73 protein-coding genes (1 of these 73 running past the window's edge) are annotated in these 87210 nt (G+C 60.1%); 35 read left to right on the top strand and 38 right to left on the bottom strand.

From position 1 onward, the window contains the following. Positions 1–197 precede the first annotated feature (197 nt). The 4 genes from WKF55_04705 to WKF55_04690 form a co-directional block, all read right to left on the bottom strand. A complete protein-coding gene (locus WKF55_04705) occupies positions 198–548 on the bottom strand; it encodes a HigA family addiction module antitoxin (protein ID MEJ7758874.1) in 351 nt (116 codons plus the stop codon). An 83-nt stretch (positions 549–631) separates the two neighbouring features. Continuing rightward, entirely contained in the window at positions 632–832 is a 201-nt protein-coding gene (locus tag WKF55_04700) for a type II toxin-antitoxin system RelE/ParE family toxin (protein ID MEJ7758873.1), read from the bottom strand. 118 nt (positions 833–950) lie between these two features. Then, positions 951–1406: a hypothetical protein gene (locus WKF55_04695; protein ID MEJ7758872.1), complete on the bottom strand. Its 456-nt coding sequence runs from the start codon at positions 1404–1406 to the stop codon at positions 951–953. 58 nt (positions 1407–1464) lie between these two features. Then, complete coding sequence (locus tag WKF55_04690) at positions 1465–1761, bottom strand: type II toxin-antitoxin system HigB family toxin (protein ID MEJ7758871.1); 297 nt, start codon at positions 1759–1761, stop codon at positions 1465–1467. A 248-nt stretch (positions 1762–2009) separates the two neighbouring features. Here WKF55_04690 and WKF55_04685 point away from each other — a divergent pair, with 248 nt between their 5' ends. Then, on the top strand, positions 2010–2852 hold the full coding sequence (locus tag WKF55_04685; protein MEJ7758870.1) for a hypothetical protein: 843 nt from the start codon (positions 2010–2012) through the stop codon (positions 2850–2852). After that, positions 2849–3847: a hypothetical protein gene (locus WKF55_04680; GenBank protein MEJ7758869.1), complete on the top strand. Its 999-nt coding sequence runs from the start codon at positions 2849–2851 to the stop codon at positions 3845–3847. Before WKF55_04685 ends, WKF55_04680 begins: the two co-directional genes overlap by 4 nt. A gap of 59 nt (positions 3848–3906) precedes the next feature. On the opposite strand, the gene WKF55_04675 is transcribed toward WKF55_04680, so the two are convergent. Both WKF55_04675 and WKF55_04670 read right to left on the bottom strand, forming a co-directional pair. After that, positions 3907–4308: a type II toxin-antitoxin system VapC family toxin gene (locus WKF55_04675; GenBank protein MEJ7758868.1), complete on the bottom strand. Its 402-nt coding sequence runs from the start codon at positions 4306–4308 to the stop codon at positions 3907–3909. Next, the gene (locus tag WKF55_04670) at positions 4305–4550 is read right to left on the bottom strand and encodes an Arc family DNA-binding protein (protein MEJ7758867.1); all 246 of its coding nucleotides are present in this window, start codon (positions 4548–4550) and stop codon (positions 4305–4307) included. The genes WKF55_04675 and WKF55_04670 overlap by 4 nt, the downstream gene beginning before the upstream one ends. 181 nt (positions 4551–4731) lie before the next feature. Here WKF55_04670 and WKF55_04665 point away from each other — a divergent pair, with 181 nt between their 5' ends. Continuing rightward, the gene (locus tag WKF55_04665) at positions 4732–4962 is read left to right on the top strand and encodes a hypothetical protein (GenBank protein MEJ7758866.1); all 231 of its coding nucleotides are present in this window, start codon (positions 4732–4734) and stop codon (positions 4960–4962) included. Next, a complete protein-coding gene (locus tag WKF55_04660) occupies positions 4949–5209 on the top strand; it encodes a type II toxin-antitoxin system RelE/ParE family toxin (GenBank protein MEJ7758865.1) in 261 nt (86 codons plus the stop codon). The genes WKF55_04665 and WKF55_04660 overlap by 14 nt, the downstream gene beginning before the upstream one ends. A gap of 203 nt (positions 5210–5412) precedes the next feature. Here the strand turns inward: WKF55_04660 and WKF55_04655 are convergent, their stop codons facing one another. Together WKF55_04655 and WKF55_04650 are read right to left on the bottom strand one after the other, a co-directional pair. Then, positions 5413–6360, bottom strand: a complete 948-nt coding sequence (locus tag WKF55_04655; GenBank protein MEJ7758864.1) for a cysteine synthase family protein — start codon at positions 6358–6360, stop codon at positions 5413–5415. Positions 6361–6406: 46 nt separating this feature from the next. Further along, positions 6407–6817: a hypothetical protein gene (locus WKF55_04650; protein ID MEJ7758863.1), complete on the bottom strand. Its 411-nt coding sequence runs from the start codon at positions 6815–6817 to the stop codon at positions 6407–6409. A gap of 251 nt (positions 6818–7068) precedes the next feature. Here WKF55_04650 and WKF55_04645 point away from each other — a divergent pair, with 251 nt between their 5' ends. The 4 genes from WKF55_04645 to WKF55_04630 are packed head-to-tail and all read left to right on the top strand — an operon-like array spanning position 7069 to position 11937. After that, the gene (locus WKF55_04645) at positions 7069–10251 is read left to right on the top strand and encodes a serine/threonine-protein kinase (protein MEJ7758862.1); all 3183 of its coding nucleotides are present in this window, start codon (positions 7069–7071) and stop codon (positions 10249–10251) included. Continuing rightward, positions 10160–10837, top strand: coding sequence for a nicotinamide riboside transporter PnuC (gene pnuC, locus WKF55_04640; protein MEJ7758861.1), 678 nt, complete (start codon positions 10160–10162; stop codon positions 10835–10837). The genes WKF55_04645 and pnuC overlap by 92 nt, the downstream gene beginning before the upstream one ends. After that, positions 10834–11391 carry an ATP-binding protein gene (locus WKF55_04635; GenBank protein ID MEJ7758860.1) on the top strand — a complete coding sequence of 186 codons (558 nt, stop codon included), beginning with the start codon at positions 10834–10836 and terminating at the stop codon, positions 11389–11391. Before pnuC ends, WKF55_04635 begins: the two co-directional genes overlap by 4 nt. Then, on the top strand, positions 11392–11937 hold the full coding sequence (locus tag WKF55_04630) for a hypothetical protein (protein MEJ7758859.1): 546 nt from the start codon (positions 11392–11394) through the stop codon (positions 11935–11937). It abuts the gene before it with no gap. Here WKF55_04630 and WKF55_04625 read toward each other — a convergent pair. Further along, a complete protein-coding gene (locus tag WKF55_04625; GenBank protein ID MEJ7758858.1) occupies positions 11927–14071 on the bottom strand; it encodes a PBP1A family penicillin-binding protein in 2145 nt (714 codons plus the stop codon). The two genes, WKF55_04630 and WKF55_04625, sit on opposite strands and share 11 nt — an antisense overlap. A gap of 9 nt (positions 14072–14080) precedes the next feature. Here WKF55_04625 and WKF55_04620 point away from each other — a divergent pair, with 9 nt between their 5' ends. Further along, positions 14081–15166 (top strand): polysaccharide deacetylase family protein, encoded by a 1086-nt coding sequence (locus WKF55_04620; GenBank protein MEJ7758857.1) that lies wholly within the window; start codon positions 14081–14083, stop codon positions 15164–15166. A 53-nt stretch (positions 15167–15219) separates the two neighbouring features. Here WKF55_04620 and WKF55_04615 read toward each other — a convergent pair whose 3' ends face one another. Then, positions 15220–15597, bottom strand: coding sequence for a hypothetical protein (locus tag WKF55_04615; protein MEJ7758856.1), 378 nt, complete (start codon positions 15595–15597; stop codon positions 15220–15222). 1 nt (position 15598) lies between these two features. On the opposite strand from WKF55_04615, the gene WKF55_04610 reads away from it, so the two are divergent. Beyond that, positions 15599–16387 (top strand): hypothetical protein, encoded by a 789-nt coding sequence (locus WKF55_04610; protein ID MEJ7758855.1) that lies wholly within the window; start codon positions 15599–15601, stop codon positions 16385–16387. A gap of 578 nt (positions 16388–16965) precedes the next feature. On the opposite strand, the gene WKF55_04605 is transcribed toward WKF55_04610, so the two are convergent. After that, the gene (locus WKF55_04605) at positions 16966–17409 is read right to left on the bottom strand and encodes a hypothetical protein (GenBank protein MEJ7758854.1); all 444 of its coding nucleotides are present in this window, start codon (positions 17407–17409) and stop codon (positions 16966–16968) included. Between the two features lie 575 nt (positions 17410–17984). On the opposite strand from WKF55_04605, the gene rho reads away from it, so the two are divergent. The 4 genes from rho to WKF55_04585 all read left to right on the top strand — a co-directional run bounded on the left by rho (position 17985) and on the right by WKF55_04585 (position 28072). Further along, positions 17985–19589, top strand: a complete 1605-nt coding sequence (gene rho / locus WKF55_04600) for a transcription termination factor Rho (protein ID MEJ7758853.1) — start codon at positions 17985–17987, stop codon at positions 19587–19589. Between the two features lie 36 nt (positions 19590–19625). Next, positions 19626–21851 carry a BamA/TamA family outer membrane protein gene (locus WKF55_04595; protein ID MEJ7758852.1) on the top strand — a complete coding sequence of 742 codons (2226 nt, stop codon included), beginning with the start codon at positions 19626–19628 and terminating at the stop codon, positions 21849–21851. Further along, a complete protein-coding gene (locus WKF55_04590) occupies positions 21851–26422 on the top strand; it encodes a translocation/assembly module TamB domain-containing protein (GenBank protein MEJ7758851.1) in 4572 nt (1523 codons plus the stop codon). The genes WKF55_04595 and WKF55_04590 overlap by 1 nt, the downstream gene beginning before the upstream one ends. A 117-nt stretch (positions 26423–26539) precedes the next feature. Further along, complete coding sequence (locus WKF55_04585) at positions 26540–28072, top strand: DUF4153 domain-containing protein (protein ID MEJ7758850.1); 1533 nt, start codon at positions 26540–26542, stop codon at positions 28070–28072. Here the strand turns inward: WKF55_04585 and WKF55_04580 are convergent. Then, positions 28065–29453 (bottom strand): dipeptidase, encoded by a 1389-nt coding sequence (locus tag WKF55_04580; GenBank protein MEJ7758849.1) that lies wholly within the window; start codon positions 29451–29453, stop codon positions 28065–28067. The two genes, WKF55_04585 and WKF55_04580, sit on opposite strands and share 8 nt — an antisense overlap. 349 nt (positions 29454–29802) lie before the next feature. Here WKF55_04580 and WKF55_04575 point away from each other — a divergent pair, with 349 nt between their 5' ends. From WKF55_04575 to WKF55_04560, 4 genes are all read left to right on the top strand, one after another. Next, positions 29803–31857, top strand: coding sequence for a thioredoxin domain-containing protein (locus WKF55_04575; protein MEJ7758848.1), 2055 nt, complete (start codon positions 29803–29805; stop codon positions 31855–31857). A 22-nt stretch (positions 31858–31879) separates the two neighbouring features. After that, the gene (locus WKF55_04570; protein ID MEJ7758847.1) at positions 31880–32329 is read left to right on the top strand and encodes a hypothetical protein; all 450 of its coding nucleotides are present in this window, start codon (positions 31880–31882) and stop codon (positions 32327–32329) included. Next, the gene (locus WKF55_04565) at positions 32326–34095 is read left to right on the top strand and encodes an acyl-CoA dehydrogenase family protein (protein MEJ7758846.1); all 1770 of its coding nucleotides are present in this window, start codon (positions 32326–32328) and stop codon (positions 34093–34095) included. The genes WKF55_04570 and WKF55_04565 overlap by 4 nt, the downstream gene beginning before the upstream one ends. Positions 34096–34428: 333 nt before the next feature. Next, positions 34429–34863 (top strand): hypothetical protein, encoded by a 435-nt coding sequence (locus WKF55_04560; GenBank protein ID MEJ7758845.1) that lies wholly within the window; start codon positions 34429–34431, stop codon positions 34861–34863. Between the two features lie 20 nt (positions 34864–34883). Here the strand turns inward: WKF55_04560 and nadC are convergent, their stop codons facing one another. Genes nadC through WKF55_04545 form a run of 3 tightly spaced genes read right to left on the bottom strand, consistent with a single transcriptional unit; the run spans position 34884 to position 38321 of the window. Beyond that, on the bottom strand, positions 34884–35792 hold the full coding sequence (gene nadC, locus WKF55_04555; protein MEJ7758844.1) for a carboxylating nicotinate-nucleotide diphosphorylase: 909 nt from the start codon (positions 35790–35792) through the stop codon (positions 34884–34886). Next, a complete protein-coding gene (gene nadA / locus WKF55_04550) occupies positions 35789–36808 on the bottom strand; it encodes a quinolinate synthase NadA (GenBank protein ID MEJ7758843.1) in 1020 nt (339 codons plus the stop codon). The genes nadC and nadA overlap by 4 nt, the downstream gene beginning before the upstream one ends. Position 36809: 1 nt before the next feature. Continuing rightward, the gene (locus WKF55_04545) at positions 36810–38321 is read right to left on the bottom strand and encodes an L-aspartate oxidase (GenBank protein ID MEJ7758842.1); all 1512 of its coding nucleotides are present in this window, start codon (positions 38319–38321) and stop codon (positions 36810–36812) included. Between the two features lie 86 nt (positions 38322–38407). On the opposite strand from WKF55_04545, the gene WKF55_04540 reads away from it, so the two are divergent. The 8 genes from WKF55_04540 (at position 38408) to WKF55_04505 (ending at position 47507) form a co-directional block, all read left to right on the top strand. Next, positions 38408–39445: a BMP family ABC transporter substrate-binding protein gene (locus WKF55_04540; protein ID MEJ7758841.1), complete on the top strand. Its 1038-nt coding sequence runs from the start codon at positions 38408–38410 to the stop codon at positions 39443–39445. Continuing rightward, positions 39442–41040 (top strand): ABC transporter ATP-binding protein, encoded by a 1599-nt coding sequence (locus tag WKF55_04535; GenBank protein ID MEJ7758840.1) that lies wholly within the window; start codon positions 39442–39444, stop codon positions 41038–41040. The genes WKF55_04540 and WKF55_04535 overlap by 4 nt, the downstream gene beginning before the upstream one ends. Continuing rightward, positions 41037–42101 carry an ABC transporter permease gene (locus WKF55_04530; GenBank protein ID MEJ7758839.1) on the top strand — a complete coding sequence of 355 codons (1065 nt, stop codon included), beginning with the start codon at positions 41037–41039 and terminating at the stop codon, positions 42099–42101. Before WKF55_04535 ends, WKF55_04530 begins: the two co-directional genes overlap by 4 nt. Then, the gene (locus WKF55_04525) at positions 42098–42967 is read left to right on the top strand and encodes an ABC transporter permease (GenBank protein ID MEJ7758838.1); all 870 of its coding nucleotides are present in this window, start codon (positions 42098–42100) and stop codon (positions 42965–42967) included. The genes WKF55_04530 and WKF55_04525 overlap by 4 nt, the downstream gene beginning before the upstream one ends. Positions 42968–42970: 3 nt before the next feature. Further along, the gene (locus WKF55_04520; protein MEJ7758837.1) at positions 42971–44179 is read left to right on the top strand and encodes an MFS transporter; all 1209 of its coding nucleotides are present in this window, start codon (positions 42971–42973) and stop codon (positions 44177–44179) included. A gap of 100 nt (positions 44180–44279) precedes the next feature. Further along, positions 44280–45146, top strand: a complete 867-nt coding sequence (locus WKF55_04515) for a hypothetical protein (GenBank protein ID MEJ7758836.1) — start codon at positions 44280–44282, stop codon at positions 45144–45146. Further along, the gene (locus WKF55_04510) at positions 45139–46197 is read left to right on the top strand and encodes a multicopper oxidase domain-containing protein (GenBank protein MEJ7758835.1); all 1059 of its coding nucleotides are present in this window, start codon (positions 45139–45141) and stop codon (positions 46195–46197) included. The genes WKF55_04515 and WKF55_04510 overlap by 8 nt, the downstream gene beginning before the upstream one ends. Next, positions 46194–47507: a hypothetical protein gene (locus WKF55_04505; GenBank protein ID MEJ7758834.1), complete on the top strand. Its 1314-nt coding sequence runs from the start codon at positions 46194–46196 to the stop codon at positions 47505–47507. Before WKF55_04510 ends, WKF55_04505 begins: the two co-directional genes overlap by 4 nt. A gap of 7 nt (positions 47508–47514) precedes the next feature. Here WKF55_04505 and WKF55_04500 read toward each other — a convergent pair whose 3' ends face one another. The 14 genes from WKF55_04500 to WKF55_04435 form a co-directional block, all read right to left on the bottom strand. Beyond that, on the bottom strand, positions 47515–49014 hold the full coding sequence (locus tag WKF55_04500; GenBank protein MEJ7758833.1) for an MATE family efflux transporter: 1500 nt from the start codon (positions 49012–49014) through the stop codon (positions 47515–47517). Between the two features lies 1 nt (position 49015). Continuing rightward, positions 49016–50668 carry an iron ABC transporter permease gene (locus WKF55_04495; protein ID MEJ7758832.1) on the bottom strand — a complete coding sequence of 551 codons (1653 nt, stop codon included), beginning with the start codon at positions 50666–50668 and terminating at the stop codon, positions 49016–49018. 63 nt (positions 50669–50731) lie between these two features. Then, positions 50732–51799: an ABC transporter ATP-binding protein gene (locus WKF55_04490; GenBank protein ID MEJ7758831.1), complete on the bottom strand. Its 1068-nt coding sequence runs from the start codon at positions 51797–51799 to the stop codon at positions 50732–50734. After that, positions 51796–52941, bottom strand: coding sequence for an extracellular solute-binding protein (locus WKF55_04485; GenBank protein ID MEJ7758830.1), 1146 nt, complete (start codon positions 52939–52941; stop codon positions 51796–51798). The genes WKF55_04490 and WKF55_04485 overlap by 4 nt, the downstream gene beginning before the upstream one ends. Beyond that, positions 52938–55277 (bottom strand): PIG-L family deacetylase, encoded by a 2340-nt coding sequence (locus tag WKF55_04480; GenBank protein ID MEJ7758829.1) that lies wholly within the window; start codon positions 55275–55277, stop codon positions 52938–52940. Before WKF55_04480 ends, WKF55_04485 begins: the two co-directional genes overlap by 4 nt. Before the next feature lie 85 nt (positions 55278–55362). Beyond that, the gene (locus WKF55_04475) at positions 55363–58125 is read right to left on the bottom strand and encodes a 2-oxoglutarate dehydrogenase E1 component (protein MEJ7758828.1); all 2763 of its coding nucleotides are present in this window, start codon (positions 58123–58125) and stop codon (positions 55363–55365) included. Positions 58126–58190: 65 nt separating this feature from the next. After that, positions 58191–58904 (bottom strand): MOSC N-terminal beta barrel domain-containing protein, encoded by a 714-nt coding sequence (locus tag WKF55_04470; protein ID MEJ7758827.1) that lies wholly within the window; start codon positions 58902–58904, stop codon positions 58191–58193. Further along, positions 58901–59359, bottom strand: coding sequence for a hypothetical protein (locus WKF55_04465; protein ID MEJ7758826.1), 459 nt, complete (start codon positions 59357–59359; stop codon positions 58901–58903). The genes WKF55_04470 and WKF55_04465 overlap by 4 nt, the downstream gene beginning before the upstream one ends. A gap of 267 nt (positions 59360–59626) precedes the next feature. Beyond that, the gene (locus WKF55_04460; GenBank protein ID MEJ7758825.1) at positions 59627–60157 is read right to left on the bottom strand and encodes a YMGG-like glycine zipper-containing protein; all 531 of its coding nucleotides are present in this window, start codon (positions 60155–60157) and stop codon (positions 59627–59629) included. A 57-nt stretch (positions 60158–60214) separates the two neighbouring features. Beyond that, positions 60215–61519 (bottom strand): hybrid sensor histidine kinase/response regulator, encoded by a 1305-nt coding sequence (locus WKF55_04455; GenBank protein ID MEJ7758824.1) that lies wholly within the window; start codon positions 61517–61519, stop codon positions 60215–60217. Beyond that, positions 61519–62112, bottom strand: coding sequence for a chemotaxis protein CheB (locus WKF55_04450; GenBank protein MEJ7758823.1), 594 nt, complete (start codon positions 62110–62112; stop codon positions 61519–61521). The genes WKF55_04455 and WKF55_04450 overlap by 1 nt, the downstream gene beginning before the upstream one ends. Then, positions 62112–62987, bottom strand: coding sequence for a protein-glutamate O-methyltransferase CheR (locus tag WKF55_04445; GenBank protein ID MEJ7758822.1), 876 nt, complete (start codon positions 62985–62987; stop codon positions 62112–62114). The genes WKF55_04450 and WKF55_04445 overlap by 1 nt, the downstream gene beginning before the upstream one ends. Continuing rightward, positions 62972–69343 carry a HAMP domain-containing protein gene (locus WKF55_04440; protein MEJ7758821.1) on the bottom strand — a complete coding sequence of 2124 codons (6372 nt, stop codon included), beginning with the start codon at positions 69341–69343 and terminating at the stop codon, positions 62972–62974. Before WKF55_04440 ends, WKF55_04445 begins: the two co-directional genes overlap by 16 nt. A 249-nt stretch (positions 69344–69592) precedes the next feature. After that, on the bottom strand, positions 69593–70765 hold the full coding sequence (locus tag WKF55_04435) for a hypothetical protein (GenBank protein ID MEJ7758820.1): 1173 nt from the start codon (positions 70763–70765) through the stop codon (positions 69593–69595). Between the two features lie 100 nt (positions 70766–70865). Here WKF55_04435 and WKF55_04430 point away from each other — a divergent pair, with 100 nt between their 5' ends. Further along, positions 70866–72338, top strand: coding sequence for an ATP-dependent DNA helicase RecQ (locus WKF55_04430; protein MEJ7758819.1), 1473 nt, complete (start codon positions 70866–70868; stop codon positions 72336–72338). A 15-nt stretch (positions 72339–72353) separates the two neighbouring features. Here the strand turns inward: WKF55_04430 and WKF55_04425 are convergent, their stop codons facing one another. After that, positions 72354–72782: an OsmC family peroxiredoxin gene (locus tag WKF55_04425; GenBank protein MEJ7758818.1), complete on the bottom strand. Its 429-nt coding sequence runs from the start codon at positions 72780–72782 to the stop codon at positions 72354–72356. 160 nt (positions 72783–72942) lie between these two features. Here WKF55_04425 and WKF55_04420 point away from each other — a divergent pair, with 160 nt between their 5' ends. Together WKF55_04420 and WKF55_04415 are read left to right on the top strand one after the other, a co-directional pair. Further along, complete coding sequence (locus WKF55_04420; GenBank protein ID MEJ7758817.1) at positions 72943–73359, top strand: SufE family protein; 417 nt, start codon at positions 72943–72945, stop codon at positions 73357–73359. Positions 73360–73410: 51 nt separating this feature from the next. Beyond that, the gene (locus WKF55_04415) at positions 73411–73848 is read left to right on the top strand and encodes a DUF6526 family protein (GenBank protein ID MEJ7758816.1); all 438 of its coding nucleotides are present in this window, start codon (positions 73411–73413) and stop codon (positions 73846–73848) included. Positions 73849–73872: 24 nt separating this feature from the next. Here the strand turns inward: WKF55_04415 and WKF55_04410 are convergent, their stop codons facing one another. The 3 genes from WKF55_04410 to WKF55_04400 are packed head-to-tail and all read right to left on the bottom strand — an operon-like array spanning position 73873 to position 75470. After that, entirely contained in the window at positions 73873–74295 is a 423-nt protein-coding gene (locus tag WKF55_04410; GenBank protein MEJ7758815.1) for a secondary thiamine-phosphate synthase enzyme YjbQ, read from the bottom strand. Continuing rightward, complete coding sequence (locus WKF55_04405) at positions 74292–74813, bottom strand: hypothetical protein (protein ID MEJ7758814.1); 522 nt, start codon at positions 74811–74813, stop codon at positions 74292–74294. Before WKF55_04405 ends, WKF55_04410 begins: the two co-directional genes overlap by 4 nt. A gap of 33 nt (positions 74814–74846) precedes the next feature. Next, entirely contained in the window at positions 74847–75470 is a 624-nt protein-coding gene (locus WKF55_04400) for a DNA-3-methyladenine glycosylase (protein MEJ7758813.1), read from the bottom strand. A gap of 193 nt (positions 75471–75663) precedes the next feature. Between WKF55_04400 and WKF55_04395 the strand changes: the two genes are divergently transcribed. From WKF55_04395 to WKF55_04385, 3 genes are all read left to right on the top strand, one after another. Then, positions 75664–77196, top strand: a complete 1533-nt coding sequence (locus WKF55_04395) for a hypothetical protein (protein ID MEJ7758812.1) — start codon at positions 75664–75666, stop codon at positions 77194–77196. A 92-nt stretch (positions 77197–77288) separates the two neighbouring features. Next, on the top strand, positions 77289–78059 hold the full coding sequence (locus tag WKF55_04390; GenBank protein ID MEJ7758811.1) for a histidine phosphatase family protein: 771 nt from the start codon (positions 77289–77291) through the stop codon (positions 78057–78059). 46 nt (positions 78060–78105) lie between these two features. Further along, positions 78106–78939 carry an NAD(P)H-hydrate dehydratase gene (locus tag WKF55_04385; GenBank protein ID MEJ7758810.1) on the top strand — a complete coding sequence of 278 codons (834 nt, stop codon included), beginning with the start codon at positions 78106–78108 and terminating at the stop codon, positions 78937–78939. Here WKF55_04385 and WKF55_04380 read toward each other — a convergent pair. The 3 genes from WKF55_04380 to WKF55_04370 all read right to left on the bottom strand — a co-directional run bounded on the left by WKF55_04380 (position 78936) and on the right by WKF55_04370 (position 82681). Next, entirely contained in the window at positions 78936–80369 is a 1434-nt protein-coding gene (locus WKF55_04380; GenBank protein MEJ7758809.1) for a M28 family metallopeptidase, read from the bottom strand. The two genes, WKF55_04385 and WKF55_04380, sit on opposite strands and share 4 nt — an antisense overlap. 77 nt (positions 80370–80446) lie before the next feature. Continuing rightward, positions 80447–82168, bottom strand: a complete 1722-nt coding sequence (locus WKF55_04375) for an ATP-binding protein (GenBank protein MEJ7758808.1) — start codon at positions 82166–82168, stop codon at positions 80447–80449. Positions 82169–82204: 36 nt separating this feature from the next. Next, positions 82205–82681, bottom strand: a complete 477-nt coding sequence (locus tag WKF55_04370; GenBank protein ID MEJ7758807.1) for a YfiT family bacillithiol transferase — start codon at positions 82679–82681, stop codon at positions 82205–82207. Between the two features lie 142 nt (positions 82682–82823). Between WKF55_04370 and WKF55_04365 the strand changes: the two genes are divergently transcribed. Next, positions 82824–84113, top strand: a complete 1290-nt coding sequence (locus WKF55_04365; protein ID MEJ7758806.1) for a cation:proton antiporter — start codon at positions 82824–82826, stop codon at positions 84111–84113. A gap of 37 nt (positions 84114–84150) precedes the next feature. Here the strand turns inward: WKF55_04365 and WKF55_04360 are convergent, their stop codons facing one another. Continuing rightward, the gene (locus WKF55_04360; protein MEJ7758805.1) at positions 84151–85050 is read right to left on the bottom strand and encodes a c-type cytochrome; all 900 of its coding nucleotides are present in this window, start codon (positions 85048–85050) and stop codon (positions 84151–84153) included. Between the two features lie 193 nt (positions 85051–85243). Between WKF55_04360 and WKF55_04355 the strand changes: the two genes are divergently transcribed. After that, positions 85244–86209, top strand: a complete 966-nt coding sequence (locus tag WKF55_04355) for an aldo/keto reductase family protein (protein ID MEJ7758804.1) — start codon at positions 85244–85246, stop codon at positions 86207–86209. Positions 86210–86295: 86 nt separating this feature from the next. Here the strand turns inward: WKF55_04355 and WKF55_04350 are convergent, their stop codons facing one another. Continuing rightward, positions 86296–86571 carry a hypothetical protein gene (locus WKF55_04350; protein ID MEJ7758803.1) on the bottom strand — a complete coding sequence of 92 codons (276 nt, stop codon included), beginning with the start codon at positions 86569–86571 and terminating at the stop codon, positions 86296–86298. A 211-nt stretch (positions 86572–86782) separates the two neighbouring features. Between WKF55_04350 and WKF55_04345 the strand changes: the two genes are divergently transcribed. Continuing rightward, positions 86783–87210, top strand: the beginning of a protein-coding gene (locus WKF55_04345) for a glycoside hydrolase family 9 protein (protein ID MEJ7758802.1). The gene runs 2302 nt beyond the window's last position; the window shows 428 of its 2730 coding nt (coding positions 1–428); the start codon lies at positions 86783–86785; the stop codon falls past the right edge of the window.

Raw genomic sequence — 87210 nt, 5'->3', positions numbered from 1 at the left:
GCACAAAACCAGCCGACGGCTGTAGTGCCCGCGGCGGTTTTTCCGGCCCGGCCGGACGCCGATGGCCAAACGGCCCGCAGCCGGAAGGATTAGTTATGCCCCACCGATCCGCCACTCTGTCGAGGCAGGCACTCTGGTAGGGATTAGTAGAGGAACAAATCCTTCCGGCTCACGGCCGTTTAGCTGTCGGCACCCGGCTAAGGCGGAACCAAGTGCTTCGGGCCTGCTGGCTCCGAGGCTGTTACCGCCGCATGCCTTCGGATCTTCGCGATCTCCTTCGCTTTCGCAGAGTGAGCTGCGTGATATAGATCCCACCGGAGCTGCAGATTCATCCAGAACTGTGCTTCCATTCCGAGGAAACGCTCGAGACGAAGTGCAGTTTCAGGGGTGATGCCGCGCTTCCCGTTCACGAGTTCATTTACCCGTGCGAAGGTGACGCCGATTCCCTCCGCCAAAGCGCTCTGTGAAATCTTCATGGGCTCGAGGAATTCCTTGAGCAGCATCTCCCCCGGGTGCGTGGGCGCCCTGTGTGTTGGAATGCGAACCATTTTTGTAACTCTCCACTATGTTGAAGCCCGAAAAACCACTGTAAAACCCGATCCTGCTATCTGCCGCAGCGGATTACGACCGCTTAGTGGTAGTCCACAATTTCTACATCTTCCGCATCGGCACCCGTCCAGCGAAAGCAGACCCTGTACTGCTTGTTGATGCGGATGCTGTACTGCCGCTTCCTATCCCCCTTCAGCGCTTCAAGTTGGTTGGACGGCGGGATTCTGAGCGCTTCGAGTACCGATTTCTTCCGGTTTGATGTCTTGATCCTCAATCGTGTCATGGAGAAGCGCGGCGGCGAGAATTCACCGTCTCGCCGCGCAGCAATGCTCGCGATTCCTGAAGGGTTTCCGTGAATGGCCGCGGCGAATTCAGCGCAGTGGCTAGAGGCTTTATGCCGATTAATGCGTGCCGACGAGAGCCCGCTGTTGCTTGCGCGCCTTGGCGGGTTGCGAGATCAGTAGATCAGCGGGAATGCCGAGCTTCTCGCGCAGGTTGACGATCTGCCCCATCGAGAGAGGACGTCGGTGATTGTAGAAATCGGACAGCCGACTACGTCCTCCCATCAGGGTTGCGAGTTCTCCAGGCGAAACATTCTTCTGTTCAGCCATGAACCTGACGACCTCCTGTGGAGTGACGTCGGCGAGCGGGGGGAGATGCTCGGCTTCGTAAGCTGCGATGAGAATGGAGAGGAGCTCCATGCGATCGTACGCCGCAGTTCCGTCCTCAGGATCCTGATCGATGAGCATATCCAGCTCTGCGATTGCCTGACGAAGCGCAGCGCTCGAGCGAATCGGCTTGTCGATGGGGCGCGCTGCCACCTTCCGAGTGGATCGCACAGTTGTTGTCATTGTCATTGTCGGTAATTCCAGTCGTTGAGTTACAGCCCGAAGTCGCTACACCAGCCCAATACTCCTACAGCGTTCCATTCTTCGTTTTCTTGTCGTAGTCCTTGTGCGTGAGAACGTGACGAACGAGCACCCAACCGCGCTTGTATAGAATCTTCGCGACGAGGCGAAACTTGTTGCCCCCAATGTCGAAGACGACTCTCCCGTCTCCAAGGAAATCGATCGACGGGAAATCCGCTTTGAGCTCATGAGGGTTCTTGTACTTTCTTGCCCGCATCATACGTTCCCAAACACGGAGAGGCAAATCAGCAGCGGGGTGACGCCTGGCGAATTCGCGGAGCCGTGTCTGAGTGATTACGTTCATTCTAGGATGTTACCAAAATGGTAACATAATTGACGCAGGTCAAGGGCTGGGAAAAGAAACCACCGATAGCCGCTGACCACTCGCTACGATGTTCAGTTTGCCGCTTCTGTCGTCGCGGTCCCGGGAACCAATGCTGGTTGTAGGTCGTTGAGGCCCGCCCAAAACTCATGCTGGCGAGCACGATTGTCAGACCTCCTTCTTACAATACGGTTGCGAAGCACGCGGGCACCATTCAGCCCATCCCGACCATGACTCAACACCAGCGTATCCTGAACGATCTCGAAATCGAGAACGCCCGCGTCGCGGACCTCCTGTACGACGACTTCAACGCTTACCAGGAGAACTTCGACGCTGCCGGAGAGGACAGCGCGCACGACGACCTGCGCACATCCTTTCTCGGGTGGACAATGACGTTCGCACCGGAGGTGTTTCCACAGGATCTCGCGGTCGAGATTGCACGCTTCGTCAAAAGCGCCGAGGGACGGGGAGACTATCTCCACTATGGCTGGCACAACACGCTGCATCTCCGCGCCGGCCTGTTTGCCCTCACCCGGGACAAGGAGTGGCTGGAGCACGGCCTTGGCAATTCCTCACATCACAACTCATCGCTTCGCAGATACGTCGCGCGAACGCTGGCTCCGGTAATCCATCTCGTGAACTGCCGGGATCTCGAGCCTTTCATGGATGTGAACCTGGAGAAATGGCACTTCTTCAACGTTTATCTGCTGACACTCTACATTGCGGCGATCGGTGACGCAGCCTATAAACGGAAGCGCATCACGTCATGGGCGGAACAGTATCCTGACGGAAATGACTCGAAATTGTTCGCATCCATTCTTTCGGGCGAGCCAATGGAAAACGTGTTCCTTCCACAACTAAGACGCGTAGAGCGATATGTCCTGTTGCGCCTTTGCTCGCGCCCGCACGAAGTTCCGATCCAGAGGGTTGCCGCCTGGGGTGAGCCCGCGTCCGGTTCAGGACTGCGACGGGATCCTGATACACGGATCGATGCCGACGTTATTCTCGACAGAATCGAAACGCATCCTCTCATGGATGGTTTCGTGAACACGCTTCCGACAGGAATATCATGACTCGCCGAACGAAGCTTCCGATCATGATCCTGGAACATCAGGACCCATTCACCAGCGAGTGGATCGAGCAGCAGGCGAAAGGCGCCGAGCGGGTGCTTGCCTGTGATTTCTACATCTCGGGCGCTGAACATGCCGAACCGGTTACGGGTGGATACAGCTTCGGTCGCGTCGTGAATATCGACCACCACGCCCCGACCTCTGCGATGAGACGCAGGATCTCGAGCACCAATCTCGCTCTCGAACGTCTGTCGAAATGTGGCGAAGAGCCAGATGATTCTGTCGTCATCGTCAGCCATACCGATTGCGACAGCGTGCTGAGCAGCGGAATTGTCTCCCGAGAGTTACCGCCCGACCCTCGGCTTGGCGTGGCCGCCATCGCTGCCGACCATACCGGCGAGGCGAATGTCATTGCCGATATGCTTCAGGAGCTCGACAATATACGAAGCGAAAACCTGCGAGTTGATCCGCAGTTCGCGCTTGAAGAAAGGGGCTCCAGCTATCTCCGCTACTCTCATGATCTCGTGCGGCGATACCTCGAACGCGGCGAAGATGCCCTCGACGAAAGGGCACAGAATGCAATCGCACAGCGACAACGGAAGCGGAGTGCTGCGCAGGAAGCAGTTGCACGCGGCGACTTCACCATGTTGAGTGGTATCGCATTCGCGACCCTCACGGAGAAGCTCGACGGTGAGCTCTTCCCCGCGCTTCTCCCGGATGCTCAGGTCATTCTGATGAATACCAGGCGCGACGGTCTCTCGATATGGGATTCCAAAATCTGGCTGGGTCTGGCGGCACCCGAAGGATCGAGCCTGCACGATCTCGACATTCGAAAGTTTGATTCGGCCTTCGGCGGAAGATGGAACGCAGGTTCGAACCGGCGGAACGGAGGTACTTCGCTCGCACCGAAAGACTACGCAGAACTCCTGAGGCTGCGATTGGGCTCTTTCGATGTAAAACCGGCGAGACCTGACCACGTGCCGCTTGATTGCATCTGACAAAGCAGGGGCGGCCGCGTCAACCTGATGGCTGATCCGCCTGGCCTTTTGCAAGAGATTTAGTTCGCGAAAGCTTCCGGAGACACTGCGACACTCGCGAATGCTTTCAGCACCGCTTTGTCAGAAGTCACCAGCCTCACACCCAAAGCATTGGCGAGCGCCACATACTCGCAGTCATAGGTTGAACACCCCGACCGCTGGGCAAGCTCGAGAACCTCGCGCGAATCCACCGGCGCTTCCCGTCCGCCGATGAGCCCGGCCGCCCGCTCCATCGCCGCAGCCGCCTGCTTCAGCGTCAGATCTCCACTCCGAATGTACCGGTTCAGCACGCTCCGGAGCTCGCTCACACACAGCAACGGAACCACCCAAACCGCATCCTCGAGCAGAATCGCTTCCGCCTGTTCAGTCCGTTCGCCCGGAAGAATCAGGTAGGCAATGAGATTTGCATCGGCGACGATCACGCGCGTCCGGAATTCCGTCCTGCTGTCAGAGCCTCATCCCTCAGAAAGACTCGATCGAGACGCAGGCGCGCGCGCCGCAAGGCGGCCACAACCTCTTCCGGCTCCGGCGCGCCGAAGCCGGCCACCGCCCGCTCTACCGCCAGGATCGCTTCGCTGTTAATGCTCCGCCGATTCTCAGCAGCGCGAGCCTTCAGCCGCTCGTAGAGCGGAGCCGGAAGATTCTTGATGGTCAGCGTTGCCATGACTGTTCTCCAGTGGATGCGTAATGGATGCAATATGGATGTTTGGTGCTTGAAAGGTCAAGCGCTGTCAGCGGCATCGGGGAATTCGAATCCTTTTACAGGCTCTTGGTTGCTGCTGGATTGCTTACATGTATTGCGTAGACCGTACACGCTATAACGTCATAACGTTAAATTTCTAAGCATGCCCCTAACAAAACGGTCGACGATCTATCTGGAGGAACCGCTTCACAAGGCCCTTCGGGTGAAAGCTGCGGAAACCGACACGAGCATATCTGATCTGGTCAACACTGCGGTACGCCATTCATTAGCTGAAGACGCAGAAGACCTGAAGAGCTTTCGCGACCGTGCCAAAGAGCCACGAATGTCGTTCGAGGACCTGGTCCGCGACATGAAGCGGCGTGGCACTCTATAACGTCCTCATCACAAAGAGCGCAGCGAAAGAGCTCGCGGCGATTCCCGAAAAAGATCGTCGTCGCATCATCGAGCGCATCCGCGGACTCTCCGGTGAGCCGCGCCCATTCGGAGTCGAGAAGCTGAGCGGCGACGACAAGTATCGCATTCGGCAAGGACACTTTCGGATCCTTTACGAAATTCTTGACCGCGATCTGGTAGTCACAGTTATTCGAATAGGAGATCGGCGTGACGTCTACCGGCGTTGAGGGCCACAGTGTCTGACGATCGATGCTCCTACGACCGAGGCGTGCAATGAGACCATCAGCCGCGACAATGATGCAACGCGTCGACGCGCCGAGCGCTGCTATAGAAAAAGCTGTTGCGAGGGTGCGGCCGAACATGCGTCCGTTCGTTTCGATCCCATCAGGAGTGAGGTGACCGGATTCTACGAACATCCCTGATCGAACAGCTACGCCGGCGCCGCATAGAGATCGGTGCTCATGTATCGGAGTCCTGAATCGATCATGACCGTGACCACCGTCGCATCCGGACCGAGCCGCTTCGCAACCTGAAGCGCCGCAACAACGTTTGCGCCAGACGACGTTCCGGCAAACAGTCCCTCCTCCCGAGCCAGTCGCCGCGTCATTTCCTTCGCGTCGCTCGTCGTGACGGGAATGATCTCGTCGACTTCATCGGGTTTCCATAGCGGGGGAATGAAACCGATGCCGATTCCCTCTATCTTGTGCGCGCCGCTGGGGCCGCCCGACAGCACCGCCGATTCCGCGGGCTCGACCGCCGTCACATGCAGATCTGACCTATGTTGCCGCAATGCTTCCGCGGTACCATGGATGGAGTGCGCCGTGCTCACCGCCTGGACGAATGCGTCCACCCGTCCGTCAGTCTGCGTCCATATCTCTTCACCAAGGGAGTGATATGCAGCCAACGCATCATGATTGTTGAGCTGGTCCGACCACCAGTGACCCGGCCGCTCGCTGATCACGCGTGATGTCTCGATCATTTCCTTGATCAGGCTCTCGGTGATACGAAGGTTATCGCTCTGAACTTCAGTTACGGTTGCGCCCAGGGCGCGCATCATTCTTCGCTTTTCCTCGCTGAAGGCGTCGGATGTCACTATCTCCAGCCTGTAGCGGAGCGCGGCGCATACGAGCGCCAGCGAGATGCCCGTCGTACCGGCAGTGTATTCGACCACGGTTCCATCCGGAGCCAGTCGTCCGCCGGCAGCGGCGGCTTCGATTATCGAAAGTGCCATCCGGTCTTTCATGCTGCCGGTGGGATTCAACCATTCGATCTTCGCAAGAATTCTCGCAGACCCCGGAGGAACCACACGTGACAGCTCCACAATCGGAGTGTTGCCGATGGCGTCGAGTATGGAGCGCGCCGTTGAGGCTCTCATCATGATACGGGCGGCAAAAAGTGGTTATTAGCGGTGATATAATTTGGTCTTAAAACGCAGTGGCTGTCATTCCCCGAGGATGAGAATGACGGGAGCTCCGACTCTCCACCGACGCAAGCCACGCACGCGCGCTGTCTGATTGAGGCCGCAATGCTTCATCAGCGCCCTCCCGCAGAACCAGAAAATGACGAAGCGCACGCGTTGCTCCTCCGCGATCGCCCAGTTTGGCAGCGAGCCTGCCCTCTTCGCGCAGGTAAGTCGTCAACAATGGGTCGGCATCGGACCAGCTGTACCTGCGGCGCCGGAGAACATCTAGAGCTTTTGCGGCATCGCCTCGCTGCTCGTACAGGCGCGCAAGCTCGAGGTGCAGAGGATCCCAGAAGAAATCATTGGGCCCCGCCAGCGAAAGCTGCTTTAGCCTGTCGATTACAGCCGGTGCGCTCGATGGACTGGAATTCATTACGAGAAGGCCCTGGATGAATTCGAGACAAAGCGATTGCTTGCCGATCAACTGGAGCTTCTGCGCGCGAGCGTATATGCGGAACCGAGTGTGGCCTGGAGGCGGTCGCGGAAGTCGGGTGTGTTCACGTTTGATGGAAATCCGACTCTAATGTAGCGCGTATCGGAAGAATCAGAGCCTGCACGTGCTCATGCAGTGGCTATGGGGTTCAGGCAATTACCCAAAGGCTGATTCAGTCCTAACTTGGAACCGTGACGAACCCCCTCCGGGACCAGCTCCAGGCCGCCCTCGCAACAACCTATGAAATCGAGCGCGAGCTCGGTGGGGGCGGAATGTCTCGAGTTTTCGCTGCCACCGAATCGGCGTTCGGCCGGAAGGTGGTCATCAAGGTCCTCCCGCCCGAGATGACGGAAGGGCTGAGCGTTGAGCGCTTCAAGCGTGAGATCGGCCTCGCTGCGCGACTGCAGCACCCGCATATCGTTCCCGTGCATGCGGCCGGCGAGATCAATGGGATCCCATACTTCACGATGCCGTTCGTGGACGGTCACTCCCTGCGCGAGCGCCTCATCAAGGGCAGGCCGCTCCCAATTACGGACACGATCGGAATCATGCGCGACGTCGCGAAGGCGCTCGCCTACGCGCACGACAAGGGAGTAGTTCACCGCGACATCAAGCCCGACAACGTCCTCCTCAGCGGCGGGTCTGCGGTCGTCACTGACTTTGGTGTCGCCAAGGCATTGTCCGCTTCCAAGATTCAAGGCCCCGGCGGTACCCTGACCCAGGTCGGCACATCACTCGGCACACCTGCGTACATGGCGCCCGAGCAGGCCGCAGCCGATCCGGACACGGATCATCGCGCAGACATCTACGCGTTCGGGGTGATGTCATACGAAATGCTCACGGGACGTGCGCCATTTCACGGGCGCACTCCGCAGAAGCTCCTCGCCGCGCACATGGGTGAGCGCCCCGAGCCCATCGAGTCGATTCGAGCCGACGTGCCTCCGCTGCTGGCGGATCTGGTGATGCGCAGCCTCGAGAAAGATCCGGAGCTACGGCCTCAGACGGCCATCGAGCTCGTGAGGGTGCTTGAGACCGTTACCAGCGGCGGCGGGCATCCCGCAATGCCGGCGATTCTCATCGGCGGCCAGCGCCGGATCGCGACTGTTCTCGCGACTTATGCGGCAGCGGTCATCGGAGTTGCTATCGTCACGCGCGCAGCAATCATCTCGCTCGGGCTACCCGACTGGGTATTCCCCGGAGCCCTTGTCGTGATGGCGCTGGGCCTGCCGGTAATATTGTTCACCGCGTTCGTGCATCGCGGCACCCATCGCGCGCTCACCGAGGCAACGGTCACACCACGCGGCTCACCCACGCGGCAGTCGACGATGACACGCATCGCCGTCAAGGCGAGCCCCTGGGTCAGCTGGCGCCGCACCTTCACCGGCGGCGCGTTTGCCCTCGCCGCGTTCGCCGTCCTCGTCACAGTGTTCATGACGATGCGCGCGATGGGCATCGGGCCGGTTGGTTCGCTCCTCGCATCGGGCAGGCTCGCGGAACGCGATCGGCTTCTCGTCACCGATTTCCGCGCAGCCGGCGCGGATTCATCGCTAAGCGCGGTCGTCACCGAAGCCATTCGTGCCGATCTCGGGCAATCTTCGGTCGTTACCGTCGTACCTCCCAGCGCCGTTGCCGACGCGCTCACGCGAATGCAGCGCAACCGGAACTCGCTCGTCGATCTCGCAGTCGCACGTGAGATCGCGGAGCGTGAAGGCATCAAGGGTATCGTGGATGGAAGCGTGACACCGCTCGCCGGAGGATACGTCGTGGCGGTGAGGCTGGTTGATGCCAGAACCGGCGACGCCCTGGCGTCATTCCGCGAGACCATCGACGGCCCAAGCGAGCTGCTCCCAACTCTCGACAAGCTGTCAGGTGACCTGCGCGGGAAGATCGGTGAATCTCTCAAGAAAGTCCGGGCCAATCCTCCGCTCGAGCAGGTGACGACGCCATCCCTCGAAGCGCTGCGCAAGTACGCCGAGGGGATGCGCGCCTTCGACATCGAGGGCGACATGCCGAAGGCCATCGCGGCATTCCGCGAGGCCGTCGCCATCGACACCGCATTCGGAATGGCGTACCGGAAACTCGGCGTCGCTCTCGGAAACTCCGGCATATCGCCAGCGAGCCGTGAGTCGGCCCTCGAGGCTGCTTACAGGCACCGGTCCCGGATGACCGATGTCGAGAGATACCTGACTACTGGCAGCTATTTTTTCTCCGGCCCAGGTGCTGACCGGAAGCGGAGCGTCGAGGCATACGAAGCACTGCTCGAGATCGACTCGATGAACGTTGCCGCGACCAACAACCTCGCGATTCACCTTATCGAGCGGCGCGAATTCGCCCGGGCCGAAGCGCTGCTCCGGAGGCCGCTGACGAGCGGAACCGCCCGAGCGAGCTTGTTCGTCAACATGTTCGACGCCCAGGTAAGACAGCGGAAATTTGCCGCCGCGGATTCAACGGCCGCGATGGCCAGACGTCACTTTCCGGAAAATGCGGGCATTCGCGGGCTGGAAATCATGGGGCTGGTCGCGCGCCGCCAGTTCGATTCGCTGGAACGCCGCGCGCAATGGCTCAGGACCAACGATTCCGATGCCGGGAATCGTGCCATCGCCATCTACATCCTGCGCGACATCGCCTACATTCGCGGCCGCGTGAGCGACGGTTTCCGCTTCAACGAGGAGGGGTTGATGATGGACGAAGCTCGTGGCGATCCGCGGAAGCCTTTCACCTGGCCGCTCGACAGCGCGTCGGTAGCCGTTCGTCACCGCGACCGCCATGCCCATGCGGCGCAGATGCTGGATGCGGCCCTCGCAAGAACCAGCTTCCGGTCTGTCCCGCTCAGGGATCGTCGCTATCTCGATTTCGCGACGGTCTACGCGATGGCGCGTCGTCCCGATCGTGCCCGGGCCGTTCTGGCTGAGTTCAATTCGCCGGCTACCGATACCGCCTATCGCAGGAGGAACGAGCCGATGCATCACGCCGCTCTCGCTGAGATCGCGCTTGCAGAGGGGCGGCCCAGGGATGCGATCACAGAATTCCGGATCGGAGACCGCCGACCTGACGGTCCGCGTGACGCCTGTGTTGGCTGCTCCCGCGAGGCGTTTGCCCGGGCGTTCGATGCGGCGGGCATGCCCGATTCCGCCATCGCCTATTACGAGGGCTACCTTGCTTCGCCGAGTCCGTTCTCCTTTCAGGACGAGTTTTCCATTGCTCACGTCTATCGGCGCCTGGGCGAGCTGTACGATGCCAAAGGCGACGCGAGCAGGGCAACACTCTACTACTCGGCATTCGCTGATCTCTGGAAAAACGCTGATCCGGAGCTCCAGCCAAAAGTCGCGAAGGTGCGGGAGCGGCTCGCGATTTTGCGGCGAGCCGGAGGCTGATCTGCTCGAAGTCTCCGCCGTCTTTTTCGGGATAATCTCAGTATACCTCAGTACCCGCGAGAACATCTGGAGCTGGCCGACGGCAATCGTGAACGTCACGCTTTACTCGCTCGTGTTTTACGGGGCGAAGCTTTATGCAGACATGGGACTTCAGGGCGTGTATCTCGTGCTTTCCTTGTACGGATGGTATGAGTGGAAACACGGAGGAAAGAACCGGACTGAGCTCCATGTGAGCCGCGCCCCGGCGAAGTTTCTGGCTCTGGCTGCCCTCGCCGCGGTCGTGTTCGCCGTCGTCCTCGGGATAATTCTCTCCCGCTTTACAGACGCCGCGCTTCCCTGGCTAGACTCCGCCACGACGGCAACGAGTCTCGTCGCACAATTCATGATGACGCGCAAGATTCTCGAGAACTGGGCGATATGGGCGGCAGTGGATGTCGTTTACGTCGGCATGTTCATCTACAAGGAGCTTTATCTCACCGCGGGGCTTTATGCTGTCTTCTTCGTGCTTGCCATCACGGGATACCGGCGGTGGAAATCCACTCTGCTTACGCGAGTGAGTGACCGGGAAGTCGTCCCGGCGGCGTGATAAAGACCGGGCGCGTTCCCCGCATAGTCGTAACTGGATCCGAGAGCACCGGCAAAACGACGCTCGCCGGAGAAATTGCCAGCCTGTTGAGGACAGTGTGGGTTCCCGAATACTCGCGCATCTATGCCGAGACGAGCGGTAACCTGTTGAGCGTCGCGACAATCGAGACAATTGCACGCGGGCAGATCATGGCCGAAGATGCCGCTGAACAACAGGCCCATGGCGTACTGGTGCTCGATACCGATCTGGTGAGCACCACTGTGTACGCGGAGCATTACTATGGCGCCTGTCCGCGGTGGATAATGGTCGCGGCGCGCGAGCGCATGGGAGATTTATACCTCCTCGCGGACGTCGATCTCCCCTGGGAGGCGGACGGAATTCGCGATCAGCCTGCGGCGCGCGCCCTGGTTCAGCGACGCTTCGTCGATCGGCTGGAAGAAATGGGCGCCCGGGTGGCGTGCGTATCCGGGATCCGAGGCGAACGGCTGGCGAGTGCGGCCGAGGCCATCGCGCTGGCAACAGACCGTATTTACCGCAGACCAACGAGGTGCTAAGTGCATGAACGACCGATCTGGCAGTTTGTAATCGGAATCTTTCTTATTAGTGGCCTTGTTTCGGGGCTGGTGTCGGGCGCATTGGCCTCGGGGATCGACGGCTCCGTCTGGCTCACCGCAATCACAGCGGGTCTGAGCTCTGGCGTGACGATGGCCGTGGCACTGGGCGGCGCTCTCTACGTGTGGGCACGCGCGGCAGGATTCAGGAAAATACCGGCACCCCGGCAATCGGCGGAAATCACCTACGAAGGAGATGTCTCGTCGGCGCGCGATGCCGCCGTGAGAGCGTTGAGTGTGTTGCAGGCGCGATCTATCGTGATTGCCGGCACCGAGCAGATCCGAATTGCAGCATCAACGCGAATGACGTGGAAGTCTTTTGGTGAGAGAATCGAGATCATCGTCGCACGCATTGATGACAGGCGATCTTCTGTGCGTGTCGCGACGCGGCCAGTCCGGTCGCTCACGGTCATCGACTATGGAAAGGGACTCGAAAATGTCCGAAAATTCTCCGAGGCCCTGCTGGGCGGGGCTAATCCTAGAATTTGAAGATCTTACCGAACACTTTCCCGAGCTTTTTCCCGAGATCCTCCGCTTCCTTCTCGAATTCCTTGTCTCTCCGGCCCGGCCAGGAAGTGGAATCCTCCCAGCCCGGCTCATAGGATGGTTCCGGGGAACCATGCTCCATGCATTCCGTGCGGGGACCAGTGCCGCGCTTGAAGTACTCCACCTTCCGGGCCGGGCAGAACTCATTCGCGACCCAGCCGGTCGTCGGATCGATCGTGATGGCCTCACTCAATCCGGAGGGCGGCGACCACGAGCCCGAAGCAACGGGCTCTTTCCATCCCTGCACGTAGAACTCTGCCCACGCCGGAGACGCCAACCGTCCACCGGATGCATCCCGGCTGATCGAATGCGGATCGTCATACCCGAACCAGAACGCGGCGACGAGGTTGGGGGTGTAACCAACGAACCAGACGTCGGTGCCATTGTTGGTGGTGCCGGTTTTCCCGGCAATCATCCCCTTTGCGCCTTTGTCGCGAACCGGACGACCGGTGCCGTTGTCGACAACGGCGCGCAGCATCGACGTGAGCTGGTATGCGTCCTCGGGATCCATGACCCGCTGGGGTTCAACGGTCTCATTGCTCCATAACACGGTTCCGTCACGAGTCTCGATGCGCTTGATGAGCCGCGGGGTAACCTTGTAACCGCCGTTGGCAAATGGTGCATACGCACGGACGAGTTCGATGGGTGTAACATCGAGAGCGCCCAGTGCAATAGCCGGCACCGACGGGATATTGCTCTGGATCCCCATGCGGTGGGCACCGTCGATGATACGCTGCAAGCCGACCTGCTGGCTCACCCGCACCGCTGCGGCGTTCGATGAACGCATGAGGGCCCTGCGAAACGTGATGAGTCCCAGATATTCATCGTTGAAATTCGAGGGAGCCCATACTTTTCGTCCCTGCACCACTTCCACTGGCTCATCCCGCACGTCGGACGCGGGCGTGTAGCCGGCCGAGAGCGCCGCGGCGTAAACGAAAGGCTTGAATGCCGACCCCGGCTGGCGCTTCGCCTGCAGCGCGCGGTTGTAATTGCCGCGCTCATAGCGACGGCCGCCGACCATGGCCCGTATGTCACCGGTGCGCGGGTCGATTGCAATCATGGCGCCCTGAATCGAGTGCGCCTTGCCGTTCCACCATCCACGCGACTCGGTTTGAATCGCCGAGGCGCGCCGGGTAACCGCTCTGTTGGCCGCTATCTGCGCCCTGTTGTCGAGCGTCGTGTAAACTGTGACGTCAGCGACATCCTCCTCACCGCGTTCGAGCATTGAATCGGTGATCGCCCGCACTGCGTCCAGCGCGTAGGAATCAGACCGGGTGTCCGGACGCCATTCATTTTTTGCGATTCGCAGTCTGGTCGCCGCAAGGCCCTTGAACCGGCTGCGAGACACGTAGCCTTCCTGTACCATCAGTGACAATACGAGATTGCGGCGGGCGAGGGCTTTGCGCGGATTGCGGCGCGGCGTATAAGTCGACGGACCTTTCGGGAGCGCGGCGAGCATCGCGCCCTCCGCCAGCGTCACCCGGGTGACGCTCTTTCCGAACAGATCGCGGCTTGCGGCCTCGATTCCGTACACGCCGTTGCCCATGTAGATGGCGTTGAGATACAGCTCGAGAATCTCGCTTTTCTCGAGAGACTTTTCCATCAGCTTCGCAACGCGCATCTCGATGAGCTTCTGCGCCATCGAGCGGTTCTTGTATCTGCGCACGACGAAACTGTTGCGGGCGGCCTGCATCGTGATGGTGCTGAAGCCTTCACGCACTCCCATTGCGCGAATGTTACGGCCGGTTGCACGCACCACACCTTTCCAGTCCAGACCGCCATGCTTGTAAAACCGCCGGTCTTCAGTTGCAATGAATGCCTGCCGGACGTGCGCCGGAACCTGTGAAATGGGAACGTTCACCCGGCGAACGATTGCCAGCCGTCCCATCAGCCTGTTGTTTCGGTCGAAAATCCGGCCGCCTTCATCAGGCCGGTAACGCTGTATCTCGCGAGGGCTGGGACATCGGTCGAACCCGCATGTCGCAAGCCACGCATCCCCGACAATCACGCCGAGAATGCTTATTGCGAGTGCAGCCTTTATTATTCCATCCCGCCGGCTATTAATCTTCCACTGCATGATCAGTCTATGTTAAATCGTATATCGATCGCCACGCTGCTCGCGTGCGTTTCTCTTACCGCCTGCCAGGCTGGCGGCGGTGACACTCCAGCACCTTCTTCGAACGACACCGGCAGAGTCGCGGCAGCCGGTGATACACCAGCAACGCCAGCGGATGCCAACGGTGAAGCAGCCGGCGTCACTCCCGCTCCAGCGAATTTGTCACCTGCCGACGCCAACCGGGTGCCAAACGAGCTGGGACGAATTCCCGTCGTCGAGTATCACCTGATTGGCGACGCCGATGGCCGTTATGCCCGCGAACGCAGCCACTTCCGCCGCGACCTTGAACTTATCTACGCGCGCGGCTACCGCCCGGTTACCATTGCGCAGGTATTGGACCGGAAAATAAATCTGCCCAGGGGTCTGTCGCCCGTAGTGTTCGTTTTTGATGACGCCTCGCCGGGCCAGTTCAAGTATATCGAGAGGAATGGCAAGCTCGATATCGACCCGGGAAGCGGCATCGGCATCTGGATGAACTTCAAGAAGACCAAGCCGGACTGGGACAACGGAGCTGTGTTCTGCATGCTGTCGGGCGCCGCCGCTGGCCGGTCGTTTTTCGGCGACAAGGGCATCGAGGGCCAGAAGAGCGAGTGGCGCTTTCAGAAGGTCAAGTTCCTCGCCGACAACGGCTTCGAGCTCTGCGATCATACTCTCTGGCATGCTAATCTCTCGAAATATTCCGACGCCGTAGTCCAGGAGCAGATCGCCCGCGGAGTCCTTGCGATCGACTCAGCCGTGCCGGGCTACAAGGTTCGCACTTTTGCGCTTCCGCTCGGCGTATGGCCGAAGAATCGCGCGCTGGCGAAGCAGGGATCGTGGACGGATCCAAAATCAGGTAAGGTGACGCGGTACAATTTCGACGCAATTCTGGAAGTTTCGGGCGGGCCCACCGAAAGTCCGTACGATCCGAAGTTCAACCCGCTCAGCATCAACCGGATCGAGGTTTTTGCGACGGAGCTGGAGAAGACGCTCGACCGGCTCGACAAGAATGGGACGCGGTACGTGTCGGATGGGAATCCGGGTGCGGTTGCTAAGCCCCCCGCGGCGGCCCAGTAGTTCAAAGTTCGAAACTGAGAGAGCTCAGTCAGCGTATCAACGCGGCTGCTGACTCAGAATTTCCACCCCTTCAGATTCCTGATCGCCGTGTCCAGCGCGTCGCGCTGTTCCCGGTGCTCGGCGGTCGCCAACAACTGCTCGTACGTCGCGATCGCCAGGTCGAGGGCATCGTAATCGTGCTCAGCTCCTGCAAGCGCGGCGGCGTTGTCGGCGACGTTTGCACGCGCGAGATCGTCGGCAGGAAATCGCTCAGAAACCTGCTGCCACCGCATGACGCGCTGCCGCGGATTGGATTCGGTTAACGCCCACAAATGCCAGCCAGCGCGATTCTCCGGGTCGGCGGCAATTGCGCGCGACGCCAGATCCCCTACCGCCTCGGGACCACGACCGGTGAGCCAGTACCCATTGGCAAGGGCGACGGGTAATGCCACCGTGATAACGTTGGTTGAAGCACCGGAACAAGACGCGGTACTAGATGCGGTGAGCTTGGACGGCAACTTCGACCAAAAAAAGGGCGGAATTCAGATTGAGCGCGAAGGGTATGGGAACTGCACGTTGGGCTTTAACGTCCGTTTTACCGCTGGGAGCGTCTACTATCCCGGATTTGTCACGAACTCCCATTGCACACGGACATTCGGGGGAGCAGAAGCCACGCGCTTCTTCCAACCAAGCATAGGCACTTACACGAAAATTGGCGTCGAAATTTCTGACCCTCCGTTTCTTCAAGCTACTGCGGGGTGCCCATTGGGTGCACGATGTCGCTACAGCGATGCGGCGTTGGTCAGTTACGACACTGGAATCCCATGGGCTGGGGCATCAATCGCACGAACGAATTATTACGATCCAACGTATGGGTCCCTCGTTATTGACTTCGAGAACCCACAGTTTACTGTCACAGATGACTACTATATTCTTGAGGGTTATCGAATCGACAAGATTGGGGCGACTAGCGGATGGACATACGGCCTACTCGAAGAATCTTGCTTCGACACTCTCACAACGGGTGGCTCTAGCGACTACATGTTGTTGTGCCAGTACAGGTCAAGTAACGGCATGGCGCCGGGGGATAGTGGTTCCCCTGTCTTTTACTGGAATGGTGGGTCGCAAGTCACGCTGATAGGGCTTGCTCGAGGTTTTACTAACAGCAGGATGACGTTTAGCAACTTCTACGATATCAAAGACGAGCTTGGCTTTTATCCTTGGCAAATCTCTGGATTTTAGCATCAAAGCGCTTCCACCGCAGGGCGGCGCTTGGCGCTATAGTTTTGATTGCGATGGGCTGCCGTAATGAGTGCGGTGCGGCAGCCGAGGAAAAGGACGGCATCGTTCTCGAAGCGAGCACAACGCTGCGCAGTAACAGCGCGGCAGGATCGCCACAAACGCCCTTCACAACTTCGTTGGCGACCCGCTTACGCGTCACCAATCGTCGCGCGACCGCGATTGAATTCGATCGCGGCGGTTGTCCAATCCAACTGCTGGCGCGCCGGCGCTATGCATTCAGCGGCCGGCCAGCGTGGGACGAGGCCAAATCCCCCGTGAGGGATTGCGATGGTATCTCGATACTAACGACAGTCCAGCCCGGAAAATCCGTGATTCTGGAGTCAGCTGTACTGACTTACACTATCCTCGGCGATTCGCTCGCCGCAGGCGAATACTGTTTCAAAGCGCGAGCGAACTTTTCCTTTCCGGGAGAAAGACCTCGGTTGGCGATCGGCTCAGGCGGTGCAGTCCTGCAGCCCGCGAATTAAATCGGTAAACACTAAGCTACGTCGGGCGGGGGTATCAGGCGGCTATTAAACTCAGAAATGCCACCCCTTCAAATTTCTGATCGCCGTGTCCAGCGCCTCGCGCTGTTCCCGGCGCTCGGCAGTCAACAGCAACTGTTCATACGTCGTGATCGCCAGGTCGAGGGCATCATAGTCATGCTCGGCGCCTGCGAGCGCGGCGGCGTTGTCGGCGACGTTCGCGAGTGCCAGGTCATCGGCGGGGAATCTCTCGGAGACCTGCTGCCAGCGTATGACACGCTGCCGCGGGTTTGATTCCGTCAGCGCCCACAGATGCCACCCGGCCCGGTTCTCCGGATCGGCCGCAATCGCGCGCGATGCCAGTTCTCCTACCGCCTCGGGACCACGACCGGTCAGCCAGTACGCATTCGCGAGAGCGACGAGCGCCGTTGCGTCGTCGGGAGTTTCAGCGACGGCGCGCTCGAGGTCGGGTATCGGGTTGGCTTCTTCGTCAGACACTTAATGGCTCGGGGCGAGAGGATTCGGGGGAAGATACACCCCGATGTGCCCGGTTGCCGTTACCTCGCCAGGGCCTTGGACGTCACCGTTGGAGTAGCGGTATAGATCTGTAGCGGGAGCTTTACTGCTCCGTTCGCCTGTAATCTGTTACCTGTTTGCCTGTTACCCGCTACCCGTTCCATGGCTGTCCGCTACCCGTCGGCAGACTTCCGGTGTCGGACATCGGACATCCGAAAACGGAGAACGGAGAACGGAGAACGGAAAACGGAAAACGGAAAACGGAAAACGGAAAACGAAGGAACGGGTACCGGGTAACAGGCAAACAGGTAACAGATTACGGGCGAACTGCACTTAGTCGCCAATCTTATCCGCTGTTACAATCGACTCAACGACATCCGCAGAAAAAAAACGTCCCGCTGGACAATCTCCTCCACGATGAGTACCATTCTTCCACCAGCGCAGCCCTGAGAGGGCGCGCCAAATGCAAATGAAGTTGCGGCACCTCGCGTGAGTCTACCCCGCGCATACCGCAGCAGCCAGTCGCGCTACTTGAATTCCCTGCACACCACAACCTGATGAACGAACGCCGACGTCCCTTTCGTCGCGGCCGAGGCCCACGCCCGTCCGGGCCATCCGCCAACGAACAATACGGAGATACCGATCCGTACCGCGAATCCGCTGAACAAGCATCTCCGGACGCCGGCGCTGCCGATGTTCCGGTTTCGCGCAACGATGGCAACGGAAACGGAGCAGACAGTGGCGAGTACCCGGCGCCAATCGATGCCCCGGTTTCCAGTTCTGAAGTGTCCGAGGGGTCGTCACGGCCGCAGTTCGGAAACCAGAACCAGCCGCGGAACTATGGAGGACAGGGGGGGGGCGGGAACCGTAATCAACCGGACCGTGGCGAGGGCAACGATGCCCGTCGCGATGCGCGCCGCAATCAACGCAATCCGCGCGGTCGCGGGCGCAGTAACAACAACAGCAACGGCAGCAACAGCGCCAATACAAACCGGCCTGCGCACCGTGAACAGCCTCCCCGCCAGGCGATGGGGCCCATCGTGCCCGATGGCGAGACGACGGGCTGGTACGAAGCATCGCGGGACGGAGGATTTGTCCGCCGTGCCGCCAACAGCTACCTCACGGATCCCTCCGATGCGTACGTCCCTCCTCATGTCTCGAAGCAGTACAATCTGAGACGCGGCGACGCTGTGTTCGCGACGACGGGCCGCGATCCCCGCGGCCGTACCGTGATCGCCGAGATCACCCAGATCAATGGCGGTGATCCCACGCTTGCAGCCCGCCGCCCTGATTTCGGCGCCCTCACGGCGTCGTATCCCGAACGCAAGCTGAAGCTCGAGACGGGCCGTCCCGCGAAGAGCGGCCCGGAGCTCACGCGACGCGCGATTGATCTTATAGCACCTATTGGATATGGCCAGCGGGCATTGATTGTCGCTCCGGCACGGGCCGGCAAGACGATGCTGCTTCAGGCCATAGTCGAGGGAGTCGCCGTCAATCATCCGGAGGCAGTTCTGCTGGTGCTGCTCGTGGACGAACGCCCCGAGGAAGTGAGCGAAATGATCACGTGGGGTTACGGCGAAGTGGTGGCGTCGAGCTTCGACATGCCGGCTGCCCGGCACACCGACGTGACCGAGATGGTTCTCGAGCGCGCCCGCAGAATGGTAGAACTCGGCAAGGACGTGGTCATTGTCCTCGACTCCATCACCCGTATGGCTCGTGCATACAATACTGTCGAACGGGGAACGGGTCGCACGCTCAGCGGCGGACTCGATTCATCGGCAATGGCAAAACCCAAGGCCTTCTTCGGTTCGGCGCGGTCTGTCGCTCCGGAGCATGGCGGTGGATCGCTCACCATCATCGCGACCGCACTGGTCGAGACCGGCTCGAGGATGGATGACGTGATCTTCGAGGAATTCAAGGGTACCGGCAACTGTGAGATCAAGCTCGACAGGTCGCTCGCCGAGAAGCGGATTTTCCCCGCCATCGATGTCGCGGTCAGTGGGACCCGTCGCGAGGACAAGCTCTTCAGGCCCGAGCAGCTCGAGCATGTGTACACGCTCAGACGCGGACTTCAGCAAATGCCTTCTTCGTCGGCGATGGAATGGCTCATCAAGCGCATCGCGGCCACTTCCAACAATGACGCGCTGCTGGAAGGACTCTAGCCCGAATCGGCCCGCGCCTTGCTCTTTGAGGCATCCATGAAGTCTGCGCGGTCCCGCTTGCTTTTCGCAGCTACGGTGCTGGTGCTGTCAGCGCCGTTGTCGCTCTGGGCGCAGTCCGCAGCCGGGAAGACGCCTGCCTCCGATCCCGAGGTTGTCAGTCTCAAGCTCAATGGCGTCAACGCCGTTGAGCAGCAGGAACTCAAGGCGAGCATCGCAACCGACGCGTCGCGTTGTGTAACCGTCGTCCTCACGCCGGTCTGCTGGATCAGCAAATCCCGGTATTTTTACCGCCGGCAATATCTCGACCGAAAAGAGTTCGAGCGGGATCCGCTTCGCATACGTGTCTTCTATTTCAAGCGCGGGTACCGCGACGCTCAGGTCGATACGGTCGTCACTCCACGCGGAAAGAATGACGTTGCCGTCACGTTCAACGTGGTGGAGGGCCCGCCGACGCTCGTTTCGGACATTACCGTAACTCAGACGAAGCGGGTTCTCAGCGACGAAGAAGTCGCGAAACGGCTGGCGTTGTCAAAAGGCACACCGCTGAACCTGCTGCGAGTCGATTCGAGCGTTGTCTTTCTTCAGCAGCAGCTGTGGGACAGGGGATATTCCGATGCCATCGTGGATACGACGATCGTCGTGGATGCAGAGGCGAACCGGGCCACGGTCGCCCTCGAGATCGATCCGAAGTGGAGGTCCACGATTTCGGATATTCTCATCGTCGGGAACGAGAAGATCAGCACGCGGACGATCATGAAATCGATGTCCCTCAACCCCGGCGACATTTTTCGCCGGCCGGAGCTGCTCCGGAGCCAGCGGGCGCTCTACGAATCGAACCTGTTCCGGCGGGCGGCAATCGAAATTCCGCGGCAGGGAGATTCAGCGAAAGTAATCCTCGTCACGGTTCAGGAGGCCCCGCTTCGCGAGGCGCGCATCAGCACCGGCTTCAACACGGTCGATTTCTTCCAGGCGGAAGGGCGCTACACCAACTACAATTTTTTCGGCGGCGCACGGCGGCTGGACGTACAGGGCGCGGTTGGCAATCTGCTCGCTAACTCACTCTCGGGACGCTTCATCTTCCGCAGGTCGACGGTGAATTTCGGCAGCGATCGCGCGCGGTACTTCGCTCCGACCTACAACGCGAGCATCAACGTCCGGCAGCCGTGGTTCAAGGCAACCGAAAATGAAATCGCGCTCAGCTTGTTCACTCACCGCCGAATCGCCCCTGGTATCTTCGTCGACAAGGGTTTTGGCACGAGTGCGACCTTCACGAGAGAGGTGTCACCGTCACTGCCGGTGAGTGCGAATTACCGGTTCGAGATCACTCAGACGGATGCGGGCGATGTCTACTTCTGCGTCAATTACGGCGTCTGTGATCCGCCCACGATTCAGGCGCTTGGCGGCAGGCAGCGGCTGTCGCCGTTCACTCTGACGGCAACGGCAAACCGCGCTAACGATCCTTTCACGCCTAACCGCGGGTATCGTGGAACAGTCGACGCTGAGCACGCTTCACTGGTTACGGGATCGGACTTCCGCTACAACCGGGCAAGCGCGGATTTCGCCCGGTATTTCCAGATACGAAAACGTGGAACCGCTGCGGGACATCTGCGACTGGGCTGGGTAAACGCGCTGTCCGGGACTGCCGCAGCGGTGGGGCTGGTGGATAGTGACACCGAGATCCTGCATCCGAGGAAGCGGTTCTACGCGGGGGGATCACGATCGGTTCGCGGATTCGGAGAAAACCAGCTTGGCCCGCGTGTCTTGACGATTCCGGCATCGATACTGCGCCGGGATTCGAGCGGCGGCGCATGTGGCCCTGCTGCTCCTATAGGAAGCTGCAATCCCAATGCACCGGGACTTCGCAACCGCGATTTCGAGCCGCGACCGCTCGGTGGTAACATCATTGCGGAAGGAAGCGCCGAGATGCGTTTCCCGCTCTGGAAAGACGTCGTTGTCGGGGCAGCCTTCATCGACGGCGCTTACGTCTCTCAGCGAACCAACCCGTTGCTCCCAAAAAGCAAGGCAGCAGTTACTCCCGGGTTTGGTGTGCGCTATCGGTCTCCGGTCGGACCGATTCGCGTCGATATTGGTATCAATCCGGGTGCTGCTGAAACCCTTCCTGTCGTCACCGAGTCTACAGTTGCCGGCGAAACCCGCCTGGTCACGCTCAGTAAGAGTCGCCTGTTCGATCCATTCCGCAGCGGCTTTCGCGGAGTGCTCGACAGGGTGACGCTGCATTTGTCGATCGGCGAAGCTTTCTGATGCTCAAGGTCGTGGCTCGAGTGCTCGCAGTGGTGACTTCGATTGCCCTGCTCGCGGTCCTCGCGGTGTATGTCGCCACCAATACTGACTGGGGACGACGACAGGTGCAAAGGCGCGTCGTAGGTGGCATCCAAGGCAACGTTCACGGGATCCTCAGGGTCGACAGCGTGAGCGGAAATCTTCTCAAGGGATTCACCCTCCACGGACTGAGCATCACCGACAGCGCGGGTGAACCGTTTGTGAAGGCCGACGGAGCGCGGGCGCGTTATCGTCTGGGCTCGCTCGCATCGAAGCGCATCGATTTCGACAATGTGCGACTGCTGAGGCCGGTGATCGTGATCAACCGCTTGCCAGGTGGCAAGTGGAATTACGACCGCATTCTTCCTCCCGACACAACGAAACCGGGAGGCCCGAAGAAGGCCGGATGGGGCGACTTCATCAGGCTTACCGACGTCACCCTGATCGACGGCGATATCACCGTCAAGTCTCCCTGGGCGCCGGATGCCCGGCTCACCGGCGCTGAAGCAGAGGACGCGCTCCGAAGGTCGTTGAGTCCGGAGGGACGGTTGTTGCTCGAAAAGGTCCCGGGTGGGCATCAGAAGGTCATGCGGTTCCACCGTGTCAATGCTTCACTGCCGTTGTTGCGCTGGCAGCATCCGGACTTCAAGCACCGGCTCGTCGAGGTGGCATCCCTGAGTACAATCGCCGAGCCGTTCAAGCCTCCCGCAGTTGATGTTCGCTCGCTGAGCGGTGCATTCCGGATCGACGGCGACTCGGTATGGTGGAAAGGGTTGAATGCCGCATTGCCGAACAGTCGCATTGCCGGCGATGGCCGATACATCGTGGCCAACAATGATTTCCGGCTGAGGGTCCGTGCCAACCCGGTCGCCGTTGCCGACATTCGCTGGATCGATCCAACGCTGCCCACTGATGGAAGCGGAACCCTGGACTTTGCCCTCGACTGGGTTGGCGACACAAGCGTTTATGTCGCGCGGAATGCAGACGTCCGGCTCGAAGGTTCGCACCTGCGTGGTCAGATCGGCGTCACGATGACCAAAGAGGTATCGCTGCACGATACCGATGTGCGGTTCACGGGCCTGAACACACGTCTAGTGAGGCAGATATTTCCTTCCGTCAACCCGCCCCGGCAGGGAATTCTCGCGGGTCGCGCGAAGGTCGATGGCAATCTCCGGGACATGGAAGTCGATGCCGATGTGACATTCGACGACCGCCGCTCCGGCCGCAGCCGGGTGGTAGCCGTCGGACAGATGGGTTTCGAGAAGGGTCGGTTCAACGCTGACAACCTGCGTCTGACCCTGCGCCCGGTGCAGGTTGACCTGTTGCGTGAGTTCGCTGCGGATCTTCCGCTGACGGGCACGGTAAGTGGAACCACGACGCTCGACGGGTCGACGACATCGCGCATGACCGCGCGCTCGGACATCACGCTTGTAGATCGGGGCAGCACATCCCGTATCACTGGAACGGGCGCGTTCCGGGCTGCGCCGGGCGGCCAGATGGCAAATGCATGGTTCGACGTCGATGCCAGAGTTCATCCGCTCGCGCTGGTCACCGCCGGACGGTTCTTTCCTGCGGCGGGTCTGCGCGGCCTTGCGACGGGCCCCGTGCGCCTCACCGGTACAACGAGGAATCTCGCGGTTCGAACCGCACTTGCGTTTCCTGATGGCGGCTCGCTCGACGTGCGCGGAAAGCTCGACCTCGCTAGCCGGGAGATCGGTTACGATCTCGATGTCGCGGCGCAGCTCTTCAATGCCAACAACATCGTCGCGAAGGCGCCAAAGACGTCGATCACGGCCACAGTTTCTGCCGATGGCCGAGGTACGGACCCAGCGACCCTGCGGACCAATCTCGTCGCCGACATTCAATCTTCGACCTACGATACGATTGCCGTAACGTCGGCAACGGTTCGGCTCGCTGCCGCCAACGGAATGGCGAGAATCGATACGCTCGCAGTTGAGATCCCCGAAGGTGTTGCAACGGCCAGCGGGGCGTTCGGACTTGCGCGCGGAAAGAGCGGAGAGCTTCGGTATCACATCGATATCGACTCTCTCTCCCGGCTATCGTCGCTCCTGCCCCCGCAGGAAGGTGCTGTTCCCCCGCGTCCCCGGATCCTCGCCCAGCGTGCCGCGCGGGCACGCACAGACTCTGCTCGCCAGGACGACAATACCGAGGTCGAACGCGCGGTAACTGGAGGCGCCCCGCCCCAGCTGGCTGCAATCGACACGCCTCGCGTGGTGAGCCGAACGCAACTGTCGGGTTCGGTGAGGGCGGATGGCGTCGCCACTGGAAACATCCATGACTTTGGCGCGCGCGGAACGGCAAGTGGTGACAGTATCGTCGCGCGCGGCAATACCATTGAGAAGGTAACCGCTGAGTATTCCTGGACGGACGCGCTGACGCCCCGTTCGAAACTGGATGTCAGGGTTATTGCGGCCGAGGTGGTCGCTGGTGGCTTCAACCTCGACAGCGTCGAGACCCGCGTCAATTATCAGAAGCCGCTGGGCACCGTTACCTTTGTCGTTCGCCAGGATGATCAGAACAGCTACAGTGCCAATGCCGAGTATACGCTCGACAGGGTGCGGAATGAGGCGCGGCTCAATGCGCTTCAGCTTCGATTCGATACAACGGTATGGACCAGCACCGGGCCATCGGTTGTGCACTGGGGGAGTGCCGGCGTCGATATCGATAAACTTGAGCTTCGCAACAAGGCTACTGGCCGCATTTTCGTCGATGGCCTGATTCCGAAAGAGGGCCGGGCAAACCTCGAAGTGGCGGTCGATAACTTCCAGGTTCAGGATGCGATCGCGCTGGCACAGAGTGACATCGACGCGCGTGGATTTGTGTCATTCAGTCTCAAAGCGGCCGGGACCGCGGCCGATCCCACTTTCAGTGGAGCATTCGGCAGTCATCGGTTTTACTACAACGGAACGTTGTTACCGGAAGTCCATGGCGTGATGAGCTACGCCAATGCGACGCTCACGGGCCGCGCGGATGCGATGCGTGAAGGACAGGGAACGATGATGCACGCCGAAGGTACGGTGCCGATCAATCTGGCACTGACAGGGGTCACAGGATCGCGATTCCCGACAAACCGGCAGATAGATCTCGCGGTGAAGGCGGACAGTCTGCCGCTCGATCTCGTACCGCAGATCAACACGATCGTCACCAATCTGCGCGGGAGTGCGGTTGCCGACTTCAAGGTGACCGGCACGTTGAACCGCCCGGAGGTAAGCGGACGATTTGCGCTCGATGGCGCATCGGCGCGGTTTGTCCCCCTGGGCCTGGACCTCAAGGGCCTCGAAGCAAATATCAGGATGTTGCGCGATACGATCGTGATCGATTCGCTTGTCGCCTACAGCGGCGGCAAGGTCGCCCTCACTGGCGGAATCGGCATTGGGTCGCTGAGGGCGCCGTCATTCGATCTTCGGCTGGTCGCCGACAATGCGAGGCTGCTTGATAACCACAACGGAAAGCTCACCGCGAACATCAACGTTTCCATCAAGGGGCCGTTCGACAACACCCACGTCGCCGGTAACCTCCGCGTCCGCAAAGGCGTGCTGTATGTACCGGAGTCCGAAGGCAAGAAGCTCATTGGCCAGAACGATCCGGCGTTGTTCTCCGTTCTCGACACCGCGGTACTGGGCAACCGTGAGCTGTTCCCCGGTCAGTCACCACTGCTTGCTAACTTGCGGATGGACGTCGACCTGCGCGTCGATCGCGACGTTTTTGTCCGCTCCCCGGATTTCAACATCGAAGTGTACAGCGACGGCGATCTCGCCATTCACGTCAACCGCGCCAAGCAATCGCTGGTGCTGGATGGAGTACTGCTGAGCGAGCGAGGCGAGTACGTCTTCCTTTCGAAACGCTTCGACATCAGGCGAGGCTCCGCGACTTTCGTGAATTCCGGAGAGCTGAATCCCACGCTGCAGGTGACTGGTGCCTACGAGGTGCGGCTTCCCGCGCGAGAGGCCATCAATGTCGAAATCCTGATCGGCGGTACGCTTCGCAATCCGAACATTTCACTACAGAGTGACGCCCAGCCGCCAATCCCTCAGAGCGATCTGCTTGCCTACCTCGCGTTCGGCCGTTCGTCATCGTCACTCGTGCAGCTGGAGGGTGCCGGGTTAGGCAGTGGCGGCAACGTCATCGGCGCCGGCGCAGCACTGGCAAGCCAGCAGCTCGCCTCCGTCGCGCTCGGCGTATTTGCCGATCAACTGGCAGGCGAGGCAGCCCGTTCACTCGGCGCCGATGTTTTCAACATCGCGCCGGCGGATATCCAGACCGATGTCGGTGGGTTTCTCAGGGGCACCGAGATCGAATTCGGCAAGTACTACAGGTCGAACACGTTCCTGGCGTTCCAGGTGCGGCCCGATCCCGACGCACTCAAGCGTCCGGGTCTGCAGGTGCAACACCGTTTTGCGGGGTTGAGGGGCTACAGCGCGGAAGCGACTTTCCAGCCGCGATATCTGCTGCGCGATCCGACGCTCGCTCTTCAGCAGCCCACGACGACGAGCGTGTTCGGGCTATTCCTGATCCGGGAGTGGAGGTTCTAGCAGCTGCTGGGTAAGGTTCCAATCAACCTTGTTGGGTTACTTTGTATTTTAAAGTACTTGACAGATTAGAGTAAAATCCCCGATATTTCCCTTGTCACGATCAACGGGAGACAACGGGTGAGTACGGGGCTGACGGAACGTGTGGGAGGAAATGCGGGAATCGTCTGGGCGGCGGCGGCAGCCGTCGCCGGACTCGGCACCTGGATCATCTACGATGCCCTGCCGGGAGTAAACTGGCCCTTCTGGACCCTTGCGTCGGTTACTGGACTTGCCGCTATCCTCAGGACTTTCGGCATCGGCGTCCACCGGATCCCTGCCGCGGCCGCCATTACGGGGGTGATCATTGCAACGGCCGCCGTCTTCACGGCAGATCCATTCATGCACGCGATGATCTTCCTTGCCGTCACCCTGCTGTTGTCAGTGACCATGCTCCTCGCCGTCGATCCGCGGCTCGAGCGCATATCCGCCGCATTCGTGATCACCGCCCCGTTTCTGGCAGGCGCGCGTGCAGTTGTGGAATCCCTGGCACGCGCAGTCGATGCGACACGCATCGTTCGTTCGAATCGCGCCCGGTCCGCACTCAAGGGCCTGGCCATCACGGCTCCGGTCATTCTCTTCTTCGCGCTGCTTCTCGCTGGCGCCGACCCGATGTTTGCCGGGTGGCGGGATGCGGCGGAACGGATCCTTTCAAGCTGGGCGTTCGTACCCCGCACGATATTCTTCGTCGCGTTGCTGTCGATAGTTCTCGGAACTTACGGATACGCCGCGCGAGGCAATTCCAGCCAGGGCGACGCGGCCATGACGGTCGCTCCAAAGGGACCCGAAAGCGTCACTCGCTGGCTCGGCGAAACCGAGCGATTCATCCTGCTGTCAAGCGTGGCCGCCCTGTTCTGGCTCTTCCTCGCCGTTCAGGTGAGCTACCTCTTCGGTAATTCACCGGCCACGGCTGGCTCAGGGGTAACATTCGCCGAGTATGCGCGGCGTGGCTTCGGCGAGCTGACCGTTGTCGCCACGTCTGCTGTCCTGTTGATTCTGCTTTCGGAGCGTTATGGCCAGAAAGGCCGTCGCGATGGCCTGTTGCGGGCGATCACGCTCGCTGTGATCGCGGCGGTGCTCATTCTGCTTGGCTCCGCATTCCATCGCGTATCACTGTATGAAGCCGCCTACGGATTCACCACGGCGCGGTTATATGCGCAGGTTTACATGCTGGTCGTGGCGGTGACTCTCGCGGTGCTGACACTGGAAATCCGGCGCGAGATGCAGTCGGCGCGGGTATTCCGGCGGTCGGCTGCCGCTGCGCTCGCGGCGTTTGTGGTGATGATATACTGGAACCACGAGGCCTGGATCGCCCGTGAAAATATCGCGCGGTTTTCGACAACCGGGAAACTCGATCTGGTCTATCTCACGGGACAGCTCTCCCCGAACGCGATCCCGGCGATCGTTGCCGCATTGCCGACTTTACCCGAGCCAATCCGCACTCAGCTTCGGAGTGAGGTGCGACTTCGCTACGAGTACAGCCAACAGCTCACCGAACGGCACTGGTTCGAATGGAACCAGGGCCGCTCGGCCGCACGAAACGCGCTCATCAGCATCGGTGTGGCCACCGGGCAGCGCAGACCGCCACCCCGCACTCCGATCGTCGTCAGGTAGTTTCCGCCCGCGCGTACTCATCCCAGAATGCCGCCATCGCCCGCATCCCGATCCGGAAATTTTCCTCGCTCATCCATTCGTCAGGCGCGTGTGCATTCTCGCCCGGAAGCCCGAATCCAACGAGCAGAACAGGCGTACCAAGTATTCGTTGAAAGTCTCCAACAACCGGGATGGAGCCTCCTTCCCCGACGATGACCGGCTCCTTGTCGAACGCAGTCGCCAGGGCGCGGCGTGCTGCATCGTAAAGCGGTCCGGTCAGCTCCGCGCGCCACGGCCGGCCGCCGTGAAGATGCATCGCGGTAGCGGTAACCCCTTTCGGGGCAACTCTTGCGACGTGCGCTTTCATGAGCTTCTCGATTTCCTCGGGGCTCTGATCGGGTACCAGACGACAACTGACTTTTGCCATCGCCTTGGACGGGAGTACGGTTTTTGCGCCCTCGCCGGTGTACCCGCTGAGAAGCCCGTTCACCTCGCACGTCGGCCGCGCCCACAGCTGCTCTAGGATCGTGAAATCCTTTTCGCCGCCGAGCGCGCTGGCACCCGTTTCGCTCCGGAAATGCTCCGGGTCGAATGGAAGATTGCGCATCTGTTCGCGGATTTCGGGCTCCCACTCGCGGACGTTGTCATAGAAGCCGTCGATGGCGATATGGCCTTTGTCATCGTGGAGAGTGGCGAGAATGCGCGCGAGCGCCATTGCCGGATTGACCACCGCGCCGCCGTAACTGCCGGAATGCAGGTCTGTAGCGGGACCGGTGACGTTGATCTCGAAGTACGCGAGTCCGCGAAGTGACGACAGAATCGATGGCTGCCCGGGCGCAAACATCGCCGAGTCGGAAATCACGACAGCGTCGGCGGCAAGCAGGTCCTTGTGCCGGGTGATGAACTCAGAGAGATGCTCGCTGCCCACTTCCTCCTCCCCTTCCAGCAGTACGATTACGTTCACCGGGAGCTTGCCGCGCGTGGTGAGGTGTGCTTCCAGCGCCTTGATGTGGAGGAAGAGCTGTCCTTTATCGTCAACCGATCCCCGGGCGAAGATTTTTCCGTCGCGCACGGTCGGCTCGAACGGCGGCGATGTCCACAGCTCGATCGGCTCTGCGGGTTGGACGTCGTAGTGGCCATAAACAAGGACCGTCGCCGCACCGGGTGCGCCTCGCCATTCACCAACGACCACCGGATGCCCCGCGGTCTGATGAGTGGCGGCTTTCAGCCCCGCCTTCGCGAGCGAGGCCCGGACCCATTCGGCGGCACGCGCAGTGTCGGCATTGTGATCCGATTTTGCACTTACGCTCGGGATGCGCAGAAAGTCGAAAAGCTCGTCCATGATGCGAGCGTCGTTCTGCTCGAGAAATGCATTGAGATCCGTCGAATTCTGTGCAGGCATATTTGGGGGCGGATTGGGGGGTGTGACTGCGGACTCAGGGCTGACCGAACCCGGACTGCTGACTGACTGCGAATTGGGAAACCTACTGCGAACTTCGGACAGGGGCCGGGCCTTGGGCAGTCCGCAGTACACCGCAGTGGGCTGGAAGCTGACGGCGATCACAGCGGGCTGATGGCCGGCGGCTTTCGTTGCCCTTGTCAGCAGTTAGAATCCGCAGTTCGTCCGCAGTCCGCCCCGTTTGTTGTCCTCGATCCGCAGTAGCAGCACATAACAAGCGCCAGGCGAGCGCGCGTCCGCGCGGTTTGAGTATACTGACAGCATGGCAACACCGGCCGGGCAGAGCGACCCCATGAAGCTGAACAGGCTGTCGAAAGAGACCAGTCCGTACCTGCTGCAGCATGCGGCGAATCCGGTTGACTGGTACCCGTGGGGAACCGAGGCCCTCGAAAGGGCGAAAACTGATGACAAGCCGATTCTGCTGAGTATAGGATATGCCGCCTGTCACTGGTGTCACGTCATGGCGCACGAGTCGTTCGAGGACGAGGCGACCGCGGCTGTCATGAACGAGCGATTCATCAATATCAAGGTGGACAGGGAGGAACGGCCGGATCTCGACGGCATCTACATGCAGGCGGTTCAGGCTCTCACCGGCCATGGCGGGTGGCCGATGACGATGTTTCTCACGCCGGAGGGAACCCCATTCTACGGGGGCACATACTTTCCTCCGCAGGAGCGACAGGGCATGCCGTCGTTCACCCGCGTGCTCAATTCTGTCGCCGATGCCTACGCAAACAAGAGGGATAGTATCGCCGCGACATCGGCGCAGCTTGGCGAGATCTACAGCGCGTCGCGGATGCAGGCCCGGAGCGAAGGACCGGTCAATCCCCATACTCTCGACCTCGCGTATCGGGGCATCGCCCGGCGGCACGATGTGCGCCATGGGGGGTTCGACGGCGCTCCCAAGTTTCCGCAGACCATGACTCTCGATTTTCTGCTGCGGTACGGTACGCGCACCGGCACCGAGTACGCGCTGGAGATCGCCCACGATTCGTTTCTTAAAATGGCCCGCGGCGGTATCTACGACCAGATCGGCGGCGGTTTCCACAGGTACACGGTCGACGCGATCTGGCTTGTTCCCCACTTCGAGAAAATGCTCTACGACAACGCGCTTCTCGTGCGGTTCGGTGCGCACCTCTGGCAGGCTACCGGCGATGCCGAGGTGAAGCGCGTAACCGAAGAGACGGTGGAGTGGCTCGCGCGGGAGATGACATCGCCGGAAGGGGGCTTTTTTTCGTCACTCGATGCGGACAGCGAAGGCCACGAAGGCAAATTTTATGTCTGGAGCCAGCAGGAGCTGGACGCACTGCTCGGCACTGATTCGCCCGCCGTAACCTCATACTACGGCGTTACCCCCGGTGGCAATTTCGAGGGCGCCAACATCCTCAACGTCCGCGCCGATCGTGCCTCGATGGCTGCACGCGCGGGCACGCCGCTGCCTCAGTTCGAATGCACGCTGGATGACGCCAGAACAAAGTTGTACGATGTGCGTGCGAAGAGAGTCTGGCCCGGCCTCGATGACAAGATTCTGGCGGGATGGAACGGGCTGATGCTCCGTGGACTCGCGACCGCTGCACGGGCATTCGAAAACGCCACCTTCACCCGGCTCGCGATCAATAACGGCGAATTTCTTTTGCGGGAGCTGGTGCGGGACGGGCGTGTGATGCGTTCGCATAAGAACGGTGAATCCCGAATCGGCGGCTTTCTCGAAGACCACGCGGCCGTGGCGCTCGGCTTCGTGGCGCTCTACGAACTGACGTTCGACGCGGTCTGGATCGAGCGCGCGACGGCGATCGCGGGATCGATGATCGAATGGTTCTGGGACGAAGACCTTGGCGCCTTCTTCGACACCGCGCGCGATGCCGAACCGCTCATCACCCGGCCGCGTGAAGTCACCGACAATGCCATCCCTTCGGGCACATCGCTCGCTGTGGATCTGCTGCTCACGCTTTCGGAGCTGCGTCACGATCCGGAGATGCGGAGGCGCGCCACGTTTGTGATCGAAACGCTCGCCAGCTTCCTCACGCAGCATCCAGGCTCGTTCGGCCATCTGCTCGGCGCAGCGGACATGGCTGTCCATGGCGCGGTGGAAGTGGCAATCACAGGGGATCGAAACGACAGGAGCTTCAAGCTGCTGGAGCACGAAGTCGCCAGTCACTACGTTCCCTCGCTGATTCTGGCGGGGGGTGCCGATGCAGGCACCGGCATTGCGCTCATGGAGGGACGAGAGGCGCATTCGGGCAAGGCAACAGCGTACGTGTGCCGGTCGTACACGTGCGACGAACCTGCGACAGACCCGGCGGTTCTCGCTGGCCAGCTCGAAGCCGCGGGCCGCATCCCCATCTGACCCTCGATCGCGGAGAAAGCGCATGGAACGTTCGGGCAGAATTGCGCAGATGTACGGCTATGCCGTGTGCCTCATTGCAGTTGTGACGTTGCTTATCTCCGCGAACCGACTGATTGATGCCGTGTTCGATATGAGCGAGCCGTTGCGCGCGGATCAGTATGGGACGGGCAGCGTTTCCCTGACCTCGTTCGAGAACTACAAACGGGATCGTGGAGAACAGCGCTGGTCGCGCCAACGCCCGGCGCCGACGATGGTGCCAATGGTACCCGACACCGTCGGTGCCCCCGCAAGACCAGCGTACAGCGATGCCGAACTCCGACGGATGTTCGATGACGAGCGCAGCGACCAATCCGCTCATGTGAAGTTTCGTGCAATGCGGTCACTGGTTTCCAGCGTTCTTATGATACTGATCGCGACGGCTCTGTTCGTGACGCACTGGCGCTGGCTTCGCCGGCAGGCCGATACTGCGTGAATGACATAAAACCGTCGTTTACGCGCGGAGTTTTCGCCGGCGTAGTTCACGACTCGCTGCTGTTTCCCTTCCCCCCGCCACTCCAAGATCGCGATCCCGCCGAATCGAAGCTGGTAAGTCGCCTCATTGCCGACCTCGACAGGATGCATGACTCCGGCCTCATCGACCCCAGCCGGTTCGATGACGAAGAAAGTATCAGCGACGATGTCATCAGCGAGCTCGGCCGTACCGGGATGCTCGGACTTACCATACCGAAGCAATACGGAGGGCTCGAGCTCTCAGCTACTGCATGGGCCAGGGTATTCGAGCACATCTCCGCCATCGATTCGTCAGTGGCGGTTCTGGTTGGGGTTCACTGCGGCCTTGGATCGAAGGCAATTGTTCTGTATGGCAACGACGAGCAAAAGGAACGGTATCTCCCCATGCTCGCCCGCGGGGATACACTCGCCGCATATGCTCTCACTGAACCGGAAACGGGGTCGGACGCGCAGAACATCAGAACTACGGCTCGCCTGCATTCCGATGGGAGCCAATGGATTCTGGATGGCCACAAGATATGGATCGGCAACGGTCATCGCGCGGGCGTGATCGCCACCTTTGCGCAGACCCCGGTCGAGCGTCGCGGCGAGATGGTGATGCGGTCAACAGCATTCATCATTCGGCCGGACATGCCGGGCTTCAAGGTTTTGGGAACTGTACAGAAACTGGGTATTCGTGGTTCGACCCAGGCGGAGCTGCTCTACGAAAACCTCGAAGTGCCTGCGGACCATGTGCTCGGTTCGGTGGGAAAGGGGTTTACGGTTGCGGTGCATGTACTGAATGCAGGTCGTCTGACGCTTGCCGCCGGCTGTACCGGAGGAGCGAAACGCATGGTGAGCGAGATGGCGACGTATGCCGAACAACGGATTCAGTTCGGCCATCCGCTCGCACACTTCGAGATCACGCAGCGCAAGATGGCCCACCTTGCTGCCGCCGCCTACGCGAGCGACTCGATGCTTGGCGTACTTGCGTCGCTTGCCGACCGCTCCGCGGAAACGGATTTCTCACTCGAGGCCGCATGCGCAAAGGTCTTCGCAAGCGAGCTGATCTGGGAAGCGACCGACGAGATGGTGCAGGTCGCGGGGGGCCGCGGTTTCGTCAAGCCATACCCGTATGAAAGGCTGCTCCGTGACGCGAGGATCAACCGGATCTTCGAAGGTGCGAATGAAGTGCTCCGCCTGTTCATTGCGCTGAACGGCGTACAGGGTCCGGCGGAGTCACTAAAGGAAGTAGGCACGGCGTTGCGGCGACCATTGCGCAATCTCGGGCTCCTCAGCGGTTACGCCACCTCGCGCATTCGCAGCCGTCTGGGCGCAACTGCGACCCTCGATGCAGTTCTGCACCCTCGCCTCAGGAAGCACAAGGAGTATTTCGAGAAGCACGTCGCCGAGCTGAAGGTCGCGACGGACAGGGCGATCATGAAACACCGCAGCGATATTGTCGACAGGCAGCTCGTGCTCGAACGGCTGGCCAACATGGCCATCGAGCTGCTGGCTACTGCATGCGTGATTTCACGCACGCAACGTCTGATTCACACGAATGGGCTGAAGGACACTGAGCGCGAGCTGTCGATGTGCGATCTCTTCTGCGTGGAGTCGGGAATGCGCTTTCGCGCCAGCCGCGAGATGCTCGGCGGGGTGTCTGAGACGATTGATGAGACGCGTTTGGCAGTTGCCGGCGCGGTACGTGAGGCGAAGGGATATTTCGTGGTGGATGCAATCCTTTGACATTCGCACCGGCGCCATTGCCCGGCGTTCGACTGCACGAAGCCACATGCGGCGGATAACGGCACTTCCCGGATAGATCAATCGCCAGTACACCGCAAAGGCGCGACGCGAAGCGGGATTGTTGGCATGCACTCGCGTTTCGGTCGACACGATCGACCCGCCGGAACCGTCGGGATGCACCGCAAAGTTCATGGCGGCAAGTGTAAGCCGGTGCGATACTCGCTTGCGGAACAATGCGGGTGTCAGGTCTCGTGCAACACGGGGAGGCGCGGCGATGATCGTGCCAATCACCAGCTCCCGTGGCGCTTCATCGGCGAGCCAGATGAAATTGCTTTGAGTGGCTACATCGAGCAATGGTTTCTGCACTCCTGCGTTGAGAACGCTTTCCGGCAGTTCCCGGCCGCCACGGCGGATCCACGTAAGCGCGTTGAACAGCGCTATCTCGTCAGCCTGGACGCTTTTGACTGCTGCGTACACGCGCTCAGGAGGAGCCGCAATTTTTATCTCGTGGAACTCGCTGAATTCCCAGACGGGCACGAACTCGTCGAGGCGGGTGACTGGGTCAGTAATGCGCTGTTCGTGAGCTGGGAGAAAATAAGCTGCCATCACGAAGCAAACTCCACCAACGAGGACGGCAACGCCTTGTCGTCGCATTCGAAACCCGAAACGACGAATCGGCCTGATCGCCATAATAATGCCGAGGAAGGCGAGTATTATCCCGGAGTAAAGGACCGCGGAAATCAATACGTTAGCGATAGGAATCCTTAACGGAGCAGACGCAGTTCAGGTCACTCGAAATCCAGGCCCAGGTCCAGCGCTTTCGCCGAGTGTGTGAGGGCTCCCACTGAGATCCAGTCAACCCCCGTTTTCGCAATCCCGCGCACCGTATCGAGTGTCACCCCGCCCGACGCTTCAGTGACAGCGCGGCCATCGATCAGTTCCACGGCCTCGCGCATGTCCTCCACACTCATGTTGTCGAGCATGATGATTTCCGCCTCCGCACCAATCGCGTCAAGCACCTGCTCGATCCTGTCGCACTCCACTTCAACAGGAGTGTCCGCCGGCGCAACATCACGAGCCCGCTTCACCGCCATCGCGATCTGACCATCTAATGAAGCCAGGTGATTGTCTTTGATCAGCACCGCCGCGGCGAGGTCCATCCGATGATTCATACCGCCACCCGCGCGGACCGCGTATTTCTCGAGCCTGCGCCACCCGGGTGTTGTCTTCCGTGTATCCAGAATCCGCGCACCCGTCCCCTGGACAGCATTCACGAACTGAGCGGTGAGCGTGGCGACACCGGACAGGCGCTGCATGAAATTCAGGGCGACACGTTCCGCCGAGAGTAATCCGCGCGCATGACCGGTGATAAACAGCACCTGCGTGCCCGCTTCAGCCCGCCCTCCGTCTTTCACCGTATGGCGCACTGCCGCCCTCGGGTTGCGCTGCTTGAACGCCTCGCGAGCGAGCGGAATACCGGCGATGATGCCGCCCTCGCGAGCCACCACCGTGCAGCGCGCGCGCCGGTCAGAGACTACCGTTGCGATTGAAGTGATGTCGTTGTCGGCCGCATCTTCTTCAAGTGCCTCGCGCACGATCGTGGATGTCATCAGCCTCGCATATGGAAAGCGCAGCGCACCCGCGGCCACGAAACCACGCTCCGCCAGCAGTGCAATGCGCCGGCTCCGCTGAGTCACTCGCCGGGATCCTCGGTCGTTTCCGGTTTCAGTGACAGCGGCGTGTTGCCGCCTATCGCCACCATTCGCTCGATTGCCTTTCGCGCTCTGGCCGCAGTTGCCGGAGCGACCTCGATGCGATGCTCCAGCCGCTCGAGCGAGCGCAGAACCTTGGGCAACGTCGTCACCTTCATGTAGGCGCACACCGCCAGCTCGCTCGCCGGAATGAAAGTCTTTGTCGGATTCTCACGCCTCAGCCGATGCAATATTCCAACTTCCGTCGCGACTATGAACTCGCTCGCGTCCGATATCTTCGGCCGGTTGATCATCCCTTCCGTCGAAAGGATCTGAATTCCTTCCGGGTCGATGTCCCCCGCCGACACCGCTTCGACCGTGCTCGTCGCGCAGCCGCACTCCGGATGGATCAGGAATTCCGCACCGGGATATTCCGCCCTGCGAAGACTGATATGCTCGGGATCGATGCCCGCGTGAACGTGACATTCGCCCATCCACACATGCATGTTCTGCCTGCCGGTAACGCGGCGTACGTGGGCGCCAAGGAACATGTCCGGGAGAAAAAGAATTTCCGTATCGGCCGCGATCGAGTTCACGATCTCTACGGCATTGCCCGAGGTGCAGCAGTAGTCACTCTCCGCTTTCACGTCAGCAGTCGTGTTCACGTACGACACTACTACCGCACCGGGATGCTCGGCTTTCCATTCACGAAGCTGGTCGCCGTCGATTGTTGCCGCGAGCGAGCAACCGGCTGCCATGTCCGGCAGCAACACCTGCTTCGCCGGCGACAGAATTGCCGCCGTTTCCGCCATGAAGTGCACGCCGCAGAACACGATGATGTCGGCGCTCGTCTTGGCGGCCTCGCGGCTCAGGCCGAGCGAGTCCCCGACGTAGTCAGCGACGTCCTGCACCTCAGGACGCTCGTAGTTATGCGCGAGAATCACCGCGTTTCGGTGACGGGCAAGCGCCTTGATCTCGGCCTGGAGCCCCCCGACGTCGTTACCGGTAACAGTTGTCATCATCCTACCATTCTATGTGACGACCGCGCCATTTGCGCTTGGCATGGGGAAAGTCGGTTCTGAAATGACCGCCCCTCGACTCCCGTCTCAGCAGCGCCGCCTCGGTGATGAGACGGGCGGTGTCGATGAGATTTGCTTCTTCGGTGGCTCCGGCGGGCAATCGTTTTTCGATCGCCGCCAGCAGGCCGATGCAGGCGCGCAAGCCCTTCGCGGTACGATTGATTCCGGCATGCTCCCACATCACGCTCCGGACGTCGTCTGCTGCCACCTGCGCCGCGCCGCGATCGTCTAGTGGTGGGGCGTCCCAGGATTTTTTCCTCGGGACACCCTTCAATACCGGTGTTGCAATGAGATCCCGGGCAACACGTTCTGCGAAGACCAGGCCCTCGAGCAGTGAGTTGGACGCGAGACGGTTGGCGCCGTGCACCCCCGTGCGCGACACCTCACCGCAGGCGTAAAGGCGCGAAAGACTCGAACGTCCAATCAGATCGGTGACTATTCCCCCCATCATGTAGTGGGCGGCTGGAATCACGGGGATGAGCTCCTTCGAGGCGTCGATTCCGCGCGCCTTGCACAATGCAAAGATGCCCGGGAACCGCTTCCTGAACGAGCTCTTCAGATGGCGCGCATCGAGCCATACTCCACGGCCCTTCGCGCGCTCCCGGAAGATTTCCCGCGCCACGACGTCTCTCGGTGCGAGCTCAGCAAGCTTGTGCCGCTTGAGCATGAACCGGACGCCGTCATCGTTTACCAGCACTGCCCCTTCGCCACGCACCGCCTCGGAAACGAGGGCAAGCGGATTCTCCGGGGTCTCAAGTGCCGTTGGATGAAACTGCACGAACTCCATATCGGCCAGCCGGACACCGGCACGGTGCGCGATTGCGAAACCGTCCCCCGTCGCCACCTGCGGATTGGTAGTGTACTTGTAAACCTGGCCACAGCCGCCTGTGGCGAGAACGGTGGCGTCAGCGATGATTTCAATCGGTACACCCGATTTCATGGCCCGGATTCCGCGGCATATTCCATCACTCACGATCAGGTCCAGGACGCGCGTTCGTTCCAGAACCTCGACGCGTCTGCTGCCCCTGACCCGCTCGATGAGGGTACGCGCGACCTCGGCGCCTGTCTGATCGCCGTGCGCGTGAACGATTCTCCGGCGTGAATGCGCGGCTTCCCGCCCCAGCTTGAATCCACCGCCGGGCTCGAGGTCGAAATCAGCGCCCGCGGTGTGAAGCTCTCGTACTCTTGCCGGCCCTTCTTCCACCAGGATCTCGACCGCTTTCGCGTCGCAGAGCGCCGCCCCTGCGGCAAGGGTGTCCTTGCGGTGCAGCTCCGGTGAATCTCCGGCGCCTAGAGCGGCCGCAATGCCGCCCTGTGCATACGCGGTTGCGCTGTCGAAAAGCGATCTTTTGGTAAGCACCATCACATCGTCATCCGCCGACGCACGCCACGCCGTATGCAGTCCGGCAACTCCGCTTCCCACAACGAGAAAACGTGTTCGAATGCGCTCTGCCATGGCTGAAATCAACGGTGGCCTGTTGCCGATAGAAAGGGGCTGCTCTGCCTTGCAGGGGAACGTCCGGTGGGCGAATATCACTCTGCATGAAGAAACTTTTTGCAGTCGCCCTCGCGCTTGCCCTCGTACATACCGCGCTTCTGTTCGCCGGAGGCCGTGGAGTTGCCGACATCAGCAAGCCCGGGGCGACCGACGTCGGTATCGTGCTGGACGTCGGCGGCCGGGGTGACAAATCGTTCAACGATGGTGCCTACAAGGGCGCCGACAGCGCACTGAAGGAGCTCGGCCCCAATATCCGGTTCATCGAGCCGGGCGATGGGTCGGACAGGGAGGCAGGGCTACGTCTCCTTGCGGCCGAAGGCATGGATCTGGTGATTGGCGTCGGCTTCATTTTTACGGACGATATCACGACGCTCGCAAAAGAGTATCCTGCGGTCGCGTTTGCCGGAGTCGATTACGCCCTGGCGTTCGACGACAAGGGAAACATCATCCCGCCCCCGCCGAACGTCGCGGCGCTCAAGTTTCGCGAGGAGGAGGGCTCCTTTCTCGTCGGTGCACTCGCCGCACTGGCTGGAAACTCCAAAAAAATCGGATTTGTAGGGGGCATGGATATCCCTCTCATCCACAAGTTCGAGGCGGGATACCGCGCCGGGGTCAAAGCGGTCTGTCCCGATTGCACGGTGATTGCGCAGTACGCTGGAGTCACTCCCGAGGCATTCAAGAATCCGACGAAAGGCAAAGAGCTCGCGCTGAGCCAGTATCAGTCCGGTGTGAACGTGATTTTTCATGCATCAGGTTCAACCGGTCTTGGAGTATTCGAAGCGGCGCGCATGAAAAACAGGCTTGCCATCGGTGTGGATTCGGACCAGAACGACGATGCTCCCGGCCACGTTCTCACGTCCATGATCAAGGGCGTAGACGCATCGGTTTACGATGCCATCAAGAGAGTGCAGAACGGCAGCTTCAAGGGCGGCATCTACTCATTCGGACTTGCTGAGGATGGCGTCGGTTACGTTTACGACGATCGCAACAAGGCGTTGATACCCGACGCGGCCCGCGCGCGTGTGGAACAGCTCCGGCAGGACATCATCGCCGGCCGCATCAAGGTGCCCAGTACTCGATGACATCTCAGCCGGCCGGATCTCCGGAAAAACAGGTTCCGGCCATTCTGATGCGGGGCATCGACAAGTCTTTCGGATCCGTGCGCGCGAATCGAGGCGCTTCGCTGGAGGTTCTGAAGGGCGAGATTCACGCGCTGGTCGGCGAGAACGGTGCCGGCAAGTCCACACTGATGCGGATTCTCGGTGGCCTCCAGAAGCCGGATGCAGGGACGCTGGAAATCGAGGGCAGGGATGTCACGGGCTGGACCACCAGCGAGGCGATCGCCGCTGGAATTGGAGTAGTGCATCAGCATTTCATGCTTGTCCCCAGCCTCACTGTGGCTGAAAACGTAGTGCTCGGCCAGGAGCCGGTAAAAGGTTTGCGATTCGACAATGCGTGGGCGGTCGCTGAGGTCGAGACGCTGAGCAAGGAGACGGGGCTGGCCGTGCGCGCGGACCAGAAGGTCGCCGAGCTGTCCGTGGGTGAAGCGCAACGGGTGGAAATTCTCAAGACGTTGTTCAGAGGGGCGAAGATTCTCGTTCTCGACGAGCCTACTGCGGTTCTCTCACCGCCGGAAGTTCGTGACTTGTGGGTAGTCCTGCGCCGGCTCAGGGACGCAGGTAGCACCATCGTTCTCATCACCCATCGGCTTGACGAGGTCGTCGACATCTCGGATGTCATTACAGTCATGCGTAGCGGCGAAACTGTCGACCGGCTCGCGACCGGCTCGACGACACCCGCTCAGATTGCAAAAGCGATGGTCGGCCGGGAGGTGGCGCTCTCGACGCGTCAGGAAATGAGCGAGGGGAATGCTCCCGGGGCAATCGGAGATCATAAGGGAACCCACATAATTACCGGTTCGTCTTCCGCCCTGAATGTCACTGATCTCGTAGTCCGGGGTTCACGCGGGACGTGCGAGGTGGACGGCCTGACGTTCTCGGTGATGCCCGGTGAGATACTGGGAATCGCCGGAGTGGAAGGCAACGGTCAGACCGAACTGATCGAAGCTCTTGCCGGATTGCGTGCCGTCGAATCGGGAAGTATACGGCTGGGTGGACGCGATGTGACATTCGACAATGTCGGGCAACGCCGCGAAGCAGGCCTTTCGCACATTCCCGAAGACCGGCATCGTCGCGGCCTCATCCTCGACTACTCCGTCGCTGACAATCTCGTGCTGGGCCGGCAGCATGAGTTCGCCCGGCGCGGGATTCTCGATGAAGGCCGCATCGCGGGCAATGCCAAGGCTCAAATCGAGGCATTCGACATTCGACCGCCTTCCGCTGAACTTCGGGCTCGATCACTTTCCGGCGGAAATCAGCAGAAGGTGGTGGTGGCAAGGGAGATGGGGCGGCGGTTCTCAGTGCTGCTTGCCTCCCAACCCACCCGCGGTGTCGACGTGGGGGCAATCGAGTTCATCCACTCGCGCCTGCGCGAAGCGCGCGCTGCCGGAAAGGCGATACTGCTGGTCTCGGCAGAACTCAATGAGGTGCTCGCGCTTGCCGATAGAATTGCCGTCATGTACCGCGGCAGGTTCGCAACAGTTATCGGTGCGGCCGACGCCTCTGCAGACTTACTCGGCGAGTACATGATCGGAGCGAAAAAGGAGTCGGTGGCGTGACATCCCGGTTTCGCGAGCAACTGGAGGAAGCGCTGTACCCGCCGCTGGTTGCGCTCCTCGTCGCGCTCATCTGCGGCGATCTGCTGATCATGAGCTACGGCCAGTCGCCGGCAACGGTTTATCGTCTGCTGCTCGAAGGCACGTGGGGCAATGCCTACGGCCTGGGTCAGGTTTTGTACAAGGCAACAACGCTCATTTTTACGGGACTTGCGGTATCAATCGGCATTCGCGCCGGGTTATTCAACGTCGGCGCAGAAAGTCAGCTGGCGGCCGGAGCATTTCTCGCTGCGATGATGGGCCTCGTTCTGTCACCGGCGATTCCATGGATCGTTGCGATTCCCCTCTGCATGTTTGCTGCGGCAGTAGGCGGGGGAATAGTCGGTGCAGTGCCGGGATTTCTGAAGGTCAGGTTTGGCGCGCATGAAGTCATCGTCACGATCATGCTCAATTTCATCGTGCTAGCGCTGCTCAATTGGATCATCGCCAACCATCTGCATGTGCCGGAGACTCTTCATACACCGGCAATTGAAGCCGGCTCGATCTCGCGACTGGACTCGTTCATTCCTGCGTTCCACGGATCGGCGGCCAATCTCAGCATTGTCGTTGCGCTCATTGCGGCGGCAGGGGTCTGGTATTTTCTGTTCCGGAGCCGAGGTGGATTTGAGCTCCGCGCGGTCGGACTGCAGCCCGACGCAGCGGAGTACGGCGGAGTGAACGTTGGCCGGACGTGGTTCAGGACGCTGGCTCTTTCCGGCGTTCTGGCAGGGCTTGGGGGCATCAATTACGTCCTTGGCTACAAGCATTACTACGAAGACGGGTTGGCCGGTGGTGCGGGATTCCTGGGGATAGCGGTCGCCCTCGTTGGACGAAACCATCCGCTCGGAGTAGTACTCGCGGCGCTGTTCTTCGCCACACTTTCGCAGGGTGGATTGGCCATCCATGCGTTTGTCCCCAAGCAGATGGTCGAGGTACTTCAGGGAGTAGTCATCCTCGCCGTTGCCATGTCTGTCCCTGAAGTCCGCCGCGTACTGCGGCTGACTCGTAAGCCGGCTGCTGCGTGAATCCCTTCGATTTCATAACTCAGACGCTGCGTATAGCGGTTCCGTACCTGTTTGCGGCGAGCGGTGGAGTTGTCGCTGAGCGGGCCGGTATCATCACGCTATCGCTCGAAGGCTACATGCTCACCGGCGCGTTCTCAGCGACACTTGGATCGTTCTATTCGGGCAGTGTCTGGATCGGGCTTCTCTGTGGTATCCTGGGAGGCCTGATATTCGGACTTATCCACGCGCTTGCTACCATTCGCTTTCGTGCCGATCAGGTTGTTACCGGAATTGCGGTCAATCTCCTTGCAATTGGAGTGACGAGGTTTTTTCTCAAGCTTGCATTCGATAGCTCGTCCAATTCGCCCCGCATCGACGGGTTCAGAACCAATGTCAGCGCACGGGGATTCGACAATCCGCTGCTATGGCTGGGGCTGATTGTCGCTCCGCTGCTCGCGTTTCTCATTTACCGCACACCTTATGGGCTACGGGTACGCGCTGTTGGCGAACATCCGGAAGCGGCCGAGAGCGTCGGTATCAGCGTCGGGCGGGTGCGTTACGTCGCTGTTGCGTTATCGGGGATGCTCGCCGCGCTCGGTGGCGTTTTCCTCGCTCTCGACCAGCATCAGTTTACCGATCAGATGACCGCTGGTCGCGGATTTATCGCCGTCGCAGCGGTGATCTTCGGTAGATGGGACCCCATACGTGCGGCGCTCGCCTGCCTGTTGTTCGCGGCGGCGGAGACACTGCAGATTCAGCTTCAGGGGAATGAGATCATTGCGTCGCAATTCGTCGAGATGATTCCCTATGTCCTCACCATCATTGCACTCGCGGGAGTGGTAGGCCGGGCAGTTCCGCCGGCCGCGTTGGGAAAGACGGGAGAGTAGCTGATGTTCAGGAAGCTGTTCATCCTCATCATCACCGCCTTCGTTGACATGGTGGGGCTGTTGATGGTGATCCCACTCATGCCGTACTACGCGCGCGAGCTGGGGGCGGGCTCGCTGGCGGTGACGGTACTGGTGGTGGCATTCACCGCCGCCCAGCTGCTGAGCGCGCCACTCTGGGGAAAGTTTTCGGATCGGTATGGCAGGCGTCCGGCCTTGCTCGTGGGGCTCGGCTCGGCCGCACTCGCTTATATCGTCTTTGCGTTTGCCGACTCGCTGTGGCTGCTGCTGCTATCGCGCGTCGTGCAGGGTGCGGGTGGCGGAACGGTAGGCGTGATCCAGGCATATGTCGCCGATGCGACCGAACCGCAGAACCGGGCCAAGGCGCTCGGCTGGTTGTCGGCGGCCACAAATTTCGGTGTTGCACTCGGGCCGCCGATTGGCTCAGTGGCATTGCTCGCCGGACGGAGTGGGCCTGGGCTGATGGCAGCGGCTCTCTGCCTCGTGAACATGGTGTTCGCCTGGCGATATCTGAGTGAATCACGCGATATGGAAGACGCGCGAAACTCGGAGAAGAAGCCGGGTGCGTCGAGGGAGGCGATTCTCTCGGTGGTAAGGCATGCCGGCGATCCGGGCCCGCGTCTGATCTTGATCTATGCAATCGCGATGGGGGCTTTTTCGGGAATCACCGCGATCATGGCGCTGTTTCTCTCGGATCAGTTCGGTATCGGTGAGCAGCGGGTCTGGATCTTCTTTACGTATATCGGGCTGATCTCGGTGATCACGCGGATTGGCGTGCTGGGCCGTGCGGTTGACAGGTTCGGGGAGGCGAAGCTTTCGCGGATCGGGCTGGTGCTGCTGGCCGCTGGCCTCACGGCGGTTCCGCTGGCCGGGAACTTCTTCGTTCTGGCGGTAGCCATTGCGCTTCTTCCGCTGGGGACCGCGTTCACTTTCCCATGTGTTACGTCGCTGCTGACGAAGGTGATATCTGCGAGCGAGAGGGGATTGTATATGGGCGTTCAGCAAACCTATGGGGGAATTTCGCGGATAATCATTCCGCTCTGGGCGGGGTTCGCGTACGATCAGTTTGGCCGGGGGGTGCCGTTTTTTACGTCGGCGGTATTGGTGCTTGGGACGGTGTTTCTGGGGATGCATGTGGACGATGGTCGCCGAACTTCCAAGCCGAAGGTGGTTGCCGGGGAGACGGCGGCTTAGCCGGAGAGCATCGATTCAGTATTGACATTACGCTTAAGTTAGGATATCCTAACTTATCTCTAACCTCGTCCTGAATCCTTCTTGCGGATTTCCTCATCAAATGACATTCGGTAGCGCACAGACCACAAAGTGGATCCTCACCCTCGGCGTGGCGTTCACCAGTTCGATTGGTGCTCAACAGCCCGGTCCACCTCCGGAATCTCCCACGCCGATCCAGGACAATAGCTTCCTCATCGAGGAGGCCTACAACCAGCCCGCCGGCGTCGTGCAGCATATCAACACCTTTTCCCTCGACAGAGACGGAAAATCCTGGGCATATAGCTTCACCCAGGAGTGGCCGCTGTTCAGCCAGCGGCATCAACTGAGCTACACGCTGCCTGTCGAACGAAATGGATCTCCGCTCAACACGGGAGTGGGGGACATCGGGCTCAACTACCGGTACCAGTTGCCAACCGGCCGCGACCATATGCTCGCCGTAGCTCCCCGGCTATCCCTGTTGATCCCGACCGGCGAAGTGCGGACCGGACGCGGATCTGGCGGCGCGGGCGCGCAGTTCAATCTCCCAGTGAGCGCGATGATTTCGCCGACAGTGGTAACCCATTTCAATGCCGGGACGACGTACACGCCGTCAGCGGAGAATGCCAGCGGAGACCGCGGCCCCACGATGAGCTTCAACGCCGGACAAAGCCTGATCTGGCTTGCGAGGCCAGCGTTGAATTTCATGCTCGAACTCGCCTACACCAGCACCGATGCACTACTTGAGGACGGCGGCAACGCCCGAACTAACGAGCTGGTCCTGGCTCCGGGACTTCGCGGCGCTATTAATCTTCCGTCTGGTCTTCAGATCGTCCCCGGGATTGCGATTCCATTTGGGATCGGTACGAGCCGAGGCGAGCGCTCGCTGTTTTTCTATGTGAGCTTCGAGCATTCGTTCACCCGGACTCGCGATGGCGGTAGCGATGACTGAGGACTCTCAGGCGATTTCGCGACGTGGTTTCGTCAGGGCAGGCATCGGAGGCACTGGCCTCATTGGTGCCGCTGCCCTCGGCATAACTCAGGGCGGGTTTGCGCAGGGCGTCGAGTCACTTGGCGCCGGGACCCATACAACGGGGCCCGAGCCGGGCACCCATGTGATGCCGACCGTGGTCGGAGAAGTGGATCACGCGAAAAACGGGTTTAATCCGACCGCGATGCTCACCGACTTCGACGGCGGAAAAGTCAGCACGCTTCCCAGCGGCCAGACTCTCCGCGAATACAATCTCGTCGCGCAGAACCAGACCATCGAGATCGTGCCCGGGGTCGAGTTCGCGGCGTGGACCTACAACGGCCGCATTCCGGGTCCGACTATCCGGGTAACCGAAGGCGACCGCGTGCGCATCACCATGGTCAACGCCAGCGATCATCCGCACAGTACCCATTTCCACGGTGTCCACCCGGGGCTCGTCGACGGCGTGTTCGACATGCAGTCCGGAGTCGTTCAGCCAGGCGGTCGTCACACCTATGAATTCGACGCCGAACCGTTCGGGCTTCACCTCTACCATTGCCACACCGCGCCACTCGCCAAACACATTGCGAAAGGGCTCTACGGCACTTTCATCATCGATCCAAAGGGAGGAAGGCCTGCGGTCGATCGTGAGATGGTGATGGTCATGGCCGGATACGATGTCGATTTCGACGGGGCCAACGATTTCTATCTCGTCAACGGAATTCCCTTTCATTACGATCACGGCAAACACCCCATCACACTCCGAGTCGGCGAGAAGGTGCGCGTTTACCTCGTCAACATACTGGAGTACGACATCGCCAACTCGTTTCATCTTCACGCGAACTTCTTTCACTACTTCCCGACCGGCACGAGTCTCACGCCCGCCGAGTTCACCGATACCATCGCACTGATGCAGGGCCAGCGGGGAATACTGGAGTTCAGCTACAAGCATCCCGGGCGCTACATGTTCCACGCCCACAAGACAGAATTCGCCGAGCTGGGATGGACCGGCGTGTTCGAAGTTTCGGCATGACGCCGGCGACTGCGGCGGGTCCGCGGACTGTGCACACACCGGACGCATCGGGCCAACCGGCCGCATCGGGCCAATCGGACACATCGGACAGGTCGGACACAACAACCACCACTGGCGCGCCGGCACGAACTGGCCGGATAGGACGCACCCGATCCGCGAAACTGTTGCTGTTCTTCGCGCCACTGCTCCTGCTCGGCGTAGTCATCGCCCTATTCGTCTACACGAGTGGAGCCGGTCTCAACGTCACACCCGCCGCGCCGATCGAGAGTGTGCAGTTCGGACGGACGGAGCTCACCCCCGGAATAATCCGGATCCATCTCCGCAACACCAGCCCCCAGGCGATAAGGGTCGCTCAGGTCAACATCAACGACGCCATCTGGCCATTTGCAATTACTCCGAGCCGCGATGTCGCGCGACTGGGCGGTGCAACCTTGACGCTCAACTATGCCTGGGTTCATGGCGAGGCCTACGACATCGCGGTACTGTCCAGCAATTCGGTGGCATTCACCACTGCCATCGAAGTCGCGGCCATCACTGCCACAACGACTGGCTCGACGCTCTGGAGCTTCACGCTCATTGGGCTCTACGTAGGAGTGATCCCGATCCTGCTCGGCATGTTCTGGCTGCCGTTGCTTCGCGAGCTTGGACCGCGGACGATGACATTTCTCATGGCGGCGACGGTGGGACTGCTCATCTATCTCGGGCTCGACGCAACAGTTGAAGCGCTTGAGATTGGCGGGCTGCTCGGCGGCGCGTTTCAGGGAACCGGAATTGTCGGCATCGGCATCGTCGGAACGTGGCTGCTGCTCGACGCAATCGGACGCCATCAGCAGAGCGTTACGCGGAGCGAATCGGGACAGCGCATGTCGCTGGCGGTGGTGGTCGCCGTTGGAATCGGTCTTCACAACCTTGGCGAGGGGCTCGCCATCGGCGCTGCATACAGCGTCGGTGCCGCGGCGCTCGGAACGTTTCTGGTGGTGGGATTCATCATTCAGAACATCACCGAAGGGTTGGGGATCGTCGTCCCGATCGCGAAGGACCGCCCATCACTGCGATCACTTGCACTGCTTGGATTGATCGGCGGCGCGCCCGCGATAATTGGCGCGTGGATAGGCGGGCTGGTTTCTTCGCAGGCGCTCGCGGTGTTGTTCCTGTCGATCGGCGCGGGCGCGGTCTTTCAGGTCGCGTGGTCGATCGGCCGGAACATGCTGTGGAAGGAGACGGGCGAGCGATCCGCGCCGCTGGTAACGTTTGCCGGTGTGCTCGCGGGAATGCTGACGCTCTATGTGACTGGGATAGTGATCAAGTAATGCTGCTTCACGCTCCGGGTTCCGCCCGCGCACCAATATCAACGACAATGCCGCGCCATCTTCCCTGATTGAATCGCAGCACGCTCAACGCGCAACGGATTGCGTGGCCGACGAGGATGGCAACCCATATGTCGATTGGATCCAGCGTACCCGTTCTCTGAATCACGAAGCAGATACCGAGCGGAAAGACGACCTGGGAGATGATCGAGATATATAGCGGGCTCTTCGTATCCCCGGTTCCCTGCAGACCACCGGTGTAGGTGAGCGCGACGGCAATGAAGAATCCGGAAATGCTGAGAACGCGAAGAAGCTGCGTGCCGATAGCCACTACAGCCGGCTCATTCATGCTGAAAACAGCGAGTAGCTGTTCCGGAAAGAAGAAGAAAAATATCCCGACAAATGCGGCTCCACCGATGGCGATACGGGCGGCCACGTGCACCGCCTGATCGGCCCGGTCTGGCTTGCCCGCGCCCAGGTTTTGCCCCGCTACAGTCGCTGCGGCTCCCATCAGCCCGATCGACGTCCAGGTGATGAAGGAAAACAGCTGCGAATACGACACCGCAAACGCCGCCTGCGCCGCCGCACTTTGAGCCAGAGAACCGATGAACGCCATCATCAACACACCTCCGACATTCATCGCAATCCCCTGCACACCAGTGGGAAGGCCGTATCGGAAAAGCGACTTGATGATCGCCCAGTCAGGAGCGAGGCTGCCTCCGCGTGGGAAGCGCACCACCCATCCCCCATGCCAGAGCTTGAACACCGAATAAAGCGCGACAAGGCCAGCGGCGATTGACGTCCCCATCGCGGCGCCGGCAGTACCAAAAGCAGGGATGGGCCCCAGTCCACTGATAAACACGACGTTCAATAAAATATTCAGCACCGTCATCGCGATGCCGAGCACCATCGGTGTGCGCGCGTCGCCCGCGGAGCGCAGCGCTCCACTGAGCATGTAGAAAACGAGCATGCCACTGCTGAACATGAACATGATGCGGAGAAACGGCAGCGCTTCAGCTTTCACCGCGGGAGCAGCGTTGACGAGGTCGAGCAGCGCGGGTGAGCCGAAGTACCCAACAGGCGCCATGATCACCAGTGAAATACCGATCGCGGTGAGGAATGCCTGATAAACGGTTCGGTCGACCTTGTCTTCCTCACCTGCTCCCGCAAACCGCGCGACGAGCACGCTCATGCCGGTGAATACGGACATGATGAAAACGATGACAACGATGAATATCTGAAACGCGACGCCGATTGCGGCATTGCCGTTGAAACCAACGAGGTGCCCTACGAGCACGTGATCGATGATTCCCTGAAGACCGCCAATGATATTGGTCAGCATGGTAGGCCATGCCACTTTCCATACCGCGGCGGTTAGTGGTCCCTCGACGATCGATCGGTCGTAACGGCCACCGGTTCGCGACGTTGGAGGCGCAGATTCGGCGGCGGTGCCGGACTGTACCGCAACTTTGTCCACTGCCTCCGGATGTTCCGGTCCGGGTTGCGCCATGCTACGCCATTCGCTCCTCGAGACCGCGTGCGGCGAACGTCATGATCAGCACCAGTACGATCAGCAGCACACTGTACGACGCTGCGGTGCCAAACGCGAGTGCACGGAGCTGCGCGAGAATCTCTATCGATATCGGTCTGTTCGCGTGCGTGTACAGAACGACTCCGGCGACGAACTCACCGACGGCTGTAACAGCAGCAAGCAGGGCTCCAGCCACCAGGCCGGGGCGAGCGGCCGGAAGCACCACGCGTTTCATCGTCAGCCACCATGAAGCCCCAAGGCCACGTGCGGCGTCCTCGAGCGACGGATCGAGCTGTCTCAATGAACCCTCGACCGCCGTCGACACGAGTGGAATCCCTCTGATGAAGTACGCCAGCGGCAGGATCCAGAACGTACCCACCAGCAGGACTCGTCCTGCTCCGGGATCGTTCCTGTTGAAGGTCGCCGCCAGTCCAAGCGCAATGGCCGTAGCCGGTATCGCCCACGGCAGTGCCACCAGAACTTCGAGCAGCCGCCTCCCGTTGAACTTGCGCAGAACGATGAGATAAGCCGCTACAGAACAGACCACAACGTTCGCTGCCGTGGCCACCGTCGCCATCGAAACACTGTTGACTATCGGTCGCCACAACTGGGGATCAGTAAACAACTGCCGGTAGTTATCGAGTGTGTATTGTGGAGGCAGAACCTGAGTGGTCCATGCGCCATCGACAGCGAATGACACCAGTACTACCATCAGATGCGGAAGGATAAGCACTACTACCACGACGGCGGCCATTACGGCCGCGATCACCGCGGCCCGCCGCGAGCCGACAGCCTTTCTGGTTGCGCTTCCCTTTCCGGATGATGTGTATTTTCGCTTTCGTTCGAGCCACCGGAATAACGCCAGGCCCGCCACCGCGCTGATCGCGAGAACAGTCGTCTCCACATATGCGAGCCCCAGCGAACCGTTGAGCTTCGATGCGACGATCTGGGTGGACAGCACTCTGATCCCGCCGCCAAAGACATACGGCGCCGAGAATGATCCGAGGGAGGTCATGAACACGAGCAGCATCGACCCCGCCAATGCGGGCGTCAGAAGAGGAAGTGTCACGCGCCGCAACCTGGTCCATGAGCTCGCCCCGAGCCCTGAGGCCGCTTCGTCGAGAGTGGTGTCGAATCGTTCGAGCCCGGCCGACACGAACAGAAACACGTAGACATACATGGTGTACGCGTGCACGAAGATGATCGCCCACACGCCAGTGAGTCTCCAGGGCGCCTCGTCCATTCCAAAGATTGTCTGCACGGTGCGCGTTACAATGCCGCTTTCGCCGTAGAGGAATAGAAATGCAATCACTCCGACCAGTGGAGGCAGAGCTGCCGGAAGGGTTGCCACCCCGCGGAGAACCTTTCTTCCCGGAAACTCAAAGCGACTCAGCAGAAACGCGAGGGGAACTCCGATCATCAGCGACGCCACGACGGACGCCAGCGAGATCACGATGCTTGTTGTAAGCGCTTCGCGGTCTGAGGGGCTGGCCAGGAATTCACGCCAGTGGCCGAGGCCGTTTTCAAAGCTGCCGGCAATGACGGCGATATTGGGAAACGCCACGGTCCACATCAGCAACACCAGAACCGGAAACGCAAGCAACCAGTTGCTCCGGGACGCGCGACTACTCACGCGAAAACAACGGCCTTATCGCAGCGATCAGTCACGCGCAAACCCGACGGGAGTTTCATCGCCTCAGTCACCATATACCACTGGCAACGGCTCGCGAATCACCCTTACTCCCGTCGTGTCCCCTTCGCGCAACCCCATCTTCGGCGAAGCGACCTCAACAGTGACGTCGTCTGCAAGCTTCACTTTATAGATTGCACTTCCCCCTGTGAAACGGCGGTCGACCACCTGGCCGCGCCATGTGTCGTGGTTCTCCGAAGAATCGAGGTCGAGAGCATCTGGACGGAAAACGACGAGCGGCCGGCCCCTCTGGCCATTGCTCGCCTGCGAACGCGTTGCCGCGAATTCCATTCGGCGTCCACCCACCGTGACCGCCACCCGCTCTCCCAGCTCTTCGCCCGGCAGAATTGTCGCCCGTCCTATGAACCGCGCTACTTCGAGCGATTCCGGCCGGTCGTAGAGATCATCGGATCTGCCAATCTGAAGGAGCCTTCCCTTCCGGAGCAGAGCGATCCTGTCGGCGATCGCGAACGCATCCTCCTGATCGTGCGTCACGAATAACGCCGGCACTCCGACCCGGTGCAGCATCGATCGCAGCTCGTCGCGCGTGCTCTGCCTCAGTGTCGGATCCAGGTTGGACAAAGGCTCGTCGAGGAGCAGAACACTGGGCTCGATCACCAGTGCCCGGGCAAGTGCAACCCGCTGCTGTTCTCCTCCGGACAGCGACTGAATGCCTCGTTTACCGGCCCCGCCCAACCCAACTGATTCCAGCACCTCGCGGGCACGGGCGAGACGGGTCGTGCGGTCCACGCCCCGAGCCTCGAGCCCAAACGCCACATTCTCCTCGACAGGCATGTGTGGAAACAGCGCGTAATGCTGAAACACCATTCCGAATCCGCGTTTCTGCGGCGGCAGTGACGTGATATCCCTGCCGTCCAGCAATACCTGACCCGCGTCCGGTGTTTCGTATCCCGCGGTAATTCTCAGCGTCGTTGTTTTTCCGGAGCCGGACGCGCCTATTAGTGCCAGCAGCTCTCCTGCGGGAATATCGAGCGAAACATTGTCGACGGCTGCATGCTCCCCAAAGCGGCGGGTGATTCCGCGCAGCGCCAGCGCGCCGCCGCCGTCACTCACTTATTGCGTCCGCTGTTCCTGATATTCGCGTCCCAGTACTTCATCCAGTCGTTCAGATTTTCGGCCATCACTTTCCGGTCTACAGGCATCGGCTTGATCTTCGCCTTCGCATCCTGAATCCACTTCGGCAGCGAGGCGGCGGGAATGTCGGTGCGGGCAGGTATTCGCAGAAACTTGTCCGCCGAGGCGATGAGTGCCTCGGGAGTTGTGACGAACTCGTAGTACAGCTGCGCCTCTTTCATGCGTTCCGTTCCGCGAACCACCGCGATGCCGTCTACCAGCAGCGGTGTTCCGCTCGACGGAATGACATAATCCACCGGAATCTTGAGACGTTGCTGCAACGTCGCGATATCCGGCATGTCCCAAAGTGTAATGACGCCTTCCTGCCTGCCGAGCTTCTGGTACAGAATGGTGGGATTGAGTACGTATTCACGTGTATTCGCGTCGAGTTTGCGCAGCCACGCATACCCCTGCTCCGGCGAGCCCGTCCGTGCTACTGAGCGGGCGATGATGGCTCCGAAAATCGCCCGCATCGTGCCCGAGGCGATCGGGTCGCGGATGAGAATCTTTCCCTTCCATTTCGGATCGAGCACATCATCCCAGTCCTTTGGCGCGTCAGCACGCGATACTGCGGCTGTGTTGTATCCGATGACTTCCGGCGTCAGATACGTACCGTACCAGTGATCGCCACCGTCACGTCCTTCGACGCTCACCGAGTTCGACCATGTGGGGATATACGGCTGGAGCAGGTTCTCTTTCGTCGCGCGGTCAAATGCCTCAGCCGGCGCACCGAACCAGATATCTGCCTGCGGATTTGCCGCTTCGGCCCTCACGCGGTCGAGGACTTCCTGGGATCCCATGTCGACCCACTGCACGTCGATAGTGGGATTCGCTTTTTCGAATCCCTGCTCGAAATATCCAAGCAGATCCTTACCGTGCGGAGAATACACAGTAAGAACCGTTCGCTCGTCACTGCTGCAGGAGATTGTGACGAGTCCCGTCGCAATCGTTATCGCCAGTCGCAACTTTTCTGACGAACGACGCAGGCATCCACTGAGCGGCATGCGCCTGCCTTCTTCGTTCCGCCGCCATGACTTCATGCCTTCGCGTCTTCGTGGCAGATTCAGCATGTCGGTATTCATCGCGCCCTTTCTCCCTTCATGGAAAGAAGATTCACGAACAGGCGTGTTGCGCCGGTGACTCCAACCGGCAACTGTCTGAAAAATGCCAGCGTTGTATAGATGTACATCCCCCTCCCGTACGGAGTGATGAGCACGGCTCCGCGGTTAGCGGCTTCCCCCGGATCATTCATCGCGAGCAGCGGACGATACCGCGCGTCGAATGTACGGGGCATGTACAGTCCCCGCTCCTGAACCCAGCCGTCGAAATCGGAACTGGTAATGCGGTTAGGATAGCCCAGCGCAGGCGAGCCCGCATCGAGGATGGTGACAGGAACGTTTTCCTCGGTAACGCGATCGTGAGGCCGGGTGATGGTGATCGGATACGGCATGACCCCTTCCCGCATCATTTCGTATTGACCGAATTGAACGACCAATGTGCCTCCGCGCATGGCGAAGTCGAGAAGATATGGATTATTGCTTATCAGCTCCCGGTTTGATTCGTAGGCGCGGGGCCCGACGACGACCGCCGTGAAGCGAGACAGATCGACGGTGGGTATCGAGGCTGCCTCGACCACCGTCACCGGGATGCCAAGCTGCGCGAGTGCCGGCGCCACGTTGTCACCGACACCAGGGACATAGGCAACACGCAAATTTGCGGGAACAGCGACGTCGATAGTCGCCATTCGCACTTCTGCACGCCGGTACTGCCGCTGCGGAGTGATGTGCTCGTAATCGATCGGCACGAATCCGGAATTGTATGTGGTCCCATTCATCGATGCAGTAGCGCTGATCACGTGAACGCCGGCGGCAAGGCGGCCCCGCACTCGAAAGCTGATCGTTCTCGTGCCTCCAGAATCCAGGGGCACTACTCTCGACGCTGAATCGGCCGTCAGTCCGGCCGGCAGCACCAGCGACACCGTAACCGGCTGCCTTCGCATCAATGCCGACCGGAGCGTTACGTTGAAAAACTTGTCGAGAGGCGCACTGGCTCTCGATATCTCGACCGGCCGATCAAGGGCCACACTGATGGAGGGAGTTACCGCGAGTGGACGTTGCACTTCCCCCCGAATTGCGTCGGCGAAGCGGAACACGATGGGGACACGCACCTCGACCGGAGCTGCACCGGCAATTGAGACCGGCACCCGCAGCCACTCACTTTTCTCGCGCTCGTCTTCCGATATCACGCCGATAGGGGGCGCGAAGAGATCTCCCCGTCTTGGAACGGCGAGCCACCACGGCTGGGTGATTGGCACGCCCCGCACGTATGTCATCCACCGATAGCTGCTGTCCGATGCAACCACAATCATCGTACCGGACCCACCATTGCTGTCGCCTGCAGAACGCGGAATGGAGACCGGTGATCGAGACCGGTTGAACACGGTCACAGTAACGTTGGCGCTGTCGCCCAATGCCAGGTGCCGCCGGTCGGCAATTGCCTCCACCGCAACCCCCGCTGCTGTGATCGCGCCAGCGGCGTCACCCGCGGAACCTGCTGCTGGAATGCCCTCGAGTCCGTCGAAAATGCCTTGTTCTGTTTTGGCGTCAGAACTCTCGTTTACCCGGCTCTGCTCGCGGCGCAAATAGTCCCACACGACCCCTTTCCGCTGCAGACTTCCGAAACCCTGAGACTTGTGCTGAGACCGGCTCTCACCGGCAATCTCTGCATACGATCTGCCCAACGCTGAGTTGTATTCGCCGACATTGAAGCGAAGCGTGGCCGCGTCGGGCGCGAAGCGCGCCGCCTGATACAGCTTTAGGGGAGACCACGCCGGTCCAAACCTGTTCGCCGGGAACTTTATAGTATCCGACGCCACCTGGTACACTTCCCTGGTGATGATGCCGGATACCTGGTGCTGGCCATGTCCGTCACGCGGTGTACCAGAGAAAATCGATACGATGACATGCGGCCTGAACGCGCGAACGACTTTGACGACATCGTTGAGCAGAGAATCTCTGGGCCAGTGCGCAAAGGTTTCAGCTGCATTCTTGGAAAAACCAAAATCGTATGCTCTCGTAAAGAACTGGTGCGCGCCGTCGACACGCCTCGCCGCGAGCAGCTCCTCGGTGCGGATTATTCCCAGCGCCTCGCCCAGCTCATTTCCAATCAGATTCTGGCCGCCATCGCCACGAGTGAGTGACAGATAAGCCGTTTCGGCGCGGCCGCCGCGCTGTAGCCAGGCGATCAGCTGCGTATCCTCATCATCAGGATGTGCACCGATTACCAGCACGCGACGCGCGTCGGTTTCCCATTCCGACCCCACTGTTCCCCACGCAACCGCGCCGCGTTCCCGGGAGAACAGGGATCGCGGCGCAGCCATCACCATCAATGCAAAAAGAGCAAGGACTGCTCGCGTCATGTTCTCTTCGTGTTTGAGAAACCTGCCCCGCTGTCCGACATCCAGCACCGTGAATCACCCAGCGGCGTGATTCGGAAACTGCGAGTCAGGTTCTGCTCGACTCCATACCGCGCCGACGTGAACCGGCCAGAGCCTGCACCGGCGCCACGACCTCGGCAACGACCCGCTCCTGCTCGATCTTGTGCGCAGACGCATAACCTTCAGCCGGACTGGCCCGATCAGGACGGCCCGAGTACCGGACGATCATCGCATTACCAGTCGACACTCTGAGCCGCGGCGACACGTAAGTCCACCCACCCATGTTCTTTGGCTCTTCCTGAGCCCACACCACTTCTTCGGCCGAAGGGTAAAGATCAACAATCCTGGCGACATCCTCGTGCGGCCACGGATAAAGCTCCTCCACACGGACAAGCGCGACGTGAGGCGCTCGCCGGGCCGCGAGATCGTAATAAATCTTGCCCGTGCAGAAGACGAGCCTCGTCACCGCTTCCCGGTCGAGCGAGGCAACGGGATCGTCAATCACCGGCAGGAACCCGACATCGGCAAGATCGGTGAGCTTCGATGCCGCCTCCGGTAGCCTCAACAGACTTTTCGGCTGCATCAGCACCAGCGGCCGCCTCCGCCCCGCCACCGCCTGACGCCGCAGGGCGTGATAGTACTGTGCCGGGGTGGACAGGTAAGCCACCGTCATGTTCCCCTCTGCGCACGACTGCAGAAAACGCTCGAGCCGCGCACTGGAATGCTCGGGTCCCTGCCCCTCATATCCGTGCGGCAGAAGCAGGACGATACCCGAATTCTGCCCCCATTTCGCACGATCCGAAATGATGAACTGATCGATTATCGGCTGCGCGACGTTCACAAAGTCCCCGAATTGCGCTTCCCACAGCACCAGCGACTGCCGCATTGCGGTGCTGAATCCGTACTCGAATCCGAGCACCGCCGTCTCGGACAACGGACTGTTGTGGATCTCGAATCGGGCTTTCGCTTCCGGTAGATGTTGCAACGGAATGTGAGTCTCGCCAGTGTCGGCGTCGTGCAGAACTGATTGACGGTGCGAAAACGTACCGCGCTCCACGTCCTGCCCGGTGAGCCGCACGGTCACCCCATCGACGAGCAGTGAGGCAAACGCGAGCGTTTCTGCATGACCCCAGTCGATGCTGGCCGCTCCGCCCATTGCCTCGCGGCGCCGCAGCAGTGTTTTCGCCAGCCGGCTGTTGGGTTTGAAGTCCCTGGGCCAGCTGAGTAACTGTTCGTTCAGCGCGACGAGCTGCTCCGACCGCGGCGCGTGCCCTGCCTCGGGTGCCGCATCAGACGGTGGTTCCCCGACGATTCGCTCACCGTCAACGGGTTTCTCTCCGTCGCTCGGCGTCGCACCGGTCTGGATTCTCTCGAACTTTTCAGCGATCTCGCTATCCAGCGCCTGCACGTCGACATCCGTCACGATGCCCTCCGTAACGAGCCGTGCCCCCCAAACCGCACGAGGCGTCGGATGCGTGCGAATCTGCGTGTACATGGCGGGCTGCGTGAACGCCGGCTCGTCGGTTTCATTATGGCCATGCCGGCGGTAGCCAACCAGATCCACCAGAAAATCCTTGCCGAACCTGGCGCGATAAGCGACGCCTAGCCGCATCACACGGATGCAGGCACCCGCATCTTCGGCATTCACATGAACAATTGGAACTTCAAATCCTTTCGCAAGATCGCTGGCGTAGTGCGTCGATCGCGCGTCGACAGGATCAGTAGTAAAACCGACCTGATTGTTGGCGATAATATGAAGAGTCCCACCCACGCGATACCCGTTCAGCCTCGACATATTGAACGTCTCGGCGACCACTCCCTCCCCGGGAAACGCAGCATCGCCATGTATGCAGACCGGTACCACGGCTGACTCGTCGCGTTCACCGCCGCCGGCGATAATTGCCTGTCGTGCCCGTGCAACTCCCTGCAACACAGGGTTGGCGAACTCCAGATGGCTCGGGTTCGGAATGAGCGACACCACGACTTCGCGCCCGCCAACCTTCCGCTTCCCCGTCGCACCGAGGTGATATTTCACGTCACCCGTTTCACTCTCGGCAGTACTCGAAGCGTGTTTCCCTTCGAATTCGCCAAAAATTGTCTTGTACGGTTTGCCCAGCACATGAGCGAGAACATTGATCCGTCCGCGATGCGCCATGGCGATCGTCAGCTCTGTCGCGCCTTCCCCCGCGGAACTTTCGATTGCGGCATCGAGCATTGGCACGAGCATGTCCGTGCCTTCGATAGAGAAGCGCTTGTAGCCCTGGTATGCGCGGCCGAGGAATCGCTCGAGGCCGTCGACTTCAGTCAGCCGCCGAAGCACTGCCTTGTTTTCATCGGCGCTCAAGGGCTCGTTCAATCGTCCTTCTTCGATCTGATCCTTGATCCACTCGCGCTCGCTGGCCTGGCCAAGGTGATCGAACTCAAATCCGATATTACTCGAGTAGAGCGATCGGAGCCGCGAAACGACGTCCGCTGCGGTTGGTTCGGAAGATCGCAACACCTCGCCTGGAATTGCCGCGAGATCCCCCTCGGTCAGGCCGTGGAACTCAAGCGTCAGCTCCGGCGTGCCCGGCGGCCGGTTACCAAGCGGGTCAATCTCGGCGGCAAGATGTCCGAACGCACGAATGGAATCAACGAGGGCTGCAGCAGCGGCGGCTTTTTTCAACAGCGCTGTGCCGGCTTGCTGTGGCTTACCGGCGGTAAGCGATTCGGCAAACCGGAAAAACTGACGCCATGATTCGTCGACCGCTGCACGATCGCCAAGGTATGACTCGTACATCTCGGCGATGTACCCGTCATTGAAAACGCTCGTAATCGGATCGCTCGACATTTTTCTAATTTAACGCTGGCGGCGGGCGAACGAAGAGCGCAGCCGACATCAGTACCCGCGGCTGTTCACTCGTTGAGGATGACCGGATCGCCCAGCGCAACCCGGCCGGGTTGAACTGTCGATCCATACACGCCAAGGCATGCCTCGCGCTTCTGGGCAATAGCTCGGAGGATCGCCGGGTCTCTCTCTATCGTCAGCGGATCGACGTTGACCATCACACACCGCTTGTCCCGCTTGTCGACGCGCATTGTCATCCCTCCAACATGCAGCACTCGTCCAACCCAGGAGTCCTCAGAGTAAGGCGCTCCCCGCGATGCATCGATGATGAGGTTGGGCCGGAAGCGCTGGATGTCGAGTTCGCGCCCGACGAGGCGACTGAGTGCAGCGACTGTCTGAATAGTCATGAGCGCGAGGGGCATGGTGTCGAATACTCCGAGGTCATGCTTGATCGCGCGCACGCCGCCGCCGAGTGCGGCGGCCAGCTCGGGGTCGACTGTTTCGAGATCGCGACCGTGGGGCGTCCGTACCATCGTGGGGGATGTGTCCGGGCGGTCGGGGTCCGAGAACCATGGCCGGAAGCGCCACATATCCGGCCGCTCCCGGATTGTCAGCCACGGGAAGCCACTTCGGCCCTTGTCGTTCTGGACGAACGCCCATCGGCGGTCGCCGGCCAGGCCGTTCCAGGAAACATCCACCGCCTGCAGCGGCTCGCCGAGCATCGACTTGACCGGGTAGCGCCAGAGTGCCACCACCCGGCCCGCTTCGACGCCAGGCGTCATTCAAGTATCTGGCTGCGCGACCTGTTCGAGTGACCCAGAGGCAACGCGGCTGCTGCCGATGCATTTCCGCTGGAGCACGAAGAAGGCGACGCAGCGGTCAGAATCCGCTGCGCCATTTCCCGCTGAAGCGTTGGCAGATACAGAAACCCCGCAATGCCGTTTACATCCAGCAGGTGCGCTTCGTCCGGGCGCCTCGATAGGCTTACGGCAATGACAGCCGTCCGCGAAAGGAGCGCGTCATTCTCCCAGCAGTTGAGAGACAGCGTTGCCAGCAGCTCATAATCGCAGATCACGATGTCCGGGGCTCTGTTGCTTGCCGCCGTTACTGCGTCGGCAAGCCCCGTTGCCGCTCGAGTCGAAAATCCAATAGCCTGGAAATACCGCGCGTAGTGGTCGCTCAACATCGGATGGCGGCCGACACAAAGGGCAAAAATATTTGAAAGTTCCCTCGTCACAGTCCCATCGTAGGGCTTGGTTCACGGGTACACAAGGGGAAACCTGGCACCGCTTTGTCACAAAAAGTGGACAGATCTGCCGGACACTGAGACAAGTCAGATCCGCAACTCTCATTGTTGCGATTTGGGGGGGCGGCTCGGGGCACTGCCAATTTGACACAAAAACGCCCCGTACATCAGGTACGAGGCGTTGGTGTGTCCTGCACTTCCGGATTCTCACCCCGTGCTCCGCTAAAAGGCTCGGAGCGCACAGGGAAACCGGTTGGCTTAACGGCGCTGGACGTCCACGTTGTTGCCGATGACGCCACCCAGGACTGCTCCGGCAACACCACCAATAACGGCACCCTTGACCTTGTCACGGCTGGTCGTTGCGCCGATCACGGCTCCAGCAGCTGCGCCAATCGCAGCGTCACGCTTGGTGTGCTTTACAATGGTAGTCCGCCGCGGGGCAGGGGCAGAATATGTCCCGGACGAGCGCGATCCCGAGGCGCGGGACGAGCCCGACGACCGGCTGCTGCTCCGCCTCGCTACCGGACGGTCACGATAAACGATTCTCTCCCGAACCGGCGCTGCGTAAGCAACCGGCGCCGCAGCATAGCCCAGCGGGGCAATTCCCTGCGAAGCGTAGGCCCGCTCTGCAGCAGAAACGCTATCCATCGCCATATAGGGCCGCGCTTGCGCCGCGAGGGTCAGGTCCGCATTCAGGGCCTCATCGATGTTGCTTTTGCTGTCTTCGCGTCCGCAGGCGACTGTCAAAATGGCTGCGGGGACCAGTAAGAACTTGCTGAATGAAACCATGTATCCTCCTGAATTGACGGCCGCGGCACGCGGCCAGACATCATGTAGAGGCAGGGTCTATGCCACTCGCTCGCCGGCCTGGCCCACTGTCTCAACCGGTTTATCTTCAATTTCGAGAACCTTTGGTCGGCCTTCAGCCGGCAGGACCAACCGGAACGTGCTCCCTTCGCCCGGAACCGACTTCAGTTCCAGGGTGCCATCCAGGAGCGTGGCCAGTCTGCGAGAGATAGGCAGGCCGAGACCAGTACCCAGATGCTGGGTGGGCGATACCTGCACGAACTCCTCGAAGACGCGCAGCTGATCGTCCTCGGTGATCCCCTCGCCCTGGTCGGTTACTGAAATCGAGACGCCCCCGCCATCCAGCTTTGCGCAATCGACGCGGATAGGCTTTTTCTCGCCGAACTTGATCGCATTCGACAGAAGATTGAGAAGAATCTGACGGACGCGGCGAGGGTCCGTGATGATCGAGACGGCTTCCGGAGGATGCTCGAAAGTGAGCTCTGTACCATGCTCGTCGGCAAGAGGGCGAACGGTGACAAACAAATCTTCAATCAGATGAGTGACATGAACCGGCTGTAGAGCAAGCTCGATCTTTCCCGCTTCGATTTTCGAAAGATCGAGCACGTCGTTTACCAGCTCCAGAAGATGGCGCGCAGCTTTCAATGTGCGCTGCAGGCCTTCGGTCTGCTTTTCGTTCAGCGGACCGTAGATGTTGTCTATCAGAAGGGTGCTGTAGCCGATCACTGCGTTGATCGGTGTCCGCAGCTCGTGGCTCATCGATGCGTAAAACCTGTTTCGGACACCCATTGCCTGCTCGAGCTCTTTCTGCCGGGAGTGCAGCTGGTTGTTGAGTTCGGTGAGCTGTGCGGCTGACTTTGCCTCTGCCTCGAGAAGCTCGGCGCGGTGCTGGAGTTCCAGCTCGCGCTTCTCGCTGTCGGCGAGGAGCTCCGCCTGTTCCTTGATCTGTTGCTGTTTGAGAAAGAGGTCGACGAACACGGCGACTTTCGATCGCAGGACGTCGGGGTTGAATGGCTTGAAGACGTAATCCACCGCGCCCATCGAGTAACCCTTGAAGACGTACGCGTCTTCCTTGCTGATGGCGCTGAGGAAAATGATCGGGACAAATCGCGACCTTTCCCGCGACTTGATGATCTGCGCGACGTCGAAGCCGTTCATATCCGGCATTTGAACATCAAGGAGTATGGCCGCAAACTCGTGCTGAAGAACCGATTTGAGTGCCTCGGCCCCGGAATGCGCATGGACGAGTATCTGGCCAAGCGGTTCGAGTATGGCCTCGAGGGCAAGAAGGTTTTCAGGTCGATCGTCGACGAGAAGCAGGCTGACCCGCGGATCGTCCGGCATTATCGCTTCCCGCCCGGTATGGCAGCAGCGCCGGTGACCATCGAGACAAGATGCTTTGCCAGCTGGGGGAGCGGCACTACGTCCGCCTCCGGAACAGCCCGGCGTGCCGCTTCGGGCATCACCGGACTCTCGGCGCTGGACGGATCCTGAATTATCGCTTTGCCACCACGATCGACGATATGACGAAGGCCGCGGGACCCGTCGTCGTTGGCGCCCGTCAGAACGACGCCGATCGTCGAGAACGGATAAGTATCGGCGGCGGAGAAAAATGTGACGTCAATTGATGGTCGGCTGAATCGCACCAGCGGATCGGTGGTAAGCGTTAAATGCCCAAGGTCGACGAGCATGTGGTAGTTGGCTGGCGCGACGTAGATACAGCGAGGTTCCAGCGGCTCTTTATCTTCCGCATCCACGACACGAAGTGACGTGGCGTCCTGCAGAAGCCCCGCCAGGAGATTGTCGGCGTGCCTGCTGCGATGCTGCACCACAGCCAGCGGAACTCCGAAATCGGATGGCAGTGCGCCGAGGAGCATGCTCAGTGCGGCGAGCCCGCCCCATGACGCGCCTATCACAACGATGGACGGCTGCTGCATCACCGCGCCTTCCGGTAGATCTTGTCCGGACCGTTGATCTGCTCATAGCGGTCCTCGTGGGGCGAAAACCGAAGCGACTCCCTGTTGCCGACCGCCAGAATTCCAAACATCGCGAGACTTTCATAAAAGAGCCTATGCACCTTTCCCTGCAGTGCCTTGTCAAAATAGATCATGACGTTGCGGCAGAGAATCACATTGAACTCGCTGAACGACCTGTCGGTCACGAGGTTGTGGAGCGAAAAAACGACGTTCTTCGTCAAAGACGGATCGAAAAGGGCCCCACCGTACTTCGCGAGATAATAATCAGAGAAAGCCTTCTTCCCGCCGGCGGCAATGTAGTTCTCGGTGTACTCCTGCATCCTGTCCACCGGGAAAATTCCTTCCTTTGCTTTCTGCAGGACCACTTCATTGATATCGGTCGCGTAAAGCCGGCACCGCTCGTACAGGCCCTCCTCCTGGAGAAGGATGGCCATCGAATAGACTTCTTCTCCGGTCGCACAGCCCGCGTGCCATATGCGGATAAATGGGTACGTACGGAGGAGGGGCACCACATGCTGGCGGAACGCGCGGTAGAACGTGGGATCGCGAAACATCGCCGTCACGTTGATGGAGAGGTCAAGTAACAGCCTCTCCATCATCTGGGGCTCGTGTAACACGCGATCCTGCAGCGCACTTACCGTCGCCAGCCCTTCGGCTTCGATTCTCTTCCACAACCGGCGTCTGATGGACGCGTAGGCATAGGCGCGAAAGTCGAATCCATATTGCCGGTAGACGCCCTCCAGCAGCAGCTCGATTTCTATCCGCTCGAGCTCCGCGTCGTACGGGGAAACGTCCGCGGCGGCAGTCGGAACGGTCCGGTCTACTTGTAGAGCCACACGCGCAACAGTGATATGAGCTGGCCGGTGTCCACCGGTTTGGTGATATAGTCAGAGGCGCCGGCGGCAATGCATTTTTCTCTGTCGCCCTTCATTGCCTTCGCGGTAAGCGCAATAATCGGAAGCGATTTGAATTCAGGCATGTTGCGGATCGCCCTGGTCGTTTCGTAACCATCCATCTCCGGCATCATCACATCCATCAGTATCACGTCCACATCCGGGTTTTCTTCGAGAGCCGCAAGAGCATCCTTGCCGTTCTCGGCAAACCTCACGTTCATCCCGTGATCCTCGAGAACGCTCGTCAGCGAAAAGATGTTCCGAACGTCATCGTCCACGACCAGTACCCGCTTGTCGCTGATCACGGCGTCTGCGTCATGTAACTGCTCCAGCATCTTTCGCTTCTGCTCCGGGAGCTTTGCTTCGACGCGATGAAGAAACAGGGCTGTCTCATCGAGCAGCCGCTCGGGAGATTTCACATCTTTCACGATGATCGTTTCCGCGTACTTCTTGATCTTTGTCTCCTCGGCTTGAGTGAGCTCCTTGCCGGTGTAAACGATGATCGGAAGATCCGTCATGGCCGGGTTGGATTTCACCTGTTCCAGGAAGTCGAAACCGCTCATGCCCTGCAATCCGAGATCGAGCACGACGCAGTCATAGTGCTTGTTGGACGCCAGCTCCGAAAATGCCGCAGCGGCCGTTTCGACAGCGGTGATTTCGACGTCCTCGTGAGCGATCAGCTCGACGATGGCATCACGCTGTCCCTGATCATCCTCGACGACCAGGAGATGTTTTGGAACGTCTTCGATGAACGTTGCGATCCTGGAGAACGCATCATCGAGCGCTTCCTGGGTGACGGGTTTCTCGAGGTAGGCAAGCGCCCCGGCCTTGAGGCCCTGCTGCCGGCGTTCGACCCCGGTGATGATGTGTACAGGAATGTGCCGCGTGTTTGGATGATGTTTTAGCCGTTCCAGCACCTTCCACCCGTCCATCCCCGGCATGTCGATATCCAGCGTTATCGCGTCAGGACGATACTCATGCGCCGCTGCAAGTCCGCTGTCCCCCTCGAGCGCCACAATTCCCTTGAACCCCTTATCCCTCGCCATACCCAGAAGAATCTTCGCGAAATTCGCATCGTTCTCGACGATGAGCACAGCGCGGTCGCCGGGTTCTATCGATTCGTGATCATCCTCGACGATGTATTGTTTTGCCCGACGGTCGCCGACTACGTGCGACGACACCGGCGTCGGACCCGATGGACCTGACGGACTCGACGGACTCGACGGGCGGGCAGTCTGAACCTGCGTGCTCTGCGATGGTGTCGGACGCCATGTGGATGGTTGAGACCTTTTTGGTCCGCGGGGAGCGTCGACCACATCCATGGCAGTCAACCGCGACCCGCGCGTTGCGTCGGATTCGGATTCCTGAAGCTTGAGGGGAAGAAACAAAGTGAATGTGCTGCCCTTGTCCGGCGTGCTCTCAACGCGGATCTCACCGCCCAGCAACCGTGCAATCTCCCGGCTTATGGAAAGTCCGAGCCCGGTTCCGCCAAACTTCCGGCTCGTAGTTCCATCGGCCTGCTGAAACGCCTCGAAGATCAGTCGCTGCTTGTCGGTGGGAATGCCGACTCCCGTATCGATCACCGCAAAGGCAATCACACCTGCAGCGGCGTCGAGAGCAGGATTCAGGAACCGCCGGGTCTTGTCCGCTCTCCGTACTGAAAGCGTGACTCCTCCCGCAGACGTGAACTTGAACGCGTTCGACAGCAGGTTCTTGAGCACCTGCTCCACTCTCTGTCCATCGGTGATGATCGTCGAGGGCGCGTCGGGGTGCACATCGAACTTGAAGTCGAGGCCTTTCTGATCCGCGATCGGCCGGAAGCCACGGTCGAGAGATCCACCAATCTCCTCGATCGTAACCTCGCTCACCGAAACCTCCATCTTGCCGGCCTCGACCTTCGAAAGGTCCAGCACGTCGTTGATGAGCGACAGGAGATCGCTGCCCGACGAGTAAATGGTGTGAGCGAATTCGACCTGCTTTGGCGTGAGGTTGCCATCCTTGTTGTCGTTCAGCAGCTTCGACAGAATCAGCAGGCTGTTGAGTGGCGTGCGCAGCTCGTGAGACATGTTGGCGAGAAACTCGGACTTGTACTTGGAGCTCAATGCCAGCTGCTCCGCCTTCTCCTCCAACGACAGTCGTGCCGCCTCCACTTCGTCGTTTTTCTGCTCCACTTTCCGGTTCTGCTCCGCTAGCAGAGAAGCCTTTTCCTCCAGCTCCTCGTTGACCTGTTGCAACTCCACCTGCTGATCGCGCAACAATTCCTCGGAGCTCCGCAAAGTTTTTGCCTGCGTTTCCAGATCCGAGTTGGATTTCTTCAGCTCTTCCTGCTGCTGCTTGAGCTCCTGCGACTGGCTCTGGAGCTCCTGCGTGAGATTTTGGGACTGCTCGAGCAGTTCACTCGTACGCATGTTCGCCGAGATCATGTTGAGCACTACTCCGACAGTCTCTGCAAGCTGATCGAGAAAGAGCTGATGGATCTGGCTGAACGGAAGGAACGAAGCCAGCTCGACCACTGCCTTGACCTCACCCTCGAAAAGGATCGGGAGGACAAGAATATTTCGCGGCGGCGCCTCGCCAAGGCCTGACGTTATCCTGATGTAGTCTTCAGGTACGCTCGTCAGCAGGATCGGTTTTTTCTCGAGTGCCGCCTGACCGACGAGCCCCTCGCCGAGCAGGAAGCGATTGCCGACGTGCTTCCGTTCCTTGTATGCGTAGCTCGCAATGAGTTTGAGCACCGCCACGTTGTCATCTTGTTCCATTATGTAAAACGCCCCGTGGTGTGCAGACACCAGAGGGGTGAGCTCGGACATGATGAGCTTGGAAACTGCCGTCAGATCCTTCTGACCCTGCATCATGCGCGAGAATTTCGCCAGGTTGGTCTTGAGCCAGTCCTGTTCGGTATTCTTTTCGGTCGTATCCTTCAGATTCGCGATCATCTGATTGAGGTTGCCCTTGAGCTCGTCGAGCTCGCCCTGCGCCTCGACAGTGATCTGTCTCGACAGATCGCCACGCGTAACCGCCGTCGCCACGTTCGCGATGGCGCGCACCTGCAGCGTCAAGCTGTTGGCCATTGCATTCACGTTATCGGTGAGCGCACGCCACGTTCCGTCTGCATTCGGCACCTCGGCCTGGCCACCCAGCTTGCCCTCTGTTCCCACTTCCTTCGCGACACGTGTCACCTCGTCCGCGAAAATTCTGAGAGAGTCCACCATCGCGTTGATGGTGTCCTTGAGCTCGAGAATTTCTCCGCGGACTTCGACCGTGATCTTCTGCGACAGGTCACCACGGGCAACTGCCGTCGTGACGAGAGCGATGTTGCGGATCTGACCGGTAAGGTTCCCTGCCAGCGTGTTTACGTTGTCGGTAAGGTCCTTCCAGGTCCCGGCAACCCCGGGCACTTCCGCCTGTCCGCCGAGATTGCCTTCGGTGCCGACTTCCTTGGCGACGCGTGTCACCTCGGATGAAAACGCGGAGAGCTGGTCGACCATGATGTTGATCGTGTTTTTCAGCTCGAGTATCTCGCCCTTCACGTCCACGGTCATCTTGCGAGACAGGTCACCACGCGCCACTGCGGTGGTCACGTCGGCAATATTTCTCACCTGCCCGGTGAGATTGCTCGCCATGAAATTCACGTTCTCGGTCAGATCCTTCCACGTGCCGGCTACACCAGGGACGTTTGCCTGGCCACCCAGCCGCCCTTCCGTGCCCACCTCACGCGCAACGCGCGTCACCTCGCCCGCAAGTCCCCCAAGAGAGTCGACCATCGTGTTGATGGTGTTCTTGAGCGCGAGGATCTCACCTTTGACATCCACCGTGATCTTTCGCGATAGATCTCCCTTCGCGACAGCCGTCGTCACATCGGCGATGTTACGGATCTGGCTCGTAAGGTTCCCGGCCAGCGTGTTCACGTTATCCGTGAGATCCTTCCACGTTCCGGCGACACCAGGCACGTTCGCCTGACCGCCGAGCCGTCCTTCAGTGCCCACCTCGCGGGCAACGCGTGTCACTTCATCGGCAAAAGCGCTGAGCTGATCCACCATCGTGTTGATGGTGTCCTTCAGCTCGAGCGTTTCGCCACGCACTTCAACGGTGATCTTGCGGCTGAGATCTCCCTTCGCCACGGCGGTCGTCACGTCGGCAATGTTTCGCACCTGACTGGTGAGATTCCCTGCCAGAGTGTTCACGTTGTCGGTGAGATCCTTCCAGGTTCCCCCGACGCCCGGGACATTCGCCTGTCCCCCCAGCTTGCCCTCGGTTCCCACTTCGCGCGCAACCCGCGTTACCTCCGCAGCAAAACCCGAGAGCTGGTCCACCATGATGTTGATGGTGTTCTTGAGCTCGAGGATCTCGCCTTTCGCGTCAGCGGTAATCTTCCTGCTCAGGTCACCCCGGGCAACGGCGGTCGTGACGTCGGCAATGTTTCTCACCTGCCCGGTGAGATTGCTCGCCATGAAATTCACGTTGTCCGTCAGATCCTTCCAGGTGCCGGCGGCGTCGGGAACTTCAGCCTGTCCACCCAGCTTCCCTTCCGTTCCAACTTCCTTGGCAACACGCGTCACTTCGCCAGCGAAAATTCTGAGTGAATCCACCATCGCGTTGATGGTGTTCTTCAGCTCCAGTATCTCACCCTGAACGTCGACAGTGATTTTCCGCGACAAATCTCCCTTCGCCACCGCGGTCGTAACGTCGGCAATGTTGCGGATCTGGCTGGTAAGGTTTCCGGCCAGTGTGTTCACGTTGTCGGTGAGGTCCTTCCACGTTCCGGCGACACCCGGTACTTCCGCCTGCCCGCCAAGACTTCCCTCGGTTCCGACTTCTTTCGCAACCCGTGTAACTTCGGATGAGAATGCCGACAGCTGGTCAACCATCGTATTGATGGTGTTCTTCAGCTCGAGCATTTCACCCTGAGCGTCAGCAGTGATCTTCCGGCCAAGATCACCTCTGGCGACGGCGGTCGTCACATCGGCGATGTTTCTCACCTGCCCGGTGAGATTGCTGGCCATGAAGTTGACGTTGTCCGTGAGATCCTTCCATGTACCCGCCACCCCCGGGACGTTTGCCTGTCCGCCGAGCTTTCCTTCGGTGCCGACTTCGCGGGCAACTCTCGTCACCTCGGCGGCAAATCCGCTGAGCTGATCCACCATCGTGTTGATGGTGCTTTTAAGCTCGAGGGTCTCGCCTCGCGCTTCGACCGTGATCTTGCGTGACAGATCGCCGCGCGCGACGGCGGTCGTGACGTCGGCGATGTTGCGCACCTGACTGGTGAGATTTCCCGCGAGGGTGTTCACGTTGTCCGTGAGATCCTTCCAGGTGCCTGCAATTCCGGGGACGCTTGCCTGTCCGCCGAGTTTCCCCTCTGTACCTACCTCACGCGCAACCCGTGTCACTTCCGACGAGAATCCGCTCAGCTGATCGACCATCGTGTTGATGGTGTTCTTGAGCTCGAGAATCTCGCCCTTCGCGTCGGCGGTGATCTTTCTCGAGAGATCTCCCTTCGCAACCGCGGTCGTAACGTCGGCAATGTTTCTCACCTGCCCGGTGAGATTGCTCGCCATGAAATTCACGTTGTCGGTGAGATCCTTCCACGTTCCGCCAACACCGGGCACGTTCGCCTGGCCGCCCAGTCGTCCCTCGGTGCCCACTTCGCGCGCTACCCGCGTTACTTCCGATGCAAACGCACCGAGTTGATCGACGAGCGTGTTTACGGTGGTGCCGATGCGCAGAAATTCACCCTGGACGGATTTGCCGTCGATCTCGAGCGTCATCTTCTGCTGCAGGTCGCCCTCGGCGACGGCGGTCAGCACTCTCGCGACTTCCGTTGTAGGTGACACGAGATCGGTGATGAGCGCATTGATCGAGCTGGTAATGGTCGCCCATCCGCCAGTGGCCCGTCCGATCGAGGCGCGCTCATTCATCTGTCCTTCTCGCCCGATCGTCGTGCTCACCCGTACTGCCTCAGACGCAAGCCTTTCGTTACGCTCGGCGATTCCATTGAAGGCGCTCGCGATTTCGTCTATCACCGGGTCGGCAGAGCCAGGCAGCCTTACCGAAAAATCACCGTCGCGGAGATCCTTTAATGCGTCGAGCAGCTCTCCTAGATCAAGGCTGCTTCCTCTCGATCCACCGCCGTTGCCGTTGCGACCTCGCCGCGTCTGGCTGGCCGAGGCGGATTTCCTGCGCGCAGATTGAGTGCCATCCCCATCGCCTTTACTGGCCCCGGGACTCTGCGTGTCACGCCGCGGTCGTTTCGACGGGATCTCGGTTTCTTCCTGAATATCGATTGAATCGCCGATTTCCACGGCATCTCCTGAACGATTGTTTTTTACCAGCCGCGCCTACGCCCGGGCCCGGGAGTCGTGCGAAGGATTACCGTGTCCTGCGCCGCGAAGCAACGAAACCCGCCAATGCATACAAGAGTAGTACCGTCTTTTATTTCCATACGTTCACTCCCGGTACTACAGGCCGGCATACTGGAGTGGAGCAGATCCTCGCAGTACGCCAGTAAAGCTATAGCGTCCACGATATCAGGATGACGCAAGGACAACGAATCACGAAACTTTCCCGGCCATCAGCCGAACCGGTATGCCCCCGTTTTTCGTCCGAAAGACATCTGAGAGTTGTAACCGCATTTGCGCTTCGAGCGCCTTGTCCGCGGAAAGCATTGCAAACCGGTATCCCGTCTTCTGTCGCACGACGTTCCCGAGCTGAGAATAGAGATTTTTCAGTGAACCGGATTCACCTAACCTCAGCCCGTACGGCGGATTGGTGACAATCCAGCCGGGAATATCCGGGATCCTGGCATCCGAGATGGCATCTGCCGATATATCGATGTCTCCGCTCACCCCGGCTCGTTCCGCGTTCGCCCGGGCTGCAGCCACTGCCCCATCGTCCCGGTCGGAGGCCACGATTGAAATCTCTGCCCTGGGGAGCGCTGAACCACGCGCGCGGGCGACTGTATGCTGCCACGCAGATGCGTCATGCGCGGGCCAGTTCTGGAACGCGAATCGACGACCAGCTCCGGGTGCCATTTGCCGTGCCATCAGCGCTGCTTCGATGGCGATTGTGCCGGAACCGCACATTGGATCCACCAGCGGTGACTCGCGATCCCAGCCGCTGCCGATGAGCATCGCCGCCGCCAGAGTCTCACGAAGCGGCGCTTTTGCGACCGCCTGCCGGTAGCCGCGACGATGAAGTAACGCCCCCGAGCTATCCGCGCTGATCGTGCACACATCGTTGACAATGCGCACTACGAACAGCTGAGAATCGCTGGCCGCGTCCGAGTCGTCCAGCTCGTCTTCCGCTTCTGCACCCGCAATCCCCGCTGCGACAGAGCCGCCGAGCTGAGTGTCGACCGCCGCTGCGAGCCGTTCCGTGACAGCGTCCGAATGGTAGAGCCGCGATTTGCGGCACGTGACGCGAAAGTGCACCGATTGCCCAGTCGTCGCAAACCGTTTCCAGGAAACCCTCTTTGCGCGTCGCTCGAGCTCATGGAAACTGTTGGCGTGAAACTCGTCCACCCTGACCAGCACCCGGCTGGCAACCCGGGACCAGAGATTTACCAGTCGCAGCTGGTTGAGTGACCCGTCGAATGACACCCCGCCGGGGATGACCTTGCCGGGCCGCACTCCTATCTCCTGAAGTTCGCGTAGCAGTATTTGCTCCAGCCCGGGAGCAACGATTGCAAAGAGCCGCGATTTTCCCGCGAGAGTGTCCTTTTTCACTGCGCAAAGCTAGTACGCGACGACCAGCCCTGCCGGTTAGCTATGGCAAAGCGGCAGTTCGCCATGGTGCTGCGGAATGGTTCCTGCCAGACACGCCGATATGGGAAAAAAGGTGTCCCGGGTGGCCGCTCGCGTACTGCTTCGCGAGCGCTTCGGCCATACCGATTTCCGAACCGGCCAATGGGGCCCCATCGAGGCGCTTCTTGCTGGCCATGATGCGCTCGTCGTCATGCCAACCGGCAGCGGCAAGTCGATCGTCTACCAGCTCGCGGCGCTGGCATTGCCGGGACTTACTATAGTGGTGAGTCCATTGATTGCCTTGATGAAAGACCAGCAGGACAAGCTTTCCGCGCAAGGTGTCGACGCAGTCGCGATGCACTCGCACCTGTCTTCGCTCGAGACTCGCGAAGCGCAGCGCCAGATATCCGCTGGCGAAGGAGCGCTGCTCTACCTCACGCCTGAGCGGTTCAAGGATCGCGAATTCTTCGACCGGCTGCTGAGCCGCACGGTAAGTCTGTTCGTGATTGACGAAGCCCATTGTGTCAGCCAGTGGGGCCATGATTTCCGGCCCGATTATCTGAGCCTTGGCTCGATCGCAAAGCGGCTTGGCCGCCCGCCGATACTCGCGCTTACTGCTACCGCCACTCAGGAGGTACAGGACGACATCGCGCGCAGCCTCGGCATGCACGAGCCACACATCACCATCACCGGTTTCGCGCGCCCGAACCTGAGATTCGAGGTGAGGCGTACTGTAAATGACAACATCAAGGACACAATTGTCGGGCAGATTCTCGCCGAGGAGGAGGGGTCCGGGGTCATTTACGTTGCGACCGTTAAGGAAGCGGAACGCCTCCACCGGCAGTTCTGCGACCACTTCGACATTGGACTGTATCACGGAAAGCGCACGGCAGCCGACAGAAAAGCGGTTCAGAACGCATTCATGAGCGGGAAACTCAAAGCGATCATCGCCACCAATGCTTTCGGATTGGGAATCGACAAGCAGGAGATCAGGTTTGTTGTTCACTATCATTTCCCGGGCTCGATAGAGGCCTACTATCAGGAAGCCGGGCGAGCCGGGCGCGATGGATTGCCGGCGACATGCACGATGCTCTACAGGGTAGAAGACCGGCGAATACAATCCTATTTTCTGGGCGGCAAATACCCCGAGGTCGCAGAGGCGGCGCTCGTTGCCCTGGCGCTCGAGAAATATCCGCTCGATACGCCGGTCGCGCTGGATGATATCACAACGATTACAGAAGTCACGCAGCGGAAAGCGAAGATCGTGTTCGCGCTTCTCAAGCGGCATGGCCTCGTGCGGGAGCATCGTGGCGGGCGCTGGCAACGACTGCAGGGCAACCTTACTTCAGTCGATCTGAGCGCGGACCTCCACGATTACGAGGAGCGGCGGGCCAACGATCAGCGGAAACTTCGCACCATCATCGAATTCTGTCAGACCACTCAATGCCGCACAAAATTCATTCTCGAGCACTTCGGCGAACAGGATGCGCCCGGTTGGACCTGCGGGAACTGCGATGCGTGCGACGCAAAGCCCGGCTGGGCCAGGCCTGCGTAACACGCAACGGGCCGATCACACGAGCCGCGCGTCCAGCTCGATATCCATGTTTCCCTTGAACGCTTTCGATACCGGGCAGCCGGTAAGGGTTGCATTCGCAATTTCCTGAAATTTCGCGTCGTCGATATCTGGCACCGACGCTGAGACGTCGAGCTTCATACGGGTAATCGCGAATCCGTCGCCGGATTTCTCCACCGTACACGCGGCGCTGGTGTCAACACTCGTTGCCGGCGTCCCGTTTCTTTCGAGACTTCCACTCAGAGCCATGCTGAAGCATGCAGCCTCGGCAGCAGCCAGCAGCTCCTCGGGATTGGAGCCGGTTCCGTTTTCGAACCGGGATCCAAAGTTGTACTGGCCGGTGATTGCTCCGCTCTCGCCATTGAAGCTGCCCTTCCCGCCTTTCATACCGCCTTCCCACTTCGCACTCGCTTTACGCGTTGGCATTCTGTTCCCTGGTGTTTGAATGTTGAGGTGACAATGCAGCCAATGAGAGTTTCGTGCCATTCCAGACATTTCGCGGGCCCGGCTAGATTGCATGATGGACCAGACCGCATCAGTCGCCCTCCCCCCATCCATTGACCGTGTACTGAGGCTTTTCCGCTCGATGGCGCGCGAAGAAAAGATGCAGGCGCTCGTTCAGTATTCGAAAAAGCTCGAGCCGTTGCCTGAGCGCCTCAAGGGCCTCGATCGCGCGGAGTTTAACGTCCCCGAATGCCAGACTCGCGTTGATATCATCCCTGAGATGGTCGACGGCAGGATGTATTTTCACGCCGACCTCAATGCGCGCCAGTCGCCGACGATCGCTGCCGTCCTGGCGATTGTCTTCGGTGCCGTGAACGGCCAGCCGCCGTCGACCACGCTGGCCATTCCGTCCGATTTCGTTCGCACTCTCATGGAAAGTATCGGACTTGGCGCCCGCGAAGTTGGTCTCAATGCCATGATTGGACGGTTGAAGCGCTATGCCGCGGAAGCGGATGCAGGCATCGGGGTGAGCGCGTCCGATGCTCGCGCTGGATCGTAGACGCAGTCATTCGGCCGAAGAATTTTTTCACTAACTTTTCTGGAGTCAGCGATGGCGCAGCAGGAGCAGACTTACGCCACTCACACCCGCCGGCCGCCTGCGCTCTACCTGGTTGGCGCGACCGTGCTGGTGCTCAACGCGCTTTACGCCGTCTGGGTTCTCATTCAGAATCCCGGTGGGGTGACGCTATGGCAGTTGTTTGTGGCGGTGGCACTGGTGCTGGTTGCCCTGGCAATTCGCGGCCATTCGATACGAGTTCAGGATCGTGTGATCCGACTCGAGGAACGCCTGCGACTCTCCCGCATTCTTCCGGAGGATCTCCGCGGCCGGGTGGACGATCTGACACCGTCTCAGCTTATTGCACTACGCTTTGCGTCTGACAATGAGTTAACTGACCTCGTCCGTCGTACGCTCGCCGGTGAGTTCCAGAAGTCGGCGGATATCAAGCGGGAGGTGAAGAACTGGCGCGCAGATTATCTGAGAGCATGAGGTTGAATCCTACTGCCGCCGCTGCTACACCCCCATTGCCTTGATCACCACCCGTTTCGGCCGCCTTCCGTCCCATTCACCATAAAACACGCGCTGCCATGGGCCGAAGTCGAGCTTGCCTCTGGTTACGGGAACTATCACTTCATGCCCGATTGTCAGCGACCTCAAATGTGCCGCTGCGTTGTCCTCACCGGTTCCGCTGTTGTGCCTGTATTCATCCGGCGACCACGGTGCCACCCGGGTCTCGAGCCAGTCAAGAATGTCCTTCCACAGATTCGGCTCGTGGTCGTTCACGAATACCGACGCCGAGATGTGCATTGCCGACACCAGCACGAATCCGTCGTCGATGCCGGCTGCAGCGCGACACGCTTCGACATCGTCGGTGATGTCGATGATCTCCTGCCGCTTTTTCGTGTTGAATGTCAGATACGAAGTGTGGGTCTTCACCCGTTCGTTTCACCGCTCAGGATACGCTCATGCATCAGCGAGTGATGCCATGAATCGGCGGCCCGGGACTTGAACCGTCCGCGCCATTCACCCAAGGTGACGACTGACGTATCGAATACTTCCGTATCGCCATTGACCCTTCCGGCCGCGCTGAGCTCGGAGAATTCGTCGCGCGTGACGGCATGCACGTTCGAGTCATTCGAACGAAAGTAGATTAGTCCGCTCGTGACGAGCTGCGCGCCGATTTCGGGTTCGATGTTCTTCAGAGTTCGGAACAACCCGTCGATTGAACAACCCGAAGCGCCCTCACGGTTCTGATCCACCGCAATGGTGAGAAAGCGGTTTTCGCTCCAGTCGCGGCCCGAGGTCAGAGGCGCACCATGGGCCTTCCAGCTTCCGAGGTAATCATCTGTATGCCTAAGCAAAGCCTCCGCACCACGCGCATCCACATCGGCGCTGGCGCCATAGACCCAGACGCGGGACGAATCAGGAAGGGTTTCGAATTGGGTGATTGGCATTGACTAACAATAATGATTCAACGGCGAGGCAGTTCATTCCACGTCCAGAATTCTCCACATGTACCAGGCTCCTACCGTGCGGTAAGGCGCCCACCTTTTCCCGCGCGCCAGGACCTGCTTCGGAGTGGGGGGCTTTCTCATCCGGTACGCCTTCTGGATTCCTTTCTGTATCCCGAGGTCCAGCTCCGGCAGCACGTCCGGCCGGCCGAGCCTGAACATCATGAACACCTGCGCGCTCCAGCGTCCGATGCCTTTCACCTGGACCAGCGCGTGAATTATCTCCTCATCAGTGAGGTTGTGCAGTGACTCGATCGGCAGCGATCCGTCGATCACATGCTGAGCAAGGTTTCGGACATAGCTCGCTTTCTGACTGGACAGCCCAACAGCGCGCAGTGCTTCGTGCGTGGTCGAGAGAATGGTGTGAGGAACCGGAGACCCACCCTCGCCGATGAGCCCAACCACCCGTCCGTGAATGGTTGCCGCGGCCTTGCCCGATAGCTGTTGATACACGATGGATCTGATGAGCGCATCGAAGTGGGTGCCTTCATTTCTCACATCGAGCGTGCATCTCCCTACTCTTGCAATGACTTCCCCCATCACGGGGTCAACGAATGCAAGATGTGCTGTGGCTTCTCGATGACGCGAATCACGGAGCACTCTTATCTGCCTGTCTGCACAATTCTTCGCATCATTATGCCACTGGTGGTTTCAGGAGGAATCACAGCCCGGTGAAACGCTGGAACGATCCCTGTGCGCGGGTATATTAGTATCCTTTCGCGAGCCGTTGTCGCCAGTATCGTACCGTCGCCGGCGAGCCGGGCTCCCGCGTCTTTCACCGTAGGAGTTGTTCATGAGAGCATATCAGACGAGTCTGTTCGCAGGTGCCGCCCTGCTTGCATCCTCATTCGCGTCGTCGACGCCGGCGTTCGCACAAACTTCGGCAGCTCCCGCAGCAGCCGCTGGGCCCGTCTGCGAAATCGATCAGAACAAAGGCCAGAATGTCGCCCGCGCTACTCTTGCGATGGCGCAGGCGCAGGCCGCGCTGAAAGGGGGAGACCCCGGGAAGGAACTCCGGACCATTGTCGGCCTGCTCAATGCCCCTGGAATCAAGACTGAAAACCCGGTTGGCCGCGCGTACCTGCTCGGCTCCGCGTACCTGTTACTGCTCGAGCAGCCCGGAATCAACCCGATCGCCGTGCGCTCGACGATTGGTCACACGGTCAATCCCACGGCGACGATCGATCTCTACGCTGCCACCGATTCGGCACTCACCGTCGTCGAGCAAAGCTCAGCTGCATGCGCATCGTTCGTTGGCCCGTTTCGCCAGCAGAAACCGTGGCTCGCGGTCACCAACGCCGCAATCAATGCGCTCAATGTCAACCAGCTCGACTCAGCGGAGATTTTCGCCCGCCGCTCGTTGACTCTCGACCGCACGTCGCCTTACGCGTATTCAGTAATGGCCAGCGTCGAAAAGAGCCGGAAGAATTATCCGGCAATGCTCGAGTACGCCAGAAAAACCCTGAGCGCCGCCGGAACCGATACGGCGTACGCCGATGTCCGCGGTCAGATGCTGTATGACGTTGCGGCGACAGCCACGCTTCGTTCCGAAGCGGCTTCAGGAGCGGAGAAGCGGACACTCGCTCGGGAAGCGATCACCGCATGGAATGCGGTTATGGCGGGCTCGACCAACGAAATCAAGGGAATGACCGCCGTTGCCAGTCTTGCCAAACTGTACATAGCCGCGGGCGACAGCGCTTCCATTCCGAAGTTGTACGCTCCGATGCTCGCCGAGCCGTCGAAATTCGGCGAGAGTGCGCTGCTGCAGGCCGGTGTCGTCGCGTCGCAGAGCAAGCGTCCGAAAGAAGCCGCGCAGTTATTTGCGGCCGTCGTTGCCCGCAACCCCTACCAGCGCGATGCCCTCAACAATCTGGCGGCCAGCTACCTGGCGATTGACGAATTTGGCAAAGTGGGCCCGGTGGTCTCCAAGCTTCTTGCACTCGACCCGAGCAACCCCGACAACTGGATGCTTTACGCTTTCATGTATCGGGGAATGATGAATGCGGCGAAGGTGCCAAAGCTCAAGAATGCTTACACCGATTCGCTCGTTCTCTACAACAGCAAGGCCGAGAAGATGCCAGTCAAGGTGGCATTCACCGAGTTTTCGCGTAACAACGATGGCACCACGCTCGTCGGTACCGTCGAGAACCGGGCGGCTGCTTCGAAGTCGTTCACTATGAGCGTTGATTTCCTCGATTCAAAAGGTAGCGTGATTTTCACCGAAACCGTGCCGGTTGGCCCGGTTTCGGGAAAGGGCAGCAAGGAATTCCGCATCAAGAGCCCAAAGACCGGCGTTGCCGGCTTCCGGTACAAGCCGCTCGTATGACGGCCAACCGAATGTAGTAAGCGGATCGAGGGGCGGTGCGCGCATCATGCACCGCCCTTCAGCGTTGGTATCTCCCCTGACCGGCTTTCTCCGTGCCCAACTCCCAGATCTGGCCTGACCTCTTATACATAGTTCGCCACGGCGAGTCGGCCGGGAACGTCGCCCGCGAGGCAGCGATGCTGGCTGGCGACGACACCATCGACATCGACACAAGGGATGTCGATGTTCCCCTTTCGCCGCTGGGCGAGCAGCAGTCGATGGCCCTCGGCCGATGGTTCGCGGCGCTCCCACAGGCCCAACAGCCTACCGTCGTTCTCACATCTCCGTATCTGCGAGCTCGCAACACAGCGGCAATCATTGCATCGTCCGCGGGCTTCAGTCACGATCGTTTTTCCCTTGTTGTCGACGAGCGCCTGCGCGAGAAGGAATTCGGAATTCTCGACCGGCTCACCAGCATCGGAATCAAGTCGTATCATCCTGATCAAGCCGAATTTCGCCGGCTGCTCGGCAAGTTCTATCATCGCCCGCCGGGTGGCGAGAGCTGGTGTGATGTGATACTGCGGCTTCGCAGTGCAATCGAGATGATTTCGCGGGAGTATTGCGGGGAGCGCGTACTCCTCGTTTGCCATTCGGTGGTCGTGCTCTGCATGCGCTATCTGCTCGAGCACATGACGGAAGAGCAGATCCTTGCAATCGACCGCGCAAACGAAGTAGCCAACTGCTCGGTTACTTCATACGAGTACGATGACGCGGCCAAGCCGCGGGGCAAACTGAGTTTGCAGGTATTCAACTTCGTGGCCCCTCTGGAAGATGCCGGAGCACCTGTCACATCCAGGCCCGATGCGACAATTGCCGCCAAATAAAGGCACTCGGACCCGAATCACCCGTGCACAGCTTCGCAGGTGGTCATTGCCCTCCGCAGGGGGCAATGACGACAAGGAGGCGCGCGGCCGGGTTCTAATCGTCGGCGGCAGCAACGCCATCCCCGGCGCGGTCGTCCTCGCCGGCATTGCGGCGTTGCGCGCCGGCGCCGGGAAACTGCAGATCGCCAGCACCCACACGGTCGCGCCGTTCATTGGCGTTAGCGTTCCTGAGTCGATGTCAATCGGTCTCGACGAGACAGCGGCTGGAGGAATCAGGAGGCAATCGCTGGCAAAGGTCATCGAGCACTCCAATGTCAGCGATGCGACCCTGATTGGGCCAGGCATGCCCAACGATGTCGAGACCGGACGTCTCGTCGCGCTGTTCCTTGCCCGGGTTGATGGTCCGGCCGTGGTCCTCGACGCCGCTGCGCTCACGGGACTGTCAGAGCACGCCAGCCTGCTCCATCGCCTCGACGGGAGGATTGTCCTGACGCCTCACGCGGGCGAGATGGCCGCTATGCTCGGAATGGACAAGGCGGAGATCGATCGCGACCCAGGTGCGGCGGCACGCGATGCAGCCATCACCATGCGGGCAGTGGTGGTTCTTAAGGGCTCCCATACAATCATCGCTGCACCTGATGGCAGTGTGTGCAGGTACGACGGTGGTGATGTTGGACTCGCCACCTCTGGCTCGGGCGATACCCTTGCCGGAATTGTCGCCGGGCTTCTGGCCCGCGGAACCGATCCGCTTCACGCCGCGGCATGGGCAGTCTTTCTGCACGGAGCGGCGGGAAATGCGCTTGCGAAAAAGATGGGCAGAACCGGATTTCTAGCCCGGGAGCTGCTCGCCGAGATCCCCGCGATCATGAACGGAATCTAGGAAGCCGGCGGAACCGCCCGCGGCAGCGTTTCAGGCATGTCGGCAATCACGTAGGCCATCACTGCCATAAGCGCCACGCACTCGGCGACTTCCCTTGGATTCAGCTTGTCCATCGTATCGCCTGCGCTGTGGTGATACCAGAAATAGCGGGACCCGTCCACTACCGGCGCGACAGACGGCACCCCAGCCGCGTAGAGTGGCCCGATGTCAGCCTGCGGACCGCCCGGCACCGCCGAGGCCGCGCCAAATCGCGACAACAGCGACGCAATGTCGCGCGCCATCGCCACCCCTGCCGGCGTGCTGCCCACACTCACTCCGCTTGGCTTGAAAACACCGTTATCCGATTCCATCGCCATCACATGTCGGGCAAGTTCATTCACGTGGGCGTCGCGGTATGCGGTTGCACCCCGCAGTCCGTTCTCCTCGTTCGTCCACAGCACCACCCGCACCGTTCGGCGCGGCCTCAGTCCGAGCTTCTTCATCAGCCGCACCGCTTCCCAGGCGGCAACACTCCCGCCCGCATCGTCCATGGCCCCCTGCCCTACATCCCATGAATCGATGTGACCGCCAAGCACTACAATCTCTTCCGGCTTCTCCCTCCCGACGATCTCGGCGACGACATTCCGCGACCGTGCATCGGGGAGAGTCTTCGCATCCATCCTGAGGGTCAGGACGATCTGCTCGCCCCGGTCACTCATTCGATGCAGCATCATGGCGTCTTCAACGCTCAACGCGGCAGCGGGAATGCGCGCAACGGTTGTGTCATAGTTCATGGCGCCGGTATGCGGGCTCTGAATGGAAAACGATGCGACGCTCCGGACGAGCGCAGCCCGCGCGCCTGCCCTCGCTGCCGCTGAGGCCGCACCGCCCCGATAGCGAACCGTTTCGCCGTAGCTGGTGAACGGAACGTCGAACAGCACAATCTTCCCTTTCGCTTCGGATGCACGTGCTTCGAGATCAGCGAAGCTGGTGACGACAATGACAAGCGCCGTGATTCCGCCACGCGGTGTCCCAACGCTCCGTCCCAGTCCGATCATGTGAAGCTTCTGCGCGCGGGGCTTCAGGAGGTGCGCCGACTCTTCCCCGCGTACCCAGTGCGGAACCATCACCGGTTCACCGCGCACGTTCTCGAGTCCATCCCGCTTCATCTCGCCAATGATCCAGTCCAGTGCAGATTCGAGCGCTTGCGATCCGCTCAGCCGGTGGCCGAACGTATCAGTGAGGCGCGCGGTACGGCTCCAGGCCGCACTGTCACCGAGCGCCGCATCAATCAACCGGTTCGCCACCGCCCGGTAGCTGTCGGCAATGGGCGTTGATCCCGGCTCCGAAGGTTGCTGGCCCGCGAGCGGCTCGGCGAATGCCGTCAGCCACGCGACACTGGCAACGAGAACTGCACGGCGAATGATGACGGAGGAAAAGTGAGTAGACATTAACCACGGGTAAGTGGTGGATAGCCGCAGGAAAGAGACTGGACGAACTTCGGCGGCAGTCAGGTGTGACCGGTCGATCAAACCGGAGCTATCCCGCGCAACGGAGTGGCTCGCGGGCGCGTCACGGACAGAGGAACGACCTTGGCCGGCAGGATAATGGTGAAAGAGGTTCCGCTTCCAGCAGTGCTCAGCACGGTGATGTCTCCGCCCATGAGATTGGCAAGCCTGCGCGTCACGGTGAGTCCGAGCCCCGTACCGGTAGTGCGCCGCGTGGCCTTCTGCTCGACCTGCCAGAAGGGCTCGAAGATTTTATGATGGTGCTCGGAGTCGATGCCAGGGCCCGTGTCCGATACAACCAGAACTACCTGATCGCCGCGGACTTCACCCATCACCCTCACGCTGCCTTCCTCGGTGAACTTTACTGCATTCGAAAGCAGATTTACGAGCATCTGCCTGACCTTGGTGGCGTCAGTCTGGATAATTGTTTCGACAAGCGGTTTCACCGCCTGTAGATCGAGACGCCTGGCCCTCGCCAGGGGCTCGACGATTTCCACGGAGTCGTCGATCAGACTACGAAGATCGGCGGGTTCTATCGTAAGAGTTTCCTGCCCTGCATCGAGTCGTGTGAAGGTGAGGATCTCATCGATCAGGGACAGCAGGTGCCGCGCGCTCACCTTGATTCTACCCAGCTGCTGCGTCTGCTGCTCATTGACCGGGCCGGTAATCCCATCGGCCAGTAGTTCCTGATAACCCATGATTGCAGCGAGCGGTGTACGCAGTTCGTGCGACATCACCGCCAGGAAATCGCTCTTGGCGCCGTTCGCGCGCTCGGCCTCGGCACGCGCCGCCATCGCCTGCGTCGTCGCCGCTTCGGCATCGGCTCGCGCCCGTTCGGAAGCTTCATGCGCTTTCTGCTCGCGCACATAGAGATCAGCCCGTGTCCGATCTGTCGATCGCAGCACACGAGCACTCCACCCGATAAGCAGCAAAAACGCGACCATTTCCGCTACAACCACAAACGACGCGCCGAGGTTGCTGTCGAACAGTCCGTTGTTCTCTCCGGCTACCCGCAGGAGAGTGAACACGATGGGAAGAACAAGTGTGCCGGGTATCAGCCTCCGGGCCACAAAGCCCGCTGCCCCAGGGTCCATGAGAAGTGCAGGCACACCGCGATCCAGCTGCGAGAACAACAGTCCGACACCCAGCAGAGTGAACGTGATTGCAGAGTAGAGCGACATCCCCGACAGCATCTGGAAACTGTAGAAATTCCGTACGCCGAAAGTGTACCCGATGAGCGCGAGAAATGAGATGATAAGCATCAATGTCGCGAGGAACTGGGAACTCATCCTCCGCGATTCGCGGTCGCGTTGCAGCAGGACAAGACCCGCTGAGCAGATCAGAAAAACGAACGCTGTATTGAGGGCCATGCGGCCGGAGGCGCGCGCATCGGAGCTTACCACTTCGTCGTGGAAGAGCGTTGTATGCAGCCCGAATGGGATGCTGAACGCATACTCGGCAAGTGTGACGAGCGCGATCCCGCCGACGACCACAGCGAGGATTCTCGAAGCGATCATCGACCACCGCACGTCCGTGTACTGGGCCAGCAGGAGCGCGGTGCCGGCTATTGCAAATGACACCCCCGACAGCGGAAGCATTGGAATCCCTCCGCTCCACTCGCCTTTCAGGGCAGCGATGCCAAAAGCCCATCCGAGCAGGGCCAGACAACCGGCGACCAGAACTACGGTGCCCAGCAACAGCGGCAGCAATCTGAAAGATCGAACCAGTTTGCGGTGCTCCATCGGCGAAATTGCCGGCAACTGCATGCTACGCGTGCCTCACCAACCCCGTCGTTCCCTCAACCTGGTAATCTGTCCAACGTGCTTTGCGCCATGATCGGCGTAAATCGCGAGCAGATCATCGAGAGTGACGTCGCCGCGTTCGGGATGAGTCGCGCTTCGCGACCAAGCGGGTTCCGGCAGCCGCGAAAGAAAAAATGCCCACCGCTCGTGCAGGCCATCCAGCATTTCCAGCGACGGGCCCACTGGCATCATGGAATCCTGCATCGCCGCCCACGCATCCTGATCGTAAGTCTTGATCACCGGATGGTCCTCCGCAACAATCCATTTGAAGCGAAGGTAGGCATTGGCGTGGGAATCGACGAGGTGATGCACAACCTGCCGCACCGTCCAGCCCCCATCTCGATAGCGCGTATCGAGTTGCGCATCATCGAGTCCCGCTACCGCTGCCCGAATGGCTGGTGGACATGCGCGCAGTTGCGCGATCATGGCGTTGCGTTGATCAGTTGTAAGCATTGCGTGCACGAAAGATTGGGGCACTCTTGCGCGTGCGACTCGCGCGGCTGCAGAGAAAAAAGCTAGTAGTTTACGACTTGGCCCAATAGATGAACGCCGTTCTTTTTTCGCCGAGACCTTTGTTCACCCCTACGCCCGCGCGATGACCGAGCATTCGTTTCCCCACCTGCTTGCTGTCCTCGTTGCACTGCTCCTCACTGCCAAGGCGCTCGGGTTCATGGCGCAGAAACTCGGCCAGCCAGCGGTGGTCGGAGAACTCATCGCCGGCATCATTCTCGGCGGGTCAGTGCTTGGAATCCTCGATCCCGCTGACCCGGTTCTTCGCAGTTTCGCCGAGCTCGGCGTGCTGGTACTTCTGTTCGAGATCGGGCTGCACACGGACATCCGCTCACTGATGAAGGTGGGCAACGCCGCGATGGCAGTCGGCTTCGTGGGTGTTGTCCTGCCCTTTGGCCTCGGATACGCAGCGAGCAGCGCGCTCGGACTGGCAACACTGCCGGCCATCATCGCCGGTGCCGCGCTAACCGCGACATCCATTGGCATTTCCGCGAGAACGCTTTCAGATCTGGGACAGCTCGACACTCCGGAAGGTCAGATTGTGCTCGGCGCAGCGGTACTCGATGACGTGGTGGGACTGGTCATTCTCTCAGTGGTGAGCGGCCTCGTCGGAGGCGCCACGCTGACGCTTGGAGGCGTTGCCGTGACGAGCGGCATCGCGATCGGGTTCGTCATTGGCGCAATCGTACTCGGAGGCGTGCTCATACCGCCGCTGTTCCGCATCGTCGGCCGGGTCGAAGCAAGCGGTACGCTTGGCATCGCAGGCCTCACATTCGCGTTCATGCTCGCATGGCTGGCCTCACTGGCAGGATCAGCCACCATCATTGGCGCGTTTGCTGCCGGACTCGTGCTGCACAATACTTCGCAAAAGGCGGAGATAGAGAAAGCGACCACTGCTCTCGGTCATTTTTTTGTGCCCATTTTTTTTGCTGCCGTCGGGGCGGCGGTCGAATTGAACACCCTTGCCGACGCGCGGGCACTGGCAATCGGCGGTGCGTTGATCGCGGTCGGAGTACTCGGCAAGCTCGCCGCCGGCTACGCTCCCTTCTGGCTGAAGGGCGACAAGACGCTCATCGGCGTCGCGATGATACCGCGAGGGGAGGTGGGCCTCATTTTCGCCCAGATGGGTCTCGCAACTGGAGCGCTGACATCCCAGTTATTCAGCGCAATCGCGCTGATGGTGCTGGTAACTACCTTTATCGCCCCGCCATGGCTTGCCGTGCTGGTTGCACGGAAAAAATGCGCGGCCGGGACCATACCGCATGAGGAAGAATCCAACGCGCGATACGACCGGCCCGGCGACGGTGGCATCGACGACCTGGTGGCCGGTGCAGCCCGGAATTTTGAGCGTAACGATCGACCTCCGGTGCCCTGAATCTCGTCCAGCCGATCGACCCTGTTTTCGACTGACTCTAATTTGCCCGCACTGCCTTTGCCGGCCTCGAACGAAGATAGATCCACAACGCCCGCATCTCGTTGTCCGTTAGTTCCTTCATCGCAGGCCAGGGCATCGCTGCACTAAGTACGCGTCCATCAGGGCGAACGCCAGTTCGAATCGTTTTGAAAAAGTCAGCTTCCGTCCATTTTCCCATGTCACCTTCAGGAGTAAGGTTCGGCACCTTCACTCCCTCGATTGTGTTTCCGCCGCCGACGTCCTGGCCATGGCAGCCGGTGCATCCGCCGGCCTTCGCGAGATATTCGCCGTACTCAGCGGTCACTCCCTCGGCGACAGGCGCAGGTCTGGGCTCGCCACGCGGGGTGATCTCCGCGGGAATCAGAGGGAAATCGCCAAAGAGATAAATGATTCTGGCAATCGGCCCGATCTGCTGCATCGGAGCGAAAGTCATGTCTGCGGATGGCAGGGTCTTGAGGTATGCGATGATCGCGCCGAGGTCTGCGTCATTGAAGTGGTAGAACGCCTCGGAGGGCATGAAGATGAGTGGCTTACCGTCCCGGCCAACGCCGTGACGAATAGCCCGCACATAGTCGGCCTCGCTGTACGAGCCGCCAATTCCGCCTTTGCCTGCAGTGAGGTTCGAGGACGTCAGTCTTGCAAACACAGGAGCGTCCATCATCACTTTACCCGCCATGTCGTCTCCATGGCATACCTGGCATTTGCCAGTCGTCAGCGAAAGATGTTTTCCGCGCGCAATGGCTGCCGCATCCGTTGGAATCGCCACTGCAGCGACTTCGGTCGGATAAGTCTTTCCCATTCGCGATGACGTAATTGCGTAAACAGTTCCAACCGCCAGCAGGATGACTGCCACAAGTCCGCCGACGATATAACCAAGCCACTTGAACGCTTTCTTCATGGGTGTCCCGGCAAACAGGTCATGGAAAGTGAGATTCGGCGCTCCAACCTATTAGCTGCTGTTCCGGACGTCTAGCTTCAATCCTGCGATACTATGCAGTCCCTTCGACAATCTCCTGTTTCAGGGCCGCGACATGAATGGCGGCAGTCGCCACTCCGTCGTTCGCATTCCCGACCTCATGCCCACTTTCTCAATGGAATACCGACAGCTGGGGAACAGCGATCTTCGCGTCCCCGAGATCTCACTTGGATCGTGGCTTACATATGGCCTCGGCGTTGACGATGACAATGCACGCGCATGTCTCAAGAGGGCATTCGACGAGGGCATCAATTTCATCGACACTGCCAATATTTACGGCCGCGGCGCGGCTGAAACTTTCCTCGGCAGCGAGCTCGCCGGCCGCGATCGTTCATCCTACATGCTCGCGACGAAGTTGTATTTCCCGATGACTGCCGATGATCGGGGGCTCTCGGCGCTGCAGATTCGCAAGCAGATCGATGCATCCCTGAAGCGGCTTCGCACCGACTACGTGGATCTTTACCAGTGTCACCGCTACGACGGCAACACTCCGCTCGACGAAACGATGACCGCGCTGACGGAGGTCGTCAATCAGGGCAAGGCGCGCTACATAGGCTTCAGTGAATGGACCGCGCCGCAGATACAGGCCGCCGCCGACATCGACGGCGTGGAGAGGTTCGTGTCGAGCCAGCCTCAGTATTCGATGCTCTGGCGCGAACCGGAAAAGGAAGTAATTCCGCTGTGTGCGCGAATTGGGATTGGCCAGATAGTATGGTCGCCGCTCGCCCAGGGAGTGCTTACCGGCAAATACCTTCCCGGGAAACAACCACCAGCCGACTCACGGGCTGCAAACGACGACATGAACGCATTCTTCGGAGACGATCTGCGGAACGACGGTACGCTCGCCGCAGTCCAGCGATTGGTGCCTATCGCTGACGATCTTGGAATTACGATGGCGCAAATGGCGCTCGCGTGGGTTCTGCGGCAGGGTGGTGTTTCGTCGGCAATAGTCGGCGCGAGCAGGCCGGCACAGGTGAGTGATAACGCCCGTGCGGCCGGCGTCCGACTCGATGATGAGACTCTAAAATCGATCGACTCTGTGCTCATGCCCGTGCTCGAGACGTTGAAGAGCACTCAATAGCGACTGATCGGGAATTAGTAGCTGCTCGTTACTATTACCGTCTCTGTTCGACAGAACTGAGGCGCTGGCCGGGAAAGGGGGGGCGATCACCTTACGAACCGCTCGGCGAGTTGCACCAGTCGCTCGTCATCGGCAGCGCGGGCACGAATGAGGATGGCTTCGACGAACGGCTTCAACCGCTCCTCGCCCCAGTAGTATCCGGTCGCCATTTCTGCACTGCCAGTATCGCCCTCCCGCGCCGCCTCCAGCATTGCCTCGGCGGCTGCGGCATCGAAGCCAGGGTCGGCTCGATCCGGGAGATTGAATCTCCGGGCAGGGTTGCCCCATTGCCCAGCGTCTTCGTTGACAAACGCCCTCGACACTATCTCCTCCGTTGTGTGATCAACCGCCCGTGCCCGCTGCACCAGTATCGAGTGCCTGACAAAGCCGTTCAATTGGAACAATCGTGCCGCCTCCCGGACCACGGGGCCGTCCCGGTTTACGCCTCGCCTACACCTTGTTCTTTATCGATAACAGCAAACTCCACGAGCACGGTGCTTGATCCCTCCGAATCCCCGGCGTATTACCTAAGCCATGAAATCCCGATGCCTGCGCGCACTGGCGCTCGTGATCGTCTCGGTCGCTGCCGCCAGCGCGGCTGCGCAGACACCGCATCTTCCCATGCCGATCGATCCCAGGCACTCGGCGGAAGCAGGCTGGCTCGCGAAGGAAGTGATTGCCACGCGCTCTCTCGACGACATGACTCGCAGGGAAAACTGGGTATTTCAGGGAACGGGGAAGCTGACATTCCTTCCGTCTACAAATCATCCCGCACGGATTCCAGCGCTGAGAGTGGACATGGACATGTTCACCCGGATACCCGCCCCGACCCGAAGCAAGCTGTCGTCCGTGAATCTGAAGCGTGCGTTCACTGGTGAGAACTGGAGTGACTACAATCGCATCTCTTTCTGGGTACGGCCGCAGTTGTCCGGGTTTCCCATGCTTCCAATCCAGATTGTCCT

Source organism: Gemmatimonadaceae bacterium, from assembly GCA_037721215.1.
In the GTDB taxonomy this organism is placed as follows: domain Bacteria; phylum Gemmatimonadota; class Gemmatimonadetes; order Gemmatimonadales; family Gemmatimonadaceae; genus UBA4720.
The sequence above is the reverse complement of the archived record's forward strand: the minus strand, read 5'-3'. Positions and strand labels throughout refer to the sequence as shown.

What these genes read in the sequence shown, in the direction of transcription:
- WKF55_04705 (MEJ7758874.1), bottom strand. Translation starts at nt 548, where the DNA reads ATGGTTCGCATTCCAACACACAGGGCGCCCACGCACCCGGGGGAGATG.
- WKF55_04700 (MEJ7758873.1), bottom strand. Translation starts at nt 832, where the DNA reads ATGACACGATTGAGGATCAAGACATCAAACCGGAAGAAATCGGTACTC.
- WKF55_04695 (MEJ7758872.1), bottom strand. Translation starts at nt 1,406, where the DNA reads ATGACAATGACAACAACTGTGCGATCCACTCGGAAGGTGGCAGCGCGC.
- WKF55_04690 (MEJ7758871.1), bottom strand. Translation starts at nt 1,761, where the DNA reads ATGAACGTAATCACTCAGACACGGCTCCGCGAATTCGCCAGGCGTCAC.
- WKF55_04685 (MEJ7758870.1), top strand. Translation starts at nt 2,010, where the DNA reads ATGACTCAACACCAGCGTATCCTGAACGATCTCGAAATCGAGAACGCC.
- WKF55_04680 (MEJ7758869.1), top strand. Translation starts at nt 2,849, where the DNA reads ATGACTCGCCGAACGAAGCTTCCGATCATGATCCTGGAACATCAGGAC.
- WKF55_04670 (MEJ7758867.1), bottom strand. Translation starts at nt 4,550, where the DNA reads ATGGCAACGCTGACCATCAAGAATCTTCCGGCTCCGCTCTACGAGCGG.
- WKF55_04665 (MEJ7758866.1), top strand. Translation starts at nt 4,732, where the DNA reads ATGCCCCTAACAAAACGGTCGACGATCTATCTGGAGGAACCGCTTCAC.
- WKF55_04655 (MEJ7758864.1), bottom strand. Translation starts at nt 6,360, where the DNA reads ATGATGAGAGCCTCAACGGCGCGCTCCATACTCGACGCCATCGGCAAC.
- WKF55_04650 (MEJ7758863.1), bottom strand. Translation starts at nt 6,817, where the DNA reads ATGAATTCCAGTCCATCGAGCGCACCGGCTGTAATCGACAGGCTAAAG.
- WKF55_04625 (MEJ7758858.1), bottom strand. Translation starts at nt 14,071, where the DNA reads ATGCAGTGGAAGATTAATAGCCGGCGGGATGGAATAATAAAGGCTGCA.
- WKF55_04620 (MEJ7758857.1), top strand. Translation starts at nt 14,081, where the DNA reads ATGTTAAATCGTATATCGATCGCCACGCTGCTCGCGTGCGTTTCTCTT.
- rho (MEJ7758853.1), top strand. Translation starts at nt 17,985, where the DNA reads ATGAACGAACGCCGACGTCCCTTTCGTCGCGGCCGAGGCCCACGCCCG.
- WKF55_04595 (MEJ7758852.1), top strand. Translation starts at nt 19,626, where the DNA reads ATGAAGTCTGCGCGGTCCCGCTTGCTTTTCGCAGCTACGGTGCTGGTG.
- WKF55_04590 (MEJ7758851.1), top strand. Translation starts at nt 21,851, where the DNA reads ATGCTCAAGGTCGTGGCTCGAGTGCTCGCAGTGGTGACTTCGATTGCC.
- WKF55_04580 (MEJ7758849.1), bottom strand. Translation starts at nt 29,453, where the DNA reads ATGCCTGCACAGAATTCGACGGATCTCAATGCATTTCTCGAGCAGAAC.
- WKF55_04575 (MEJ7758848.1), top strand. Translation starts at nt 29,803, where the DNA reads ATGAAGCTGAACAGGCTGTCGAAAGAGACCAGTCCGTACCTGCTGCAG.
- WKF55_04570 (MEJ7758847.1), top strand. Translation starts at nt 31,880, where the DNA reads ATGGAACGTTCGGGCAGAATTGCGCAGATGTACGGCTATGCCGTGTGC.
- nadA (MEJ7758843.1), bottom strand. Translation starts at nt 36,808, where the DNA reads ATGATGACAACTGTTACCGGTAACGACGTCGGGGGGCTCCAGGCCGAG.
- WKF55_04545 (MEJ7758842.1), bottom strand. Translation starts at nt 38,321, where the DNA reads ATGGCAGAGCGCATTCGAACACGTTTTCTCGTTGTGGGAAGCGGAGTT.
- WKF55_04540 (MEJ7758841.1), top strand. Translation starts at nt 38,408, where the DNA reads ATGAAGAAACTTTTTGCAGTCGCCCTCGCGCTTGCCCTCGTACATACC.
- WKF55_04535 (MEJ7758840.1), top strand. Translation starts at nt 39,442, where the DNA reads ATGACATCTCAGCCGGCCGGATCTCCGGAAAAACAGGTTCCGGCCATT.
- WKF55_04520 (MEJ7758837.1), top strand. Translation starts at nt 42,971, where the DNA reads ATGTTCAGGAAGCTGTTCATCCTCATCATCACCGCCTTCGTTGACATG.
- WKF55_04515 (MEJ7758836.1), top strand. Translation starts at nt 44,280, where the DNA reads ATGACATTCGGTAGCGCACAGACCACAAAGTGGATCCTCACCCTCGGC.
- WKF55_04510 (MEJ7758835.1), top strand. Translation starts at nt 45,139, where the DNA reads ATGACTGAGGACTCTCAGGCGATTTCGCGACGTGGTTTCGTCAGGGCA.
- WKF55_04505 (MEJ7758834.1), top strand. Translation starts at nt 46,194, where the DNA reads ATGACGCCGGCGACTGCGGCGGGTCCGCGGACTGTGCACACACCGGAC.
- WKF55_04500 (MEJ7758833.1), bottom strand. Translation starts at nt 49,014, where the DNA reads ATGGCGCAACCCGGACCGGAACATCCGGAGGCAGTGGACAAAGTTGCG.
- WKF55_04485 (MEJ7758830.1), bottom strand. Translation starts at nt 52,941, where the DNA reads ATGAATACCGACATGCTGAATCTGCCACGAAGACGCGAAGGCATGAAG.
- WKF55_04480 (MEJ7758829.1), bottom strand. Translation starts at nt 55,277, where the DNA reads ATGACGCGAGCAGTCCTTGCTCTTTTTGCATTGATGGTGATGGCTGCG.
- WKF55_04475 (MEJ7758828.1), bottom strand. Translation starts at nt 58,125, where the DNA reads ATGTCGAGCGATCCGATTACGAGCGTTTTCAATGACGGGTACATCGCC.
- WKF55_04470 (MEJ7758827.1), bottom strand. Translation starts at nt 58,904, where the DNA reads ATGACGCCTGGCGTCGAAGCGGGCCGGGTGGTGGCACTCTGGCGCTAC.
- WKF55_04460 (MEJ7758825.1), bottom strand. Translation starts at nt 60,157, where the DNA reads ATGGTTTCATTCAGCAAGTTCTTACTGGTCCCCGCAGCCATTTTGACA.
- WKF55_04455 (MEJ7758824.1), bottom strand. Translation starts at nt 61,519, where the DNA reads ATGCCGGACGATCCGCGGGTCAGCCTGCTTCTCGTCGACGATCGACCT.
- WKF55_04450 (MEJ7758823.1), bottom strand. Translation starts at nt 62,112, where the DNA reads ATGCAGCAGCCGTCCATCGTTGTGATAGGCGCGTCATGGGGCGGGCTC.
- WKF55_04430 (MEJ7758819.1), top strand. Translation starts at nt 70,866, where the DNA reads ATGGGAAAAAAGGTGTCCCGGGTGGCCGCTCGCGTACTGCTTCGCGAG.
- WKF55_04425 (MEJ7758818.1), bottom strand. Translation starts at nt 72,782, where the DNA reads ATGCCAACGCGTAAAGCGAGTGCGAAGTGGGAAGGCGGTATGAAAGGC.
- WKF55_04420 (MEJ7758817.1), top strand. Translation starts at nt 72,943, where the DNA reads ATGGCGCGCGAAGAAAAGATGCAGGCGCTCGTTCAGTATTCGAAAAAG.
- WKF55_04415 (MEJ7758816.1), top strand. Translation starts at nt 73,411, where the DNA reads ATGGCGCAGCAGGAGCAGACTTACGCCACTCACACCCGCCGGCCGCCT.
- WKF55_04405 (MEJ7758814.1), bottom strand. Translation starts at nt 74,813, where the DNA reads ATGCCAATCACCCAATTCGAAACCCTTCCTGATTCGTCCCGCGTCTGG.
- WKF55_04395 (MEJ7758812.1), top strand. Translation starts at nt 75,664, where the DNA reads ATGAGAGCATATCAGACGAGTCTGTTCGCAGGTGCCGCCCTGCTTGCA.
- WKF55_04380 (MEJ7758809.1), bottom strand. Translation starts at nt 80,369, where the DNA reads ATGTCTACTCACTTTTCCTCCGTCATCATTCGCCGTGCAGTTCTCGTT.
- WKF55_04375 (MEJ7758808.1), bottom strand. Translation starts at nt 82,168, where the DNA reads ATGGAGCACCGCAAACTGGTTCGATCTTTCAGATTGCTGCCGCTGTTG.
- WKF55_04370 (MEJ7758807.1), bottom strand. Translation starts at nt 82,681, where the DNA reads ATGCTTACAACTGATCAACGCAACGCCATGATCGCGCAACTGCGCGCA.
- WKF55_04365 (MEJ7758806.1), top strand. Translation starts at nt 82,824, where the DNA reads ATGACCGAGCATTCGTTTCCCCACCTGCTTGCTGTCCTCGTTGCACTG.
- WKF55_04360 (MEJ7758805.1), bottom strand. Translation starts at nt 85,050, where the DNA reads ATGAAGAAAGCGTTCAAGTGGCTTGGTTATATCGTCGGCGGACTTGTG.
- WKF55_04355 (MEJ7758804.1), top strand. Translation starts at nt 85,244, where the DNA reads ATGGAATACCGACAGCTGGGGAACAGCGATCTTCGCGTCCCCGAGATC.